The 115,343-nt window shown below is 41.9% G+C and carries 103 protein-coding genes (1 of these 103 running past the window's edge); 58 read left to right on the top strand and 45 right to left on the bottom strand.

Annotated elements, in window-relative coordinates; all coding sequences use genetic code 11:
* Positions 1-1,344, top strand: partial view of a phosphomannomutase gene (locus AAEU28_RS09855; RefSeq protein ID WP_421963956.1) — the 3' portion only. It extends 105 nt beyond the left edge of the window; 1,344 of the gene's 1,449 nt are visible here — the last part of the coding sequence; its start codon lies beyond the left edge, outside the window; its stop codon occupies positions 1,342-1,344.
* A 32-nt stretch (positions 1,345-1,376) separates the two neighbouring features.
* Here AAEU28_RS09855 and AAEU28_RS09850 read toward each other — a convergent pair whose 3' ends face one another.
* On the bottom strand, positions 1,377-1,703 hold the full coding sequence (locus AAEU28_RS09850; RefSeq protein ID WP_421963955.1) for a hypothetical protein: 327 nt from the start codon (positions 1,701-1,703) through the stop codon (positions 1,377-1,379).
* 148 nt (positions 1,704-1,851) lie between these two features.
* Positions 1,852-2,562, bottom strand: a complete 711-nt coding sequence (locus tag AAEU28_RS09845) for a hypothetical protein (RefSeq protein WP_421963954.1) — start codon at positions 2,560-2,562, stop codon at positions 1,852-1,854.
* 209 nt (positions 2,563-2,771) lie between these two features.
* Between AAEU28_RS09845 and AAEU28_RS09840 the strand changes: the two genes are divergently transcribed.
* Positions 2,772-3,203 carry a DUF3293 domain-containing protein gene (locus AAEU28_RS09840; RefSeq protein ID WP_421963953.1) on the top strand — a complete coding sequence of 144 codons (432 nt, stop codon included), beginning with the start codon at positions 2,772-2,774 and terminating at the stop codon, positions 3,201-3,203.
* 125 nt (positions 3,204-3,328) lie between these two features.
* Complete coding sequence (locus AAEU28_RS09835) at positions 3,329-4,456, top strand: hypothetical protein (RefSeq protein ID WP_421963952.1); 1,128 nt, start codon at positions 3,329-3,331, stop codon at positions 4,454-4,456.
* 96 nt (positions 4,457-4,552) lie between these two features.
* Here the strand turns inward: AAEU28_RS09835 and AAEU28_RS09830 are convergent, their stop codons facing one another.
* Together AAEU28_RS09830 and AAEU28_RS09825 are read right to left on the bottom strand one after the other, a co-directional pair.
* Positions 4,553-7,780 carry an EAL domain-containing protein gene (locus tag AAEU28_RS09830; protein WP_421963951.1) on the bottom strand — a complete coding sequence of 1,076 codons (3,228 nt, stop codon included), beginning with the start codon at positions 7,778-7,780 and terminating at the stop codon, positions 4,553-4,555.
* Complete coding sequence (locus tag AAEU28_RS09825; protein WP_421963950.1) at positions 7,767-8,702, bottom strand: cytochrome-c peroxidase; 936 nt, start codon at positions 8,700-8,702, stop codon at positions 7,767-7,769. Before AAEU28_RS09825 ends, AAEU28_RS09830 begins: the two co-directional genes overlap by 14 nt.
* A gap of 266 nt (positions 8,703-8,968) precedes the next feature.
* Between AAEU28_RS09825 and AAEU28_RS09820 the strand changes: the two genes are divergently transcribed.
* Positions 8,969-11,359: an ATP-binding protein gene (locus tag AAEU28_RS09820; protein WP_421963949.1), complete on the top strand. Its 2,391-nt coding sequence runs from the start codon at positions 8,969-8,971 to the stop codon at positions 11,357-11,359.
* Positions 11,360-11,381: 22 nt separating this feature from the next.
* Here AAEU28_RS09820 and AAEU28_RS09815 read toward each other — a convergent pair whose 3' ends face one another.
* The gene (locus AAEU28_RS09815) at positions 11,382-12,005 is read right to left on the bottom strand and encodes an arylesterase (protein ID WP_421963948.1); all 624 of its coding nucleotides are present in this window, start codon (positions 12,003-12,005) and stop codon (positions 11,382-11,384) included.
* Between AAEU28_RS09815 and AAEU28_RS09810 the strand changes: the two genes are divergently transcribed.
* The 3 genes from AAEU28_RS09810 to AAEU28_RS09800 are packed head-to-tail and all read left to right on the top strand — an operon-like array spanning position 12,004 to position 15,595.
* Complete coding sequence (locus AAEU28_RS09810; RefSeq protein ID WP_421963947.1) at positions 12,004-12,717, top strand: ABC transporter ATP-binding protein; 714 nt, start codon at positions 12,004-12,006, stop codon at positions 12,715-12,717. The two genes, AAEU28_RS09815 and AAEU28_RS09810, sit on opposite strands and share 2 nt — an antisense overlap.
* Positions 12,707-15,208, top strand: a complete 2,502-nt coding sequence (locus AAEU28_RS09805; RefSeq protein WP_421963946.1) for an ABC transporter permease — start codon at positions 12,707-12,709, stop codon at positions 15,206-15,208. The genes AAEU28_RS09810 and AAEU28_RS09805 overlap by 11 nt, the downstream gene beginning before the upstream one ends.
* A 36-nt stretch (positions 15,209-15,244) precedes the next feature.
* On the top strand, positions 15,245-15,595 hold the full coding sequence (locus AAEU28_RS09800; protein WP_421963945.1) for a VOC family protein: 351 nt from the start codon (positions 15,245-15,247) through the stop codon (positions 15,593-15,595).
* Positions 15,596-15,693: 98 nt separating this feature from the next.
* On the opposite strand, the gene AAEU28_RS09795 is transcribed toward AAEU28_RS09800, so the two are convergent.
* Positions 15,694-16,425 carry an MBL fold metallo-hydrolase gene (locus AAEU28_RS09795; RefSeq protein WP_421963944.1) on the bottom strand — a complete coding sequence of 244 codons (732 nt, stop codon included), beginning with the start codon at positions 16,423-16,425 and terminating at the stop codon, positions 15,694-15,696.
* On the bottom strand, positions 16,422-17,039 hold the full coding sequence (locus tag AAEU28_RS09790; RefSeq protein ID WP_421963943.1) for a chemotaxis protein: 618 nt from the start codon (positions 17,037-17,039) through the stop codon (positions 16,422-16,424). Before AAEU28_RS09790 ends, AAEU28_RS09795 begins: the two co-directional genes overlap by 4 nt.
* A 124-nt stretch (positions 17,040-17,163) precedes the next feature.
* On the opposite strand from AAEU28_RS09790, the gene AAEU28_RS09785 reads away from it, so the two are divergent.
* Positions 17,164-20,067: an EAL domain-containing protein gene (locus tag AAEU28_RS09785; protein ID WP_421963942.1), complete on the top strand. Its 2,904-nt coding sequence runs from the start codon at positions 17,164-17,166 to the stop codon at positions 20,065-20,067.
* Between the two features lie 222 nt (positions 20,068-20,289).
* Here AAEU28_RS09785 and AAEU28_RS09780 read toward each other — a convergent pair whose 3' ends face one another.
* A complete protein-coding gene (locus tag AAEU28_RS09780) occupies positions 20,290-20,565 on the bottom strand; it encodes a SelT/SelW/SelH family protein (protein ID WP_421963941.1) in 276 nt (91 codons plus the stop codon).
* Positions 20,566-20,620: 55 nt separating this feature from the next.
* On the opposite strand from AAEU28_RS09780, the gene AAEU28_RS09775 reads away from it, so the two are divergent.
* The gene (locus AAEU28_RS09775) at positions 20,621-21,769 is read left to right on the top strand and encodes an exo-beta-N-acetylmuramidase NamZ family protein (RefSeq protein WP_421963940.1); all 1,149 of its coding nucleotides are present in this window, start codon (positions 20,621-20,623) and stop codon (positions 21,767-21,769) included.
* Here the strand turns inward: AAEU28_RS09775 and AAEU28_RS09770 are convergent.
* Positions 21,766-22,620, bottom strand: a complete 855-nt coding sequence (locus AAEU28_RS09770; protein ID WP_421963939.1) for a MurR/RpiR family transcriptional regulator — start codon at positions 22,618-22,620, stop codon at positions 21,766-21,768. The two genes, AAEU28_RS09775 and AAEU28_RS09770, sit on opposite strands and share 4 nt — an antisense overlap.
* A 252-nt stretch (positions 22,621-22,872) precedes the next feature.
* Between AAEU28_RS09770 and AAEU28_RS09765 the strand changes: the two genes are divergently transcribed.
* A complete protein-coding gene (locus AAEU28_RS09765) occupies positions 22,873-24,246 on the top strand; it encodes a Na+/H+ antiporter NhaC family protein (protein ID WP_421963938.1) in 1,374 nt (457 codons plus the stop codon).
* Positions 24,247-24,256: 10 nt separating this feature from the next.
* Here the strand turns inward: AAEU28_RS09765 and AAEU28_RS09760 are convergent, their stop codons facing one another.
* The 3 genes from AAEU28_RS09760 to AAEU28_RS09750 form a co-directional block, all read right to left on the bottom strand.
* Positions 24,257-24,856 (bottom strand): hypothetical protein, encoded by a 600-nt coding sequence (locus tag AAEU28_RS09760; protein WP_421963937.1) that lies wholly within the window; start codon positions 24,854-24,856, stop codon positions 24,257-24,259.
* Positions 24,846-25,397, bottom strand: a complete 552-nt coding sequence (locus AAEU28_RS09755) for an RNA polymerase sigma factor (RefSeq protein WP_421963936.1) — start codon at positions 25,395-25,397, stop codon at positions 24,846-24,848. Before AAEU28_RS09755 ends, AAEU28_RS09760 begins: the two co-directional genes overlap by 11 nt.
* A 115-nt stretch (positions 25,398-25,512) precedes the next feature.
* Entirely contained in the window at positions 25,513-26,148 is a 636-nt protein-coding gene (locus tag AAEU28_RS09750) for an energy transducer TonB (RefSeq protein WP_421963935.1), read from the bottom strand.
* 128 nt (positions 26,149-26,276) lie between these two features.
* Here AAEU28_RS09750 and AAEU28_RS09745 point away from each other — a divergent pair, with 128 nt between their 5' ends.
* The 7 genes from AAEU28_RS09745 (at position 26,277) to csrA (ending at position 32,969) form a co-directional block, all read left to right on the top strand.
* Complete coding sequence (locus tag AAEU28_RS09745) at positions 26,277-26,783, top strand: DUF3087 domain-containing protein (RefSeq protein ID WP_421963934.1); 507 nt, start codon at positions 26,277-26,279, stop codon at positions 26,781-26,783.
* Positions 26,784-26,855: 72 nt separating this feature from the next.
* Entirely contained in the window at positions 26,856-27,470 is a 615-nt protein-coding gene (locus AAEU28_RS09740; protein ID WP_130255062.1) for a GTP cyclohydrolase II, read from the top strand.
* A 105-nt stretch (positions 27,471-27,575) separates the two neighbouring features.
* Positions 27,576-28,382, top strand: a complete 807-nt coding sequence (locus AAEU28_RS09735) for a BPSS1780 family membrane protein (protein ID WP_421963933.1) — start codon at positions 27,576-27,578, stop codon at positions 28,380-28,382.
* Entirely contained in the window at positions 28,382-28,843 is a 462-nt protein-coding gene (locus tag AAEU28_RS09730; protein WP_058031811.1) for a regulatory protein RecX, read from the top strand. Before AAEU28_RS09735 ends, AAEU28_RS09730 begins: the two co-directional genes overlap by 1 nt.
* 4 nt (positions 28,844-28,847) lie before the next feature.
* Entirely contained in the window at positions 28,848-31,451 is a 2,604-nt protein-coding gene (gene alaS / locus AAEU28_RS09725) for an alanine--tRNA ligase (RefSeq protein WP_421963932.1), read from the top strand.
* A gap of 14 nt (positions 31,452-31,465) precedes the next feature.
* Positions 31,466-32,686 (top strand): aspartate kinase, encoded by a 1,221-nt coding sequence (locus AAEU28_RS09720; protein WP_349287757.1) that lies wholly within the window; start codon positions 31,466-31,468, stop codon positions 32,684-32,686.
* Between the two features lie 91 nt (positions 32,687-32,777).
* Positions 32,778-32,969 (top strand): carbon storage regulator CsrA, encoded by a 192-nt coding sequence (gene csrA / locus AAEU28_RS09715; RefSeq protein ID WP_058031817.1) that lies wholly within the window; start codon positions 32,778-32,780, stop codon positions 32,967-32,969.
* A 30-nt stretch (positions 32,970-32,999) separates the two neighbouring features.
* On the opposite strand, the gene AAEU28_RS09710 is transcribed toward csrA, so the two are convergent.
* Positions 33,000-33,473 carry a YcxB family protein gene (locus AAEU28_RS09710; RefSeq protein ID WP_421963931.1) on the bottom strand — a complete coding sequence of 158 codons (474 nt, stop codon included), beginning with the start codon at positions 33,471-33,473 and terminating at the stop codon, positions 33,000-33,002.
* Between the two features lie 441 nt (positions 33,474-33,914).
* On the opposite strand from AAEU28_RS09710, the gene AAEU28_RS09705 reads away from it, so the two are divergent.
* Genes AAEU28_RS09705 through AAEU28_RS09695 form a run of 3 tightly spaced genes read left to right on the top strand, consistent with a single transcriptional unit; the run spans position 33,915 to position 37,086 of the window.
* Positions 33,915-34,151, top strand: coding sequence for an OadG family transporter subunit (locus AAEU28_RS09705; RefSeq protein ID WP_138479190.1), 237 nt, complete (start codon positions 33,915-33,917; stop codon positions 34,149-34,151).
* 14 nt (positions 34,152-34,165) lie between these two features.
* Complete coding sequence (gene oadA / locus AAEU28_RS09700) at positions 34,166-35,947, top strand: sodium-extruding oxaloacetate decarboxylase subunit alpha (RefSeq protein WP_421963930.1); 1,782 nt, start codon at positions 34,166-34,168, stop codon at positions 35,945-35,947.
* A gap of 8 nt (positions 35,948-35,955) precedes the next feature.
* Positions 35,956-37,086: a sodium ion-translocating decarboxylase subunit beta gene (locus tag AAEU28_RS09695; RefSeq protein ID WP_138479187.1), complete on the top strand. Its 1,131-nt coding sequence runs from the start codon at positions 35,956-35,958 to the stop codon at positions 37,084-37,086.
* 272 nt (positions 37,087-37,358) lie between these two features.
* Here AAEU28_RS09695 and AAEU28_RS09690 read toward each other — a convergent pair whose 3' ends face one another.
* Positions 37,359-37,541, bottom strand: a complete 183-nt coding sequence (locus AAEU28_RS09690) for a hypothetical protein (protein WP_390443242.1) — start codon at positions 37,539-37,541, stop codon at positions 37,359-37,361.
* A 194-nt stretch (positions 37,542-37,735) separates the two neighbouring features.
* Here AAEU28_RS09690 and AAEU28_RS09685 point away from each other — a divergent pair, with 194 nt between their 5' ends.
* Complete coding sequence (locus AAEU28_RS09685; protein ID WP_421963929.1) at positions 37,736-38,326, top strand: DUF938 domain-containing protein; 591 nt, start codon at positions 37,736-37,738, stop codon at positions 38,324-38,326.
* Here the strand turns inward: AAEU28_RS09685 and AAEU28_RS09680 are convergent.
* Positions 38,306-39,433 carry a GNAT family N-acetyltransferase gene (locus AAEU28_RS09680; protein ID WP_421963928.1) on the bottom strand — a complete coding sequence of 376 codons (1,128 nt, stop codon included), beginning with the start codon at positions 39,431-39,433 and terminating at the stop codon, positions 38,306-38,308. The two genes, AAEU28_RS09685 and AAEU28_RS09680, sit on opposite strands and share 21 nt — an antisense overlap.
* Positions 39,434-39,907: 474 nt before the next feature.
* Here AAEU28_RS09680 and AAEU28_RS09675 point away from each other — a divergent pair, with 474 nt between their 5' ends.
* From AAEU28_RS09675 to AAEU28_RS09640, 8 genes are all read left to right on the top strand, one after another.
* Positions 39,908-40,117: a cold-shock protein gene (locus AAEU28_RS09675; protein ID WP_058031834.1), complete on the top strand. Its 210-nt coding sequence runs from the start codon at positions 39,908-39,910 to the stop codon at positions 40,115-40,117.
* A 526-nt stretch (positions 40,118-40,643) separates the two neighbouring features.
* The gene (locus AAEU28_RS09670; protein WP_421963927.1) at positions 40,644-41,303 is read left to right on the top strand and encodes a GntR family transcriptional regulator; all 660 of its coding nucleotides are present in this window, start codon (positions 40,644-40,646) and stop codon (positions 41,301-41,303) included.
* A 58-nt stretch (positions 41,304-41,361) separates the two neighbouring features.
* The gene (gene prpB, locus AAEU28_RS09665; RefSeq protein ID WP_058032543.1) at positions 41,362-42,240 is read left to right on the top strand and encodes a methylisocitrate lyase; all 879 of its coding nucleotides are present in this window, start codon (positions 41,362-41,364) and stop codon (positions 42,238-42,240) included.
* Between the two features lie 84 nt (positions 42,241-42,324).
* Positions 42,325-43,446: a bifunctional 2-methylcitrate synthase/citrate synthase gene (gene prpC, locus AAEU28_RS09660; protein WP_421963926.1), complete on the top strand. Its 1,122-nt coding sequence runs from the start codon at positions 42,325-42,327 to the stop codon at positions 43,444-43,446.
* A gap of 157 nt (positions 43,447-43,603) precedes the next feature.
* Positions 43,604-46,195, top strand: a complete 2,592-nt coding sequence (acnD, locus tag AAEU28_RS09655; RefSeq protein WP_421963925.1) for a Fe/S-dependent 2-methylisocitrate dehydratase AcnD — start codon at positions 43,604-43,606, stop codon at positions 46,193-46,195.
* Between the two features lie 47 nt (positions 46,196-46,242).
* A complete protein-coding gene (gene prpF / locus AAEU28_RS09650) occupies positions 46,243-47,415 on the top strand; it encodes a 2-methylaconitate cis-trans isomerase PrpF (protein WP_421963924.1) in 1,173 nt (390 codons plus the stop codon).
* 430 nt (positions 47,416-47,845) lie between these two features.
* A complete protein-coding gene (locus AAEU28_RS09645) occupies positions 47,846-48,439 on the top strand; it encodes a LysE family translocator (protein ID WP_421963923.1) in 594 nt (197 codons plus the stop codon).
* Between the two features lie 272 nt (positions 48,440-48,711).
* Positions 48,712-49,176, top strand: a complete 465-nt coding sequence (locus AAEU28_RS09640) for a nuclear transport factor 2 family protein (RefSeq protein WP_421963922.1) — start codon at positions 48,712-48,714, stop codon at positions 49,174-49,176.
* A 95-nt stretch (positions 49,177-49,271) separates the two neighbouring features.
* On the opposite strand, the gene AAEU28_RS09635 is transcribed toward AAEU28_RS09640, so the two are convergent.
* A complete protein-coding gene (locus AAEU28_RS09635) occupies positions 49,272-49,820 on the bottom strand; it encodes a mechanosensitive ion channel domain-containing protein (RefSeq protein WP_421963921.1) in 549 nt (182 codons plus the stop codon).
* Between the two features lie 59 nt (positions 49,821-49,879).
* Positions 49,880-50,188 carry a DUF952 domain-containing protein gene (locus AAEU28_RS09630; protein WP_421963920.1) on the bottom strand — a complete coding sequence of 103 codons (309 nt, stop codon included), beginning with the start codon at positions 50,186-50,188 and terminating at the stop codon, positions 49,880-49,882.
* Between the two features lie 200 nt (positions 50,189-50,388).
* Between AAEU28_RS09630 and AAEU28_RS09625 the strand changes: the two genes are divergently transcribed.
* On the top strand, positions 50,389-51,423 hold the full coding sequence (locus tag AAEU28_RS09625; protein WP_421963919.1) for a Kelch repeat-containing protein: 1,035 nt from the start codon (positions 50,389-50,391) through the stop codon (positions 51,421-51,423).
* Positions 51,424-51,484: 61 nt separating this feature from the next.
* Here the strand turns inward: AAEU28_RS09625 and AAEU28_RS09620 are convergent, their stop codons facing one another.
* Positions 51,485-52,846, bottom strand: coding sequence for a sensor histidine kinase (locus AAEU28_RS09620; protein WP_421963918.1), 1,362 nt, complete (start codon positions 52,844-52,846; stop codon positions 51,485-51,487).
* Complete coding sequence (locus tag AAEU28_RS09615; RefSeq protein WP_421963917.1) at positions 52,779-54,149, bottom strand: sigma-54-dependent transcriptional regulator; 1,371 nt, start codon at positions 54,147-54,149, stop codon at positions 52,779-52,781. The genes AAEU28_RS09620 and AAEU28_RS09615 overlap by 68 nt, the downstream gene beginning before the upstream one ends.
* Positions 54,150-54,326: 177 nt before the next feature.
* On the opposite strand from AAEU28_RS09615, the gene AAEU28_RS09610 reads away from it, so the two are divergent.
* The 3 genes from AAEU28_RS09610 to AAEU28_RS09600 all read left to right on the top strand — a co-directional run bounded on the left by AAEU28_RS09610 (position 54,327) and on the right by AAEU28_RS09600 (position 58,742).
* A complete protein-coding gene (locus AAEU28_RS09610; protein ID WP_421963916.1) occupies positions 54,327-55,574 on the top strand; it encodes an efflux RND transporter periplasmic adaptor subunit in 1,248 nt (415 codons plus the stop codon).
* A gap of 62 nt (positions 55,575-55,636) precedes the next feature.
* A complete protein-coding gene (locus tag AAEU28_RS09605) occupies positions 55,637-56,326 on the top strand; it encodes an ABC transporter ATP-binding protein (RefSeq protein WP_421963915.1) in 690 nt (229 codons plus the stop codon).
* Positions 56,319-58,742, top strand: a complete 2,424-nt coding sequence (locus AAEU28_RS09600) for an ABC transporter permease (protein ID WP_421963914.1) — start codon at positions 56,319-56,321, stop codon at positions 58,740-58,742. The genes AAEU28_RS09605 and AAEU28_RS09600 overlap by 8 nt, the downstream gene beginning before the upstream one ends.
* A 124-nt stretch (positions 58,743-58,866) precedes the next feature.
* Here the strand turns inward: AAEU28_RS09600 and AAEU28_RS09595 are convergent, their stop codons facing one another.
* The 5 genes from AAEU28_RS09595 to AAEU28_RS09575 form a co-directional block, all read right to left on the bottom strand.
* Positions 58,867-60,417 carry a Calx-beta domain-containing protein gene (locus AAEU28_RS09595; RefSeq protein ID WP_421963913.1) on the bottom strand — a complete coding sequence of 517 codons (1,551 nt, stop codon included), beginning with the start codon at positions 60,415-60,417 and terminating at the stop codon, positions 58,867-58,869.
* Between the two features lie 311 nt (positions 60,418-60,728).
* Entirely contained in the window at positions 60,729-62,105 is a 1,377-nt protein-coding gene (locus AAEU28_RS09590) for a peptidoglycan DD-metalloendopeptidase family protein (protein WP_421963912.1), read from the bottom strand.
* 209 nt (positions 62,106-62,314) lie between these two features.
* Positions 62,315-62,491 (bottom strand): hypothetical protein, encoded by a 177-nt coding sequence (locus AAEU28_RS09585; RefSeq protein ID WP_421963911.1) that lies wholly within the window; start codon positions 62,489-62,491, stop codon positions 62,315-62,317.
* A 517-nt stretch (positions 62,492-63,008) separates the two neighbouring features.
* On the bottom strand, positions 63,009-63,263 hold the full coding sequence (locus AAEU28_RS09580) for a helix-turn-helix transcriptional regulator (protein WP_058031874.1): 255 nt from the start codon (positions 63,261-63,263) through the stop codon (positions 63,009-63,011).
* Positions 63,264-64,133: 870 nt separating this feature from the next.
* Positions 64,134-65,354, bottom strand: a complete 1,221-nt coding sequence (locus tag AAEU28_RS09575; RefSeq protein WP_421963910.1) for a helix-turn-helix domain-containing protein — start codon at positions 65,352-65,354, stop codon at positions 64,134-64,136.
* Positions 65,355-65,514: 160 nt separating this feature from the next.
* Between AAEU28_RS09575 and AAEU28_RS09570 the strand changes: the two genes are divergently transcribed.
* A complete protein-coding gene (locus AAEU28_RS09570; protein ID WP_421963909.1) occupies positions 65,515-65,949 on the top strand; it encodes a DUF6326 family protein in 435 nt (144 codons plus the stop codon).
* Positions 65,950-66,096: 147 nt separating this feature from the next.
* On the opposite strand, the gene AAEU28_RS09565 is transcribed toward AAEU28_RS09570, so the two are convergent.
* Positions 66,097-66,750 (bottom strand): glutathione S-transferase family protein, encoded by a 654-nt coding sequence (locus tag AAEU28_RS09565; RefSeq protein ID WP_421963908.1) that lies wholly within the window; start codon positions 66,748-66,750, stop codon positions 66,097-66,099.
* Between the two features lie 82 nt (positions 66,751-66,832).
* Between AAEU28_RS09565 and AAEU28_RS09560 the strand changes: the two genes are divergently transcribed.
* Together AAEU28_RS09560 and AAEU28_RS09555 are read left to right on the top strand one after the other, a co-directional pair.
* Positions 66,833-67,363 carry a TetR/AcrR family transcriptional regulator gene (locus tag AAEU28_RS09560; RefSeq protein WP_421963907.1) on the top strand — a complete coding sequence of 177 codons (531 nt, stop codon included), beginning with the start codon at positions 66,833-66,835 and terminating at the stop codon, positions 67,361-67,363.
* A gap of 633 nt (positions 67,364-67,996) precedes the next feature.
* Positions 67,997-68,950 (top strand): hypothetical protein, encoded by a 954-nt coding sequence (locus AAEU28_RS09555; RefSeq protein WP_421963906.1) that lies wholly within the window; start codon positions 67,997-67,999, stop codon positions 68,948-68,950.
* Between the two features lie 197 nt (positions 68,951-69,147).
* Here AAEU28_RS09555 and AAEU28_RS09550 read toward each other — a convergent pair whose 3' ends face one another.
* Both AAEU28_RS09550 and AAEU28_RS09545 read right to left on the bottom strand, forming a co-directional pair.
* Complete coding sequence (locus AAEU28_RS09550; RefSeq protein ID WP_421963905.1) at positions 69,148-69,948, bottom strand: DUF2145 domain-containing protein; 801 nt, start codon at positions 69,946-69,948, stop codon at positions 69,148-69,150.
* A 72-nt stretch (positions 69,949-70,020) separates the two neighbouring features.
* Positions 70,021-70,371, bottom strand: coding sequence for a hypothetical protein (locus AAEU28_RS09545; RefSeq protein WP_421963904.1), 351 nt, complete (start codon positions 70,369-70,371; stop codon positions 70,021-70,023).
* Between the two features lie 242 nt (positions 70,372-70,613).
* Between AAEU28_RS09545 and AAEU28_RS09540 the strand changes: the two genes are divergently transcribed.
* From AAEU28_RS09540 to AAEU28_RS09525, 4 genes are all read left to right on the top strand, one after another.
* Positions 70,614-71,360, top strand: a complete 747-nt coding sequence (locus AAEU28_RS09540) for a helix-turn-helix domain-containing protein (protein WP_421963903.1) — start codon at positions 70,614-70,616, stop codon at positions 71,358-71,360.
* Positions 71,361-71,373: 13 nt separating this feature from the next.
* The gene (locus tag AAEU28_RS09535) at positions 71,374-72,771 is read left to right on the top strand and encodes an alpha/beta hydrolase (RefSeq protein ID WP_421963902.1); all 1,398 of its coding nucleotides are present in this window, start codon (positions 71,374-71,376) and stop codon (positions 72,769-72,771) included.
* A gap of 212 nt (positions 72,772-72,983) precedes the next feature.
* Positions 72,984-73,430, top strand: a complete 447-nt coding sequence (gene yiaA / locus AAEU28_RS09530) for an inner membrane protein YiaA (RefSeq protein ID WP_421964193.1) — start codon at positions 72,984-72,986, stop codon at positions 73,428-73,430.
* Between the two features lie 287 nt (positions 73,431-73,717).
* Positions 73,718-74,731, top strand: coding sequence for a LacI family DNA-binding transcriptional regulator (locus tag AAEU28_RS09525; protein ID WP_421963901.1), 1,014 nt, complete (start codon positions 73,718-73,720; stop codon positions 74,729-74,731).
* Positions 74,732-74,855: 124 nt separating this feature from the next.
* Here the strand turns inward: AAEU28_RS09525 and AAEU28_RS09520 are convergent, their stop codons facing one another.
* The 4 genes from AAEU28_RS09520 to AAEU28_RS09505 form a co-directional block, all read right to left on the bottom strand.
* Positions 74,856-76,340: an MFS transporter gene (locus AAEU28_RS09520; RefSeq protein WP_421963900.1), complete on the bottom strand. Its 1,485-nt coding sequence runs from the start codon at positions 76,338-76,340 to the stop codon at positions 74,856-74,858.
* Positions 76,341-76,556: 216 nt separating this feature from the next.
* Positions 76,557-80,711: a two-component regulator propeller domain-containing protein gene (locus AAEU28_RS09515; RefSeq protein ID WP_421963899.1), complete on the bottom strand. Its 4,155-nt coding sequence runs from the start codon at positions 80,709-80,711 to the stop codon at positions 76,557-76,559.
* Between the two features lie 218 nt (positions 80,712-80,929).
* Entirely contained in the window at positions 80,930-81,910 is a 981-nt protein-coding gene (locus tag AAEU28_RS09510; protein WP_421963898.1) for a glucokinase, read from the bottom strand.
* Between the two features lies 1 nt (position 81,911).
* The gene (locus AAEU28_RS09505; protein WP_421963897.1) at positions 81,912-84,416 is read right to left on the bottom strand and encodes a TIM-barrel domain-containing protein; all 2,505 of its coding nucleotides are present in this window, start codon (positions 84,414-84,416) and stop codon (positions 81,912-81,914) included.
* A gap of 237 nt (positions 84,417-84,653) precedes the next feature.
* On the opposite strand from AAEU28_RS09505, the gene AAEU28_RS09500 reads away from it, so the two are divergent.
* Both AAEU28_RS09500 and AAEU28_RS09495 read left to right on the top strand, forming a co-directional pair.
* Positions 84,654-86,291, top strand: coding sequence for an alpha-glucosidase family protein (locus AAEU28_RS09500; RefSeq protein ID WP_421963896.1), 1,638 nt, complete (start codon positions 84,654-84,656; stop codon positions 86,289-86,291).
* Between the two features lie 74 nt (positions 86,292-86,365).
* Positions 86,366-88,174, top strand: coding sequence for an alpha-amylase family glycosyl hydrolase (locus AAEU28_RS09495; protein WP_421963895.1), 1,809 nt, complete (start codon positions 86,366-86,368; stop codon positions 88,172-88,174).
* A 244-nt stretch (positions 88,175-88,418) separates the two neighbouring features.
* On the opposite strand, the gene AAEU28_RS09490 is transcribed toward AAEU28_RS09495, so the two are convergent.
* Positions 88,419-89,435, bottom strand: coding sequence for a hypothetical protein (locus AAEU28_RS09490; protein ID WP_421963894.1), 1,017 nt, complete (start codon positions 89,433-89,435; stop codon positions 88,419-88,421).
* 243 nt (positions 89,436-89,678) lie between these two features.
* On the opposite strand from AAEU28_RS09490, the gene AAEU28_RS09485 reads away from it, so the two are divergent.
* From AAEU28_RS09485 to AAEU28_RS09465, 5 genes are read left to right on the top strand one after another with little or no spacing between them, the layout of a single operon-like run.
* Positions 89,679-90,353, top strand: a complete 675-nt coding sequence (locus AAEU28_RS09485) for an ABC transporter ATP-binding protein (RefSeq protein ID WP_421963893.1) — start codon at positions 89,679-89,681, stop codon at positions 90,351-90,353.
* Positions 90,350-91,351 (top strand): HlyD family secretion protein, encoded by a 1,002-nt coding sequence (locus tag AAEU28_RS09480; RefSeq protein ID WP_421963892.1) that lies wholly within the window; start codon positions 90,350-90,352, stop codon positions 91,349-91,351. Before AAEU28_RS09485 ends, AAEU28_RS09480 begins: the two co-directional genes overlap by 4 nt.
* Positions 91,344-92,525 (top strand): efflux RND transporter periplasmic adaptor subunit, encoded by a 1,182-nt coding sequence (locus AAEU28_RS09475; protein WP_421963891.1) that lies wholly within the window; start codon positions 91,344-91,346, stop codon positions 92,523-92,525. Before AAEU28_RS09480 ends, AAEU28_RS09475 begins: the two co-directional genes overlap by 8 nt.
* The gene (locus AAEU28_RS09470; protein WP_421963890.1) at positions 92,522-93,712 is read left to right on the top strand and encodes an efflux RND transporter periplasmic adaptor subunit; all 1,191 of its coding nucleotides are present in this window, start codon (positions 92,522-92,524) and stop codon (positions 93,710-93,712) included. The genes AAEU28_RS09475 and AAEU28_RS09470 overlap by 4 nt, the downstream gene beginning before the upstream one ends.
* Positions 93,709-94,944, top strand: coding sequence for an ABC transporter permease (locus AAEU28_RS09465; RefSeq protein ID WP_138566325.1), 1,236 nt, complete (start codon positions 93,709-93,711; stop codon positions 94,942-94,944). Before AAEU28_RS09470 ends, AAEU28_RS09465 begins: the two co-directional genes overlap by 4 nt.
* A 1,078-nt stretch (positions 94,945-96,022) precedes the next feature.
* On the opposite strand, the gene AAEU28_RS09460 is transcribed toward AAEU28_RS09465, so the two are convergent.
* From AAEU28_RS09460 to AAEU28_RS09440, 5 genes are all read right to left on the bottom strand, one after another.
* Complete coding sequence (locus tag AAEU28_RS09460) at positions 96,023-97,654, bottom strand: methyl-accepting chemotaxis protein (protein ID WP_421963889.1); 1,632 nt, start codon at positions 97,652-97,654, stop codon at positions 96,023-96,025.
* A 242-nt stretch (positions 97,655-97,896) separates the two neighbouring features.
* Positions 97,897-98,508, bottom strand: a complete 612-nt coding sequence (locus tag AAEU28_RS09455; RefSeq protein WP_421963888.1) for an HAD family hydrolase — start codon at positions 98,506-98,508, stop codon at positions 97,897-97,899.
* Positions 98,509-98,514: 6 nt separating this feature from the next.
* Positions 98,515-98,724: a hypothetical protein gene (locus tag AAEU28_RS09450; RefSeq protein ID WP_421963887.1), complete on the bottom strand. Its 210-nt coding sequence runs from the start codon at positions 98,722-98,724 to the stop codon at positions 98,515-98,517.
* A 9-nt stretch (positions 98,725-98,733) separates the two neighbouring features.
* A complete protein-coding gene (locus AAEU28_RS09445; RefSeq protein ID WP_421963886.1) occupies positions 98,734-99,342 on the bottom strand; it encodes a DUF998 domain-containing protein in 609 nt (202 codons plus the stop codon).
* 47 nt (positions 99,343-99,389) lie between these two features.
* Complete coding sequence (locus tag AAEU28_RS09440; protein ID WP_421963885.1) at positions 99,390-100,238, bottom strand: LysR family transcriptional regulator; 849 nt, start codon at positions 100,236-100,238, stop codon at positions 99,390-99,392.
* Positions 100,239-100,368: 130 nt separating this feature from the next.
* On the opposite strand from AAEU28_RS09440, the gene AAEU28_RS09435 reads away from it, so the two are divergent.
* Positions 100,369-101,037 carry an FMN-dependent NADH-azoreductase gene (locus AAEU28_RS09435; protein ID WP_421963884.1) on the top strand — a complete coding sequence of 223 codons (669 nt, stop codon included), beginning with the start codon at positions 100,369-100,371 and terminating at the stop codon, positions 101,035-101,037.
* A gap of 53 nt (positions 101,038-101,090) precedes the next feature.
* On the opposite strand, the gene AAEU28_RS09430 is transcribed toward AAEU28_RS09435, so the two are convergent.
* The 7 genes from AAEU28_RS09430 to AAEU28_RS09400 form a co-directional block, all read right to left on the bottom strand.
* A complete protein-coding gene (locus AAEU28_RS09430; protein WP_421963883.1) occupies positions 101,091-101,435 on the bottom strand; it encodes a Fis family transcriptional regulator in 345 nt (114 codons plus the stop codon).
* A gap of 215 nt (positions 101,436-101,650) precedes the next feature.
* The gene (locus tag AAEU28_RS09425; RefSeq protein ID WP_421963882.1) at positions 101,651-101,857 is read right to left on the bottom strand and encodes a hypothetical protein; all 207 of its coding nucleotides are present in this window, start codon (positions 101,855-101,857) and stop codon (positions 101,651-101,653) included.
* Positions 101,858-101,992: 135 nt separating this feature from the next.
* Positions 101,993-102,403 (bottom strand): hypothetical protein, encoded by a 411-nt coding sequence (locus AAEU28_RS09420; RefSeq protein ID WP_421963881.1) that lies wholly within the window; start codon positions 102,401-102,403, stop codon positions 101,993-101,995.
* 27 nt (positions 102,404-102,430) lie between these two features.
* Positions 102,431-102,787 carry a cupin domain-containing protein gene (locus tag AAEU28_RS09415; protein ID WP_421963880.1) on the bottom strand — a complete coding sequence of 119 codons (357 nt, stop codon included), beginning with the start codon at positions 102,785-102,787 and terminating at the stop codon, positions 102,431-102,433.
* Positions 102,788-102,936: 149 nt separating this feature from the next.
* The gene (locus AAEU28_RS09410; protein ID WP_404395529.1) at positions 102,937-103,629 is read right to left on the bottom strand and encodes a polyphosphate polymerase domain-containing protein; all 693 of its coding nucleotides are present in this window, start codon (positions 103,627-103,629) and stop codon (positions 102,937-102,939) included.
* Complete coding sequence (locus AAEU28_RS09405) at positions 103,626-106,262, bottom strand: hypothetical protein (protein ID WP_421963879.1); 2,637 nt, start codon at positions 106,260-106,262, stop codon at positions 103,626-103,628. The genes AAEU28_RS09410 and AAEU28_RS09405 overlap by 4 nt, the downstream gene beginning before the upstream one ends.
* 2 nt (positions 106,263-106,264) lie before the next feature.
* Entirely contained in the window at positions 106,265-106,990 is a 726-nt protein-coding gene (locus AAEU28_RS09400) for a DUF4956 domain-containing protein (protein WP_421963878.1), read from the bottom strand.
* A 255-nt stretch (positions 106,991-107,245) separates the two neighbouring features.
* Between AAEU28_RS09400 and AAEU28_RS09395 the strand changes: the two genes are divergently transcribed.
* Together AAEU28_RS09395 and AAEU28_RS09390 are read left to right on the top strand one after the other, a co-directional pair.
* Positions 107,246-108,646, top strand: coding sequence for a DUF1566 domain-containing protein (locus AAEU28_RS09395; protein WP_421963877.1), 1,401 nt, complete (start codon positions 107,246-107,248; stop codon positions 108,644-108,646).
* Between the two features lie 12 nt (positions 108,647-108,658).
* Positions 108,659-109,279: a hypothetical protein gene (locus tag AAEU28_RS09390; RefSeq protein ID WP_421963876.1), complete on the top strand. Its 621-nt coding sequence runs from the start codon at positions 108,659-108,661 to the stop codon at positions 109,277-109,279.
* Positions 109,280-109,304: 25 nt separating this feature from the next.
* Here the strand turns inward: AAEU28_RS09390 and AAEU28_RS09385 are convergent, their stop codons facing one another.
* Positions 109,305-109,982, bottom strand: coding sequence for a tRNA (adenine(22)-N(1))-methyltransferase (locus AAEU28_RS09385; RefSeq protein WP_421963875.1), 678 nt, complete (start codon positions 109,980-109,982; stop codon positions 109,305-109,307).
* A 141-nt stretch (positions 109,983-110,123) separates the two neighbouring features.
* Here AAEU28_RS09385 and AAEU28_RS09380 point away from each other — a divergent pair, with 141 nt between their 5' ends.
* The 8 genes from AAEU28_RS09380 (at position 110,124) to AAEU28_RS09345 (ending at position 115,067) form a co-directional block, all read left to right on the top strand.
* Entirely contained in the window at positions 110,124-110,579 is a 456-nt protein-coding gene (locus AAEU28_RS09380; protein ID WP_421963874.1) for a GNAT family N-acetyltransferase, read from the top strand.
* Positions 110,580-110,601: 22 nt separating this feature from the next.
* Complete coding sequence (locus AAEU28_RS09375) at positions 110,602-111,000, top strand: ACT domain-containing protein (protein WP_421963873.1); 399 nt, start codon at positions 110,602-110,604, stop codon at positions 110,998-111,000.
* Between the two features lie 9 nt (positions 111,001-111,009).
* The gene (locus AAEU28_RS09370) at positions 111,010-111,606 is read left to right on the top strand and encodes a class I SAM-dependent methyltransferase (protein ID WP_421963872.1); all 597 of its coding nucleotides are present in this window, start codon (positions 111,010-111,012) and stop codon (positions 111,604-111,606) included.
* Between the two features lie 122 nt (positions 111,607-111,728).
* Positions 111,729-112,430 carry an aspartate/glutamate racemase family protein gene (locus AAEU28_RS09365; protein WP_421963871.1) on the top strand — a complete coding sequence of 234 codons (702 nt, stop codon included), beginning with the start codon at positions 111,729-111,731 and terminating at the stop codon, positions 112,428-112,430.
* A 9-nt stretch (positions 112,431-112,439) separates the two neighbouring features.
* Complete coding sequence (locus AAEU28_RS09360) at positions 112,440-112,982, top strand: hypothetical protein (RefSeq protein ID WP_421963870.1); 543 nt, start codon at positions 112,440-112,442, stop codon at positions 112,980-112,982.
* 21 nt (positions 112,983-113,003) lie between these two features.
* Positions 113,004-113,363 (top strand): hypothetical protein, encoded by a 360-nt coding sequence (locus tag AAEU28_RS09355; RefSeq protein ID WP_421963869.1) that lies wholly within the window; start codon positions 113,004-113,006, stop codon positions 113,361-113,363.
* Between the two features lie 13 nt (positions 113,364-113,376).
* Positions 113,377-114,246: an NAD-dependent epimerase/dehydratase family protein gene (locus tag AAEU28_RS09350; RefSeq protein WP_421963868.1), complete on the top strand. Its 870-nt coding sequence runs from the start codon at positions 113,377-113,379 to the stop codon at positions 114,244-114,246.
* Positions 114,247-114,350: 104 nt separating this feature from the next.
* The gene (locus AAEU28_RS09345; protein ID WP_421963867.1) at positions 114,351-115,067 is read left to right on the top strand and encodes an SIMPL domain-containing protein; all 717 of its coding nucleotides are present in this window, start codon (positions 114,351-114,353) and stop codon (positions 115,065-115,067) included.
* Positions 115,068-115,343: the final 276 nt, after the last annotated feature.

The following is a 115,343-nucleotide window of genomic DNA, read 5'->3' as shown; positions in this document are numbered from 1 at the left end:
GTGGCTTTTATTGAACATGGTAAACGTTGCGGTAAATTAAGCGATGACAACCGGTGTGTCGCCATTGGTATTGATAATCGTCCGAGTAGCTACGCGATGGCCCAAGGTGTTGCTGCGGGTCTAATAGCATTGGGTCTAGATTATAAATTTCATGGGGTCTTACCTACACCTGCTTTGGCCTATGCCGCAATGCAGAGAGGGGAGGCGTGTATCATGGTAACAGGCAGTCATATTCCATTTGACCGAAATGGTTTGAAGTTTTATTACCCAGAAGGCGAGATCAGCAAGTTTGATGAGCAAGGTATTTTAAGTCAATACATAGAGCTTCCTGATGAACTGAGGGTTCCAGAGTTAATTGAGTGTGAGTCAGCGACAAATACCTATATCAATCGTTATTTAAATTACTTTTCTGAGCTGAATTTAACAGATAAGCGAATAGGCGTTTATACCCATTCAAGTGCAGGTCGAGATCTATACCTCAGATTACTCCAGCAATTGGGTGCAACCGTTGTTGAGCTTGGCAGAAGCGACACCTTTGTGCCAATCGACACCGAAGCGGTAAGTAAAAAAGATCAGCAAACGGCCCAAATTTGGGCTAGTGAACTCAATCTAGATGCCATTATTTCTACTGATGGTGATGGCGACAGACCACTTGTGGCAGATGAGTTTGGTAATTGGCTTAGAGGCGATGTACTCGGCTTAATGGTTAGTCAATTTTTAAAAATAGAAGCTCTAAGCGTGCCCATTAATTGCAATTCAGCGATTGAGTTGAGTGGTTGTTTTCAGCAAGTGGCGAGAACAAAGATAGGCTCTCCGTTTGTTATTGAGGCATTTGTACAATTACAAAAGCAGCACAAAAAAGTAGCTGGATTTGAAGCAAACGGCGGGTATTTACTTGCAAGCGATATTGATGAAGACGGTAAGTTATTATCTGCGCTGCCAACCCGAGATGCCTTATTACCTATTTTAGTTGTTTTAGCTCAATTAGCTAAGCAGCCAATATCTAAAATGATGTCGGGTTTACCAAAACGTTATACTGCCAGTGGCAAAGTAGAACATGTGCCTTCTCATGTTGGGCTTGCTTTCTTAAAGGCGCTACAAAGCGATACAGAACGTTTACTTGCAGAATGGGATATTACATATCGTGTTATGGAGTTTGATAATACTGACGGTACTCGATTTATGCTGAGCAACAAAGACATAGTGCATTTTCGCATTTCAGGCAATGCACCTGAAATGCGCTGTTATGTTGAGTCTGACTCTGAAAAAAGAGCCGAAACATTAATGGATTGCTTAAAAACCAAATTGAGCTATTTAACTGAACAGGCAGCAACAACGAAGTGATATTCACTTTGCTACACTGTCTACAAAAAGTGCTAAACCTGACTGATAAGTTGAAATACAACTGGGGTTTGAGCTGCTAAAACCAGTACCGAAGAATAAAATACAGCTTTAATCGCATTTTTTAGGCCACGATATTCAATTAATAATTGCGAGATAATTAAACTTGCTAATGGTAGTGCAAGGGTACTGCCGATCACAAATGCGAGCTTTTCATTTGCTTGCAGGTTAAATCTATCAAAGTCAGCCATAAACAACGATGTAATGTAAGCGGTTAATGCCATACAAATAATAGATATAACCACCATTAAGATTTGCTTTATTGAAACTGATTTTTGGCGTACTTCAATGATAACTTCCATGCTTGCTCCTTGTATCGCTGATATATTTAATTGTTTGTTATTGCGCCATCAGTCAATGCGACTGATGGCCAGACTATTCAACCAACCCTCAAAACAGCTCACTTAATTAAGAGGATTGGTACAAGAGAGCTGGTGCTAAGTTTATTGGTTACTCGTCAATCTCAACTTTGCCCTTGATGTTCTTGATTTGCAAACCGCCTGAACCTGAGTCTTCAATGACTAAAGCGCCAGCACCATTTACACTGATACTGCCTGAGCCGTCGTCAATGGTGACTGTGCCTAACACTTCATTAGCATAAATATCGCCGCTGCCATCATCAACTTTTAGGTCGCCCTGAGTGTTGTTTACGGTAATGCTGCCTGAGCCATCTTCAATCTCGATATGCTTACCACCTGAGATTTCTATGCTGCCAGAACCATCGTCAATTTCAATGTCACCATTCACTTGTTTGATATCAATACTGCCAGAGCCGTCGTCAATGATCAGACCCAAGTTACTTGGTACTGTAATCGTTAGATTAATTTTAGGTCCTGGGCTATTTACTTGCCAATTATTTGAATTACTTGCTCTCGCAACCAGCTCGGCTTTGCTACCTTTGTTTTCAAGTGTGAGTGTGAAGTCATCAGCGCTATAAGCAAAAATCTCTGCATCTACGGTAATGTCAGTGGCGCTGTCACTACCAACAATTGATAAATTACCAGCGCCTGCTTCTGTTTCTAATAGTTTTAGGTTTGCGGCACTTAGAGTGAGTTGTTGATTATCAAAATACTTAGGTGCGCTGCCCGGGCCATTTTTAACATGAACAATACAGCCACTTAATAAAATCGCTGCGCTTAAAGGTAAAAGGGTTTTTAGCATCTTAATTCCTACATGTGCTTTTTTGTTATTATAGTTAAAGCAATATAGTGACCAATTTGCAAGTGTTTGATTTGTAATGAATTGTAAGTTTTCGTGTAAAGCGTGATTTTCAATTTAGCGAAAAGTTAGCTTTTTTCCTCACTATATTAGTCAGTTAGCTAAACTGAGTAGTTAACTAGGGCTCAAGTTAACTCGTTTAAGGAAACTGCATGATCGAAGAAACACTCTGGCAAATTTATCAGCACAGTTACTTTCAAAGTACTTGTCGAGTTATGCCTTGTCAGACAATAACAAGTTATAGAGCTGGCGCGATCATCAGCGTATGGAACCCTCATGGGCAGAATTTAACTTTGGCGCATAATAAACGGCTCGAAAGATCGGCGATGCGTTACCTCCGCGACCAAAACGTTGCTTACAAAAGGTTGTGGGGCGGTAATAAGGATATGAGCTATCGCGAGTTAAGCATATTTGTTCCTTGCTCGTTGCAGCAGGCGCAGCATTTATCTGTCCATTTTAAGCAATTAGCATTTTATTATGTCAGCGCTCGAGGGCGAGTGAGTTTGCATTGCTCGAAGCAAACTAAGCCTATGTGTTTTGTAAGCAAACACCTAAAAAAGCGCTGGATTGCTAGTCATGCTTGAATATCTCAATTCTAAATGATCATCTAAACCAACTTACTTTACTAACATGTTAGTTGCTGAATAGTTTTTTGTGGTGACTTTGTTGGTTTTTTGTTGTTTTTTTATTGTGATATAAGGATATATTAATGAAATTACCAATCTACTTTCTAGTCTTACTTTTTTGCTTTTTTGATAAAGCACATGCCCGTATTAACTATGAATCAGTTATTTGTGATGACTGTAGCTACACTGAAGCAAAGTCAATTGCAAGGCGTTATAAATATCAGCCAGAGCTTGAGTGTTTTGTTGAGTCTGTAGGTACATCGGATGAGCAGCAGTGCCGATCATCAACAACTAAGTTAGTGGTTTATGATCTCCATCAAGAACAGTTTTATGGCTTCCACATTGGTTATACCAATCAAGGTCGGCCTTTTCATGAGATGTCTGTTGAAATCAGAGAAATGCAGCAAATCCCAGCTCAAATAAAGTGGATGCTGAGTAACACCGGAAATGGCTATAAGATTATGACTAATGTCACTCGTGATCTTAGAGCTAACTTTGACCTTAATTCTCTTATAAAAAAACAATCTCGTAACTCATTTTCGATGTTTAATCAGCAAAGAGTCGAAAATGATATATTGCTTATGGCTACAGACTGTTCTAATAGTCCAGAAAGTCAGGCTATGGAACTAGCTCATAACCTTATCGCGATGAGTAATATAATGATGCATGCGAATGATAAAGCCAGTAATGATGGTAATTTTAAAAATTCGTTCCAAGGTACTCGTATAATAGGTGCAAACTTTCAAGTTGCTTTAGATGGTTTTGGGGTAGATGGAACGGTCGAGTATTTTGATGAAACTAAGAATGTGATCACTGACTTTACGATAAGTCATTCATGGCACCTTGGAGGTGCAGCCAGAAATAATGTGGTGTTTAAGCTTGAAATGGTTGAGGGCTCAATAGATGTAAGCACTGACGAGAGGCTTTCTCATGTAGGTGGGATTCCATTGCATCTAATTAAAAACAGTGGCTCCTCCATTGGAGCACTCAAAGCAAGTGACATCTCACCTTGTTTAGCTGATGCTATAGATAGACAGTTCCAAAAGACGGTATCATCTGGCAGTAACCCAGGAAGTGGCGCTGCGCCAAGTTGGCGTAATATACCTCTCAACTCTAGAGGTGGAGGGAGCTTGCAAAGGGATACATGTAAACACACATATTACGACTTAAACGGAAATCTATTGTTTTCTTTTGAGGGCCCCTGTCCTTAAAAAATGTGACTAGCAAAGTAGTAAAGTCACTTTTACTGCTTTGCTTTTTCCTACTTTATCTGTTTTTTCAAATTCAACTTATCTATCTTTAGTTATTTATATTACAAAATCACTTGTACTTTCTGTTAACTTACTTTTCTTGCAACAAAAACGACAAATGTGTTCATTTACCCAAGTTTGTAGCGCTTCTATCGGCAGCGGCTTAGCGTAAAAGTAACCCTGTACGTATTGCCCGCCTAAGTCGTTAAGGCTCTTCAATTGCACCTTGTTTTCGACCCCTTCGGCAATGACTTTAAGGTTTAAACTGTCAGCCATTGAGACAATCGCTTTAACCAGAACAGCGGAGTCTTCACTGGCAGTCAAATCTGAAATGAAACTGCGGTCGATTTTGATGGTGTTTATCGGGAAGCGGCGAAGATAGCTAAGCGATGAATAACCAGTGCCAAAGTCGTCAATAGCAAGCTGTGCCCCCGTGGCTCTTAAGTCTTGTAGCCAATTCATCACAGCTTGGTCGTTATCCAGTAAGATACTTTCGGTTATTTCTAAATTTAATAAGCTAGCATTAAATTGCGTATCTTTGAGAATCATTGAGAGTATTTCAGCATTAAACCCTAAGCGATATTGTTGACTAGAGACATTAACCGACAGCATACACTGGCAGTTACAATTTAAATTCAGTGATTGAATATCTGAGCAAGCTTGTTTTATGAGCCACTCGCCCATTTCACTGATGAGCCCGCTTTCTTCAGCTACAGGAATAAATTCTGCCGGAGAAATAAAGCTACCATCACTCAGTTGCCAGCGCATCAGCGCTTCAACACCATACAAAGATGCACTTTGGGTGTCGACAATTGGTTGATAGAAAAGGCTTAACTCTTGATTCTTAATGGCATTACGGAGCTTGTGCTCTAATTCAACACGGCGATTAACTTGCTGCTGCATGCTTTTTGCGAAAAAGTGGAACTGGTTACGGCCGTTTTCTTTGGCTTTGTACATGGCTAAATCAGCCAGCCTGAGTAACTCTTTGGCATTGTCTGCGTCTTCAGGCAGCAAAGTGATCCCGATACTAGCCCCTGAGAAAATTTCAAACCCATGGATCATAAAGGGTTTAGATAGCTCACTGATAATCTTTTGCGCCACGGTCGTACAGTGCTCTATTGATGCGATGTTATTGAGTAAGATAACAAACTCGTCGCCACCAAATCGTGACACTGTATCACTTTTACGTACGATTTGAGTTAATCGTGCTGACACCTCAATTAACAGCGCATCACCAGCTTCATGGCCCATGGTATCGTTGATACGTTTGAAGCGGTCTAAATCGATAAATAATAAAGCGCTCAGTTGTTTATAGCGTTCGCTATACAGCAAACTCTGTGAAATACGCTCTAGCAGTAAGCTGCGATTAGGCAGGCCTGTTAACGCATCGTAGTAGGCTTGGTACTGGATTTTTTCTTCTTGTGTTTTACGCTCAGTGATATCAGAAATCACCGCAATGTATTGTTGAATATGACCGTCTTCATCACGCACTGCGCTGATCGAAAGCCACTCTGGATATAGCGAACCATCTTTTCGCCTATTCCAAATCTCAGAGGCCCATTGATCTTGATCGTTGAGGGTCTGCCACATTTTCTCGTAAAAAGTTTTATCGTGTTTACCTGAGCTGAGTATTGACGGTTTTTTGCCTAAAACATCGGCTGCACTGTAACCCGTGATGCGTGTGAAAGCTGGGTTAATGGCTGTGATCTCTAGCTCGCTATTGGTGGTCATGATCCCTTCTTGGGTGGCATTAAACACGGCAGCTGCTGTTTTTAATTTGGCGTGGGCGCGCTTTTGCTCGGTGATGTCTTCTTTCACAGCAATATAGTGTGTGACCTCGCCTTGTTGGTCTTTTATCGCTGAGATCCTTGCTTGCTCCCAATAGTGTTCGCCATTTTTTTTCTGGTTATGGAATTCACCGCGCCATTGCCCTTTTTCTTTTAACTCTAGCCAAAGCGCTCTGTAGTCAGTGGTGGTCACTTGTGATCTTAAGATCCTTGGGGTTTTGCCTTGCACTTCTTCTAATTGATAACCCGTAATGCGTTCAAATTTTGGGTTCACATATTCAATTTTGCCACGGGTGTCGGTAATAACGATAGATACTGGGCTTTGCTCTATGGCATGGCCCCACTTTTTTAAGGTCGCTTCAGCGTGTTTAAATGAGGTGACATCGACACTTACGCAAGCCATTGCGCCATCATGCGCTTTGTTTAATGTGGTTCTGATCCATTTGCCAGCTAAGCTGCAATGTAGAGTTTGATTATGTGATTCAATTTGATTGATCAGTTGGTTGCTTTGTAATGCTTGCCATTTTTCAAGTGTTTTTGGGGCATTGTCAGGGTCTATCTCATGATGATTAAACCAACTTGTGTTCGAAAGCACCAACTGGTTATTTTTATCAAACAGCGCAAATCCTTCTTCAATGGACGTGAGCGCCTCTTTGAGTAACTTGCCAGATCGAAAGGCACTAAATCGAGCATGGTTTAAACGCCTGTAAATAATGATCAGAGCGAGTAACAGTGCAGCACTGAGTATTAAAGTCAGTTGACGATTTTCTTTGCTGTTTTGAAGTTTCTCTAAGTGATACTGATTGTAGCTACTATTGAGTGCGTTAAAAGCGGGTTTACTGGGGGTTGCGACAAAGGCGTTATACAGGTTTTTTAAATCGTGTTGTTGTACTAGCTGAACCTGTAAGTGTTGTTTTAAGTTTTTAATTAATGGGCTTTGCTCTCTATCGCCAATAACTTCTAGTTTGCTTTGTATTTCGGCCAGTTTTACTTCATCAGCATAAAAGTTATACGACAACACATCGCTATATAACTGCTGGGCAATCACTGCGTCTTTGCTGCCTTGGAGTTGTAACTCTTTATTTAACTGAGGTAAGTAAAGTAAGGTGTTGCGCATCAAAGAGGCAGCCGTTTTTATGCGCTCTAGTTGCAGCATTTTGTCATCAATGAGTGCAAAGTAATGAGATATTTTTTGCTGCAAGTCTGATGTTGTCGCTGCAAAAGGCGAGTGTTGAGAGTTAACAAGTGATTTAAGGCTATCAAGTTTTTGCGTCAGCGTGACAAGTTCATCATATTCCGGCATATCTGCGGCAATGATTTTTAACGCAAACTGATTGAGCTGTGCATCAACGGCATTACTTGAGAATAAAAACTGAACCCTGTTTTGATGCGCTTTATTGTCATCCTGCGCACTACTGATTAGTGCATAAGCGACCCAAATCAGCATAAAAAATATGGCTGAGTTAATTATCTTACTTAAAAAATTACTCTGCTTCATAAGGACTCGTTAATTCCGGATGCTGACCGACTAGGCTAGTTAAAAAAGCACGAATTGATTGAATATCTTGTTCAGGTATAGCACGGCCCAATTGATATTTGGCCATTACTCGAATGGCATCACTGAGATCGTTTTGACTGCCGTCGTGGAAAAAATGTGTTTGTAAACTGCTTAGCCTGAGGCTTGGAACCTTAAAAACATGTTTATCATAAGGATTCTTTGTCACCATATAGCGACCTAAATCGGTTTCTGTGATTTCACCGCCACGGTCTTGAAAGTAATCACCAAAATGGCCAATTTTTGAAAACATGTTGCCACCGACATTTCTACCTTGGTGGCAGCTAATGCAGCCATAACGCTTAAATAGTTGATAACCATGCTTCGTTTTACTATCAATGGCGTTCTGATCGCCTTGTAACCAACGATCAAAAGGTGAATTAGTCGTCACTAGAGATTGCTCAAATTCAGCAATGGCATGTTGAATGTTTTGTTGACTGATGGGGGAGTGATAGATTCGCTTGAACTTTGCCGCGAGCGCTTTATCTGCCGACAGCTTTGCGATGACCTTAGCCCAAGTCGTGCCATGCTCCTTCGGATTCGTAATTGGTGCATCGACTTGATCAAATAAATCAATTCGCGCGCCACTCCAAGTCTGTCGAATGTTAAAGACCGCATTGTAAACAGTAGGTGTTTTAGCTGTGGTTTTCTGGCCATCTACGCCATCAGACAACGCCTTGTTATCAGCGCCATTAGTCGTAAGCTGGTGGCAGCTTGCGCAGCTAATTTCATTATTTTTAGAGAGGCGTTCGTCAAAAAACAGGGCTTTACCCAAAGCTATTTTTTCTTTATTTAAATGGGAAGGCGTCACAATGGGTGTAATTGGCTCTTTGGCAAATGACAGGTTAAAAAATAAAACAGACATTAAAACTACAAACGACCGAGTTAAAGTCATAACGAGCTACTTCTCACAAATAATCTAAGTGAAAATTAGCATTGGTTAGGCTGTGATTTTTTGATGTGGGTTAATAAACTGATAAATGATTATTCTTAACTCTATTAATTAATTCTTTTGTATTGTTTTTTTCTAAGAGAGACGTTTATTACAAACGAATAAAAGTAAGCTTTTTTAAGTTATTCCATTATTCCTAGTCTACAGTTAAAAGAGAGTTGTATTCATTTGCTTTTTGTATGAGATTAAAAGCTCGTTTGACCTTAGTATTCTTCTTATCATCTTTACTGCCACTATTGGTTGTATTTGTGGTGGTTATTTCCCACAGTAGTCAGCAAGCTCGGCGTTTTAGTTTAGATGCTGCGCAAGCTAAGTCTCAAAATGTGGCGGCAGTATTTGAACAGTATTTTGTCGAAAAAGTGGCTGAAGTTGCTTTGATGTCGCAAGATCCACGAGTGAAGTCTATGGATTTTGCATCGATGCGTTCATATTTAATTGCAGAAAAGTTTCGGCAAACTCATTCGTTTGAAAAATTTATAGTAGGTACGCTCGAAGGCAATTTTTACAACACGGAAGGCGGGAACCCATACCAAGGCTTGCTAAGAACATTTGATGATAAATCACCTACAGCCCAACCGAAAACAATCACTAAGAGAGATTACTGGCAAACAACCATTGGCAATAATGATACAAAAAGCACCGTTAATTATGTGTCTGAACCTATGATTTCTTATACTACAGGCGTTAGGCAAATAGTGATTGCTAGCACTATCTTTGATGAAAATTCTAATTTGATCGGCTTGCTAGGTGGAGCTGTGCCATGGCAAGAGGTAGACCGATTAGTAGAGCAGGTACAAAGTGAGGTCATGCGTTCTTTTTGGTCTGAAGCAAAGTTTTTATTGGTCTCAAAAACTGGCATTTATATGTACCATTGGGAGCCTGAAAAAGTGATCCAATTAAAATCACAAAATAACAAATGGGTACTTAATGATATTGGTGAGAAGATCAGTATTCGCAAGAAAATTACTCAAGAATCAGACCTTCAGCTTCAGGAAGTTGGGTTTCATATGCTCGCTGGTCATAGCGGCGTTAGAGAGATAACTGCGCAAGGTAAGCAATATTTTTACTCGCCAATTCCCAGTACGGGATATTCCATTGCAGTGGTATTACCCAATGAAGTCATTTTTGCGCCTGTTAGAGCTTTGCAAATGCAGCTTTGGGGGATCTTATGTACGTTGATTTTGGCTCTTATATTTCTTTCCAGGTGGTTATCAACCCGTTTTTACCAACCAATTAATTCACTTATTAATGCTGCTAAGTGCATCTCTAAGGGAAATTATGATTTTAAAGTTAATACCAAAGGTAGGGACGAAATTGGGCAACTAGCACGTGCTTTTATGGTAATGAAAGAGCAAGTTTTTTTGCGTAACACTGAGCTTGAACGCAGAGTAGATAGTCGCACTGAAGAGTTACAAAAAGCGATTGATCAAGCGCAAGATGCGCTGAATGTGAAATCCCGATTTTTGGCGAATATGAGTCATGAAATTCGGACCCCGATGAATGGGATCCTCGGTACGTTAAATCTACTTAAGTTAGAGGGGCCTTTGAATTGTAAGCAACAAGAATATTTAGATATAGGCATAAAGTCGAGCGAACATTTACTCGAAATTATCAATAATATTCTTAATATAGCTAAGTTAGAGGCGGGAAGAGAAAAGGTTGAATATGCGGTTTTTTCTATTAAAGGTTCTGTAGAGCATGTTATCAATATGCTCTCGCCTATGGTTGATAAAGAGTGTATTCAATTTAGGGCTTGTTGGGGGAAAGAGGTGCCCGATTTCATTGAAACAGATAAAATCCGTTTCGAGCAGGTATTAGTGAATTTGATAGGCAACAGCATTAAATTTACCAAGTCAGGTCATATCTTTATTCATATTGATGTTGACCTACAAGAAGGCGTTTCTTACTTATCAATTTGTGTTGAAGATACAGGTATTGGGATTGATAACGGTGATCAGCAACAAGTCTTTGAGCCGTTTTCGCAAGTTGATGAGAGCCGCTCTAGACAGTTTGGTGGGACAGGTCTTGGGCTTAGCCTTTGCAAACAAATAGTAAATTTGCTTGAAGGCAATATACGACTCGAATCTGAGCGAGGAAAGGGAACAAAGGTCACTTTTACAATACCCGTTTGCGTAGCTGCATCAGAATCTTTAGAAGTGCCGGAAGAACCTCTAGAGAACAGCTTGCCTAATCTTAATGCAAATATTCTGCTAGTCGAAGATAACCAAGTGAATCAAATTGTTATCAAAGCGCTGTTAGAAAAAGTTGGGTTACAAGTAGCACTAGCACAAGATGGTGAAGTCGCTTTGGATATCCTCGAGCAACAGCCCTTTGATTTAGTATTAATGGATATGCAGATGCCAAAGTTAGATGGTCTTGAAACAACGAAACTCATTCGCCAACAGGCTAAATGGCAAAACCTACCTATTGTTGCGTTAACAGCGAATACACAAAAATCTGATATGGAAAGTTGTTTTCAAGCCGGGATGGATGATTTCATCGCTAAACCAGTCGAGATAGTCAAATTGTGTAATGTTCTATCTCGCTGGTTAGCTCACAAAAGTACTTAATGTGTGATAGGTGTATAGGCGACTAATTCTGTTTTAACCAAGTATTGAACTCTCGATACATAAAATCACGAATAATTGGTTGTGCTTCGGCATTCGGGTGAAGGTTATCTTGCATCATTAATGACTTATCTGTTGCGATTTCAACCATAAAATACGGCATTAGATAGCTGCCTGTTGCGTCAGTGACCTTTTTATAAGTGTCTGCAAACATCTTGGTGTAACGAGGACCTAAATTAGGCGGAATTTGAATGGCCATCACGGCGACTTTGGCACCCGCCTCTTGGCTTTTCTCAATAAGGGTGGTGAGGTTTTTACGAAGAATTTTAACTGGAAAACCGCGGATACCATCGTTTCCGCCTAGTTCAACTAATACATGAGTAGGCTTGTGGGCCTGTAACCATGCATCTATTTTCAAAATCGCATTGTCGGTTGTTTGACCGCTAATGGCGGTGTTGATGATTTCGATATCGCTTTGTTCTTGTTTATATTTATTTTGTAACAAATAAACCCATGCTTGCTCTTGTTCAAGCCCGTAGCCAGCGCTTAAGCTATCTCCAATGATCATGATCTTGTCTTTTGCAAAACTCGTAGAAGAAATAAGTAAAAATGCAAGAAATACAGCTAACTTAAGGAATTCTCGTAACATGTCGGTACTTTCTCAGTTGAATATTATAAATGTCGAGGGACTCAGCAAACGCGTAAACACCCTTGAAGGTGAGCTTACTATCCTTAGTGATATCAATTTTGCTGTCAAGCCCGGTGAGTCAGTAGCGATTGTTGGCGCGTCGGGTTCAGGTAAGTCTACCTTACTCAGTTTGTTGGCCGGTCTTGATGTTGCCAGTAGCGGTGATGTGCATTTGGACGGTGAAGCATTAAGTAAGCTAGACGAGGAGCAAAGAGCAAGAATTCGCGCCGAAAAAGTCGGCTTTGTCTTTCAATCCTTCATGCTAGTACAGAGCTTAACGGCGCTTGAGAATGTGATGCTACCCGCTGAGCTTGCAGGCGATCACAGTGCCAAAGACCAAGCCGTCGAATTACTTAAAAAAGTAGGGTTAGAGCACCGTCTAGGCCATTACCCATCGCAGTTGTCTGGTGGTGAGCAGCAGCGTGTCGCTATCGCAAGAGCCTTTATTGGTACCCCGAAAATTCTTTTTGCAGATGAACCATCGGCTAATTTAGATACTAAGAACGGTCATATTATCGAAAACCTCTTATTCGATTTAAATAAACAAAATGGCACAACGCTTATTCTTGTCACCCATGATGAGCAATTGGCTCAGCAGTGTGATCGTATCATTCATATCGAAGGGGGTATGTTGGAGCAAATTCGAGAAGGAGTGACTGCGAATGTGGGTTAAATTAGCGTTTAAGTTATTCTCTCGAGAATTTCGACGCGGTGAACTGAGCATTATTTTTGCGGCGATTGCGCTTGCAGTGCTGACAGTATTTAGTTTGGCATCTGTGACGGAGCGTATAGGTTTAAACATAGAGCAAAAAACCGCAGATTTTATTGCTGCTGATCGCCGTCTTTCAAGCAACCATGAGTTTGAACCAATCGTACAAAAAACCGCAGAAGAGTTTGGTTTAGAAACAGCAGAAATGCTGTTTTTCGATTCTATGTTGTTTGCCAATGACGAGCTAGTGCTTGGCTCTGTAAAGGCGGTATCTAGTGCTTACCCACTAAAAGGCAAAGTCGAGTTAAAAGATAATCTCGAAGGGCAAAGTTACCCTATTCGTGGCGCACCAGAGCCGGGTACTTTATGGTTGAGTGAAGGCTTGTTTTACAGCATGGGCTTAAAAGTGGGTGATACCGTTGAGCTTGGTGCTGGAGAATTTACTGTTGCTAAAGTGCTCATGAGTGAACCTGATGCACCTTTGTTTTCTCTGGCGGGTAACAAGCGCGTCTTACTGAACTATGTTGATATTGAAAGAACGCAAGCGGTACAGCCGGGCAGCCGTGTATTCCACCGTTTATTATTTTCGGGCTCTGAGCAAGCTTTAACTGATTACTATGCCTGGTTAAAACCGCAACTAAAACCGAATCAAAGTTGGCAGGGGATCAAAGATAGACAATCTCCACTTGGCGAGAATTTAGCTCGTGCCGAGCGTTTCTTATTATTGGCTGGTTTATTTGGGATAATGCTGGCAGCAGTGGCGATGGCGGTTTCAGCCAAGCGTTATTGTGAGCGCCAATACGACCCTGTGGCGATGATGAAAACCTTAGGTGGTAGCCGCGCAACAGTGCGCAAAATCTTTCTTACTCACTTAACTTTGGTGACGTTATTCTCAATTGTAATCGGTCTGGTTATTGGCTCTGTGCTGCAAAGTGTTGCTGCAGATTATCTGGCCAATTTTATGGATACTACATTGCCTGAAGCAGGGGTTAAGCCTTGGTTATTAGCGGTATTCATAGGTCTTGTATGTGCTTTGATGTTCTCGTTAAAGCCGTTATTAGACTTATTCGATATTCCGCCACTGCGTGTTTTACGTCGTAATTTAGGCGATAGCCTTGCGTTGAGTAAAGTGCATATTGGCGTGTCTATTTTGACAATTTTTGTCTTAATGTGGCTGTTTAGCGGTCAAATCATCACAACCTTAGTGTTGTTTGCTTCCACATTACTTGTCATTGCTGTGCTGTTTGGTATTTCGCGCTTAATCTTTGCCGCAGGTCGAAAGCTTGGTCTTCGCCCTGGCTCGAGTTGGTCGCTTGCAATTGCAACACTGCAAAAACGCGCAAACACCAATGCGGTGCAGTTGATCACCTTTGCACTTGCTATCAAGCTGATGTTGTTTTTAGTGGTTCTGAAAAACGACATGATCTCAGATTGGCAAATGCAGGTGCCAGAAGATGCGCCAAATATGTTTTTAATCAATATTGCCGAAGATGAAATCTCGCCGATTAAGCAATACTTCGACGAGAACCAAATCACGCATGAAGCATTTTTCCCGGTATTTAATGCGCGTGTAAACGCGGTGAATGGTGAAGAGTTTGCGCGTCGTGTGTCTAAACAAGAAGGTGAAGAGCAAGACGAGAATGCCCGTCAAGGGGTTAACCGTGAGCCTAACTTAACGTGGTTAGACGAAGTGCCTGAAGGTAATGAAATCGTAGAGGGTGAGTGGTTTAGCGACTCAGAGCGCTTAGAAGTCTCTGTATTCGATGGCTGGAAAGAGCGTCTTGATTTAAAACTGGGTGACGAAATTGAGTTTTTAATTAATGAGCAAAAATTCACAGCAACGGTAACCAGTTTCAGAACCGTAGACTGGGGCACGCTTAAGCCAAACTTTGTGATGATTTTAAGCCCTAATTTTGCGGGTAAAATTCCAGTCGCTTACTTCAGTGCAGCTAAACTTGAAGCGCAACATACCAAAGGTATTAGTAAGCTTTTACAGCAGTACCCAACAATCAGCATGATTGATATTAAAAATCGTATTCAACAGGCACAATCGATGATATCTCAAGTGTCATTAGCGATTGGCTTTGTGCTTATGATTGTGTTGTTTAGTGGGGCACTTGTGCTTATCTCTCAAGTCCAAGCAAGTCTTGCTGAGCGTATGCAAGAAGTCGTGATATTAAGAACTCTCGGTGCTAAAGGCAGTTTAATTAAACTTGCGACACTGTATGAGTTTTTATTGCTTGGTGCGATAGCTGGCGTGGTTGCTGCACTGGTGAGCGATGTTGCTTTGCTTGTTATTCAGCAGCAGCTATTTGGTGTTGATGGCCGTTTACACCCTTATATTTGGATTTTAGGACCGTTAGCAGGTGCGAGCTTTGTGGCATTCATTGGTTATTTTATGGTAGCAAAAACCATGCGTCAGAATACCCAAAAATTGCTACGTTCATTGGCTTAAACTGTAAGTTACTTGAATTATTAAAGGAATTGAAAGATGAAACATCATGCGATTAATTATGTCGAATTTGCAGCGAAGGATTTAGGTAGTACCGAGGTGTTCTTTCATCGTGTCTTTGGCTGGGATTTTACCCCTTATGGCCCTGAATATATTGCTTTTAGTGGTTCAGGTTTAGAGGGCGGTTTCTATCAAGCTGACAAGATGGCGAATGTTAATTCTGGTAGTGCACTGGTGGTGATATACAGTGAAGACCTAGAGTGTAGCTTGGAGGAAGTGCAAAAGGCGGGTGGGACAATTTGCCAAGACATTTTTGCTTTTCCCGGTGGGCGACGTTTTCACTTTTTAGAGCCCAGCGGTAATGAGCTGGCAATTTGGTCTGATAAGTAACTCAACCACGCATTCACGATTCTATTAATCGTTTTAATAAAAAACCCAAACGTGATGTTTGGGTTTTTTATGCTTTAAAGTGCAGTATGACTGAGCTTCTAAGAAGCGATACCCACATCTAATTTGGCAAACCACTCTAAAAACTCTTGTACAGCTTCACCCTTAAAAATACGGCCATGCTGCGGTGCCATCATCTCGATATCGAGTTCTTTTACTCGCGCAATCCAATTGTTTTTGGCGCTATTAGATGGCATCCAACGACGATGAAAGTACTCCATATGCTTTACATGTGCTGCAAAATCTTCGACAAACATAGGGACTTCCCCATGCTCTAAAGAGGCGCCAATATCACCACTCATCAGTATTTTTGCTTGCGGGTCATAAACGTTAAAGTTACCTGATGAATGCAAGTAGTGAGCGGGTACAAACTTTAATGTTGCAGATCCTACTCTCACTTCACCACCTTCATCTTTAATTGGTACGTATTCAATGTTTTCCATACCAAAGTGGCGTATAAAGCCTTCCCATAACCAAGGGGCATGAAGCTTGGCATTGGGAATGGTTTTATCCCAAAGTCCCAGTGACGAGATAATGTCAGGATCTTGGTGAGAGGCAAACAAGGTAGTGACGTGTTCAAGGTCAACATGCTTGAGTATACTTGCCAGCATAGGAGAAAAAAGTTCGACGCCGCCGGGATCTAGAATGATGGCTTCTTGCGCGCTTTTTATTAGGTATTGGTTGGTATCGATGATTTTTTCAGGTTTACTATCATCTCGCCCCAGTACTATCCATGTGTGACTCGCACTTGAGTATAGTTCGGTTGATTTCAACGCATCACTCCTCTTAATTTTGATATTTCACTGAGGTTGTCAGTCACAGCTGCTTTAATTCTTTTTGCAGCACTGGCTATAAAGTCAGAAACCCCTTGCAGGCTTTCACTGAAATCCCCTGCGTTTGAGGCTTCTACACGGCTCGTAACAGCAATGTATTCGGCACTTCGCATTTGCTTTTGTATGTCTTCAAAGTAGCTTTCTAAATTAAAGATAGCGTGCTCTAAGGCTTTGGATTTAACCATAAGGTCATCACACCCATTTGAGAGAAGTGTGTCTAAGGTTTTATCGCTTGAAGCCCTTTTGGCTTTTTGGATATGGTTAATGAAGTTACTGCACCTAACCACTGCAAGCGCCAAAGTGAAGAGCTGGTTTGATAAGGTGGAAATTTCAGCTGTGGTTTTGATGGTTTGATCTGAAAACTCATCAATAAAATTAGTAATGGGCTTAAAACCAAACGCTGAATCGCCAGCACGTAGCGCAACAACGCGCGCATTCTTAGCGGTGAGTGATAGGTTTTTTGCCTCGGTCAAGATGATATCTAAGTTGGCAATGATATTGGCAACCCGGATAAAATTTCCAACAGCATCAGTTGATTGAGCAGCTTTAAGCATTATTTCGCTCTGATGAATATTTTTATTGAGCATAGATAATAAATTCAGAAGTTTCTAGATTTTATTATAGTTGCTAAGTGACCTTGATTATTTGAGCTTCATCATAAACACTTAAAGTTGGTCAATGTTGATTTGGGAAGAATGGATGCATCGCAACAACATGGTATTAACAGTTCTTATTGTGTTTATTGCTTACTTTAGTTCAGCTTTACTGGGTGAAACCTTTACTTTAGCTGATCCTATCTCTCCAAGCTTAATCATCTTGGCAGATGTTGTCTGCTTGTTAATTGCTCATCGTTTTTGGCAAGGTCTAAACCGTTTTATTTTTCCAGTATTAGCGACTTTGCTTAGTGTTAGCATGTGGCTATTGTCTCTGCCTCAATCACTCATTATCAATGTGGTATTTCATCTTTTGATCGTGGGACAGGTTTATTTCCTGTCTGGAAAAATTCGTCACTATAAAATAAAGAGTGTCGGATTGAAGCGACTTGCGCTCGCATACCTTATTGGTGTGGTGTCTTTTGTCAGTGTAGCGTTAGCTTTATCCAAGGGAAGCGCTTATTTTATCGGTATGGAGCCAGAGGTAGAACATTTACTACAAACCTTCTCAATATTGCTATTTGCTTCACACGCTTTGTCTCATGATGAAGAGCAAGAGGGCCAAGTATTTTCTTGGTCTTGGCTGCTAGCATGTGTAGTTTGTTTAGCGGCAATGCCAATAGCTTTATTTTCTTTAAGTAGTTTTTTCATGGTTAATTTGCTGCTCTTTATTGCCAGTCGTTTGCTGTTAAACGGCAAACAGTTTGCTTCGCTAAATGTGGTGTTGGCGATGCTATTTTCTTCGATGATAGTTTTATCGGAACAAGCCCAGCAAATATCGCCTTTAGGTATAAATGGCAGTGTTGAATTGCTTTTTGCTGTGTGTACATCTTTATTTTTGTTAACTGTTTTATTGGATCATGCGCGTTTTCAGCATAGTTTCGAGTACAGTCAGGTAATGTTAGTCACCATTGATGAACAAGGGCAAATTGTTCATGCAAGCAAGGGGTTTTTAGATGCCATGCAATGTGATTTCAAAGACTTACAAGGGCGTTATCTGAGCGAGTATCTGAGCGAAGAAAATGCCAGTGATTTACTGAAATGTGGTGCTCAAGGACAATCTCATTTTTATTTACCAGAAGTGAAACTAACGACCTTCTCAAAACGCAAACTGTCATTAAGCCTATTTGCAGATGTGGTAGATGATAAAGACAAACACGCGCAAACAATCATTTCATTTCAGGATATCTCTGACAAGTTGATGCTAACCCAAGCGCTGTCTGAAGAAAAGGAGCTGTTAGAAGTCACCTTAAGCTCTATCGGTGATGGTGTTATCTGTACCGACAAAGCCAGCCGCATTACCTATATGAACCCCGTTGCAGAAGCGGTTTTGGCGAAATTAACTAAAGAAGTGAAGGGTAAGCCATTTTCTGAGGTTATGCCTTTATTCAATGAGGAAACCTTGGAGCCCATTGATCAAGTGACAGATCATTGTATGAGGCAGCGTGCGACCTTAGGCTTGCCTGAGCTCACTTGCATTAAGAATCACTTGGGCTTGGTGTTTGCTATTCAAGACTCTATCTCACCAATTTATAGTAAATCAGGTGAAATCATTGGCTCTGTCATGGTGTTTCAAGATGTCACAGAGTCTCGAATGATGACTCGAAAAATGAATCATCTGGCTCATCATGATGCTTTAACAGGCTTACCAAATCGTTTGTTACTACAAGATAGGCTGGCACAAGCTTGTAATCGAGCAGATAGAAATCAACATGCTTTTGCTGTTATTTTTATTGATCTTGATAAATTCAAAAATATTAATGATTCTTTAGGTCATGATGCTGGTGACTTTCTGTTACAAGAGGTTGCGCACCGGCTAAACAGAGGTTTAAGAAGTTGCGATACCGTGGCGCGTATGGGCGGCGATGAATTTGTTATTTTAGTCGACAGCATTAAAGAGCGCGCGCATATCCATACAGTGATTGAGAAAGTGCTGCTGACTTGTAGCGGGGAGTACGAGTTAAAAGGTATTCAACTGAATGTGACCTTGAGTGCTGGGATTGCTGTGTATCCTGATGATGGTACTAATTCTGAAATGTTGATGAAGCATGCTGATACGGCTATGTACAGAGCTAAAAAGGTCAATAAAAGTAATTACCAGTTTTACAATTCCCAGCTAGACAAAGAGGTCGAACAACGTATAGAACGAGAAGCTGAGCTGGTTCAGGGTCTCAAACATGGTCAGTTCGAGCCTTACTTCCAAGCCATCGTCAATGCGAAGAGTTTTGCACTGGAGAAGCTAGAAATGCTCGCTCGCTGGCAAACTCAGGAAAAGTTAAAAGGGCCCCATGAGTTTATTGCTGTTGCTGAAGAAGCGGGGTTGATGAATAAAGTCACGCTGCAGTTATTAGAAAAAGCCATGACGTCTTTGGTCCGTTGGATCACCACTTCAGTAAATTTACAGCTCAGTGTAAATTTAACCGCTGACCAGTTGTTAGATGAAAGCTTTCTAAGTGAATTTGAATCTTTACTGGATTGCTACCAAATTTCTCCTAAGAATATTGAGCTTGAAATCACAGAAACATCGTTGATTGCGAACTTAGATGAGATGCGACAGTCTTTAGAGGTTCTACAAGAAAAGGGCTTCAGTGTCGCTATCGACGATTTTGGCACTGGTTATTCGAGTTTAACTTACCTTAAGCATTTGAAGTTTAACACGCTAAAAATAGATAAAAAATTTGTTGATGACTTAAACTATGACAGAGAAGAAGATGACCTAGCTGTGGTGATCATCAATATGGCGAAAAGTTTAGGGGTAAGTACCGTTGCTGAAGGGGTTGAGTATTGTGGGCAAGCAAAGCGATTAGCAGATGCGGGCTGTTCACAACTCCAAGGGTACTGCTTTGCCAAGCCTATGCCCATAGATGCCATTAGTAATATGGTCGAGTTGGGCACAGTGATGAGTCAAATACACAGAAAGATGACTTAATTAACCTGAGCTTTGGATAATAAATCTATCTCCAGCGGCTACTTTCAGCGCTAACAGCGTTGAATTTACTTACAATAGGCCAGCTATTGATGCGTAAATTCGCCTTGTTATCGCTAAAAGTCTCCGGCTGCAGACTTGAAAAAGTTCTTATCATTTCAATATAAATACTTTAGTAAATCTCTTAACCAAAGCTCAGGTTAATTAGGCTGAGTTTAAGCCATGCTATTTATCTATATGTCCTAAGTCTCTACTTGGATCGAGTTTGTCTCGGACACGACGTTTTAGCTCTTTAGCCTCAGGAAAACCGCCATCTTGTTTTCTACACCAAATTAGCTCGTCGTTATAGTAAATTTCAAACACACCTTTTGAAGCTGGTGCAATAGCGACTTGTTGTAAATCATCACTAAAAGTTGAGAGTAATTCTTGGGCAAGCCACCCGCTTCGCAGAAGCCACTGGCACAAAACACAGTAATGAATGGTAATGGTCGGTCTTTTCATTGTTTTTTAGCGCAAATTGGTATGATGTACATATTATGTCTGAAAGGGTTTTGTTGTGAAAGCCAAGCTATTATTGATCTTCATCTTGTTATTTACTCCTTTATTAAAAGCACTAGAAGTCGGTGCGGAGCAAGTGCAAACATATTTACCATTAATAAAAGACAAACGTGTTGCCTTAGTTGTAAATCAATCAGCACAGGTAAAAGAGCAGCACTTGCTTGATGTGCTATTAGAGAAGCGAATTGACGTAAAAAAAGTATTTTCTCCGGAGCATGGCTTTCGAGGAAAGCAGGACGCTGGCGCTAAGATCAATGACCAAATAGACGGCAAAACGGGTTTACCCATTATTTCTTTATATGGAAAATCGAAAAAACCAAAGTTAACTGATTTGGCTGATGTGGATGTCATTATTTTTGATATTCAAGATGTGGGCGTTCGCTTTTACACTTATATTAGCACCATGCATTATGTACTTGAGGCTGCTGCTGAAGCCGGTAAAAAAGTCATAGTATTAGATAGACCAAACCCTAATATCAACTTAATTGATGGGCCAGTTTTAGAGCCTGAGTTTCAATCATTTGTTGGTATGCATCCAATCCCAGTCTTGCATGGCATGACAGTTGGAGAGCTGGCAAAGATGATAGTGGGAGAGGGCTGGCTAAACACTGAAAAGCAACCTGAATTAACCGTGGTTGCAGTATCTGATTACGATTTATCCGAGCCGTTTGAGTTACCCATTAAGCCAAGTCCGAATTTGCCGAATAGTCAATCTATAGCGCTTTATCCTTCGTTGTGTTTTTTTGAAGCGACACCCGTATCAGTTGGCCGTGGTACCGATTTTCCATTTCAAGTATTCGGCCACAATGACGTGAAGCTGGGTAAATTTGAATTTACGCCCGTTTCGACACCTGGTGCTGCGCTAAACCCAAAACTAAAAGACACTGTTGCTTATGGTCAAGACCTTAGAGCTCATCAAGGCACAGAATTTGACTTAGCTTGGTTTGTGGGCGCTTACAATAAATTTAAGGCAGAAAATAAGGTGTTCTTTAAATATCCAAAGTTTATGGATAAGCTGGCTGGCACTGATAAACTAAGAAAAGCGATGCAGTCAGGGCAGTCTTTAACTGAGATTGAAAAAAGCTGGCAGCCTAAACTTAAGCACTTTAAGTTGCGCCGCCAACCTTATTTGATTTATGAGCGTTAGTTGTGGCGAATTGCACGCATATTGTCTGTGGCAAGGCTAGCGCGCTTTTGCCAACGACTGTGAGACTGGGTTAAGCCCAAAAATAACACATCGGTGATCAGCGTGCTGGCGGTACGAGTGAGAATACCCGCATGTTCTACAGGTTCTTTTTCGAAAGCAGTAAACAAGTTTAGTTCAGCTTGCTCAGTTAATGCATTGTTTCCGTATTTAGAGATTGAGACCACACAGCATTCATTCTTTGCAGCTTGCTCTGCTAATGTGACGATACTCTTACTGTCGCCAGATGTGCTAATCGCAATAAACAAGTCGTCTTTGTGCATGGTTGCTAAATAAGCCGATGCACTGATCTCATCCACTTGTGATAGCGCTGGTAAGCCAATCTGTTGTAGCTTTAAAGCGAAGTCATTTGCTACTAGATTGCTACTACCAATACCACAAATCAAAATTTTGCGTGCACTTTTAATTTTTGCAATAACCTGATTAAGATCTTCACTGTGGTTTAATTGTAATGTTTCTTCTAACACTGTGGTTTGATGTTGGATCAGTTTAGCTGCCAAATCAGCAATAGGATCGTCGCTGTTTGTAGGTAGTCGCTCATTCGTATTAAGTTGTTTTAGACTTTGTAAGTTTAGGTCATCGACGATAGCCAGTTTAAAGGCAGGAAAGCCCTTATAGCCTAGTTTTTGCGAAAACTTGATGACACTTGATTGGCTCACGCCTGCAGCTTGAGCAAGCTCGATAGATGATAGCGTTCTGATCTGCTGCGCGTTGTCTAGAACAAAATTTGCTAGCTTGGCTTCGCTGGTAGAAAGCTGAGGCAATAAGGCTTTAATTTTCGAAAATGATGACATGATGTTTACTTCTTAGATAACGTTGTACCTATTATAGGGTTTTATCTCAAAAAAGGTAGTACGTTTATTATTGTTATTTTCGATATAGTGTACCACTTTTGGTGAAAGTGTCACATACGTGTTTTTTCTTAAAACGCAAAAGCTTGGTTTTTAAAATATTACTCTTTAAGCTTACTCGTTTAATCGTGCTTAACGAATTACACTTCATTACAGTAATTTGTGGAAAATAATAAACCGCACTTAAGGAAATTTATGTCTTGGTATTCAATTTTACCGCCGCTGATAGCTATATTGGTGGTGTTCTGGCGTAAAGAAGTCATTATGGCTTTGTTATTGGCGGTAATAAGCTCAGAGTTTTTATTGCTATATATGCAAGGGCAGTCTGGGTTACTTACTTTTGTTAACAGTGTTGAACGTGTCATTTCTGTGGCAACGTCAGCAGGAAATAGCCGAATTCTTATATTCAGTATTGTGATTGGTGCACTATTGGCCTATATCCGTGAATCGGGTGGTGTCGCTGCGACGGTCAATAAATTGATGAATCTAGGGGTTGCCAAAAGCAAACGGCAAGTTGGGTTACTTACCATGTTTACTGGCACTTCGGTATTTATCGAATCAAATATGAGTGTGTTGACGTCAGGTATTGTTTCACGAGGTTTGTTCGATAAATTTAAAATGAGTCGAGCGCGTTTGGCCTACATTATAGATAGTACCAGTGCGCCCGTGTGCATCTTGATTTTACTGAACGGCTGGGGGGCTTATGTACTTGGGCTATTAAGCAACTATGAGCTTGAGCAGTCGGCAGTGAGTATTCTTTGGAGCTCTGTGGCCTTTAACTTTTACGCCATTATTGCGTTATTAATTGTCCTTTACACCATTGTGTTCGATAAAGTGCACGGCCCAATGAAAGAAGCCGAGCAACAACTTGAAAAGCAAAACTTAGAAATTGATGCGGGTCCTGCTGCGAGTAAAGCACGCTTTATGTTAATCCCTTTACTAACTTTAATTGTCAGCATGATTGGCTTTATGTTTTGGACCGGCAATGGCGAACTTGCCAGTGGTAGTGGCTCTAAGTCGGTACTTTATGCAACGGTTTTAGCTTCTATGGTTGCCTATTTACAGTTAATTGCGCACAAGCAGTTTACCCATCACCAGCTTGTTGATATTGGCTTCAAAGGCATGGGTGAGCTACTACCGCTAGTCAGCATTGTTTTGTTGTCTTTGACCTTAGGCGCGAGTTTAAAAGAACTGGGTACAGGACAATTCGTTGCTTCATTGGTTGGTGACTACTTACCTATCTATTTGATTGTGCCAGTTCTATTTTTGACTGGCGCGGTAATGTCGTTTACTACGGGAACATCTTGGGGCACATTCGCTATTCTTATCCCAATTGGTGTGCCGTTAATTCAAGCATTGGGCTTGCCTGCACCGCTGGTGGTTGGGGCGATTTTAAGTGGTGGTATTTTCGGTGATCACTGCTCGCCTATCTCTGATACCAGTGCGGTCTCAGCACTGGCATCAGGATGTGACTTATTGACGCATGTTAAAACACAATTACCTTATGCACTTGTCGGTGGGTTACTCGCATTGTTAAGCTTCTTTGTTGCAAGTCTTATCATGATTTAAGCAAGATAGATTAAGGGCAGCTATAAGTGCCCTGGTTTTGATTAAGGGTTGTTAGGTTTACTAGCAGCCCTTTTTTATTGCTAGTAAGGGCTAGCAGCTCACCTTGACGAAGTTGCCCCTCAAGGTTGATATCAGATAAATCTCTCACCAATGACTTTTCAATCTCCAGTAAAGTGTTTTCTTTACAGTCAGCTATTAACAAAAATTCTGTGTTGTTATCAATGATCCGGCCATGGAATGAACGCGCTTGTGCGAGTAACTCTGAATGTTTTGCTTGAATGCTTTCAGGGCTTTGTAATGTGTGATTTCGAGTGATCTGCACTTTATATTGACCATCTTCTTTGCTGTGGTGCTCTATTTGTTCATACTGGGTCAAGTCAAGCGCGTACACCTGAGTGGTTTCATTTTCAGGTTGTATCCATAAGGCACCTAAAAATAGCAAACCAGCGCAAGCCATTGCCCATTGTGCTTGTTGCCAAAATTTATTTTGTTTTGGCTGGCGACATTTAGCCTTCATTAGCTCAAGGTCTTGTTTGGTTAAACCCTGCTGTTGCTTACGCTGTTGGTAAGCTTGTTTCAAGGTCTTATCAAAATCATCATCATTCGCCATGGGAGTCTCCTAAACGCTGTTTTAAAGCTTGCTTGGCGTAGCGTAATCTGGTTTTTATGGTTTCAACTTCGCTATGTGTGATCGTTGCGATTTCTTGTAAGCTGAAGCCTTCTAATTGCAGGCTGAGCGCTTCTCTTTGCAAAAAAGGCAGGGTGAGGAGTGCATCATAGAGTGCGTTTTTTTCATCCGCTTCAGCTTCGCTACTCGTAGCTTCATGGTGTTGTTCATCGAGTGAAGATAGACGGTTCTGTTTCTTAAATTCGTCTAGTAGAGCATTTCGAGCGATTGAAAATAGCCATGCTTTTGGTGTTTGCTGATCACGGTATAGATGGCTTTTTTCTACAACGGTGAGCCACGTTTTTTGGCAAATATCTTTTGCCAGTTCACGATCGCTTTGTCCACTCAAAAAATGAAACAGGTCTTGGCTATAGGTATTGATTAAAATCTCTATATAGATATCTTCGCCAGTCTGTTTATACGCCTCTAGTGGATCTCTGCTGGGTGAAACCTTATGTAACCATGTTTTTAATGCTATCAGCATAGGCACTTTCCCGATTGTTCTTTTCCCTATTGATTGGCTTATCTCGCTGACAAGCCAATCAACTTAACTTATACCACTCCTCCTAATTAAGAATTATTGAGGGGTGGTATTTAGCTTATTGCTGTAATTTGAACTCTAACACAACTTGTAAACCGGTTTGCACTATCGCCTTGCCGTTTTCCATCTTAGGACGGTACTTCCAGCCTTTTAGTGCTCTTAATGCTTCTCGATTAAAAATACGTTTTGGCTCAGCATTAATAACTTGTGCATCAATTACATTGCCTGCTTTATCGATTGAAAATGCCATTTCAACCCAGCCCTCTTTGCCATCACGAGCAGCAACGGCTGGATATTTAGGATCCACCCTGACAATCGGGGTTGCATCGCCATCTTGTGGTGCAAATATTTGCGTGTTGATTGGCGTTCTATCTAATTCTATCACTGGGCCGCCTATACCAATTTGTGGCCCTGCTACCTCAGACGGTACCGATGTTTGTGGTCTTGGCGGTTGTGCTTTAGGTTGCGGCGGTGGTGGTAAAGGCCTTGTTTTAGTTTGTACCTCGGAGTCTGGTCTGTCTTGCATGATCTCTAATTCAAAGGGGGTTTTAACTTCAACAGGCGCTCTTTCTTCACTGCTGATTAAATAATTCATAAAGGCAAAAGCAGCCAAGGTCACTATGGCACCGATTACAATTGATGCAGATACTTTAGTCATGGTTTGAGCTGGAGTTGGCATGGTGTAGGTCATCATAATAAGCGCCTCTTTTTTGTTTGCTTACCTCTAAAACGACACAGCAAGAAAAAAGGGGTGAAAAAATTTTAAATTTTTTTATCAACCGTTCCACAGTACAATACGTATAGGTTTGCCGAGGAAGTAATATGCAGTTACAAGAAATTGATAAAACGCGTTATAGAAAACATCTTAATAAAGTGATTTTTGCCTGTATTGCCGCGCTTACAGTGGGCAGTTTAGGGGTAGCACAGTTGCTAATTTTATTGTTCCCAGATGCAGATGGTAGTCACTTTCATTGGAATTTACTGGGCGTGGTAGTGACTTCAATTGTTATAGGTCTGACTTTAAAAAAGGTTAAGTCGCACCCATTTATGTATGAAGTTGCGTATGTGTGGGATCTAAAACAATCACTTAATCGCATCACACGCAAGATGATGGCAATTAAAAAAGCCGCCAAAGAAGGCGATGTTGATGCAATGTTGGCAATGCAGTTTAGTTATTCTGGGTCAAAACAACTTTGGACGCTAGATGACAACACCATCACGATGGAAGATTTGAGTATGTGGCAAGCTGAATTAGATGCATTGGCGCGTGAATATCAAGTTGAATTGGATATTACTAAATACGACGAGCGCATTTTAGCTAAGTTTTAATGGGCTCCTAAATTTCAAGCTATCAAAAATGTGATAGTATAACACTTTAAAATTATTAGGTTCGCAAAAGTCGTGGCAGAAGTAAGAGCGAGAGTGAAGCTGAATGTAGGACAGCACAGTCATATTCCTGCAGAAATTGTATCGTTTCATGGTTTACAAGATGGTGAAGAGCACGTTGCTCTAATCTTTAATGAAGCTGATAAGAATGAAGTACCGCTTATTCGTATGCACTCAGAGTGTTTAACGGGGGATGTCTTCCATTCTTCACGTTGTGACTGTGGTGAACAGTTAAATGAATGTATCGAAACCATGCATGAGCAAGGTGGCATCATTCTGTATTTGCGTCAAGAAGGTCGCGGTATTGGTTTGTACAACAAAATCGATGCGTATGTTTTACAGTCGCAAGGTATGAATACCTACGAAGCGAATAACCACTTAGGTTTTGATGACGACTTACGTGATTTCTCAGACGCTGTTTTGATGCTTCAGGCGATGGGCTTAAATCACGTTAAATTGATGACGAATAATCCACGTAAACTTAATGCGCTAAAAAATGCAGGCATTGAAGTTGATAAAGTTGTCGGCACTCACGCACACATAAAAGACGGTAACCGTCATTATTTAGAAGCGAAAGTGAAGCATGGTTCACACATGTTAGATATGGAAAAAGTACCTGAGAAAAAGTAGCTTTTTCACCTTCTTTTGTATTCGAGAACACAATGCGACCCACTATGGTCGCATTTTGTGTTTTGATAGGTATAATTCCAGTGTTTTGATTAGTTTTAGGTCTTTATGTCTTCAAAGATAAATGTTTTTAGTGCTTCTGCGGGTTTGCAGTGGTTAAAGCAAGGTTGGAATATATTTAAAACCCAGCCGATGACTTTTATGTTTATGTACATCTTTATGATTGTTGTTGCATTGATCCCCTTGGTGCTTCCTCCATTGCAATTAGTTGCAGCATTTACGGCGCCTTTTTTAACGATCGGTTTTTATTTGGCCGTTATTAGCAAGCAGCAAGGTAAAACCATCAGTCTTGCCGATATACTTAAACCGTTTTCGATCAAAGGCCGTCGCCTAAACTTATTTAGACTTGGCTTATATCAAATGGGCGCAGTGATTTTACTGACATTATTAGCTGACAGTTTATTTTCTGAAACTTTCGCACTGATGCAGCAGGCAACAGAAAACCACAATCATGAGCAATTATTAGCTGAAGTGATGAATACCTTGTCGATTGGCAACATTGGTATATTTTTATTAGCTCATGCAGTGAATTTAATGGCATTCGCCTTTGCACTCCCTTTGGTCTTTTTTAAAGGTGAAAACCGCATTTTTAAAGCGCTGGGGCAATCTTTGAAGGTGTTTCAAACGAATATGGCACCGCTTACTGTATTTAGCTTAGTGATCGGTGTATTAATGTTGGCAGCAATGCCATTAAGTTTCGTGCCTTTACTGGTTATCATGCCTGTGGCTTATATCGGCTTTTTCTGTTCATATCAGGCGATATTTCCTGCTGATGATATCAGTGACAATAACGGGCAGGGCGAAAAACACGCGTCGCAATCAAGCGCTATCAACACTGGTCGATTTGACGCTTAATGGATGAACAAACAAAGCAAAAGCTTAAAAACTACGTGTTGTGGCTGTTAGGTCGTCAAGAGTACTCAAAAAAAGAACTCGCACAAAAACTGAGAATGAAAGATGCGAGTGAAGACTACATAGAACAGCTTTTAAGTTGGTGTGAGTCCTTAGGGTATATTGATGAAAAGCGCTACTGCGAGAGCTTTTTACGCAGACAAATAAATAAAGGCTTAGGTCAAAAACGTGTTTTGGCCGAGGCGACAAATAAAGGGGTTGATCGGGCCCAACTGATGACGCTAATCGAAGAACAAGAAATAGATTGGTTTGAATTAGCGTTAGAGACCTACCAAAGAAAATATGGCTTAGGCGATAAACAACTCGATTATAAAGAAAAAGCCAAACGGGTGAGATATATGATGTACCGTGGATTTGGCTACGAAGAAATTAATTTTGCAATGCAAGCAACAATAGGTGACTGATCAAATGCAGCAAATGACTACCGCACAGTTAAGGCAATCGTTTTTAGATTACTTTGCCAAACAACAACACCAAGTTGTACCTTCAAGCTCACTAGTGCCGGGTAACGACGCAACGTTACTTTTCACTAACGCGGGTATGGTGCAATTTAAAGACGTATTTTTAGGTGGCGAAAAGCGCCCTTACACGCGAGCGACGAGCTCACAGCGTTGTGTTCGTGCCGGTGGTAAGCACAATGACCTTGAAAACGTAGGTTACACAGCTCGTCACCATACTTTCTTTGAAATGCTTGGTAACTTCAGCTTTGGTGATTACTTTAAGCAAGATGCCATCAAGTTTGCATGGCAGTTCTTAACAGAAGTTGTTCAGTTACCAAAGGAAAAGTTGATGGTAACGGTTTATCACACTGATGATGAAGCGTTCGATATCTGGGCAAAAGAAGTGGGCGTGCCTGAAGATCGCATTATCAAAATCGATACGTCTGATAATTTCTGGTCTATGGGTGATACAGGTCCTTGTGGTCCATGTTCTGAAATTTTCTATGATCACGGTGAGCACATTTGGGGCGGTCCTCCAGGTTCTCCAGAAGAAGATGGCGACCGTTTCATCGAAATCTGGAACCTAGTATTCATGCAATACAACCGTCATGCTGACGGCACTATGGAGCCGCTGCCTAAGCAATCTGTTGATACAGGTATGGGTCTTGAGCGTATTGCTGCAATCTTGCAAGGTGTTCACTCAAACTACGAAATCGACTTATTCCAAAACCTAATTAAAGCAGCTGCTTCTGTGACAAATGCGCAAGACTTAGAAGATAAGTCACTTCGCGTTGTTGCCGATCACATTCGTTCTTGTGCGTTCTTAGTGGCCGATGGCGTGATGCCTTCAAACGAAGGTCGCGGTTATGTTCTGCGTCGTATTATTCGTCGCGCAGTTCGTCACGGTAACAAGCTAGGCGCTGAAGGCGCATTCTTCTATAAGCTGGTAGCAGCACTTGTTCAAGAAATGGGTGAAGCTTACCCTGAGCTTGCTAAACAGCAAGAGATCATCGAAAAAGTTCTACGCATAGAAGAAGAGCAGTTCGGTAAAACACTAGATCGCGGTTTGGCTATTCTTGAAGAAAACCTAGCAGACCTTAAAGGTGATGTTATCCCGGGTGACGTAGTATTCAAACTGTACGACACATACGGTTTCCCAGCTGATTTAACTGCTGATGTTGCGCGTGAGCGTTTCATGACAATCGACGAGCGTGGCTTCCAAGAGTGTATGGAAGTTCAGCGTAAGAAAGCTCAGCAAGCGGGTAAGTTTGGTGCTGATTACAATGAGCAGCTTAAGTCTGAAAAGTCGACTGACTTTAAAGGATACGATGCAACTCATTACAGCGGTACTGTGGTTGAGCTATTCAGCCAAGGTGAAGCCGTTAAAGTACTAGAAGACGGTCAAGAAGGTATTGTTGTACTAGACCGTACACCGTTCTACGCAGAGTCTGGTGGTCAGGTTGGTGATACTGGTTCACTTAAAGTTGCAGGTGGCGAGTTTGTTGTTATTGACACCACGAAACTAGGCAATGCATTTGCACACCACGGTAAAGTAGTTGGTCGCATTGGTGTAAACGATAAAGCCGATGCACACATTGATGCTGAGCGTCGTGAACGTATTAAGAAAAACCACACAGCGACTCACTTAGTGCACGAAGCATTACGCCAAGTCGTTGGCGATCACGTAGCACAGAAAGGCTCATTGGTAATGCCAGATCGTTTACGTTTTGACTTCTCACACTTTGAAGGCGTGACTAAAGCACAACTTCGTGAAGTAGAAGACTTAGTGAACGCAGAGATCCGTAAGAACTTCGCACTACAAACTGAATTAATGGACATCGACGAAGCGAAAGCAAAAGGTGCGATGGCGTTATTTGGTGAGAAGTACGATGATGAAGTACGCGTTGTTTCAATTGGCGATTACTCTATCGAATTATGTGGTGGTACACACGTATCGCGCGCTGGTGACATCGGTCTATTCAAGATTGTGTCTGAAGGCGGTATTGCAGCAGGTGTTCGTCGTATCGAAGCGGTAACCGGTGAAGATGCGGTTAACTATGTCTCTGAGCAAGAAGCACAGCTAAGCGAAATTGCAGCGCTTGTGAAAGGCGACGCAAGTAACGTACTTGAAAAAGTTGCAGCCCTAATTGAGAAATCTAAAGGCCTTGAAAAGCAAGTTACTCAGCTTAACGACAAGCTTGCAAGTGCAGCTGGTGCCTCATTAATTGAATCTGCCGTTGACGTAAATGGCGTGAAACTATTAGTTGCTAATGTGGCTGGTACTGAATCGAAAGCGCTTCGCGGCATGGTTGATGATCTTAAGAACAAGATGGGTTCTGGTGTTATCGCGCTAGGTGTTGCAAATGGCGATAAAGTAAGTCTAATTGCAGGTGTGACTAAAGATTTAGTTGGCAAAGTAAAAGCAGGCGAACTAGTTAATCACATGGCAGCACAAGTGGGCGGTAAAGGTGGTGGTCGTCCAGATATGGCTCAAGCGGGTGGCTCACAGCCTGAAAACCTTGACGCTGCGCTGCAAAGCGTTAATGCATGGGTGAGCGAAAAGACGCAATAATTGCGATGTAACTCGTGGCATTAATTGTTCAAAAATTTGGTGGCACCTCGGTAGGCTCGATTGAGCGTATCGAGGCTGTTGCCGATATCATCATAAAAACCCAACAACAGGGTCATCAAGTCGTTGCCGTTGTCTCTGCAATGTCTGGTGAAACCAATCGTTTAATCTCTCTCGCACACGAAATTGACAGCCGTCCTAGCAGCCGTGAACTCGATGTTTTGGTGACGACTGGCGAACAAGTGACTGCGTCGCTTTTGGCTATGGCCATCATTCGTCGCGGACATCCAGCAATTAGTTTACTTGCCGATCAAATTGGTATTCAAACTGACAACATGTTTGGTAAAGCGAGAATTGAGTCCATCTGTACCGACCGTTTAAATCAAGAAATGGAACATAACCGTATTGTGATAGTGGCGGGTTTTCAGGGGCGAGATCGGGAAGGCAATATAACAACGCTAGGCCGTGGTGGCACAGACACAACGGCGGTTGAGTTAGCGGGTGCCTTGAAAGCGGCTGAATGTCAGATATTCACAGACGTAGATGGTGTTTACACCACAGATCCTCGTATTGAGCCGAATGCGCGTCGTCTTGAGCAAATTACCTTTGATGAAATGTTAGAGATGGCGAGCCTTGGAGCGAAAGTCTTACACTTGCGTTCGGTTGAAGCTGCTGGTCACTATCGATTACCACTTAGGGTGTTATCGAGCTTTTGCCACTCAAAGGGGACGTTAATTACTTACGAGGAGCCAGATATGAATAAAGCCCCAGTTTCAGGTGTGGCTGCCAGTAAAGATGAGGTGTTAATTACCCTTAAGCAGTTACCAAATCAGCCACAGATCTTTGCAAGCCTACTCACCGTATTGGCTGATGCGGGCATTGCGGTAGATATGTTGAGCCAATTAAACCACCAACTTGATAAAATAGACTATGCTTTTACTGTGCACAGTAATGATCATCATCAAGTTATTGAGCTTTTGACACACCAGCAAGAAAGTCTCGGTTTTGTTGAATTGGCGTGTGATAAGGAAGTGGCTAAAGTGTCTGTGATAGGCATTGGCCTGAAGTCTCATGTGGAAGTTATCGCACAGTTTTATACGGCAATGTCTCACGAGAATATTAGAGCTGACTTAGTGACAACATCCGAAATGAAAATTTCGGCTTTGCTGCCGCAAAAGTACCTAGAATTGGCTGTTAGAGCATTGCACAGCACATTTTTATTGGAAAGTATTGAGTAAAATGGTTTTTTTGCTTACTTTTATGAATACTTTTCATTAAAATGAAATTGACGCGGAATCTTCTAATTTTTGGAATAACAGGAGCAATAGAATGCTAATACTAACTCGTCGAGTGGGTGAAACCCTAATGATTGGTGATGAAGTAACTGTAACTGTACTAGGTGTTAAAGGTAACCAAGTACGTATTGGTGTTAATGCACCTAAAGATGTTTCAGTTCACCGTGAAGAGATTTACATGCGAATTCAGGCTGAAAAGTCTGGTCCTGCAACAGGTAACATCTGATCAGCTTTTAGCGAATAATTTAAAGAGCCACTATTCATTAGTGGCTTTTTTTTGCGCTAAGATAAACTCAACCGTCTCGTCATCCAATGCACTTAAAGATAAATATTGTGCACCTCTTAGTGAATAGATAAGTAGACCTCTGTCTGTTTTTATAACTTTGGTGATGTCTTGCCAATTAAATACAAACGATTTGTATGGGTTATCTGCTTTAATTTTTTCTTCGTCAATCTCAACAATCACATTGGAGCCACTTGCTCTGCTGATCATCTGTCTGGCAACCCACCAAGGACGACGATAGTAATATGAAATGCATTCAATAACTGCCAAAATGATTAAGAAATTCCCCAGATAGCCATTCTCTAAACCATAAATAGACACTAAACCGAGCAGGGTTAGAAAACCGACTAACGCATATTTAGGTTTGTTAGCTTTACCAAATTTTTCAGACTCATCAAAGCACTCCTGATAGTAAGGCTTATCAAGGGTAAATTCGTGTTTATACATAGCAACTCATTAATCTTTATTTGCTGCCAATTTTATCAAAAAAGAATGGTGTATGCGTATTTGAAATTTTTTAATGTGACTTGCATTAAGTATGAATATACATTTTCTATTCACTCATAACGGTGTTTTGTTTAGTATTCACTTGGTCTTACCATTTTTTGTTTCCGTTTTTTAAACTTATCTTCGTAACCTATTTATCACTTTTATTTAAAGGTATTTAAATAAACCTGCGCTATTTTGAATATTTTTCATATTTATCTCAGTAATTCATTCGTTTGATCAGTATTTTACAGTTAAGTTGTTGCTATTGTTCAACTTTTAATATTGGTATTACCAATTTACAATGTTGTTTACAAGTTGAGCTCGTTTGTTATGATGTTGAATAAATATTTATAAAAAATGATTAATGACGCAAAGCGCGTTGTGAAAAAGGGGGAGAACATGGATATAGGTGCATTGTTGCTAGAGGCAGCCAGCTTAATGCTTACCGGCATGGTTGGGGTTTTTGCCTTCTTATCTATCTTAATTTTTGCTGTAAGCAAGTTATCACTTATCGCAGGTGGTGATGAGCCAGCAAAACCACAACGTCAACCTACTAAACGCCCAGCATCAACTGGCGTATCTAACGCGCACATTGCTGCAATCAGCGCAGCTATCGCTCAGTACAGATCAAAATAATAAAGGGGTCCACTATGTCAAAGTTAAAATTAACTGAATTGGTTTTAAGAGACGCACACCAATCATTGCTTGCTACTCGAATGCGACTAGAAGATATGCTACCAATCGCAGAAAAACTAGATAAAGCCGGTTATTGGTCTGTTGAATCTTGGGGTGGTGCAACCTTTGATTCTTGTATCCGTTATTTGGGCGAAGATCCTTGGTATCGCATTCGCGCTTTAAAAGAAGCCATGCCAAATACCAAGCAGCAGATGCTTTTACGTGGTCAAAACTTACTGGGTTATCGCCATTATGCCGATGACGTGGTAGAGAAATTTGTAGAACGTGCACATCATAATGGCGTTGATGTTTTCCGTATTTTCGATGCCATGAATGATGTCCGGAACCTTGAAACGGCGATTAAAGCAGCTATTAAAGTCGGTGCGCATGCGCAAGGTACCATTTCTTATACTGTGAGTCCGGTTCACACTTTAGACATGTGGCTAGAACAGGCGAAAAAACTAGAAGCCATGGGCTGTCATTCAATCTGTATTAAAGATATGGCTGGCTTATTAAAGCCTTATGATGCAGAAGAGCTGATCACTGAACTTAAAAATACCGTGTCAGTGCCAATTGCCATGCAGTGTCACGCGACAACGGGTTTAAGTACCGCGACATACCAAAAAGCCATTGATGCAGGTATTGATATGCTTGATACTGCTATTTCGTCTATGAGTATGACTTATGGTCATAGTGCCACAGAGACCATGGTGGCAATTACCGAAGGCACAGCGCGTGATACAGGTCTAAACCTTGGTGAGCTTGAAGAGATTGCGAGTTACTTCCGCGAAGTTAGAAAGAAATATGCGGCATTTGAAGGCAGCTTAAAAGGCGTTGATGGCCGTATCTTACTCGCTCAAGTGCCTGGCGGCATGTTAACTAACATGGAAAACCAGCTTAAAGAACAAGGCGCGGGTGATAAGCTAGATGATGTTCTAAAAGAGATCCCAGCTGTTCGTAAAGACCTTGGTTTTATTCCGCTTGTGACACCAACATCGCAAATCGTCGGTACTCAGGCGGTACTAAATGTTCTAACTGGTGAGCGTTACAAGACCATCACTAAAGAAACTGCGGGTGTGTTAAAGGGGGAGTATGGCTCGACACCAGCTGAAGTTGACTCAGAGTTACAACAACGCGTATTAGATGGCGCAGAAGCGATCACGTGTCGCCCAGCAGATCTGATCGATGCAGAACTTGATAGTCTTGAAGCTGAGCTAGTTGCGAAAGCCAAAGAAGATAATATTGAGCTTGCTGCTGACCAAGTTGATGACGTGTTAACTTATGCGCTATTCCCGCAAATTGGTCTTAAGTTCCTTAAAAACCGCAACAACCCAGATGCGTTTGAGCCGAAACCAACTTTAGTTACCACTGAAAAGCCAGCACCTGCAGCAAAACCGGCTTCTCCACAAAAACAATCAACAGAGCGTTACAGTGTGCAAGTTGATGGCAAAGTTTATGATGTTGTCGTTGCACCAGGTGGTGAACTTAAAGAAGTGCAAGTCAAAGACAGTGAGCTTATTCCACAGTCAGCATCGGTCAGTACGAGCGAAACACTGAATGCACCGCTTGCCGGTAACATCTTTAAGTTATTGGTACGTGCAGGTGATGCAGTCGCTGAAGGCGATGTAGTCATGATCATGGAAGCCATGAAGATGGAAACAGAAGTGCGTGCGACGCACAGCGGTACGGTTGCAAATGTCTTAGTCTCTGAAGGTGACTCTGTCGCAACGGGCGATGCCATGATTGAGCTTGCATAGGAGGTCACATGGACGGGTTGTTAAATTTATGGCAAGCAACGGGCCTTGCCAACTTTACCGTGCCAGCTCTAGTCATGATGGCGGTGGGCTGTGGTTTACTCTACCTTGCTATAGCAAAAGGGTTTGAACCTTTACTTCTTGTACCAATTGGCTTTGGTGCAATATTAACGAATATTCCAGTTGCGGGCTTGGCAGAGCCAGGTGGCTTGTTGTACTACGTTTACTATATAGGTATCGATAGTGGTGTTTTTCCGCTGCTGATATTTATGGGCGTGGGCGCGATGACGGACTTTAGTGCACTTATTGCAAACCCTCGTATGTTATTACTGGGTGCTGCAGCGCAGTTTGGTATTTTTGCGACATTATTTGGCGCTATTGCGCTGAATTTTGTGCCGGGCTTTGAGTTTACTCTGCAGGATGCCTCAGCAATTGCCATCATTGGTGGTGCAGATGGCCCAACCGCTATTTTCTTGGCCTCAAAGCTTGCACCAGAACTTTTGGGCGCGATTGCGGTAGCTGCATATTCTTATATGGCATTAGTACCAATCATCCAGCCGCCGATCATGCGTGCGCTAACGTCTGAAGAAGATAGAAAGATTGAAATGCCACAACTGCGTCATGTAACTAAGCGTGAGAAAATTATCTTCCCACTGGCAGTACTTGGTTTAGCGATTATGTTCTTACCTTCAGCATCACCGTTGGTTGGCATGTTCTGTTTAGGTAACTTAATGCGTGAGTGTGGTGTTGTCGATAGATTAAGTAACACCGCACAGAATGAGCTTATCAATATAGTAACTATTTTCTTAGGCTTAGCGGTGGGTTCTAAGTTATCAGCGACTGAATTCTTAACAGTTGAGACGTTAGGTATTTTAGTACTTGGTGCTTTGGCTTTCTCAATTGGTACAGCGTCGGGTGTATTTATGGCGAAAATTATGAATAAGTTCTCGAAGCATCCTATTAATCCACTTGTCGGCGCGGCAGGGGTATCAGCGGTACCAATGGCAGCACGTGTAGTGAACAAAGTGGGCCTAGAGAATAACCCGCATAACTTCTTGTTAATGCACGCAATGGGGCCAAATGTAGCAGGTGTACTTGGAAGTGCCGTGGCAGCAGGTATTCTGCTAGCACTTGTTGGCTAGCAAGTATTAAGTTTCTTCCAACCTAAATGCGCAGCCGCTGGCTGCGCTTTTTTTGATTTGGCGTAATTGTATTAGTTAACCTGAGCTTTGGTTAAGAGATTTACTAACGTATTGATATTGAAATGATAAGTAATTTTTCAAGTCTGCAGCCGGAGACTTTTAGCGATAACAAGGCGAATTTACGAATCAATAGCTGGCCTATTGTAAGTAAATTCAACACTGTTAGCGCTGAAAGTAGCCGCTGGAGATAGATTTATTATCCAGAGCTCAGGTTAATTATAACCATACAAAAAGCTTTGCTCTGTATGTTCTTTCTCTTGCTCTTCGAGCTGCATAAGATTTGCGACTTCTTGTTTGTAAGACTTACTTTTCTTTAAATCTTCTTCATTGTTCTCTTTGATGACGCCTTGGCTCTTTAATTCAGATGGCATTTGGGTGATCTCTGAAATTTTCATCTTATCTCTCCTCGAGTTGCACGCTTTGAAGTATTGGTATTTCTGTGTAGTTTGTTTTGCAGAAGTTGTACCAAGAAAAACTTATGTAGACACTTTAAGTAGTTATAGAAAAGATTTATTGATCTCGCTTGCTATTTCTTAAATTAATTGCATCAATAACGGGCAGTAACTCCTCAATTTAGTGCAAAACAACCATGACAAAGCCATATTCTCAAGCATGTGAAAACAATAAAGCCCCAATTCTGAATAAGATAAGAACATATCTAACGGATAAAGAAAAAGTTTTAGAAATAGGAAGTGGCACCGGGCAGCATGCTGTGCATTTTGCAAAGCATCTTCCGAATATAATTTGGCAAACGGCAGATCAAGCCATGCATCATGAAGGGATTAACGCATGGTTAGATGAGGCTAAGCTGAGTAATTTAATTGCGCCAATTACCCTAGATTTAAACCATGATTGGCCTGTGACTGAAAAGTACGATGCAATTTACACTGCTAACACACTTCATATTGTGTCTGAGCCTTTGGTTGAAAAGCTAATTATCGGTGCGGCTAAACACAGTCAATCGCACAGTCATTTATTCATTTATGGTCCTTTTAACTACAATGGGCAGTTTACCAGTGAAAGTAATCAAGGCTTCGATGCCATGCTAAGGGCAAGAGACCCACAAAGTGGTATTCGAGATCAAGAGTGGGTTGTTTCTTTGGCGAAAAAACAAGGCTTTGAATTAGTTCAAGACCATGAAATGCCAGCGAATAATCGACTACTCGTGTTTAAACGGTAACTTAGCTTCACACTCGATAAAGTACTGCTGTAAGGCTTGGGTTTCTCTTTCGCAGTAGTCTTGTAACGCGATTTTAAATTCAGGCCTAAACAAGGTGTGGTAAGAGTGACGCCAAACAGGTTCAAAACCTCTTGCGAGCTTATGCTCGCCTTGCGCGCCGGCATCAAAAGTGGTGATGCCTTCTTTTATGGCAAGTTCAATGCCTTGGTAATAACATAGCTCAAAGTGTAGTGAATCATATTGGGACTCAATTGCGCCCCAATATCGACCGTATAAGGTATCACCTGAGATAAAATAAAGGCTAGTGGCGACAATATCATCATCTTTCAATGCACAGCATAAACGAACAGCATGCGGTAAGTTCTTTATTATCAAAGCGAAAAATTCGCGATTTAAATAGCCGTTATGACCCGAGCGCTTTAAATAAGTCAGACGGTAACTTAAATAAAAGGCATCGAGTAATGCCTCATTAATCTCATTGCCTGAGAACCAGTGTATGGTTAAATTTTGTTGTTGTATTTTTAATCGCTCTTTACTGAGCATTTTTCGCTTTCGAGCATTAAGCGCTGATAGAAAGTCACTGAAGCTTTGATAGCCTTTATTTTGCCAGTGAAATTGCACATTGCGTCTTGGGATTAATGTGGTGTTGGCAAAATGTGTGTGTTCAGATAAAAAGTTAAGATGAATGCCACTGAGACCATTTTCACCAAGCTCAAGTAAAGCTGCTTCTATATAATTTATTAATTCAGGCGTGATGTGCTTGCAAAGAATGCGAGGACCTTGCACAGGGGTAAAAGGTACACCACATAGCCATTTAGGGTAATACTCTAGCCCATATCTTTCATAGGCTTCAGCAAATGCCCAATCAAAGACGTATTCACCATAAGAGTGGTCTTTTAAATAGCCAGGTAAGATAGCCACAATATGATCGCTTTGTTTAATGACAAGGTGCTGAGGCTGCCAGCCAGTTTGTTTATTTACGCATCCGCTTCTTTCTAACGCACTTAGCCAAGCATAACCGGAAAATACATGGTCATTTGTCAGTGAGTTCCAAGTATGCTCCGAAATATTTGAAATAGAGTCTATAAAGTCATGCTGGTAGGTCATCGGATACACAAAAAATTAAGGCTATTTTAAATGGCATGATATCAGATTTAATATTGCCTTAAACCGCCCTTATGCTCTAAATAAAAAAGCAAGCTCAGAACTTAGCATGCTCAATAAGTATTCAGCTTTAAAACTCCTGTGACTTAAGCCAATTTATCGCCCGGTTTAATTGATGGATCATAACTATATTGATTTATATACAATAATATTGCATGTAAGCGTATGCCTTATGCTGTGTGAGAGATCTACCTGTAATTAAAAATTAATCATTTTTTGACCTAAAATCGTTTGACTTAGCATGAGAGGGCTTTACTATGAAGACAGACAAAAATTTGTCAGTGTTTATAAATTTCCACCACGTTATTGTATGAGTCATACTTGTAGTACCGTCCTGAAGTTTTTAAGTACCGTCTAGTTTTTGCTCTATGCGCCCACAAGGGCATAGTTAATTTTAAAGATCAGGATATACATATTATGTCTAATACAGTTACTGGTACCGTTAAGTGGTTTAACGAGTCAAAAGGTTTTGGTTTCATTGCACAAGAAAATGGTCCAGATGTTTTCGCACACTTCAGCGCTATTAAAGGTGACGGTTTCCGCACTTTAGTTGAAGGTCAGAAAGTAGAGTTCACATTAGCTACAGGTCAAAAAGGCCCACAAGCTGAGAACATCACTGTACTTTAAGTGTTAATCACTTAACAAGAAAGCAAGCACTCGCTTGCTTTTTTTATGTGTAGTGCAAAATACACGTTGCAAAGCAAGGTTATTTTTGCGCAAGGTGAAGAGAGCAATTTTAGCCGGGTTTGAGCTTTTCTCTGATCAGAAGGTCAAGGTGAAAAGAGCAAGTTTAACTACATTAAAACCAGACATCTTAACGAAGCAAGGGCGACGAGTGACCGAAACGAAGTTTCGCAGCACGAGGAGGTGAGGGTATGGATACCCGATGGGCGTAGCTACATGGATGTAAAACAACCCCGAGCCTAATTCCCCCCTATTTACAACACTAGAAAGCAGCCCTGATTAAAAAAGTTATCCGTTTAATAAAAATCTCACTTTCAATATCTCACTCAAGATCCTACCCCAACATTCACCAAGCTTATAGACACTATATCTAAACATTGTCGACAATCTTGTCGATTCTAGGTTGACGTGCACGTAAACCACTACTATATTGTCTACAACTAATTAAACACGGCTTTTAAGATTTACTATGTCGATTTTTCAAGAAAATGCTGTAACAGCCTCAGATAAAGCGTTTTTTCGCTTAAGAAAGGAGATTGTTGAAGGTGTTATTCCAGCAGCATCGAAATTAAGTGAAACCGAGTTGTCGACAAAATATGAAGTAAGCCGTGCAGTTGTTCGAGAAGCCATTAATCGTTTAGAAAGCTGTCACTTGGTTGAACGAAAAGCCAATGTGGGTGCGCGAGTTGTTGCATTAAGCCCTGAGGGGTTAATCGAGCTTTATCAAGTGCGTGAGTCACTAGAAGGCATGGCGGCGCGTCTTGCTGCAACTAATATGTCTGATGACGAAGTGACAGAGCTGAAAATGCTCCTAAATAGCCAATCAGAAAATATCAAAACCACTGAGCGCTATTATCAAGAAGCGGGCGATTTAGATTTTCATTACCGCATTATTCTCGGCAGCAAAAATAATCATTTAATTAATATGCTGGTCAATGGCCTATATCACTTGGTGCGTATGTATCGTGTGCAGTTAGGCATGGCGGGTCCTCGTGTGAGTACCGCCTTTGATGAGCATAAACATATAGTGCAAGCCATCAGTAATCGCGACCCTGAGTTGGCCGAAATGTTGATGCGTAGACACATTATGTATTCAAAAAATAATATCGAAGCCAAGCTGAACCAGTGAGCTTCTTACACTCATTTTCAGGATAACCAGAGAGATCATCAAGATGACAACAGGAACTATCAGTGCGGGTAAGAAATTCCGCGATGCATTAAAAGCCAATCAACCACTGCAGATCGTGGGCACAATTAATGCCTACAGTGCAATGATGGCGAAGAAAATCGGCCACCAAGCAATTTATTTATCAGGTGGCGGTGTTGCAAATGCCTCTTATGGTCTTCCTGACTTAGGCATGACTTCTCTAAACGACGTTATTGCTGACGTACAACGTATTACTTCAGCATGCGACCTACCTCTGATGGTTGATATCGACACGGGTTGGGGTGGTGCGTTCAATATCGCAAAAACAGTACGTGATATGGAAAAAGCCGGTGCAGCAGCTGTGCATATGGAAGACCAAGTTGCGCAAAAACGTTGTGGTCACCGCCCAAATAAAGAGATCGTATCAACCGAAGAAATGGTTGACCGTATTAAAGCGGCAGTCGATGCACGTACCGACCCTGATTTCTTCATCATGGCACGTACAGATTCATTCGCACAAGAAGGCCTAGAAGCCGCGATTGAGCGTGCAAAAGCTTATGTTGCTGCGGGTGCAGATGGCATTTTTGCAGAAGCAGTACAAACTGAAGAGCACTACCGTGCATTTAGCGAAGCGCTAGATGTGCCAATTTTAGCGAACATCACAGAATTTGGTAAAACAGAGCTTTGGAACAAAGAAGAGCTTGGTGAGTGGGGCGTAGATATGGTGCTTTACCCATTAAGTGCATTTCGTGCAATGAACAAAGCTGCTGAACTGGTTTATCAAAGCATTTTACAAAACGGCGATCAAAAAGCTGTTATCGATACCATGCAAACTCGTATGGATCTTTATGATTACCTTGGCTATCACGACTACGAGCAGAAGCTTGATGCGTTGTTTGCCGAAGGCAAAAATAAGTAGTAGTAATTTTGAAGTGCAGGCAATGAACCTGCACTCAGCACATATCAATACCCAGCAGGTAAAAATAATTCAGGAGACAACATCATGGCAAAAGTACTAAGCGGTGCAGGCCTACGCGGACAAGTAGCGGGTAAAACAGCATTATCAACAGTAGGTAAATCAGGTTCTGGCCTAACTTACCGCGGTTACGACGTAAAAGACTTAGCTGAAAAGTGTCAGTTTGAAGAAGTGGCGCACCTAATCTTAAAAGGGCACTTACCAACGCAAACAGAGCTAGACGCATATAAAGACAAACTACGTGCAATGCGCGGTCTGCCACAAGCCCTTAAAGATGTACTAGAGCGTATTCCAGCAGATGCACACCCAATGGATGTGCTACGTACGGGTTGTTCAATGTTAGGTAACCTTGAAGGTGAAGCGACATTTGATGAGCAACAACAAGTGACAGATCGCATGTTAGCGGTTTTCCCAAGTATCATTTGTTACTGGTACCGCTTTAGCCATGATGGTGTGCGCATTGACGTTGAAACTGATGACGATTCAATCGGTGGCCACTTCCTGACCATGCTACACGGCGAAAAAGCAAAAGAATTACACGAGCAAGTTATGCATGTATCTTTAATTCTTTATGCAGAGCATGAGTTTAATGCTTCAACGTTCACAGCGCGCGTTTGTGCATCAACGCTTTCTGACATGCATTCATGTGTAACGGGTGCGATTGGTTCACTTCGTGGTCCACTACACGGTGGTGCTAACGAAGCAGCGATGGAACTGATCGAAGGCTTTACTTCACCAGATCATGCTGAAGCTGAAATGATGGGTAAACTTGAGCGTAAAGAGAAGATCATGGGCTTCGGTCACGCGATTTACTCAGAATCAGATCCTCGTAACGAAATCATCAAAGGCTGGTCTGAAAAGCTAGCGGCTGATGTAGGCGACGACGTACTTTACCCGGTATCAGTGCGTTGTGAAGAAGTAATGTGGCGTGAGAAGAAACTATTCTGTAACGCTGATTTCTTCCACGCATCTGCATACAACTTCATGGGTATTCCGACTAAGCTATTCACGCCTATCTTCGTAATGTCTCGCCTAACGGGTTGGGCTGCACACGTGATGGAACAGCGTGCTGACAACCGTATTATCCGTCCTTCTGCGGAATATACAGGTGAAGAGCTACGTTCTGTAACGCCAATTTCAGAGCGTTAATTTGAAGTTTGAGTGACAAAGGCCGACTTTGTCACTCGCTACAGTCACTCAAACTTAAGCCAAGTGCTTGAGTTTTACCCTATGGATTTCATATTTCACCTAGGCAGATAAAACCTATGTAATTTGAAAGACGATGGGATAAAAAAGTCAGAAAGTTATGAATACCAAATACCGTAAGATCTTACCCAACTCTCAACTTGCTTATTACGATACCCGTGAAGCCGTTGATGCCATTAAACCGGGCGCGTACGCCACACTCCCTTACACATCGCGTGTGCTTGCAGAAAACCTAGTTCGCCGTTGTGAACCTGAAAAGCTAGATGCAAGTTTATCGCAGCTAATTGACCGCAAACGCGACTTAGATTTCCCTTGGTTCCCTGCACGTGTTGTGTGTCACGATATTTTGGGCCAAACTGCACTTGTTGACCTTGCCGGCTTACGTGATGCGATTGCTGCAAAAGGTGGCGATCCGTCTAAAGTAAACCCAGTGGTTCCGACTCAGCTTATCGTAGATCACTCGTTAGCTGTTGAACACGCTGGTTTTGAAAAAGATGCATTCGAGAAAAACCGTGCCATTGAAGATCGTCGTAACGACGACCGTTTTCACTTTATCAACTGGACAAAAACCGCATTTAAAAACGTTGACGTTATCCAGCCGGGTAACGGCATCATGCACCAAATCAACCTAGAGAAAATGTCGCCAGTGATTCATGCTCGTGACGGTGTAGCCTTCCCTGATACATTGGTTGGTACAGATAGTCACACACCACATGTTGATGCACTTGGTGTAATCGCAGTAGGTGTAGGTGGTCTTGAAGCTGAAAGCGTCATGCTAGGTCGAGCTTCTTATATGCGTCTACCAGATATTGTCGGTGTTGAACTGACAGGTAAAGCTCAACCGGGTATCACCGCAACTGATATAGTACTCGCAATCACTGAATTTTTAAGAGCTGAAAAAGTAGTCGGCGCTTACTTAGAGTTTTATGGTGAAGGTGCAGCGAGCTTAACGCTTGGTGACCGTGCAACCATCTCAAATATGACGCCAGAATATGGTGCAACAGCGGCGATGTTCTACATCGACCAGCACACCATCGATTACTTAAAAATCACAGGTCGTGACGACGAGCAAGTTCAGCTTGTTGAAAACTACGCGAAAGAAACTGGCCTTTGGGCTGACAGCCTAGAAACGGCTGAATACGAGCGCGTTCTAACTTTTGACTTATCAACGGTTGGCCGTAACATCGCAGGCCCATCTAACCCGCACCGCCGTGTATCTACTTCAGAACTTGCACAAGCGGGTATTGCTGGCACAGTTGAAAACGAAGAAGGCAAAATGCCAGATGGCGCGGTGATCATCGCAGCTATCACCAGCTGTACCAATACTTCTAACCCGCGCAACGTAATTGCCGCTGGCCTACTTGCACGTAATGCCAACGCAAAGGGTTTAACTCGTAAGCCTTGGGTTAAATCATCACTGGCGCCAGGTTCTAAGACGGTAAAAATGTATCTTGAAGATGCAGAGTTATTACCTGAATTAGAGCAATTGGGTTTTGGTGTTGTGGCATTTGCATGTACAACATGTAACGGTATGAGTGGTGCCTTAGACCCGAAAATACAACAAGAGATCATCGACCGCGACTTATATTCAACGGCGGTACTGTCAGGTAACCGTAACTTTGATGGTCGTATTCACCCTTACGCAAAGCAAGCTTTCTTAGCCTCACCACCATTGGTTGTGGCGTATGCGATTGCCGGAACCATTCGTTTTGACATCGAAAAAGATGTACTCGGTCATGATCAAGACGGTAACCCTGTTACCCTTAAAGACTTGTGGCCAACGGATGAAGAGATCGACGCAGTTATCGCAAAAAGCGTGAAGCCAGAGCAATTCCGCCAAGTATATGAGCCAATGTTTGACTTAAACGTCGATTATGGCGAGAAGAACGATCCGCTTTACGACTGGCGTGAAATGAGTACCTATATTCGCCGTCCTCCATATTGGGAAGGCGCATTAGCCGCTGAGCGCACCATGAAAGGCATGCGTCCACTTGCTGTACTAGGCGACAATATCACTACCGATCATTTATCACCTTCAAATGCGATTTTAGCAAGCAGTGCTGCGGGTGAGTATTTGGCGAAAATGGGTCTGCCAGAAGAAGACTTTAACTCATACGCTACGCACCGTGGCGACCACTTAACGGCACAGCGAGCAACCTTTGCAAACCCGAAACTGTTTAACGAAATGGTGTTAGACGAAAACGGTGAGGTAAAACAAGGTTCACTGGCGCGTATTGAGCCAGAAGGCAAAGTAACGCGCATGTGGGAAGCTATCGAAACCTACATGGAACGCAAGCAGCCGTTGATCATTGTGGCAGGTGCGGACTATGGTCAGGGTTCATCACGTGACTGGGCAGCAAAAGGCGTGCGTTTAGCGGGGGTTGAAGTGATTGCAGCAGAAGGTTTTGAGCGTATTCACCGTACTAACCTTATCGGTATGGGTGTATTACCTCTGCAATTCGAAGCCGGTACAACCCGTAAAACACTGGGTCTTGACGGTACTGAAACCTATGACGTTATTGGTGAGCCAAGCCCGGGTGCAACGTTAACCTTATTGATTAATCGTAAAAACGGCGAGCGTGTAGAAGTGCCTATGCTATGTCGTCTTGATACTGCAGAAGAAGTATCAATTTACGCGGCTGGTGGTGTTCTTCAAAGATTCGCACAAGACTTTTTAGAAGCTAATAATTAATAAATAAGCGAATGAGGTTTTCTCATTCGCTTTTGAAGGATTTTTAAATGGCTTTCAAACCACAAATTAAAGTACCAGCAACTTATATGCGTGGCGGTACCAGTAAGGGCGTGTTTTTTAACCTTGCTGATTTACCCGCTGCAGCACAAGTTGCAGGTGAAGCACGCGATAATTTATTGCTACGCGTGATTGGCAGCCCTGATCCATACGCAAAACACACCGATGGTATGGGCGGTGCAACGTCAAGCACCAGTAAAACTGTGATTCTGGCAAAAAGTGATGTGCCTGATCACGATGTAGATTACCTATTTGGTCAAGTTGCCATTGATAAACCTTTTATCGATTGGAGCGGAAACTGCGGCAACTTAACTGCTGCGGTAGGCGCATTTGCAATCAGCAACGGCCTAGTTGACGCCGAACGTGTGCCTGAAAACGGCATTGCGGTTGTACGTATTTGGCAAGCCAACATCAAAAAAACCATCATCGCGCACATCCCTATGACCAATGGGGAAGTGCAAGAAACCGGTGATTTTGAGTTAGATGGCGTGACTTTTCCTGCAGCCGAGGTGGTGGTTGAGTTTATGGACCCAGCTGATGGTGAAGGCGATATGTTCCCTTCAGGTAACTTGATTGACAGTCTTGAAGTGCCGGGTATTGGCACTTTCCCTGTGACCATGATCAACGCGGGTATTCCGACCCTATTTTTCAATGCAGAAGATTTAGGGTACACAGGCACAGAGTTACAAGAAGCCATTAACAGCGATGCTGCTGTGCTTGAGCGTTTTGAAACCATTCGTGCCCATGGCGCAGTGAAAATGGGTTTGATCAAAGATATCGAAGAAGCAAAAGTACGTCAGCATACGCCGAAAATCGCGTTTGCTGCACCTGCTCAGGCTTACACTGCCTCAAGTGGTAAAGCGATTGCAGAATCAGATATCGATGTGTGTGTTCGTGCACTTTCGATGGGCAAGCTTCACCACGCCATGATGGGCACTGCGGCTGTCGCAATTGCGACCGCTGCTGCAATTCCTGGCACCATAGTGAATTTGGCAGCTGGTGGCGGTGAGCGTGAAAGTGTCACCTTTGGTCACCCTTCGGGCACATTAAAAGTCGGTGCAGCTGCAAAACTTGTCGATGGTAAATGGCTGGCCGAAAAAGCGGTCATGAGCCGAAGCGCGCGAGTGCTAATGGAAGGCTCAGTACGCATACCCCAAGATTAAGTTAACCTGAACTAGGGATAATAAACTTATCTCCAGCGGCTACTTTTAATGCTAACGGCGTTGAATTCACTTGCAATAGGCTAGCTATTGACGCGTAAATTCGCCTTGTTATCTCTAAAAGTTTCCGGCTGGAGACTTAGTTGGAAAAGGTTTATCTAATCTTCTATGCATTGGTAAATCTCTTAACCCAAGTTCAGGTTAATTCGAACTCAAGTTAATTTAAGCAAATTGTTCATGAGTTGTGATACTCCCAAGGCCCGAGAGGGCCTTTTTTAATGGTCTTTTTAAACAACTGATACTCCCAATGATTTTCAAATCATACGTAGGCGGCAAGCGAAGTCTTTTCTGAGCATAGTGGGCTATGTGATGAAATAGCTGAGCACAGCCAACACCCGTATGGCTTGAAAAGTGAAGGGAAAAGGAATGAAAAATGATAGAAGCAGTTACTACCCTGGCACTTACTACCGCACTTCTATTAGGCTCACCTGGGCCAGCACCCCTTGCCCTAGCAGGTGTCGGTGCCAGTTTTGGTTTTAAGCAAGGTTTAGGGTTTCTTGCTGGTATTCTACTCGGCTTGCTGGTGGCAATTAGCTTGGTAGCATTGGGGTTAGGCAGTTTGTTTGAGCAATTCCCAACGGTCAAACTCATTTGCCAAGGTATCGCAATCGCTTACTTGATGTATGTGGCGTACAAGATCGCGAGTAATACCAGCGGCATAGAGCAAAGCGCAGGGGCTGCGCCAAGCTTTAAAGATGGTTTTATATTAAATTTAATCAACCCTAAAGCTTACGCCGCGTTTTTAGCCATTTTTGCAAACTTTATGATCCCAGCAAGTTCACCTGTTTACAGTGCCATGTTAACTGCTACGGTGAGCTTTATTGTTGCAGTCATCGTTGATGGATTGTGGATGGCAATCGGCAGTAAACTCAGGCCTTTTTTTGCAAAACCTGAGCAAGCAAAATGGCTGAGAATTGCGTTTGCATTACTGTTATTAGCGAGTATTGGCGCGTCTTATTCTCTTTAAGTATTTGTACCAAGCTTCTGTAGAAAGAGCCACACAAATTGTTACTTATTAGCCATTTACATAGTAAGCAGGGTGAGAGAGGCTAATACCAATCCGCAATAACACTTAATCATTTTGAGGGATTAAACCTGATGATAGCTGCGTTAAAGATTTCTCATTTAGAACAACTAAATAACGAAATATTTGCCTTGCTACCAACAAGGTTTTCTTGCCTCAAAATAGACTACTTAGTAAGCGGATTGGTATAAGAGCAGAACTTTCAAGGAACACCTATGTTGAATTTAAAATTTAGTCTACAAGTCATTGCGTTTGCAGCCGTTGTGTCTTTCTCTGGCGCAAGTAGTGCAAAAGCCACTTTTAATGCTGAGCATAACAATATTGTTAAAACGGTAAACAGTTACTTTAAAGGCATTGCAGAGTCAGACGAAGGCTTAATAGCACAAGCTTTTGAGCTAGAAAATGGTCATATAAAGTCTATCGTGACAGATAAAGAAACTGGCAAGCAAAGTATTCGCAGTCAAACCTTGGGTGACTTTGCCAAGATATTTAAGCAGCCAACTAAAGACCATTGGCAAGCCCATATTCTATCAATTGACGTGGTTGATCAGCAGATGGCCATGGTTAAGTTGAATTTTGAGACGTCAAAAACCCATTACATAGATTATTTGGTGCTTTATAAATTTAATGATGCATGGAAAATCGTAAACAAAACCTTTGTAGCTAAGCCTAAAGGTTAGTTTGTTTTTAAAGAGCAATAAGTTTCATCATGAATGAAGTATTTTTTGTGGTGAACAACTAAGTTGTTCACCACACTAATTTCTCAACGGATTTATTAGCTTTTAGAATCAACCGATTCTTTATCTTCAAGCTTTTGTTCTGAACTCGTCAGTTCTTTTACTTCCACTTTCTTTGGGTTTTTAATCACCCCTTTTTGCAAAATAAGCGTATTCGGATAGGTGATCAGTTCATCTTCTCGGCGAATTAGCACATGAAACAGCGAAATCTCTTCGATGACGCCTGAAATATCGTCGTCTTTGTCCATGACTTTAATTCTGTCACCAACACGATATGGAAAGCCGAAGAAGATGATTAAACTGGCTGTGATATTACTTAAAATCGACCACTGGGCAAAAAGTGCCACACCTAATACAGCAAACACAGATGACATAAATAACGCCACTTGCGAGTAGGCTAACCCCGAAATACTCACTATTAGGGGAATAATAAACAGCAGCGCAACGATATAAATGGTTTTACTGATGTATTTAATACGGAAAATGCTGACGCCTTTTTTATTGCCATAACGATGGATCAAAGTGTCGATAAATTTTAATGAAAGAAAAAAGCCCAAAATAATGAGCGCGATCGTTAAGGTTTTCATGTTATTCCTAAACTTGTTTTAAAAATATGAGGCTGGCAAACACGTTACTACTTTACAGCCTAAATATCAGAGACTTCAACAATCGAATCGGTATTGAGCTGACCATAAATATGCGGAAATAGCCCAAGCTCAGGATTGTTCGTTGCGCCTTCATATTTGACTTCAGGTTTGATGAGATTTGGGTCTACTTTCAACAATGATAAAGGGCCTTTGTCTTTATAAAAGCGCGCTAACACGTAATTAATTTGCGACTCAGAGCACGCATGAATAAAGCCCTCAGTGTCAATCGAAGGCGTGCTGTAAAAAGCTTTACTGAGCGTTACAGGCACCTGCTCTGTTGGCAAAATTAAATAAATAGCATCTTGCATTAAAAGTTCCTCATTCTGTAATGGACGAGATTGTACCTTAGAGTTTGCATTCATTGAGATCTGTTTTCTAAATTTCGCTCTATAATCATTCAGATGAAAGAATTCTGTATGACTTATTTGGTTGTTGGACCCAAATCAATACATTGACGGCTATGTTTATGATAGTCATGTATGAACAGATCAGAAACGAAGGAGTTTTAGTGAGGCTTTTAAACAAATTAGTTCTCTTAACTTGCATGCTAGTAGGCGCAAAGTCATTTGCGGCTGACTCGCCCATGCCTTCACAACCAAAGTGGAAGCCCGCGCCAGACTTGCCGATTACTTTTCAAGAAGTCTATCCTGCCGTGTTTATGGATAGAGTGTTCATTGGCGGCGGTTTTACTAAAACAGATTCTGACAGTTTTTATGGTTTAGGACCAACGAGAAAGGTATTTATCCTAAACCCCGCAGAGCAGTTTTGGGAGAAAGCGCCCGATTTACCTGAGTCTCGGCATCATTTAGGTATGACGAGCAATATTCACTATGTATATGCCATCGGAGGCTTCACAGGTCCTAAAGAAGACGCGTGGCAGCCGCAGCGAGCTGTGTATCGTCTAGACAGCAGAAAGAGCCGCTGGATGAGTGCGTCGTCTTTACCTATTCCTATGGCCGAGTCTGTTTATGCAAATGTCGGTAAAAACATCCATGTGATTGGCGGGAAAACACGAAAACGAGGCGAGAAGCAAAATATCGACACCAACGCCCACTATGTGCTGGTGAATAACGCATACTGGCGTAAAGCCAAGCCAGCACCGACTGCACGCGCCTCAGCTGCAGGCGCGGTGGTTGGCAATGATATTTATGTGATAGGTGGCCGTACTGGCGGTGAAAACAGACAAAACTTAAACACCGTTGAAGTGTACGATACCCAAACCGAAACTTGGCAAACTCGCGCTCCTTTACCGATTGCTGCGGCAGGCCTTGCTGCTGCCGTGATTGATGGTAAGATTATCGTCTCAGGCGGCGAAGCTTTTTCAAACACTGGCAATTGGCAAGATGGCAAAGTGTTTAACTCAGTGTTCTTGTATGACCCTAATATTGATGAGTGGCAGGAAATAGAACCTTTACCGACCCCGCGTCATGGTCACGGTAAAGTGAGTCTAAACGGAGAAGTATATGTGCTCGGTGGCGCGGCTAAAATTGGTCCGCAAGAAACCTTATCTAGCACTTTGATTTATCAGCCAACACAAGACTGATTAAAAGCAAAAAGCGTTAGCGCCCTCTAACGCTTTTAGTTCAGGCCCTTCTTAGAAGCAATTATAAAACCAGTGTAAAACTCGCCCCTTCACCTACCTCAGAGGCCACTTTTATACGCCCTTTGTGACGATGAATAATTTGCTGGCTGAGTGCTAAGCCTATACCAGAGCCCTTTGGTTTAGTGGTAAAGAAAGGTACGAAGATCTTCTCCAGTGCACTCGGTTCAATGCCATCGCCGTTATCCTGTATGGTGATTTCACACTTTCCATATCGGTTAATACTCGCTGTGATGTTCACTGCTTTCTCATTTTTTTGACTCAATTTTAAGGCATCTAGGGCATTGGTGATTAGGTTAACCAGCACCTGTTCAAGCATCTTTTTATCGCCTGAGACAGTTAAGTTTTCGGGCTCAATCGAAAGTGTTAAAGCGATATTAGCCTCATCAAATTGTGGTTTCACGAGCGGCTGCAAATCATCAAATAGGCTTTGTACTAAAATTGGCTGTAGCTCTAAATGAGGAATATGTGTGAGCTTACGATAATCTTCAATAAATCCAAGCAAAGACTGGCTGCGAATGCCAATGGCGTTCAGGCTTTGCAGGTAATCGTCGACTAAATCTTGGTCATCTACTTGGTTTGCAAGTTGCTGCTCGGTGATTGTCGCCAGGGTGTTTGAGAGTGAATAAATTGGCGCCACAGAGTTACCAATTTCGTGAATTAATACACGAATAAGCTTTTGCCACGAATCCATTTGCGTACTTTCTATCTGCTCTGAAATAGCAGTAAACAGCCATAACTCGTAGCGATTATTATGATAATTGAAGGCAAAGTATTTAAATAGCATGTCGTCTTCGACACTGGCACCTTGCTTGGTTTGCTCAAGAATGGGCTTTGCGCTTAAGAGCTCTTTCGCATCGCTAAACGTTCGAATGTCTAGGCTTCGCTTAGCGGTATTGTTACACACAACTACGTCTTGCTGATTTTTGGTGAGGATAACCCCTGCATCAATGTGCTGTAGCATGGTCTCAAAAATAGCGACTTGCTCGGCTTGCTTGAATTTATCGTCTTGTACTTTTTTGATCAGGTTATTGCAGATCTGCTGCTCATTAGCACCTAAGGTGTGGGTTTCACTTAGGCGAAAACTGCTGTCTTGGTACTTCAGCGCGTTGATGACTTCGTTGAACTGCTGTTGCTGTTTGGCAAAAAGTTTGAGAGTCAGGGTTGCAAATAGGGCAGAGCCAAATAAAGCCAAAATGCTGAGCAAAGTGGCATGGCTGAATGCAAAACCATAAAGCCCTATACAGGCAAAGCCGACCGCTAAAACAAAGTAACCCAGCACCGCCGCGCTGTTTTTATTAAACACCGTACTTCTCCATTTTGCGATATAACGACGCACGGGTGATACCGAGTGCTTTAGCTGCATGGCTTATATTACCTTTAAAGTCAGCAATAGCTCGCTCTATGGTCATTTGTTCAATGTCAGCAAGGTTATAGGTGTCGAGTTGCGCAGCACTGCTTTGCGAGTCTTGATTAGGCATGAGCTGAAATTGCAGTTGTTCACCGTCTGATAAAATCACTGAGCGTTCAACTAAGTGCTGCAATTCACGAATATTACCCGGCCAATCATAGGCAAGTAACTGCGCCATGGTTTTATCGCTCACCGTTTTATTACCTAGTTTGTATTTTTTGCAGTAAAGATCAGCATAAAACTCTATCAGCAAGGGAATATCTTGCGGTCTATCGCGCAGTGCGGGCAATGTGATCTCGACGGTATTGATGCGATATAACAAGTCTTGTCTGAATGACCCTTCACGCACCATGTCGTATAAATTCATGTTGGTCGCTGTGATCAAACGAATATCGACCGAGATTTCTTTGCTGCCGCCAACAGGGGTGATCACACGGTTTTGAATGGCAGTTAACAGCTTGCCTTGTAATTCGAGTGGAATATTCCCGATTTCATCTAAAAAGAGGGTGCCGGTGTCTGCCAGCTCAAAGCGACCTTGCTTGTTTTCTTTGGCATCGGTGAATGCGCCTTTGGCATGACCAAATAGCTCACTTTCAAATAACGAGCTGGCAATGGTGCCCATATCAACCGATAAAAAGGTATCGTTGGCCCGCAGTGATTGTTTATGAAACTCTCGGGCAATAACCTCTTTACCTGTACCACTTTCACCTAAAATCAGTACATTGGCATCGGTTTTTGCTGCTTTTTCGAGGGTTGTAAACACTTGCTCCATAGCAGGGCTTTTCGCAATGAGGTTCTCAAATGGACGATTTTGATCTGCCAAAGACAGCGCCGCGATTTGGTTCAGCTTTTTGCTTTTTTGGCGCTGTGCGCTTAAGTCGATACAGTTCGCCACGGTTGCCAGTAGTTTTTCGTTTTGCCAAGGTTTAAGCACAAAATCACTGGCACCTTGTTTGATGGCATCCACCGCCATCGACATATCGCCAAAAGCGGTAAATAGCACCACAACGGCGTCTTCGTCGATGGCTTTGATTTGTTTTAACCAGTAAAAGCCTTCAGCCCCTGAGGTTGATTCCCGGGTGAAATTCATATCGAGTAAGATAAGAGAAAAAGACTCTTTCTCCATGGCGTCACTGATGTTGTGCGGGTTATCTAGCGTGACAACACGTTTGTAGTGTTGTTTTAATAACATCTTAGTGGCAATTAAGATCTCGGCGTTGTCATCAACCACCAAAATCGACTTATCAATTATAGCCATGGCATCTTTCCTTACTTTCAAAGTGTACGATATCGTACACCAAGTGTTTTAAAGTTTTACACTTTTATCTGTGTTAAATTACATCAACAATCATAAGTTGTTGTTATATAGTCATTTTTGTTTTTGGCACAGTAATTGTCTTATATCTAACAAATCTAAACGATTAGGATGTTAGAAATGGATAAAGTGATCAGCAAAAAACGCACATTTAAAGCATGGTGGTTGGCAGCCCCAGCAATTGCCATCGCGTATTTTTTAATAAGCAATACCGCGAATAGCAGTGGCAGTCGTTATAACCTAGAAATGGACAAAATAAAGGTAAGCACAGTCACTCGTGGTGAATTCACCGATATGATCCCACTGCGCGGCAATATTACTCCAAGCAAATCAGTGTATTTAGACGCCATTGAGGGTGGCCGTGTAGAGCAGCGCTTTGTAGAAGAAGGCGCGATGGTTAAAAAGGGCGATAAGATTTTAGCCTTAAGCAATACTGGTTTGCAGCTAGATGTTATCTCTCGTGAAGCACAAATTTCTGAGCAGTTAAATAACTTACACAATACCCGTTTAGCCATCGACCAAAACCGTTTAAATCTAAAGCGCAACTTATTAGAGCTGGATTTCGAGATTAAGCAGAGTGAACGCAAACTAGCCCAGCATAAAAAGCTAGTGGCGAACAACCTAGTATCGCAAGACGAATTAAAAGCTGTGATTGACCGCACACAATATTTAAAAGATCGCCGCACATTGGTTATTGAGCAGCAAGAGCAAGATGAGCTTATTCGTACCGTCCAAATTGCCCAACTTGAAGACAGTGTCGCACAGCTTAATAAGAACTTAAGCTTCGCCCGTAAGAACCTTGAAAACCTAGTGATCAAAGCACCGATTGACGGTCAGCTAACCGCATTCAATGCTGAGCTGGGTGAATCGAAGTCGCGTGGTTCTCGTTTAGGTCAGGTTGATATTGTCGGTGAGTACAAGGTCAGCGCGTTAATTGATGAATTTTATCTGGGCCGTGTATTTGCTGGGCAAACCGCCAAAATCTCTCACCAAGGTCAAGATTACACACTGACACTGGCAAAAGTGTATGCCGAGGTAAGTAATGGTCGTTTTGAAGTCGATTTAACTTTTAACGATGCCTTGCCTGAGCGTATTCGTCGCGGCCAAACGTTACAAATGGAATTGCTACTTGCCGATGCAAAACCAGCCAAGATGATCCCAAATGACGGCTTCTTCCTCGACACAGCTGGTAAGTGGGTGTTTGTAATCGAGCAAGGTAGTGATGTTGCAGTTCGTAAACAAGTTCGCTTAGGCCAGCGCAATAACAAATTCATTGAAGTGTTAGAGGGATTAAACGAGGGCGACAGAGTCATTACCTCAAGCTATAGCACTTTTATCGACATGCAGACTTTAAAGCTGACGCAGTGAACGTGCGTCACCAATTAACAATTAGAAAGATTTAAAAATTAAAAAGAATTAGGACTAAACAGATGATCAACTTAACTAACATTAGCAAAATATTCCGCACAGAATCAGTCGAAACACATGCACTTGATAGCGTCTCGCTGCATGTAGAGCGTGGTGAGTTTGTAGCCATTATGGGTCAGTCTGGCTCGGGTAAATCGACGTTACTGAATATTGTCGGCATGCTCGATCACATCGATCAAGGTGAATACATTTTTGATGGCAAAGACATCAGTGGCTTCACCGAAAATAAGCTGGCCGACATTCGTAAAGACAACATTGGCTTTATCTTCCAAAGCTTTAACTTAATTGATGAATTAACTGTTTTTGAAAACGTTGAGCTGCCATTGGTTTACCAAGGCATAGCGAAAAAAGAGCGTGAGCAGCGCGTATTGGCAATTTTAGAAAAGGTCGACATTGCGCACCGTAAAGATCACTATCCGCAGCAACTTTCGGGTGGTCAGCAGCAAAGGGTCGCAGTTGGCCGCGCTATTGTTGCCGAACCAAAAATGCTCTTGGCCGATGAGCCAACAGGTAACTTGGACTCTAAAAACGGTGAAGAGGTCATGAAGTTACTTGCGCAATTAAATCGTGAAGGCGTAACCATTGTGATGGTTACTCACTCAGATCACCATGCCAATTACGCACACCGCGTTATCAATGTATTAGACGGTCATATCGTGTCACAAAATATGCAGGAGGTGCGTTGTGCTTAATAACTATTTGATCATTGCCTATCGCAATCTGTTAAAACAAAAACTTTACTCAGGTATTAATATTCTTGGCTTAGCAATTGGCTTGGCCATTTGTATAAGCATGGCAATCTTTGTTGAATCTGAGTTAGGTTACGACAAACACATTAAAGGCCACGAAAACATTTACCGTACGTCATTAAAGATGACAGTGCCAGGCTCGCCAGCACAACATTTTGCACAAGGCTCGGTATATAACGCTGAACGTTTTTCGGCAAACTTTGATGAGATCCAAGAAGCAACGCGACTACGTGAAATCGGTGCCACTTTAGGGTTTGGCAATACCCATTTCAGTGATGATGGCATTAATCTAGCCGATGCCAATGCGATTGAGTTTTTCTCTTTAGAAATGTTACAAGGCGATGTACAAACAGCCCTTGTAGCCCCCAATTCTGTGGTGCTGACAGAGTCGGCGGCACAGCGTTATTTCTCAAGTACTAATGTGATGGGCGAAACGCTAGTGTTAGCTAATCGTATTAGTTTAAAAGTCACAGGAGTAATTAAAGACTTACCAACACGTACTCACTTAGATATTTCAGCGCTAATTAGTATGGGTACTGCCCCTGAGTTTTTACAAAACCCAAATTGGGATCAAAACCCAAGCTTTAACTATCTGACTTATTTTCAGCTTGCGCCGAATACAGCTATCAAAGCCCTTGAAGCTGGCTTTCCTGATTTCTTAGAAAACCATGTTGGCGAAGGGGTGAGTGATGCGCTTCATTACACCTTGATCAATATTAGTGATATTTATCTTAACTCTAACTTCTATGGTGAAATGAAAGAAAATGGCGACATTAATATCGTCTATTCATTCAGTATTATTGCCGCGCTTATCTTACTGATTGCGTGTGTGAACTTTATGAACCTGTCTACCGCAACGGCGACTAAACGCGCAAAAGAAGTCGGGGTACGTAAAACCCTAGGTGCGAAGAAGCACAGCTTAGTCACTCAGTTTATGGTTGAAGCCATTATGCTTTGCTACATTGCTTTATTCATCGCAATTGCACTGGTTGAGGCGACCTTGCCTATCTTTGCTGATTTTATTGGCAAAGAGCTGGCATTTAACTACTTCGATTTAGGCACATTGGCTATCTTGTTATCTCTGGGTTTATTTGTCGGGTTGATCTCGGGAGCGTATCCGGCGTTTTACTTAAGCGCTTTTAAACCAGCTAAAGTGCTAAAAGGTGAAGTGACGCAAGGTAAAGCCGGCGCGTTACTGCGTAAAGGTCTTGTAGTTTTTCAGTTCAGTGTGGCTATCATCTTAATAGTGGCAACTGTAGTGGCGAGCTTGCAGTTAAGTTATGCGCGCAACATCGACCTAGGTTATGACAAGTCGAATACCTTTGTACTGCGCGGCTTATATACCACCGAAGCCAGCCCACAGCGCGATGCCATTAAAACGCAATTATTGGCGAACCCAAATATTAGTAGCGTCACCAAAACATCGCGCTTCCCAACTGGCTCTCTAACAGATGCTATGGGCTTAATTCACCCTGCAACGAAAGAGATGCAGCTTATGCCTGTGCTGGCAGTCGATGAAGACTATTTCTCGTCTTACAATATTAAGCTACTGAGTGGCCGAGGTTTCAGCCGTGATTTCACTGCAGATGCGATTTCTCGACCTTCAGAAGAAAACCCAAACCCAGAGTTTAGTGTGGTAGTGAACAGCGTGGCTGCAAAAACGTTGGGCTACACACCTGAAGAAGCGGTAGGTAAACAGTTTAAAGTATTATTCACTCGTACTTCTGAAGGCACAGCGACCATTGTAGGTGTAACTGAAGACTATTATTTCTCGTCTTTAAAAAAAGAAGTGGCGCCGACCTATCACTTACTTAACCATAACAACGGTTACAACATGTCGATTAAGTACACAGGCGACACGGCACAAGTACGCGACTACATTGAGCAAACCTGGAGCAAATTTGTACCAGAGCAGCCGATTGCATTGGACTATCTAGACGATAGATTCAACCAGATGTATCAGCAAGAAGACAGAGAGTTCATTGTATTCAACCTGTTCTCATTGCTAGCCATTTTTATTGCATGTTTAGGGTTATTTGGTCTTGCATCGTTCACCACACAACGCCGTACCAAAGAAATTGGTATTCGTAAGGTGCTAGGCGCATCTGTTCTAGATATTGTTATCTTGATTAATAAAGAGTTCTCAAAGCAGGTGTTGATTGCCAACATCATTGCTTGGCCTGCTGCTTACTTCATTATGCAAGAGTGGTTAAACAGCTTTGTGTATCGTATTGATTTATCAATACTGCCATTTGCTGTTGCAACGACTTTGGCCTTTGTGATTGCGTGGGTAACGGTTGGCTCGCTATCAGCAATTGCAGCAAAAGAGCGACCAATTTCAGCATTACGATATGAATAGCGTATATAAAGATCTATTAAACTTTGATAAAGCTAGATAGTGATAACTGGCATTAGCTCTCAGCAAAAAAATGGCTTCTCTCCAGAAGCCATTTTGCTTTTGCACTACTTGTGGGGGAGTTGCTTTACCAGCAACCGTTTGCGCAGTTTACGTTGTGATGATTGTGAATCTCAGATTTGTGACCGGTATGAACGTTTACTGTCACGCCGTTATACGTCAGTGTTGCCCAAGCCACCGTGCCATTGTTCATCCACCAAGTACTTTGACTGTCTCCTGCATAAGCAAAGCTGCCAGACAGTGTTTTCGTTGCTATCTTTTGACTACTGATATAAAAATTAACAACAGTGCCTGCGGGCGCATTTGGAAAATACCCTTTAATGCCTCTAATACGCTGGCCGTGACAGCAACCATCTGAGCCTTCCCAGTTTACTTGACCATTTTTAGCGGCATTTTGTAATTGTTCAGCGGTATTCGGGTCATTTTCTACAATGGTTGCTATTTGCTGTGCACTCCCTGTCGCATGCTCTGCAGCAGAAACATGTACTGTGAATTGTTTATTTCCTTCGTATACCGAGTTATCAATGGTTGGGATCTGGATACGATAACTGGTTTCACCGGCAGCAATCGTGACGGTTTGATCTGGGTAGGTGTAATCATTATTCGGTGTCGTGATTGGGGTCGTTGAAACATCAATTTTAACGTCTTGCCCTGTTGCTCTATCAAGCGTGACTTCAAACTCTAACGTGCCACCTTCATTCACAGAAGCTGTAATTGCAGAAAGAGAAATTTCAGGTTGTGTGAGAGGTTGGCATAATGGTGTTTCAGGGCAACCTATACTGTCGGTGTTATCAATGGCTAAATCATTTAGCTGTGCAGGCAGCGTTGCCATTTTACATGCCTCTCCCGTATAAGGTTGAACTTGGTAGAGGTCGGTTTTATTTAAACTGCCATAATCATTGGTTTTATCTCGGCTAACAATCAAAGCTCCTGCGCCATTAAACACCGCTCCTGTTAAAGTCGGGATAGAGTGAGATGAAAGCTTGTTTAATGTTAATGATTCAAGGTTAACGGTAAAAATGGCCGAGTTAGTAACCATATATAATTGCCCTTGATTAAAAGCCAGATCGCCTCGCCACATTTCACTGTCTTCTGTGTAGCCTGAGAGTGTACCCAGTAAAGTTGTCGCGCCAGTATGAGGGTCTATGCTGTATAACTTATTGAAGTAAGAGCCGACTAGCAAGCCAGTATTCTCATTATAAGCTAAACGGTACATAGGTTTACTTTTCGCAAGAGAAGTATGTGTTTTGGTTGCCATATCTACATAGGCAATCCGAGTGTATTTGTGCCGACTGGCCGAAATAGGCAGAGACTTCAACTCTGTGCTATTTAAATCAACGCCAAACAAATCAAGCTGATACTCATGCGCTCTTGGCGCACTGATATAGTACAAGCGATTTAAGTCGCTGGCATAAGCCAAGGCCGCAGAACTAAAGAGTGCTTTTGAATGAATAAATGTGTCACCACTGTACTCATTTACATCAAAAACTAAGCCGACTTCTCCTCGACCTGCATTAATACCATAGAGTTTGCCAGTACAAGCTGCCGAGTAAACTTGCGCAGATATGAAGCAACATAAGCCGATCAGCAGGGTGCCAAAATGGTGGGGTTTTAACATAGCTTACCTCTCTAGAAATTAGATGAGTTTTGGCCAGTCCTTGAAAGAGTGTTTTATTTTTGAGCTATTAGTAATCCATAAAAAGAATAAAAAGTAAACATTATATTTACAAAAAATAGTTAAAAGGTTGTGGTTTTTGGTTTTTTTTGTGTGCTTTTAGCAATTTACTTTTCGTTGTGTCGTAGTAGTAGAGTATGTGAAAACACAGAGGGGGGACATGGTGTGAGCGTGATTTATATATCGAGGGCTCAGGTTATTCTGCCCTCAATTTTCTAAAGTTTTGTCGTTTATGATTGAGTTAGGCGGTGTGATCACTCGGCAATGTGCGTATCGCTTTTACTAATGGCCGCATATCTTTGATTTACCCCTTGAATATGCGTTTTAAATGCCACTAACTCTTCGCCTTTCAACTGAATATTACTTGGTTGCTTCATGGTTAATGGGTTAATTGCTCTGCCATTTTTATGCACCTCATAGTGTAAGTGACGGGCTGTAGACATACCGGTATTACCTAAGTAACCAATGATTTGCCCTTGTTTTACACTGGCGCCTTTTTTAATGCCTTTTGCGAACCCTTTTAAATGTGCATACAAGGTGCGATAGCCACCATGATGCTCTAATAAGACGCGATAACCGAAGCTTTTGCTGTAATTGGCTTTGAGTACTTTGCCTTTACCTGCCGCCATAATAGGCGTACCAGTTGGTGCACTGAAATCAATGCCTTTGTGTTGGCGAGTGTAGCCTAAAACAGGGTGTTTTCGTTTACCAAAAGACGATGAGAGTCGTGCGCCATTGAGTGGTGTTTTCATTAAAAAGTTCTGTGCCAGCTTCCCATCTGCAAAGTAATAGGCGTCTTCAAACTGGTAGAGTTGGTAGACGTCTTTATTGTTCACAAACTCTATGGCAACGAGTTTTTGCGGGGCACTAAACTTTTCGAATAAGTGCGCGTCTTGTTGCACCCTTGATTGGCTAAAGTTTAATGTGATCTTATCGCCAGTTCTGATCTCACGTTGAAAGTCGACAAAATGAGACATGGCTAAAATCGCACTGTTGATCACATTGGCGGGGATCTCAGCCTGACTCGCCGCTTTATAAAGGCTTTGACTGATCTCAAACGATTTACTGAAGCGACGCTGCCTTACCTCTATTGAAATAGGCGACAACTGCCAAGTGTTATCAATTAATGTGGCTTCAATTAATTCGCCATAGCTGGTGGCAAAGCGAAGGTGTTTTTGTTCTTTTACTGTGTCAGTGTCTGCTGTGTCGTTGCTGTTTATATCGGCATCAGTCATTGTTTCAGCGGTCATAACAGGCGTATTGACTATGTGCGTGACAACATCGAACTGAGTCCCAGATTTAATTTTCTTAAAATCAAAATGAGGCTTTATGTCACGAGCCAGCGCATAAATTTGCGACAAACTGAATCCGGCTTCTTTTAAAACATGGGTAATGGTTTGGCCGCGTTTTAGAGTATAAGTTGTGACTTGAGGCGGAGTTTCAAGCGGCTCAGGCTCAGCGATAATCTCTGCTGATAATTCAGTATTGGCAGCATCTTTGTGGCTGTCAGTTACAGCTGTGTCAGCGCTTTTTTGCGCTGCAAGAGGCTCATTAGGTTGTGTTGCTTGCTCATTATTGTCATTGCAGCCAACTAAAAAAGCGCTTAACAATAACAGTCTTTTTAAAGCCATATTACTTCCTTGAAACATCGCTGTTGAACGAATGTATTTTCATTTTATTTTTATAGTTAGATTTTTTATCAGTTCAGGCATTCTAATTGCGCAGGGTGCACGTCAGCTGAACAGGTTATTTAGTGTAAGGACTTTTTGGTGGGAATAAAACAAATAAACCCTGAAAATCAGGGTTTATTTAGGTGATTGAGTTAATTAGTGAAGACTAATTAACCTTCGTCAGGTGTATTAGTTTCGACAGGTAAAGTCGACGCTTTGTAGCTTCCGTCGGCGTTGGTTATCTTTTTTTCTTTTTCATCACCGCGAGTTGGAGGTGGAGGGCTGATAACTACACCACCACCACAACCAGAAACCATATTTAATTCACTAAGCGTCAGCAATTTCATAATTATGTCCTTTGTTTAATTTTTTTGAAAAAGATAAAGCAGCTAAGCAAACCAATATATGTGTAATTAACTGCAGCTTATCTAAAACGTACAGCTTAAAGTAAAACACATCAATAATGAAATTTTTGTACAAGAGTATTTCTATGTAACTAAATAGGTTAGCGCACATAGATACAAAAAATAGAAGTAGGATAGCAGCTTCTTGTTGTGAAAAATTCAGTTTGGATGCGTCAAGAAAATATTTCGAATTTGTATGCACGTAAATCTTATGGGCTATCTTCTTTCTAAAAAAAGAAGGTGCAAAGAATAAAGTGCACATAAATGCAGACCAAATATAATAATGAGTATTCCAATTTATGGAATATTGACTACTGTATAAATCAATAAACTCAACTGTAACTAGTAAAATTAAAAACCACCTTGCACCAATATTTCCCCAACATTTGAATAATGAAAAAAGAAAAATGGGTAACGGTGCGTATGTGAAATAATTTAAATATTCTGAGAATGCGTCCATTTAATCTTTCCTTAAAAACGAAAAATAAGAATCTAGGTCAACACCAAAAATGAATAACACATCTAATAGTTGTGTCATGGTCATTTCACTTTTGCCAGACTCCCAATTACTTATCGTAGATTGATCAACATTGGATATCATTTTTTTAGCCAATTGTGCTTGTGACATGCCTTTACTTTGCCGCATTTGCCGTAGTGAACGTTGCACATGAAGCTTAAAGCTTTCGGCACTGCGCTTTCTTTCGATTTCCTTCATTCAACCCCTATCCGTGTTTTAACAAATTAATAGATAAAAACGGGGACAGGCTACCATGAGAATATTCATTTGTATATATTTTGTTAATTATGGTGCGAAATACACTTTGCGAAGCAAAGTTATTTTCGCGCAAGGTGAAATGAGCAAGTTTAATTGAAGCAGAGGTGATAGTCGTTGTGTACGGAGTAAGGTTCTTTTGCGCAACCATAAATTAGCCATTTTAGCCGTAGTTGAAGTAATAGCTGTTGTGTGCGAAGCAAAGTTACTTTGCGCAAGGGCGAAACGCGTCTTGAGGCTTGCGAGTGCGCGCAGCAAGACTAGCGTTGAGCGTGAGGCCTAGGATGGCCGAACCGGACCCAAGCTACATGGATGTATTACAACTCAATATTTATTAGGTTCCGAAACGAAGTTTCGCAGCGCGAGGAGGTGAGGGTATGGATACCCGATGGGCGTAGCTACATGGATGTTCAACGACACTGCTCTCACAGATCTTTTGTGCTTTAGCGCGACAGGATTGAAACCCGCCTTCAATTTCACTTTTTGTCGCGTTGGCAACGGCAACCAAAGGGCGGCGGAGTCATTCAATTTGAAATAGCTCCGAAATTCCTCCTTGAAGCATCAGCCTGTCGGCATCCATGCCTCCACTTCCTCGTGCTGCGATGCTTCGCATCGTTCACTCGTCACCCATCCATGGACTAAATCAGCCTTGCAGCGCATCCATGCGCTGACATTACTCATCAATTGCTTGCTTTTAGGCAAGATAGAAGGGGTAGGGGCTGCCTGTTGGTTTTGTGTGTTTTGTTTAGCAAAGTTTGAGTCTGACTGAGCTCTTGTATCTCGTCATCAATGACAACATTTAACACAAAGGCTCTAGTTCACTTTTCTGTATTCACTAGGCGTTTGCCCTGTTGCTTGTTTAAACGCCTTATAAAAAGACGATCGGGCGTTAAACCCTACGTCGAGAGCAATGTCGAGCACTGTATCTTGATTGGCAATGATTTTGGGTTTGGCAGCCTCTATACGCCATTGATTTACATAATCAAAAAAATTAACACCCAATGTTTCATTTAAGGTTTGTGATAAATAATTAGGTGAAATGCTCAGGTGAGCGGCGAGTTTGTGTAGCGTTAAGCTCGGGTCTAAATACAGATGCTGCTCTTGCATCGCGGTATTTATTTTTTCGGCAATGCGATTGGCTTGCTCTGAATTCAGTGCCGAGCGCTGATATTTTTTAGGTGCTTCAAGTGTGTCTTGGATATTTAAAGGCTCAGATGCTGTCGCTTCAAAAGCGGATTGTTTTGCGCTAAGTTTATCCTCCAATAGAAAGCCTTGTGTATCTGATTCATTAAAGGTGGTTAAAACTGGTTTTTGCTGTAAACCGAAGTGAGCCAAACTCCATAACAAACATAAAGTGATAAAAGCCTCTGTTCTGGCATTGTATAAAAACGCGTTAAACAGACTTGATGAAAACACGCTGACAAGAGACAGCAACCAAAAGCTGATTGCACAATACATCAGCCAGTTAAACCATTTTAAGTCATGATGTTCATTATTTGAGAAGAAATCCTTCAAGCGCTTTCGATAATCTTTCAAGCGTTTCACGATTAAAAAAAGCGTCAAAATGCACTGAGTAAGCCAAAGCAACATCATGATTAATAAGCTAATAATAATTGTTTTGGCAAGTGGAGTAGAGACGCTCTCATCATCTATAAAAATGGCGCTGTGACTTGCTTCGGGCAAAAACAATATCATGCCAGACACTAAGACTGCCGGAGCAAGCAAAACATAATGCCAAGCATGCTTTCTTTGCCAAATAAACGCTTGCTGGGCTGTTATGCCTTTTACATAAAACCACAATGAAGGGCAAAGCATGAATAACGTTGGAAACGCCATCACAGTGTAAATGTGATACCACTGGGGGAGCGATTGAATGACAATGTTGTTCATTGCGAGCATCCCACAGCCAAACAAAAATAGCGCTAAGTGCAAATAGGTTGCTTGGTTTTTTGCACGCGCAAGCAGCAGCGGCACACTTAAGCAAGTCTGGCCCACAATCAGTAAGGTTAAAAACACCACAATGGGGTCGGTCACAGTTTATTCCTTTATTTCATTCCATTTATTTTCAGCAACATTAGACACTTAAAAAGTGTCCGCGCTTTTAGTCTCGGACGACATAACTCTTTATAAATTATATTTTTAGTCTCAGCAATTTTTACCGTAAAGCAATGATTAAAGACAAAAGGAGTGAACAATGACAGCGAGCAACCAAATAGTAAGCGGCTTTGAAGACATCAAAATTAACGTAAAACTTAAACTCTCAGCACTTTGGGTGGCGGTGATGTTTTGTTATGTCTACGGTGATTATATTGAAGTATATGTACCAGGCGTTATATCTAACGCGTTGGAAGTGAGCCCTAATGATACAAGCTTACAAGCCAAATTTTTTGCTGTCGCTTTATTGATGTCGATCCCGAGCGTAATGATTTTTCTGACCTTAGCATTAAAACCGACGATAAATCGTTGGCTTAATATCATCATCCCCGCTTTATTCATTATTTTGCTAGTAGGGCTTAACCTCAAAACCACATGGGGGTTTTATTTATATCTGACCGGGTTAGAAGTAATTTTATCAGCATTGACCATTTGGTATGCGTGGCAATGGCCAAAAACAAAAATGAGTGAATAACAGAGTCAAAGGAAAAGTGCCATATGCGTAATAAATTCATAAGGCACTTAAAAGCTGTTTTAAGTGCCATGTAGCTCGTCATTTATAGCGACATTTTGGAGTTTGCCTTTAACTCATCTATTTTATCGCTTTCTTGAACAGCTGATCTTAATTATTAAAACTCAACACTTCAGCACAGTGAGAGTATTCAAAGGCAGCTTGATAATACCGCTTAAGCTCAGGGTATTGGTTTAGCAGGTTCAAATCGCCCTCTAAACCATGAATGTAATCCAGCATAGGCAGTAAAATCGCATCAACTAAAGTGAAATGTTCCCCTAAAAACCAATTACTTTTCTTACTTTGAGATTTATATTTTTCTGCCAATATTTTTAATGTTGAATGTGCTGCTTGCTTTCCTTTTTCTAAGGCTTCTAAACAAGGTGTTCCATCTTGATTTGCTGGAAACTTAAGGGTTAAAACATACAAAGAGATCAAATCACGATAACCATAAATCGACAGCATGCTACTCCAAGCATCTATTAAGGCTGATTGTTTTGGGTCGCTGGCAAACACGCTTGGGTCTGTAAGTGTATCCAGATAACGAGCAATGGCATTAGATTCAGGCAAGATAAAATCACCATCAATTAATACCGGCACCTTGCCATAAGGGTGGAGCTTTAATAGTCCCTCGGAGCCTAATGTAACATCTTCACCTTGCCACTGGTTTTGCAACGAATAGGGTAATGACTTTAATTTACAGATCATCTCAATCGAGCGAACAAATGTCGAAAAATCAGGGCCTACAATGTTGAGTGTGTTCATTTTTACTTTCCTTTTCTGAATGGTTGCACTCGATATTATTTGCAACGACAATATGTTCAAGATCATATTTTAAGGAATAGCTATGCCTTGGGATGTTACGCACAAAACTAAAAGCAAAGAGAAAATTCTGATCAGCGCCGCCAAGCTTTTTGTCGAAAAGGGCTTTGACGCTGTGGGGATCAATGATGTGATGAAATCAGCAAACATGACGCGTGGTGCATTTTACGCACACTTTAAGTCGAAGGCCGACTTATATAATCAAGCGCTGGTGGTTGCCGCTTTTGAAGCAAGAGAAAGCATTACTCAAGGTTGCGACCAAGGTTTTGCAAGCCTGCAACATAATTACTTACAACAAGGGCAAGACCCAACTCTAAAAGACAATCAGCAATGCCCGATAGCTTTGTTGATTTCAGACATCAGACAGCGAGAGCCCTTAGTTAGAGAAACTTACGAAAAGGTGTTTAAAGGCTTTGTGAAATATATAGAATCGCAAGGACTGACAGAAGCTGAAGCACTTAAAGAGGCTGCAACTATGATTGGCGCAGTAGCTCTGTCAGAGTCGTTGACTGATAAAAAGTTGGTGGAGAAGTTATTAGCTGCGTGTGAGGGATAAGGTGCAAAATATACGTTGCGAAGCAAGGTTACTTTTGCGCAAGGTGAAATGAGCTGTTTTGACTTAAGTTGAGGCAATTGAAATTTGCCTTCAATTTTGCTCTTTGTCGCGTTGGCGACGGCAACCAAGGGGCGGCTGGGTCATTCAATTTGAAATAGCTCCGAAATTCTTCCTTGAAGCATCAGCCTGTAGGCATCCATGTCTCCACTTCCTCGCGCTGCGATGCTTCGCATCGTTCACTCGTCACCCATCCATGAACTAAATTAGCTTGAAGCGCATTGCCAAAATGGATTTCGATACTTTGAATTTGTCAGGAGAAAAGCTTCGTTATACGCTGACATTCTCATCAATTAAATCTTTTTGAAAAAGTATAAGGTGGATTACTTTATCAAGCTTAACTCCATTGTCGTGAGTAAGTAATTGTTGTGTAGAGTTTTTACTTCAATCTTTCTTGAGGTAATAGATTTGTTTAAGTTGCTGAAATTGTGAAGTATTTATTTCTTCTAGATAAGTTTCCTTAAATGTAATGAAATCTTAATGTTAAAACCTCTTGATTTATTAACATTTGTATTGATAATAGGCACCGCAAATTGTTCTGATTTGCATTATTAATAAGGAAATGGATTAATAAATATGAAAAAAACACTCTCATTGTCTGCGTTAGCACTAAGTGCGACTCTATTTAGCTTTTCATCATTTGCGAAATACATTGAGTATATTCCTGCAAACGGTTGGAGCGCTGAAGGTAAAGTGACTTATAAAAATGGCAGCACTCAATTTAGTAAAACTCATAAAAGCTCAACACTAAGGAAAATCACGAGTAAGGCACATCAGATTGAGTCATATGAAACTCAACTAAGAAGCCAAATTAGAAGTGAAATTCAAAAGCAAATCAATGGTAAAGCTTCTCTTAAATCATACAGCTTCAACGTAAATGGCGATCTAGAAATTAGACTTCGTGGTCTATCAAATGGCAATATTGAAGCTCGAGTTGGTAACATTTCTGTCGCTTCTAGTGCAAAAATTAAGAAGAGCTGGTACGCAAGCGGTAGAATCAATATTAACTCTAACAAGCTTTACCTAACGGGTACTTATAACCCAATTACGGGTAAATTAAATAACTTAACTGCAAACTCAGACTTCAAAGTGAATGTTGATGTTGATGTTGACTCAGCGCTAGACTGGTTAATCCCAGGCTTTAACTGGTTAGTTACTAATAAGCTAGAAGACAAAATTGAAAGCAGCGTAAAAAGCTCTATCTATTCAGCACTTAACAGCAGAACAAATGGATATGAAGACGTGCTGTTTGGTTTAGACAGATATTTACCACATGGTAAATATGTTTATCGTGGTAAAGACTATGCAGTAGAACTTGAAAATGCATTTAAAGACTTGGTGAGCGGCGAATCAATTACAGTTAAAGCATATACACGTTCAAAGAGTTTGAGAAACAATGGTTCAGTGAACATTGGTCATGTTGACATTAATATCTCAAACCACCTGTTCTTAAAGGTAAATGACACAATTACCACAAGAACACGATGGGAACCTGAATGTGGTGATTTTGGTTGTACTGCAGAGCCATAAGCAATTGCCAATATTTATCTAAATAAGCAATAGAGCCACCAATGGAAATCGGTGGCTTTTTTGTACTTCTGACTTTACTTTCTGTCGCGCTGTCGAAGTCAATCGAAAGGCTTAAAGTGGTTCAATTTGATTTAGGTGCAAAATATACTCTGCTTCGCAACGTGTATTTTCACAATACGTCGCGGCATAACGCTGCTTTAAAATAGCTTGTAAACCTCTCTACTTTCATAAACCACCGCTTCTTCCATCAAGCCAAACTCTTGTAAATACTGGGCAATACTCGTAAAGCTGGTTGTTTGAATTTTTCGTCCATGGTCTTCTGTACTAACGCCTTTAGCAAACCAATTCCCTAATGCCAATTTAAAACGGCTCACTTTCACAGGCTGTGGCGTGAAATAGGCTTCGGTATTAGCTTTAATGCGCATCATGTCGTCAGTTTCGTAAATGGCAGCATTGATCACATTCAGCGTGTGCTCTGTACAGTTTTGAAATTGGTTGTTAAATGGGTTGGCGATTAACGAGTAATTTGGGTTATGTAGCGCTTGATTTTTACCTGATGCGATGGCTTCAATTAAGCGAAGTAGCAAGTCGGGTGAAGGAATAATAATTCCGGCTTTTAGGCTCTCTACACCCCAGAAGAAGTCGACAGGGTAGTCGGTCATTAGCGCACTTTTTGCTGGGTTGTCAGCATTTTGATAGAGGTTATAAATAGCATAGCCTTTGGCTTTTTTACCATTGTCCAACGTGATCTGAGAATAAACGGCAATAGCAGTGTGAGTGAATTGAAAGCCGCGAGGTAAGTCTTTTTCTGGTTGACCTAAACGCGCAATAATAAACGCACGGGCGCCTTGTCTCGCAGCATATTTTTCGACTGATTTGGCAAAGCTTGCGACCTCTTCGGCTGTAAATTTAGATTCGCTGTTTTGCTGACTGCCTGCAAAAGTGTCTAGAGAAAGCAACAGAGCAAATGTGAAGATAAGAGATTTAAAGTAGCGCATGACGTACTCCTTATTTAAAAGCTGTAAAGGGGCTTTACAGCTTTTGTTAGGTATTTGAGTTAAGTCGCTTAATTAGTCTTTCTTTTCTGACTTTTTCATTTGCTCTGCGGGGGAGCGGTCCACCGTAATGGTGATCTCGGTAATTTCGAGCGGTTCATGTTTATCGATTTTATGTTTGCCTGATGCGGCATCGATTAGTGACTCGCCAACGGCTTGGCTTGCCGATGCTGTGCTGCCAACAACTAATAATGGCACTGCGACCACGCCGCTGGCTACTTGGGCGCTGGCTGTAGTGCTGTGTGCACTAGCTAGCGCTGAGTGGCGGCTGCCTTTGCTGGCATGTTCAGACGCTGACTCTGCGTAAGATGCAAATGAGGTTAATGCAATTAAACCTAATGTGAAAAGTTGAGAAATGCGTTTCATCGTGGTGTCCTTTAAAATTCAACATACTGTGTTTGTTTGCGTTGACTACAAGTTAGACCAGAGGATTAATTACGTAAACTCAGCTGTTAGATGTAGCAATTTAAGAAACTCTAAGTATAGTAATCCTAAACTATCTGGCTTTTTCCCCAGGCTATTTCAATTTGAAAGTGTGTTGGCGGTAATGACTTTTATGCCAGTTTGAACGCTTTTGAAAGCCATTGGAAAAACTTTTAAGGAACACTATGAGCCAAATTTCGCAGGTGAGCGATACGCTGAAAATGCTGCTTAAACAGCAAAAGCTAACGTACAAAGACATTGCCGAAAAGCTTGATATGAGCGAGGCAAATATCAAACGCATTTTTGCTCAGCAAAGTTTTACTTTGCAGCGCTTAGAAGAGATCTGTCATTTATTGCAGATTAGCTTGTCTGATTTATTTTCCATCACCGAGAAGCAACAAGACCAACTAACAGAGCTCACATTAGATCAAGAGCAAGAGCTAATAGATAACCCTAAGTTGCTGCTGGTAGCGGTCTGTGTTCGAGATGCATGGCAGTTTGACGATATCATTGAACAATATGATATCGACCAGTTTGAGCTTATTCGCTTATTTGCGCGGCTCGATAAAATCAAGCTGATCCAACTATTGCCAAACAACCATTATAAACTCCTCATTGCCCAAGATTTCAGGTGGATCAAAAACGGGCCGTTAGAGCGATTTATGGAACAAGAAGTGTTGCATCGTTTTATGGCGAGTAAGTTTGATGAAGAAGATAGCTTTCGTTTTTATTTACGTGGCCGTTATTCCAATTCTTCCATTGAGATCATTCAACGTAAATTGAATCAGCTCACTAAAGAAGCGGCGATCTTAAATCAAGAAGATTCGGCACTGCCAATTGCTAAACGCAAACATATGGGGCTCTTATTCGCGATGCGAGCATGGGAACCAACTTTATTCGAGCAGTTTAGGCGCAATAAATCACAAGATTAGAGGGACAACTTCCATGTCAGTTAATACTATTTTTAAAAAAGCGATGTTGAGTGCTGCAGTTTTATCTGCGAGTGCTTTCTCAGCCAATGTGTTTGCGGCCAATATGTTTACGACTAAAGCCACTAGTTCGCTTAACTGTGTGACGATTAATAATGACCTTGCGCAAATCGAAAAGTTTAAACAAGCAGGCACTTATCGATTTACCAAAGGCGGTGTTCAGCGCATCAACTTCGATTTTGCATCAGAACAACCTTTTCAAGATTATTTGGCTGCTGCGCGCGCGCATATTAATGCGCAAAACCCCAAAGCAAGTATGTCTTGCCCAATCACAACGGCAACCAGCAAACGCTTGTATGCAGATAAGCCACTTCAAGTTGTAGACTTAATCACGCCGTTTGAACTCAAAGCCGATAACGAGAAGGCAGCGGTATTGCTTATTCATGGTTTAACTGATTCGCCATATTTATTTCATGATTTAGCCAACTCATTTGTAGAGCAGGGCATATCAGTGCGTACTCTGTTATTACCTGGACATGGTACAGCCGCAGAAGCCTTGGTTGATATAGACCAAGCTGATTGGCGACAAGCTGCATCGTATGCCATTAAAAGCATGCTTAACGATTTCGATAACGTGTATTTAGGTGGTTTTTCAACAGGCGGTGCTTTGGTTGTTGATTACTTGAATCGCAATAACTTGAACGAAAGTGAGCTGCAAAAACTTAAAGGGGTAATGCTGTGGTCGCCAGCCAGCGAAGCAAAAGCGGGTATGGCGTGGGCGGCGAAATACGTTAGTTGGTTTACCGATTATTTAGATGAAGCGGCTGATATTGACTTTGCTAAGTATGAGTCGTTCCCTGCGAATGCAGGTGCACAAGTTCATGCGCTTATGAAGCGAATTGAACCGCAAAAATTAAAAGGGCTGCGCAATACACCGTTTTTTGTGGTGGCGAGTGAAGTTGACCAAACCATCAACACCGAAGCCACGGTAAACCTACTTGCGCGTTGGCATGCGCAAAACGGCGCAGCGCAAGCACAAGATAAGCTTGTCTATTACTATGCAAATAACGTTGAAGATCAACTTAATGCCTTACCTAACTCATTAAAAACCGTCACGACTTTTTCGTGTGAAGGGCAAGTGTATTGTGATCGTGTGCTTGATATAGCGCACACATCTCCAACAAATGCGCCGAGTAACCCACATTATGGTTGGCAGGGCAGTTATCGCAATTGTGAGCATTTAACCGGGACTGAGCTATTTGGCAGTTGTAAAACAACGTCTTCCCCAACTTTAGGTGAGTTAACAGAAGTGAATTTACAGGCAACGCTAAATTTGCAGCGGTTAACCTTTAATCCCTATTACGAGCAAATGCTTGAACAGATGCAGGGTTTTATTGAGAGCACATTAAAGTAATCATTTCTGTCATTTTAAGGTTTTTTAACTCATTGGCTCCTGACCTCTGTCAGAGCCAGTGGGCAGTAAAACTCTAACAAAGTTTATTAAAACAATACTTTTAGTCCCCAAATACTAGCCTTTGATAGTTTGGGTTTACTAAATTGACTATGTCTCTAATACTGAAGCCACTTACAAGATGTAACTAATTCAGAATAATGGAGACACAGATGATGAATAAACAAGTACTTATTAATAAACCAAGTAAAGCTTTTAGAATGGCGTCAGTTGCCATGTTAGTAGCAGGTGTTGCGGCATTCCTAATTGGTTTAGCAAATGCCACTATGCAATTGAATGAAAAAGGCTACTACCTAGCTGTATTGTTATTTGGCCTGTTTTCATTCGTGTCGTTACAAAAGACCATCCGCGATAAAATGGAAGGTCACACCATTTCAAAACCTTATTTTATGATGTGCTGGGCCGCTGCTGGGTCTGCAATCACCTTGTTAACAGTTGGGTTAGTAAACGCAGAATTGTTACTGAGCGAAAAAGGGTTTTACGCCATGGCGTTTTTATTGAGCGGCTTTGCAGCGATTACAGTGCAAAAGAATGTTCGAGACGTGATGGCATTGGGTGATGATGAAGTAAGAGAAGACGTTGACCTTGAGTCTCAATCATAAATAAGTATTTCGATTTGACAAAAGCGTGGGTTCACCCCGCGCTTTTGTTTGCCCTTATTTTGCGCGACATAAAGTCGCGTCTACAGTCGGCTATAAATGTCGGTACAGATTCTTTTTGTAGGCGTTGGCTACCCGACGCTTTTTTATTTGCATTACACTGCGCGAAATAAACCCTCACCTGCAACAAAGAGCCGTTTTTACTATACGAATCAATCCTGTGCTTTTAACTACACATAAAAGGCCTACTCAGGTATATTCTTACATGAGTCTAACTACGAGTTTTGTCTGTGAAAAAAGCAACGTCTTTCGATATCGCTTACCTTGCTGGGGTGTCGCAATCAACGGTCTCGCGCGCTTTGCGTAATAGCCCTTTGGTTAATCAAGAAACCCGAGAAAAGGTGCAAAAAATTGCCAAAGAATTAAATTACAAAGTTGATAAAAACGCCAGTAACCTGCGTTCTCAACATAGTGATACGTTAGCCTTGTTACTTTTTGAAGACCCCACCGATGATGGTTCAGCCATTAACCCTTTCTTCTTATCTATGTTGGGTAGCATTACCCGAGCTTGTGCTGATAGAGGCTATGACTTATTGGTTTCTTTTCAGCAAGCCAGTAACGATTGGCATGCCGATTTTGAAGACAGTAACAAAGCTGATGGTCTCATTTTGCTGGGCTATGGTGACTATGTCGACTTTGCTGAAAAGCTCACAAAACTGTCAGCACAAGGCACGCATTATGTGCGCTGGGGTGTGGGTGAAGATCAACTTAAAGGCTCTGCAATTGGCTGTGACAACTTTGCGGGTGGTAAAGAAATCACGCAACATGTATTGAAGCAAGGCCGTAAAAAATTGGCTTTCTTAGGTACAGCTTCAAGCCATGCGCCGGAGTTTTTCGACCGATATAAAGGCCATTGTGCAGCGCTTGAAGAGCTTGGTATTAAGGTTGATGAGAAGCTGCAAATAAACGCTTTGTATACTGAAGAAGCAGGTTATGATGCAGCGAAAAAATTACTCGACTCAGGCGTTGAATTTGATGCGATTTGTGCAGCGTGTGACTTAATTGCTGTAGGTGCGATGCGCGCGCTTAAAGAGCATGGTTTAAGCATTCCTGAAGACGTGGCAGTCGTTGGCTTTGATGACATTGCTGTTGCTAACTTTACCTCGCCACCGCTTTCTACGGTGAAACAAGATACAAAACGTGCAGGTGAGTTATTGGTTGAAGCGCTGCTTGATATGATTGCAGGCAAAGCGGTTGAGAGTCGTTTGATAGAACCTCAGCTTATTGTTAGGCAGTCTTGTTAGTCCGGCTATAACCGAGCAAAAAACAAAAGCATAAAAAAGCCGCCAAAGAGTTTTCCTTGGCGGCTTTTCGCTTGGGATAACGTTAAATAAACTTTAACTTTTAAACGTTACTTTGATTCTCGTATTAAGCTGTTGCTTGCTCTGAAGTGGTCTCAGTTGTTTCCGACCCATTTTCTTTTACAAAGTAAACAGCCAAGGATGCAAGCAGCATTGCGCCACCGGCCATCATCATGATGTAAATTGCTTGGTTATCAAATACTGAGGTTAAGATCCAACCCGCAAACAAGCCCGATACAATTTGTGGTGCGGCAATAGTGAAGTTGAAAATACCCATATACACACCAGTTTGTTTCGGCGGTAAACTGCCAGCAAGAATGGCATAAGGCATGGCTAAAATCGCCGCCCAAGCCATACCAACACCTATCATCGAAATCATTAGCATCACGGCACCTTGTGGCACTTCGATTTCAGTTATGCCTAAGTTCACCATTGTTAGCGTACTGTCTTGCCAGAAAATGATACTGATATAGCCAATGGCGCCTGCTAATAGTGAAATAGAGTAAGTCAGTTTACGACCAATTAGGTTGGCGACTTTTGCCATAAATAATGACGCAATAGCAGCAAAAACCGAGTATGCAGCGAACATAATACCGACCCAGTCACCTGCCGTGCCTTTTGCTTGTGCAATATGCGCTGGTACTTGGCCAACTTGAGATAAGTAATCAGGATCAAACCATTTTGCATCCACACCCCAAATGTGTTGAGTGATGGCTGGCATGGTGTAAACCCACATAATGAATAGGGCAAACCATGAGAAAAACTGCACAACAGCAAGACGCTTCATTGTTTCAGGCATGGTCTTCATTAACCCAAAGAAACCAGATAAGCGCTCACCTAGCGGCAGTTTTTCGGCTTCTTGGCTTAGTTCTGGCAAGCCATTCTCGCCTGGTGCATATTCTTTGGTACGCAGCACAGTCCAAAGCACTGAACCTAACATCACTGTTGCACCGATATAGAATGCCCAAATCACAGAAGGGGCGACTTCGCCTTTATCTGCAACGTTTTCCAGTCCAATCACATTGGTCAGTAAGAAAGGTAAAATCGAGCCAAAAACCGCCCCAATATTGATTAAGAAAGACTGAATTGAATAACCCAAGTTGCGTTGGTCTTCAGAAACCATATCTGACACAAGTGCACGGAATGGCTGGAAAGCTAGATTAAATGCGGCATCCATCAATGCCAGCATCATGGCACCAAATAAGAGTGGTGTCATAAAGGTGGCAATGTTTGAAGAGTTTGGCATCAGTAACATACCAAATGCAGCGGCAATACCACCGGCTAAAATATATGGGTTACGTCGTCCTAAACGATTCCAAGTTTTATCTGACGCTGAACCAACAATGGGCTGAATGATTAAGCCCATTACAGGGGCTACTAGCCAAAAAAGAGAAAGAGAATGAAGATCTGCGCCGAGGTCTGAAAGAATTCGACTGGCATTGGCGTTTTGTAAGGCAAAGCCAAACTGTACGCCTAAGAAACCAAAACTGACATTCCAGATCTGCCAGAAGCTCAATTTTGGCTTGGTGTTTTGTGTTTGTTGTCTGGTCATAAAGCGACTCTTATTGTGAATTTATACCAATATTTACACAGATGACTTTGGCTAACTCGCATTCACTTATTAGTCAGTCTAAACCGTAAAAAAATGGCATCTAATATGACATTCAATCAATAGTACAGAGTATACGAAACAACCACCATGTTATGCATACGTATTCAGCGTTATGCGAATCACTAGGTTAAGTAATAGTTAAGTGCGTCATGCTATTTACTTTAATGACCACTCTTTTAGCTTTTCAATGACTTGGGCTTCTACAATCGGCTTTGTAATATAATCACTCATGCCCGCATCAAGGCACTTTTGTTTGTCACCCTGCATCGCATTTGCGGTCATAGCGATAATAGGAATGGCGATATTGCTATCGCCTGCTTCACCTAGGCGAATGGCCTGAGTGGCTTGATAACCGTCCATTTCAGGCATTTGGCAGTCCATTAAAATTAAGGTGAATGGTTGAGACTCATTTGATGCAGAGAGCTTTTCGATAGCTTGTAAGCCGTTCTCTGCTACCTCTGTTTTTATACCAATATTACTCAATACTTTTAACGCTACCAGTTGGTTAACCTTGTTATCTTCTACCAGTAATAGATGGACATTGGTGGCCCAATCAGACTCTGAATGAGGTGTAGCTGGGGCTTGTTTAACACTGAGTGCTTGTAAATTACTCGCTTCAAGCTGTTGGCGAAGTTCGGCGCTCGCTATTGCGAGGGATTTTAGTAAGGCGGCTTGGGTAATTGGTTTGTAAAAATAGGCATCAACCCCCAGTTCGATAATTTGTGTTTGGTTATATTGCTCGTTGAGCCTGCCCATCATGACGAGTTTGGTTTCACTAAAACGGGTTGTGGTTCTAAGTTGTTTCGCAAATGACTCGCCTTGCATGCAGGGTAAATACTTATCAAATAGCACAATATCGAAAGCTGCTGTGCTTTGCTTATCTAGCATTTTTAATGTGTTTAGAGCGGCTTCACCGCTAACGCAATCCGCAACTTCTATCCCCCAGGCATCAAGTTGTTTCTTCAGTGCAAAGCGACTTGAGCTATTGGCATCGACGAGCAACAGCTTCAATGCTAGGTGCTTGAGATCGAACGGCTCTGTGGTTGATTGATTTTGACTCGTAACAAGACAAGTGATAGTAAAGCAGCTTCCAACACCGACTTCACTGGTGACACTAATATCACCGCCTAACAACTGACATAAACGCTTTGTAATGCTCAGTCCAAGGCCTGTACCACCGTACTTTCTGGTTGTGGACGCATCAACTTGGCTAAATGCATCAAACAATGAGAAGAGTTTATCGTTAGGTATACCAATGCCTGTATCACGAATTTGACAGTTTAACTCGAAGGTATCTGGTGAGTCTGTTGCTAGTAGTTTTGCTGCTATAACAATTTCGCCATGCTCGGTAAATTTAATGGCATTACTAAGTATGTTTGTCAGGATTTGTCTGATCCGGCCCGGATCAGACTTAATGGCCGTGGTTTTAAGCTCCGTTAAATCGAGCACAATCTCAACACCTTTACTTTGCGCGCTGAGCGACATGGATTCGGCAAGTAATTCAATCAACTCTCTGATATCAAATTCAATATTTTCTAATTCGAGTTTATCAGCTTCGATTTTAGAAAAGTCCAGAATGTCATTGATTAAAGTCAGCAACGAATTGGCACTGGTGCGAGCGATATCAACTGTATGCGCTTGCTCAGAGCTTAGCTCACCGGCTTTAAGGAGGTTCAACATACCAATCACACCATTCATGGGTGTTCTGATCTCGTGACTCATATTGGCTAAAAAATCAGATTTCAATTGCGTAGCCTCTTCTGCTTTCTCGAGCGCAGCAGCCAGCTCTTTGGCTTGAGATTCCAGTGACGCCGTTTTCTCAGAGACTTGTTGCTCCAGTTTAGTCACAAATTGTTTCTGTCTTGTTATTTCAACTTTTTGCAGACGTGTTCTTAAATAAATTGCACTGAAAATAAGGGTCAGTAATATCAACACGTAAATACAATACGCCCACCAAGTTTGCCAAAGCGGCGGCGATACATGCAGGTTTACGGTGAGCATGTTCTTGCTCCATTCGCCGTTACTGTTAGTCGCTTTGACCATAAACGTATAGTCGCCGCCATCTAAATTGGTAAACGAGGCAATGTTACGATTGCCGATCTCAATCCAGTGATCGTCATATCCCTCTAACTTGTATGCATATTGGTTTTTATTGGGTGAAATAAAGTCTAAAACTGCAAATTCGAAAGAAAATACATAATCTAGATAAGACAGGTTGATGTCAGTGACATAAGAATAAGGCTTATCTAACTGCACAGGTTGCCCCATCACGTTAAACCCAGTTAATATTAAGTTTGGGTCAACTTGGTTGCTGGTTAAAGAGGTAGAGCTAAAATACTCAATACCACGCTGACTACTGGTAAAGAAGGTATTATTGCTGCCTTTCACAAGGCTATTCGGGTAATAATTCAAGCCTAATAAACCGTCTTGGCTGTCAAAGTTTTTAATGGTGTCGTTTTTCGGTGAATACTTAGAAACTCCTTTGTTTGTGGTCAGCCATAGATAGCCTTCAGCGTCATCGGCGATGGCTCTAATTAAATTGGTGGGTAGTCCATCTTCTTTTTTTACATGTTTGAAGTTTTGCGCATCGGGTCGGTAAAGGTTTAACCCCTTTTGCGTGGCAATCCATATTTCGCCACTTCGTGTTTGGTGAATGTCTTGAACTATACTGCCGAGCAAGCTATCAGGGTTATAGCGGTTATTCTTAAAGGGCATGAAAAACTGCATATCTTCTTGCCATAAGTTCGCACCATCGCCTGTGCCTACCCACATATTACCTTTATTGTCTCTAAATATTTCGAGTACCTCAGGGTGGGTAAGACCATATGTTGAATCTAGATGTGTGAACTTTCGTTGTTGTGGGTCGTAGGTATAAACCCCGTTTTTGTATGTACCTATCCAAATTTTGCCAAAGGTATCAGCGTTTAAGGCGCGGATCTCTCTAAACTCTTTGTGGCCAGGGTCGTCTTTGGGATAAGTGATTAACTGGATATTGCGCGTAACGAGATCAAAGGTTGCCAACCCTTCATCTTGCGCAATCCAGAGTAAATTATCGTCTGATAAATAAAGTACAGGGCGCTCAAGCAAACGATTGTTGTTAAAGCCATTTGCCTCATTAAAAATTGCGTCTGAGAGCTTTTCAAGTTTTTGAGAGTCAACTTGCCATTTGAATAATTCGGAGTTGGATGTCGCGATAAGTAAGTCACCGTTTGTATCGCTCAAAATACCATTTGGTGCCACAAGCTCAGGGTTTTGGATTGATTTAAACTTTCGGTGAGGCACCAGTTTATAGATACCTTGTACTTCGTTGGTTATCCAAAGGGTTTTTGCACTGTCTTCGAAAATAATGCGCAAGCCATTATTGTGTTCTAATTCGAGTTGCTTGATTTCATCATCGACAGGGTCGAGCCTAAACACGCCTTTGCTGGTGATAAACCAAATAAAACCCTCTCTGTCTTCAATCATAGAATTAACTTGGCCTAAGTTCTCGTTATTAAACAGGCCTAGTTGAGTAAATTGTTTACTGTCTTGGTTGAACTTAAAAGGACCTTGTTGTGTGCCAATATAAATTTGGTCGCTGCGAGTTTTGAGAATATGGCGAATTTCGTTCGCACCTGTTGGGGTATTATTAGTTGGATCTGGAAAAAAATACTTAAAAGTTAAATTCTTTTTGTCGAACAAATTTAAGCCGAAACTGGTGGCAACCCAAAGTTCATCCTTGTCTTTATTCTCAATATCCCAAATGCGGTTATGACTTAAACCTGGGGCTGTTTCTGACGCTTTTTTCACATGAGAAAATCGGTTTTCACCCAAATATAGATTTAAGCCTTGATCGTAAGAGCCAAGCCAAATAGAGCCATCTTCATCGTGATGCAGTGATTGTATGCGGTTAGCTGAAATAGAGTCGCTGCGTTTTGGATCGTGTAAATAGTTGTCGAACTTGCCTGTTGCGGGGTTATATTTATTTGCCCCGCCGCCCCAAGTACCAATCCAGATGTTCCCGTTTCTATCGAGCATCAGATTGCCCGCATCATTATGAGAGAGGCCGTTGTCACTCATGCTGTCAAACTCGAATAAGGTAACTTTTCTGCCGTCATAACGCATTACGCCATTTTCGGCGGTGCCAAACCAAATCAGCCCCTGTTTATCTTGAATGATGGAATAAATTTCAGATGAGACAAACCCTTCTTCGGCGGTGAGTTTTTTTACCGAATATTCATTGGTTAGCAATGGGATCTGCGCGACGCTGTTGCTTGAAATAATAAGTAGCAACATAAAAACAACATGCGCGAATTTAAATAGTTTATCCATAAAAGGCTTTTGATATTTTTAGAGGCAGCTCGATTAATTTAAGCCTAGTTTAAAAAAGGGACTATTTCTAATTAAAAGAAAATAAATTTAGCAGGTTTTTTAGCGGCTTAGCTGAATGAGGAAGGGATAAAAAAGCACAACATTTGATAAATAATTAAGCTAAAAGCTAAGTCAGTGCTCTACTTAGCTTTTAGCTTTTAGCTTTTAGCTTTTAGCTTTTAGCTTTGCATCGCATAAGCCGCAGCACCCAATAGGCCCGGCTGGCTTTCTGTGATCACATAAGTCGGCGCTTGACGCGGAATATGTGACAAACGGCCTTTATTTTCAAAGCGCTCTCTGAATGCCGTTGATTTTAAGAAATCAACAAAGCGCGGTACTATGCCACCGGCGATATAGACACCACCGACACTATTGCATGTTAGCGCCAAATTACCAGCAAAGGCGCCGAGTACGCGACAAAACACATTGAGTGCGAGGTTGCAGTATTCACAGTCATTGCTTAAACCGCGCTCTGATACTTGCTGTGCTGAGAGCTTTTCAGTATTTGGGTTTTGTTTAATGGCAGAAACAGCCTGATAAACCTGCTCTAAACCATAACCCGATAGCAATTGCTCGTAAGAAACGCGTTGCTTAATTTTGTTTAAGAAACGTAAAATCTCGATTTCGAGCTCGCCAACAGGGGCATAATCAACATGACCGCCTTCTCCACTGACACAGTGCCATTTGTCACCAATAGGAATAAGATTAGCAACGCCTAACCCTGTGCCTGGGCCACATACTGAAATAGGCTTACCAGCAACAGCTTCACCGTCACCGATTTTCACTTTTTGTGCATCACTCAAAAGTGGAATAGCCATGGCAATGGCAGTATAATCATTAATAAGCGTTAAAGACTCAAGCTTTAACGTCTCTTTTAATGCTGATTGAGAAAACTGCCAAGGCAGGTTTGTCATCGAAATCAAATCATCATCCACCGGGCATGCAATAGCTAAACAGGCACTTAAGCGACTGCCTTCTAATTGCTGCTCGTTGATATACAGCTTTAATACTTCGGCAAGACCTGCGTGATCAGCACATTTATAGGTGCTGATATTACGGTAATAACCGTCGGCTTGCTCGTCGACAATGGCAAGGCGAATATTAGTGCCGCCGATATCGGCGATTATACGGGTTAAAGACTCAGACTGTTGTGTTGTCATGTTATTGAACCTGTAGTGTCAGAGGCTGATGCTGCCAGTTAAATTTCACCGTTAAGGTGCTGTTTTTATTATTCCAATCATAAGATTGAATGATTTGGTCGCCTACCTTAACCTGCTTTGGCTGCTGTTGCCAGTTATGGATCTTTAAGGTGATCTCACGTGCTTTAGGCATGCCCTTGTAGCCTTTGCCCTGACGCATAAGCAGCATGCCCAGTTGGCTATTATTCTGCTTCGCAGCGAAGTTAAGTAGTTCAAACTCACCACGTTTGTCGGCATTCATGGTATGGCCATCGTCTTCATACATACTACCCGTTGCTGTTTGCACTTGGCTATCGGCCCAATAATGTAAGGTTAGGTGCCCTGAGTTGTAGTTTTTCGTGGTTTGAAACTTCTCAACCATAGGCACAAATGCCCCCGCTTTAACGAACACAGGGATTTGCTCAAGGTTTACTTCGACTTTATGTGTTTTGCCGCCTTCGAACTTTTTGCCTGTGAAGTAGTTAAACCACACACCTTCTGGCAGCGTGACTTCTACAGAACTTAAATTCGCTGAGGTAATAGGGTGTACAAAAAACGCGTCGCCCCATAGGTAACTGTCTTTGTTCGAAAGGTCTGTATTGGCAGCATCATCTATAAAGGTTGGTCGCATCAGCGGCAGACCAGATTGACTGTTTTGATACGCTAACGTGTAGTTATAAGGCATCATTTGGTATCTAAGTTCGATGAACTTGCTTAAAATGTCTTGTGTTTCTTTATCGTGGAATACCACTTCTGAAGGAATATGTTCTTGACCGTGAGGGCGATAAATTGGTTGGAACACACCGTATTGTAACCAACGGATATACAGCTCTTTATTAAATTGCTCACCACCGGCAAAACCACCTAAGTCAGAGTGCGTGTAGCCCAAACCAAACATGCCCATTTGCAGTGATAACTCAACTTGTGGTTTTAATCCGCCCCAAGTTCTGTTCACATCCCCAGTCCAAGGCACCATGCCGTAGCGCTGAGAGCCTGCAGCACCTGCACGCATTAAAATAAATGGACGTTGTTCAGGTTGCGTCGTTTGTAAATGTTGAAATAACATTTTTGCCCACTGATGACCGTAGGCGTTATGAATGGCATCGGCAGACACTTGCTGGCCATTATCTAGGGTGTGCAATGCATCACTCGGGTGTACTTCTGGTTCACCTAAATCGCCCCACCAACCTTGTACACCTTGTTCAGCAAGTTCTTGATAAATATTATTAAACCAGTTTCGACCTGTGTCGTTGAAGACATCAACAATGCCGGTATTACCAAAGTAAAAATCAAACGTTTTTGGGTTGCCTTCGGCATCTTTTGCCAGCACTTTTTGTGCAACTGCATCATCCCAGCGTTTTGAACTTGAAAGAATAAATGGCTCAGTGATCAAAATAGGTTGAATGCCTTGCTCACGAAGTTCGCGCAGCATTTTTTCAGGTTCTGGAAACGCGTCTTTATCCCAAGCGAGGTTGCCCATATGGCCCTGAATGTCTTTACCAAACCAATATAAGTCAATGATGATGGAGTCGAGTGGAATATTCAGCGCTTTGAATTTAGCAACTGTGTCCATCACTTCTTGTTGAGTGCGATAACCAAAACGCGAGGCAAAATTACCAAACGCCCAGCGAGGTAACATAGGCTGAGTGCCACTGATATCTGTGTAGTTGGCGATCAATTCTGGGTAAGAATCACCCGCCACGACAATATAAGCGTTACGCCCTGCCCCAGCTTCGAACTGTAAAACATTTTGTTCAGACTTTGCTAAATCAACCCAGCCTTTGGCGCTATTATCGAACAGCAACATATATTGTTTATTCGACATCACCGCAGGCAAGCTGTAGTTCATTTGTACTGATTCAGTTTCGTAGCCGTAATGCGCACGGTTGTATAAAGGTAGGCGATGGCCGCGGCGGTCCATACCTAATACGCGCTCACCTGCACCAAGTAATTGCTCACTGTCATTTAAGTTAAAGCGAACACCGTGTACGTTATGTATTTGGGTTTGGCTGTCATGCTGTTCAATCACTGTGCCTGAGTAAAAGCCTTGCTCTTCTTTTACTAGTAACTGTTTGCCTTTAAAGTAACTTACTGAATAAGGCTGCGTGGTAATTTCGACACGCATATTGCCTGCTGAGCCAACAAGCACATTGCCTTGCTGTGAAGCTTTTTGACTAAAGAGTAAGGTGTGGTCTTGGTGTGTTTCACTGATGGTATAAGAAGGCAGGTTACTTGCCGACACCGCAGCTTGCTTGGCATGGAATACCGCTTCAATAGCACTGTCATTGAGTGCAGAGAAGGTAACATCACCCAGTGTTGTGGTAACCGTCAGCTCACCATTTTTATAGCTGTGAGACACATATTTATGCGCTTTTGATGCAATCGTATAAGGTTTGTCATTGTTCTTATTTTCAACAGCTTGTACTGCAATGAGTGGGTTTAAAACCAGCCCTGTAACTAGGCTAATACCCAAAAAAACTTTACTCACACCCAACCTCTTTGTCATTTTTCTTGATGATTGCATCATAGCGTCATTCATAAAACTGCAAATCCTGAATACGTATGCAAAGGCTGTTACGAAAAAATCATAACGCGTATTCTTTATGACAATATTATAACGACTATCCGATTATGCCTCGGGTCTTTTAAAACTCAGTGCCACTTAACGTGACACTGAGAACAAAATGAGGTGTAGGGCGATGAAAAAGAGTCTTTGGGGTTTTAAATGAAAGAACAAATGTGGTGGCGCGGCGCCGTTATTTATCAGGTATATCCACGCAGCTTCTATGATGCCAACCAAGATGGTATCGGTGATATTCCGGGTATCATCGCAAAATTAGACTACATCAAAAGCTTAGGTGTAGATGCGATTTGGGTATCGCCATTCTTTAAATCTCCTATGAAAGACTTCGGTTACGACATCAGCGATTATCGCGATATCGATCCGCTATTTGGTCAGTTATCAGATTTTGATGAGCTGATCGCCAAAGCCCATGACCGTGGCATTAAGATCATGATTGACCAAGTATTGAGTCATACATCTGATCAACATGCTTGGTTCTTAGAAAGTCGTGAAGATAAAACCAATGACAAAGCAGATTGGTACGTATGGGCCGATGCTAAGCCAGATGGCACACCGCCAAATAACTGGATGTCGATTTTTGGTGGTGTTGCGTGGACGTGGGAACCGCGCCGTCAACAATACTACCTGCACAACTTCTTAACCAGTCAGCCAGACCTTAACTTCCATAACCCAGAAGTACGTCAAGCAACCCTTGATAATATTGAGTTTTGGCTAAAACGTGGTGTAGATGGCTTCCGTTTAGATGCAATTAACTTTTGCTTCCATGACGCGCAATTACGTGACAACCCGCCTAAAGCGCAAGAGCTGCGTACCAATATCGGTTTTGACTCAAAGAACCCGTATGCGTATCAGTATCACTATTACAACAATACCCAAGATGAAAACTTGGGCTTTATGGAAGACATTCGCGCACTATTAGACAAGTACCCTGGCACAGTCGCACTTGGTGAAATCTCGTCTGAAGATTCATTAAAAACCATGGCGGAGTACACCCAAGGTGATAAGCGTCTTCACATGGGGTATAGCTTTGACCTGCTAACAGATGACTTTAAAGCAAGCTACATTAAGCAAGTTGTAGAGTCATTAGAAGCACGCGTATCAGATGGTTGGCCATGTTGGTCGGTGTCGAACCACGATGTCATTCGTGTTGCGAGCCGTTGGGGTAAAACGCAAAACGCTGAAGGCAATGCAACACTTGCGAAAATGCTGTATGCGATGATTTCATCACTGCGCGGAAGTGTTTGTAGCTATCAAGGTGAAGAGCTTGGTTTGGTTGAAGCTGAAATTGCTTACGAAGACTTACAAGATCCGTATGGCATTACGTTCTGGCCACAATTCAAAGGCCGTGATGGTTGTCGTACACCACACCCTTGGGAAAGCCAAAAAGACAATGCGGGTTTTAGTACAGCAAAACCTTGGTTACCTGTGCCAGCAGCGCATTATACTACCGCAGTAGATACCCAAGAGCATGATGAAAACTCAGTACTAAATAGCTACCGTCATTTCAGTGCATGGCGTAAAGGCTTTGAAGCTATTCTTTACGGTGACATTGAGTTTATTGAAACGCCGGAGCCAATTCTTGCGTTTAAACGTAGCTACAATGGCCAAACACTTTTAGTCTGCTTTAACCTAAGTAATGAAGCGCAAACAATCAGCCTTGAGCAGTTAGGTGTAAGTGAGCTATCACTTATTACAGACCATAAGCTTGTGACTGCGACCATTAATGACAACAACTTAGAAATGCCAGCGTTTGCGAGCGTTTATGCAAAGCTTTCTTAATTGAAAGTAAGCATGATACCAATCCTCAAAATAGACTATTTAATTTAGAGGATTGGTATAAAAAAGGAGATCCTATGTTTAAATCACCACTGAATAAAATTGCCTTATCGCTAATGTTAGCGGCAGGTCTTACAGCGTGTAGCCAATCAGCGAATACGGCAAAGGAGTCAGCAGCGCAGGCGAATACCGCAGTTGCAGCGACCAACGTTGAACAGTTTGAGCGCAAAGCGGCTAAACTGACACCGTATCAGCAACGAGATTTTCGTGATGAAGTATTCTACTTTGTGTTGCCAGACCGTTTTTATAATGGCGATCCGAGTAACGATATGGGCGCTGCCGAACACGACACTGAACGAGCGCTATCACGCGGTGGTTTAGACGTTACTCACAAAGGTATGTATCACGGTGGTGACTTAGCAGGTTTAACTAAAAAGCTGCCTTACCTAGATAACATGGGTATTACCGCAATTTGGTTAACACCCGTGCTACGTAACCGTGCAATGCAAGCCGATACATCGGGTTACCATGGTTATTGGATCTTAGATTTTACCGAGATTGACCCGCACTGGGGTTCAAACGCTGAGCTTAAAAACTTCATTGACCAAGCGCACGAACGCAATATCAAAGTGTACTTTGACATCATCACGAACCACACGGCTGACGTGATCAAATACGAACAGTGTCACGGTAAAGATGGCCTAGGATGGTTGGTTGAAGGTGACCGCTGTCAATTTAAAGACAGCAATACACCAGAAAATGAGCGCTACAAGCCACTGATCCCTAAAGGTGAAGAAGCCATTAAAGTACCCGCTTGGTTAAACGACATTGATTTGTATAACAATCAAGGTGATTCACACTGGTCGGGCGAAAGCTCAATCAAAGGTGATTTTGCTGGGTTAGACGATGTCGACACCACACAACAAAAAGTGGTTGATGGCATGATCGATATCTACAAAAACCTGATCACCGAGTTTAAGCCTGATGGTTTTAGAATCGATACAGTAAAACACGTAGATATGTCATTCTGGGAGCAGTTCTCGCCAGCACTGATGGATCATGCTGCCTCATTAGGTATCAACAACTTTATGATGTATGGCGAAGCATATAGCTTTGAGCCTGAGCTACTTAGTACGTTTTTAACTGAAGGTAAAATGCCATCGGTACTCGACTTTGCATTGCAAGGCAGTATTGAAGCGGTTGTGGTGAATCAAAAAGGCACAAGCGAGCTGACTAAGCTTTTCGCGAAAGATCATTTATACAAGCATGAAGATGGTTTTAATGCCAATCACCTTGTGAGCTTTACAGGTAACCATGACATGGGCCGTATTGCGTATCGCTTAAAGAGCAGTGATTTTAATTACAGCGAAAGCGAAATGATTGAACGTACGCTTCTAGCCCATGCATTGATGTACTTTAGCCGCGGTGTACCGGTAATTTACTATGGTGATGAGCAAGGCTTTGTGGGCGACGGTGGCGACCAAGATTCAAGACAAAACATGATGCCATCATTGGTTAAAACCTATAACGATGATGACCTGTTAGCCACAGACAAAACCACAGCTGACGACAACTTTGATACATCACACCTGTTCTATCAGCGTTTTGCTGAATATGCTGAGCTATATCAAGCACATATCGCACTACGTCAAGGTGAGCAAAGTATTCTATTCTCACAAGACGAGCCAGGCTTATTCGCCATCAAACGGGCGTATCAGGGCGAGCAAGGCCAGCAAAATCTAGCGGTTGTCTTTAACACCAGCACGAAACCTCAGAGCATTAAGCCGACAGGTATGAGTGAAAATGCAAAACTAATTTACCAATCAGCAGAAGGTGAGAAAGGCCAAGTTGCCGGCCTTGGATTTAGCGTTTATCAGTTAGATTAATACCAACCCTCAATAATACTCAATCATTTTGAGGGACTAAAACTGACGCTAACTTCGTTGAAAATTTCTTATTTAGAACAACTAAATAGCAAAATTCCGCCTCGTTATCGACAAGTTTTCCTTGCCTCAAAATAGACCGCTTAATTAAGAGGGTTGGTATAAGCGTAAAAACACAATTCATCACACCGAAAAAAGCCCCATTTGCTTATGCAGATGGGGCTTTTTTGTTCATTGCCTGAGTTAGCTATCTCAAAAACGCAAGCTGTTCATAGTTTTCTAAGAATGTTTTTAAATTCGGTGAGAGCGCAATGGGTATAAATTTCACGTCTTCGACTTGTTCGGTCTTGCTTACCCTAGTGACATCTTTCTCAGCAAATTGCCAATATTGTTGATCATACTTAGGGCCTCTGACCGCTCTAAGTAAAGATTGATAGTAAGCCCTGTAATGTGCCCCAAGTACGGCATCGACTTCTTCGAGTGTGATGCGAATATTATTGTTTAGCTCTAACCATTCTCTCGATTTTTTAAGCTGTTGTTCAAATGGAAAGGCCATCATGTTTTCTACTGCGGCTTCATCGAATAGCTTAATGTTTTTCTGTGCGTCTTTTAGATTGGCTTTTAAGCCAGCGCAAAGCGCATCACAAGTTGCTTTTTTAACTGTGTTTAAAAGCTGCTTTTGCAGTAACTTTAGCTGCTCAATGTGTTGGGTGTTTAACGTGATCAAATGAAAAACCTGGTTGTTTTTCTGCAAAGACGTTAATGCAATTGTTTTTTCTGAGTTTTGAATCAGTGAATTTAGTTGAAATAAGAATTCGTTTAACTCAATGATATTCCACTCTATTGGTGCTTTACTTAGCAACTTTTGCCCTTGCGAAACTAAAGCAGAGTGCTTGTCTAGTAAGGTATGGGTGCTTTTAACTAGCTTTTGTAAAGCGTCGTCACTGAGGATCTGTTTGAGAACAGTGTCGGCCGCCATTGAATTGTCTAATTGCTTTGCCTCAGAGGCTAAATTAAATGCTGTTATCAGATCTTGTTGAGTAAGGTGTGCCCGTGACTGTGTGACTTTATCAATGGCTGTTTTGTGTTGCTGTGCTCTTTGTTGCCACGATGTCTCTCCGAGCTCAACAAGTTGCTGTGCGAATTGATATTGGCTTTGGTGATCTCTTTGTACTTCAGCCTGATAATAACTTTCTTCAAGTTTACTTTCTTTACTACAGGCGGCAAGTAGACAAACACTTAAAAATATAAGGCTTTTTCTCATAACAATCACTGTTTTCAGTAACCCGAAAGTTACTATAGTGGAAACAGATTTGAAATGTAACCATTATTATTTTGCATTTTATGTTTCATTAGTAACGCTTTTTTTACCATAAGGTTAACTTTTGGTAAATCGGTACAGTTTGATTTATTGTTACTAAAATCAGTCGCTTATGACAGTTGACTCAGTTGTTCACATTGTATACGGTGAATATCTGATAAAAATAATAATCAAGGATTGTAGCAAGTGATTGAAGTTAAAAACTTATATCGCGAATACGGCAGTGGGGAAACGCGCGTCACCGCATTAAACGATGTTTCTATCTCCATTGATGAAGGCGAATTCGTTGCCATTATGGGCTCTTCGGGCTCAGGAAAATCAACCCTCATGAACATATTAGGTTGTCTTGATACGCCGACACAGGGTGAATACTTTTTGTCGGATCAGTCTATTCAAGATATGCGCGATGAAGACTTATCAAAAATAAGAAACGAGCGTATCGGCTTTATTTTCCAAACTTTTCACCTTTTAACCCGCTTGAGTGCACTTGAAAATGTCACTCTGCCGCTGCGTTACAGCGAGACTTCACCAGAAGAAGCCAAACAAAAAGGCTTAGCCATGCTTGCTAAAGTTGGGCTTGATCATAGGTCGGGACACAAACCGAATGAAATGTCGGGCGGCCAAAGGCAAAGGGTGGCGATTGCCAGAGCCCTAGTGAACGAGCCGAAAGTCATTTTTGCCGATGAGCCTACCGGTAACTTAGACAGCAAAACCTCTCACGAAATTATGTCACTGCTATGTGACTTACACGCTCAAGGGCACACCATTGTTATGGTGACTCACGAAGACGATATTGCCGAGTATGCAAAACGCATTATCCGAATGAAAGATGGCGTGAAAATAGAGGACAGCCGCCGATGAAAGCATGTTTAAAACAACACAAATTAACCCCTCTTTGTTTGGCAATGTTACTAACTAGTTCAATTTTCAGTGCCAATAGCTTTGCCGAGCAGGATGCCCAAAGCATTTTCATCACAGGTGAAGTCAAAGCTGGAGATAGCCAAACTTTCTTTTCGCCACAAAGTGATACTTGGCGTGTGCAAATTGAATGGATGTTACCGGAAGGCGAAGTGGCTAAGCCCGGCGATGTGGTAGTGGTATTCGAAGGCGGCTCAATCGCCAGCACCATAGAACAAGATGAAGTCAGTCTCAACAATGCGCAAGATGAATTAAAAAGGCAGCAGAATAAAGGTCAACAGGCTATCTTAGAGGCTGAATTTTCGTTAACGCGCGCTGAGCTCTTACTTGAAAAAGCGAAGATAGACGCCGCGGTGCCGAAAAGTCATGTCAGCGTGTTCGACTACGAAGAAAACCAGCTAAAACTTGAGCAAGCGGTTATCCAAAAGCACAAAGCCAAAGCCAGTCTAGCTGAAGCAAAAACCACTGCGCAGGTAAATATTCGTAAACAAGAAATCGAAATTGCACGTTTACAAATTAACTTAAAAGAAAACCGAGAACGCTTAAACGACTTAACCCATAAGGCAACCAATCAAGGCCCGATTTTATATGCAAATCACCCTTGGTATGGCTCTAAATTATTTTCGGGGGCGACGGCACAGCCAGGCTGGAAAATTGCAGAAATTCCAGCGATGACAGGGCTCTACCTTGAGGCTTGGGTTCATGAAATTGACTACAAGCACCTAACGCTAGATCAAAGCGTTAATTTGACCCTAGACGCCTACCAAAAAACACCGATTACAGCCAAATTAACTAATTTATCGACACAACCTGAAGAGCGCAAAGAATGGGGGAAAGACGCCTATTATCGTGCTGTTTTCTCATTTGATGAGACGCAAAAGCTAAAAATACTGCCGGGGATGACTGGGCGTGTGCGTTTACAAGGAGGCCAAAGTGAATAAGTTTAAATTAGGCGTACTAGCCAGTGTTGTCGCTTTATCGTTAGTAGGCTGTGGCAGTGATGATTTTGACTATCACACAGTTGAGAAAACGAGTTTTCAGCTGGCTGTACAGGCCAATGGTGAACTAGAGTCAGCAAAGCAGTCGTTAATTGCGCCACCCTCTATTGCTCGTATGTGGCAATACAAGGTGAAGTTTTTAGCACCTGAAAACAAGCAAGTGAAAAAGGGCGAGGTGGTTGCGGCATTTGATGACAAACCTGTTCGTGACCGCTTAATTGATAAAAACAGCGAATATGATCGTGCAGTCAAAGAGCTTGAGAACCAAAAAGCACTCGAAATTAAAAACCAAGAAGAGCTTAAACTTGCCCTCGCCGAAGCGCAGATGAACTTTGATATTGCTGAGCGTAAAGCCGACATTAACGATGACTCGCTTTCAGACAACGATAAGCGCAAGGCACAGATAGATTTCACCATTGCTAAAAATGACCTAGCGCTGGCGCAAAGAAAGCTAGCGTTTCAAAAAGAGACCAAAGAACTCAATATTCGTTTAGCAGAAGGTAAAGTAGGCCGCTTGAAGGCCGAAGTAGACGCATTACAACAAGACATCGAAAGGCTTAAAGTCAAAGCCCCTATGGATGGCATTGTGATGTATTACAGCAATGCCAGTGGCGAAAAGCCGACAGTGGGTGAAAGTGTGCAATTTGGCCAGCCTGTTATTGAGATGGCAGTGATAGAAGACATGCAGGTGAAAGCACAAATTGATGAAGCAGACTTTGGCCGTATTGCCCTTAATCAACATGTTAAAGTCACCATAGATGGTCCTGAGCCGCTCATTACTTCAGGTAAAATTACTACCATTGGCAGTGCTTTTCGCGAGAAGTCACCACAAGACAAACGCCGCATAGTCGATACCCTGATCACCTTAGATGACATTGATGCCGCGATTATGCGTCCTGGCTTAACTGCTCGGGTAGAAATCGCCACAGATAAAATTGAAAATGTGCTAGTTGTGCCTATCTCGGCCTTACACAATGAGCAGTCAAGTGGCGAGCGAGCGAGCGCTTACGTGATAGAAAAAGGCGGCGATAAACTGCCTGTTCAAGTCGGTAATATCAGTAATGGTTTTGCTGTGATCACAGAGGGAGTAAAACAAGGTGATGAGGTACGTCTATGAAATATTTAGCGATAGTGATCAGTGCATTACTACTAACGGCTTGCTCTGAGCCTGCTGAAGTTGATGCACAATTAACCTATACAGTTAAAACAGCGCCATTTAAGAACTATGTTCAGGCAAAGGGCGAATTAATCGCAGCAACAGAAACAGTGATCAGTACTCCAGCTTCGTCTCGTGGTCCACAAACGCTCGCATGGTTAATGCCTGAATATTCGCAAGTAAAAAAAGGCGAAGTGGTAGCGCGATTTGACGGTCGTGTTATGAGTAAGCAAAAGCGCGAAAGTGAATTTTCAAACGACAAGGTCTCACAAGACTTGTCTGGCAAAAATACTGAGATTGACACAAGAAGAAAGCATTTGGGATACGACATTGATATTGTAGAAGAAGAAAAACAATTTGCTGAAACCTTCTCAATTGATGATGTTCGCATCATCTCTAAACTCGATATCCTAGAGCAGGCGCAAAAGGTCGATTACCTGAATGCCAAAACAGACTATTTTAATTGGCAATCAGAGCAATTTAATAGCAGTGCTCAAGGTGAATTAGATCTCTTAAATATGCAGAGTCAGCAGCACCAAAGCAAAATTGATATGCTCAATGGCAATTTGTCGTCATTAGAAGTGGTTGCCCCCCACGATGGTTTGTTAACTCATAGTGTGAACTGGCGTGGCGAAAAACCAAGAGCGGGGCAAACACTTTGGCCGGGCCAGAAAATAGCGGGTTTACCAGATATCTCTGTGATGCAAATTAAGCTATTCGTAAAAGAGCGTGAAGCCATTAACTTGCAGCAAGGCCAAATACTGGAGTTTTCTTTGATTTCAGATCCGAGTAAAACATTCACTGGCAAAGTGACCAAGCTTGCGCCATTTCCTAAATCAATCAAACGTCAAGACCCGCAAAAGTACTATGAGTTGACTGCCAGTATTGATGAACAAGGTGCACATTTACGACCTGGTCTAAAAGTCACAGCCAATATTATTGCCAACCAAGCAGCCGACAAACTGGTTGTGCCTAAGTTTAGTGTATTTGCCGATGAAGACGGTGCGTATGTGCAACTGAAAACGGCGTCGGGTTTTAGCAAAACCCCTGTGAGTTTGGGGCAAAGTAACTTAAGCCATGTTGAAATTACCCAAGGCCTTTCAGAGGGAGATGTGATTGCGTTGGTCGATAAGGAGGGCAAATTATGAATCTAGTGGGCTTATTTAAAGACGCGGTAGTACAGCTACAGCAACATAAACTACGCACCTTTTTGACACTCCTTGGCATGATCTTCGGGGTAGGTGCCGTAATCGCCATGTTAAATATTGGTGAGGGCGCTCAGCGCGAAGCGTTGAAAATGATCGACTCTATGGGCCTTAACAACGTCATTGTTGAAGCCAAAGACTTTGAAGAAGAAGAGCTCAGAGAGCAACGTAAACACTCAGATGGTCTGTCGCTCAATGATGGTAAAGTCGCCGTTGAAGCCCTGCCATTTATCACTGATTTTGCCGCAGAGAAAGTAGTCGAAACCTACCATGTATTCAGTGAATACGCTAAGTTCGAAGGCCAAGCCGTGGGGGTCAGTGAAAACTACTTTAAGCTGGCACATTTCGATTTAAGTGCAGGGCGTTTGCTAAACGAGCAAGACGGACAACACTTTTCACAAGTGGCGCTGCTCGGTGCCAATACCGCTAAAACCTTGTTTCCACTTGGTGATGCGGTAGGCAAGTCAGTCAAAATTAACCATCTGTGGTTTGAAGTCGTAGGTATTTTAGAAGCGCCTTTTTTGAAAAAGAAAGAGTTTCAAGGGGTGAAGCTAGGTGACGAACAAAACCAGATTTTTATTCCGTTAAAAACAGCCATTCACCGCTTTAAAAGTGAATTACTCGACCCAGAAATATCGCGCATTAAGCTAGCAACTGAGCCGGGCTTTAGTCCAGTGATGGCCGCACAAGCGATTGATGCACTGGTTAAGGGTCGTCATAACGACATTGATGATTACAAGCTGATTGTGCCTGCAGCGTTATTAGCACAGCAAAAACAAACCCAGCAAATTTTTAATATCGTAATGTCGTGTGTGGCAGGCATTTCACTGCTGGTGGGCGGTATTGGTATTATGAATATCATGCTGGCAACAGTGTTAGAGCGTACCAAAGAAATCGGCTTACTGCGCGCCATTGGCGCCACGCAAAAAGACATTCAAGTTCAATTCATTACCGAGAGTTTTACTATCTCAATCTTAGGTGGTTTGCTTGGGGTGTTTTTCGGTATCGCTTTATCTGAGTTGATCGCCTTCTATTCAGAATGGGCGGTATCTTGGTCACTCAGCGCCATCGTTTTATCGTTCAGCATCTGTGCGCTGGTGGGCCTGACATTTGGTGTTTACCCAGCGATTAAAGCGTCAAAACTTGATCCGATAGAAGCACTGCAGAGTGATTGATTTTAGGTGAAGTAAGCGAGTTAGCTAGGGATGAGTTAGCGAGTTGAATACAACCAGCATTAAGCTAAAAGCGGTAAGCTTTAAGTTAAAGGCAAAAAACGCAGGTGCAGGGATGTGCCTGCGTTTTTTTAAACATATTTATATCTTATCGAAATGATTTTTAATCTTTGAAGATACGCTAATTTTTGTAGGCACAGGTTTATTCGGCACAAAAAAGCGCGATATAAAATCGAGCCTACAGCAATTACTTATTTAGTTTTTTGAATGTAGGTCTTCGTTTACGGCGACAAAGTTTTTAAGCTCTGGTAACACCGATTTTATGTCGGGTATTTTATGTCGCCATGGTTTGAATATTTTGTCGGGTTGAAGCCGATCTACAACATGAGCTCATCTAAAATCCCAGAACCAACTAACCCTTGTAGGCGCTGGTTTATTCTGCGTAAAAAACGCGATATGAAATAGCATCTACAACAATCACCGGTTTAGTTTTTTGAATGTAGGCCTTCGTTTATGGCGACAAAGTTTTTATGCTCCGGTAGCACCGACTTTATGTCGGGTATTTTATGTCGCCATGGTTTGAATATTTTGTCGGGCTGAAGCCCGACCTACAACATGAACTTACCTAAAATCCCAGAACCAACTAACCCTGTAGGCGCTGGTTTACCCTGCGCAAAAAAAAGCACGATATAAAATCGTGCCTACATTATCTGTGATAACTAACATAGCGAATGTATGGGATGCTTTATAAGGTTGAGCTAACAACTTAATGTAGGCGCTGGTTTATCCTGCGCAAAAAAGCGCGATGTAAAATCGTGCCTACACCGACAAAGTTTTTATGCGCCGGTAGCACCGACTTTATGTCGGGTATTTTATGTCGCCATGGTTTGAATATTTTGTCGGTCTGAAGCCCGACCTACAACATGAACTTACCTAAAATCCCAGAACTAACCAATCTTGTAGGCGCAGGTTTATCCTGCGCAAAAAAAAGCGATATAAAATCGCGCTTACATTTCAAGTTAAGATTGTTTTGCAGTCAGTGGCGGTACTTCGCACATACCGCGTTCTGACTTTCACATATTTAAACCTTAAACTCTCTCACTAAATCACTTAACTCTTGCGACATAACACTGAGCTGCTGGCTTGCAGCATGGGTGTGTTCAGCACCGGTTTCGGTTTGCTCAGAAACTGCTGCGATACTGGCCATGTTATCAGCAATGACTGCGATGTTGTCAGACTGCAATTGTGCGGCCGCGGCAATCTCGGCGTTTGAAAGCTGGATAGCCTGCATCGCGCCATCTACTTGCTGTAACGTCTCATTACATTGCTTACTTATTAATAAGCCTTCATTAGCAGACTGCTTACACAGTACCATTTCATCAACAGTGGCTTTTACCCCTGCGTGAAGTTGGTTAATAATGGCCTGAATATCCTCTGTTGATTGCTGGGTACGCATTGCAAGCGTTCTAACTTCATCAGCTACAACGGCAAAGCCTCGGCCTTGCTCACCCGCGCGAGCAGCTTCAATCGCGGCGTTGAGTGCCAGTAGATTGGTTTGCTCAGCTACTTTTTGAATAACATCGAGTACTTCGGTGATTTTATCAGAGCTATTTTGTAGCTCCTTCACCGCATGCTCTGCGCTATCTACTCGTTCAGCCACTTCATTGATTGAGACAGCGTTGTCATTGATGTGCTTTAAACTCTGAGCTGTTAACTGACCAGCATGCTCCACGTTATCAAGGGCACTTTGTGTTTGTTGAAAAACTTCTTGGGCAGACTCGTTTAGGTGGCTTACTTTGTCTTGCACTGATGCTGTTTCTTGATGCTGTTCAACAATGCCGGTTTTTATCTGTTGTGTTACCACAGATAGCTCTTCGGCTTGAGACGCTAACGACATGGTATTCTCGTTAATATTGTCTAGCACATGTCTAAACTGGGCGTTACTTTCATTAAAGGCGCGTCCCATTTCAGATAGTTCATCATTACCCTGATGTTTTAGTTGAATTGTCAGATCTTTCTCATTCGCAACTTGAGTCATGGTGCGAGTTAGTTTATTCAATGGCTTTGTGATGTTACGTGCCACATATTGCGAAACAATCAGTAATATTGCGATGTAAACCAGCATTTCAATAAGAATGCTGCGTAAGGTTTGGTAGTAGGTCTCTTGAATATCAGTTAGGTAAATACCCGTACCAATTACCCAATTCCAATGTGCTTGCTTTTGTACATACGACACCTTTTCTTCTTGTTCATTTGACCCTGGTTTTGGCCATTGATAGGTAACAAAACCCTGGCCGTATTGTTCTGCAGTATCAACAAATTGTGTAAAAGCATTACGAATAAATGGTTTTACATGTGTTGTCATTGATTGGTTGTTGAGTGCGGGTTTAATTGGGTGAGCAACCATGTCGCCTCGGTTGTCGAATACAAAAAAGTAGCCTGACTCACCGAAACGGGTGTTATTGATCAAATACTTTGCTTGTGTCTGCTTTTGCTCAGTGGTTAAGTTGGCTGATTTAGCAATGGCATTTAATTGAGAGCTGACAGATTCCACAAGGCCAATCGCCTTTGTTTGTCTTTCAGCTGTCATTGTGTCTTTAAGCTTGTTTGCAGCAGAGAGTTGGATCCCCACAATAATTGCGATAGAGATAGCAATAGAGATTCGCAGCTTATTGGCAACTTTTACTTTGCCAAGCAGGCGGTTGATGTTCAAAACAATGACCTCACATTTTGTATGTATATTGTTAATGAAATGGCAGTGGGTGGGGAGTTTACCCTAAAAAGGTGCAATAATGAGATTTATTTTTATTAATGAGTTATTACTTTTTGGATCTTTATATGCAAAAAACTGATTAAACATCAGTTTTTTATTATTCAGCTAATGTAAATGAAAGTGAAAATTAGCTAGGCTAAATTTGGTTAATAGTACAAAAGCATTAAAAATAGCAAGGGTTTTTATTGCTTCACCCAATTCATATATTGTTCGTCGGCTAGAGACAAGAGTGCATGGTCTTCTGGTGTGTCACCATAGGCGTAAATACGTTTAAATTGGTCGAGATTAAACATTGACTTTACCCTCTCAGCCTTAATGTGATTGCTAACATCTCCTTTTAGATAAAGCCCTGTAAATTTGCCATTTTTAGTTGCAAGCTCACTACAAATTAGCTCAACCCCAAGGGAGTGACACCAAGGCTCTAAGTACAGGTTTAAAGAAGCTGACACCACAACAACGGTATCACCTTGTTGTAAGTGCCATTGCAAACGCTCAATGGCTTGTTTGCGAAGGTGTTTGGGGATCACCGTAAGCGCGTATTCTTCTCCAATAGGGCACAGGAAGCTAATGGGTTTGTCTGTATATGCGACAAAGCTTGCCAGCTTTCGCAAAGTTGGCGCTGGGAAAAGGCCCAGTTTAAAAAAACCATATAAAGGGAGTAGTGTCAGCCTAATTAACCAAGCGCGCTTTTTTGTCGCTGAAAATTTCAAGAATTTAGTGAACATATCGGCATCGGTTAAGGTGCCATCAAAATCAAAAAGGGCTAAGTTCTTATTACTCAAGTTGTCAGTCATATGGGCTTAACCCTGTAAATTAGCCAGCAAGTGCGGCTCCAGTTGATTAATTAGGTTGACGACCTTTTTAGATTGAATATCTAAAAACAGCCAGCCATCAGTACCCATGATCTCTAGTTGCGAAATTACCAAATCGTTTTGAGCAGAAACTTTTCCTGACACCCTAAATATACCTAACGGCGTATGTATACGGCTAATTTCGAAAGATTGCTTCATTATTGGTTATTAACTAAAAGAGATAACAAGAGAGAACACGCTCAACCAGGCTAGCTGCGTGCCATAAGAAATACGCTGATATAGCCCGACTTTTTGTTTCTGAACATAGGCCTTTTTCATCAATATAAGGGTGTAAATAGTAGCGATAAGGCTCATGATTGAAAAAGCTTTAAACGCGAAACTGTTAATGGCAGATAGCGGCGCGATTAGCACGAATATGGTGGCTAGCAACAGTGAAAGCAACATAAATAAGCCCGCCCACGAATGGATGTTACAGTCACGACTCGGCGCTTTGGTATAAGGATCTGCATCCATAGGGAAAAAGCCTGCAACCCAAGTGCCTAGACCATGCACGACAATACATACTCCAGTAAGCTGAAGCCATATATTAGGTTCTAAGTTAAATACATACACACCAAAGAGACAAAACAGCACACCGAGCGGGTAGTTATTGATAAGCGGAGAAAATCTTTGTGTTGGACTACCTACGGCACCTAATTCGCTACAAAACTGCTCACTATGATTGTAGTTTGGGTAAAGCTTTGCAGCATAAAACACACCTAAAACCAACCAAATTGACGCGATTAAACCCATTAAAGACATGACTTGTTCAAGCATCTGATAACTTTCCTTAATTCAGCTTTTACTCGATGCTTATTGTTCCATTACAGCATGAGATTGTCTAACCATTCGATGAACATATGGTTGTGTCTAGTGGTATTTTTTTGTTTGTTTTCGATGTAGTAACAAAAGGCAGAGTCGACAGCTTGGGTATTCAATTCTTTAAGTAGTCCGGCTTTCAGGTAGCCTTGAGTGAGCGTGTTAGAGCAAAACACATAGGCGTTTTCGAGCATGGCTTGTTGAATGCCAAACAACTCTTGATCGAAATACTTAACGACAACGTGTTTGTCTTGCAATGCATTAAGGGCAAGCCAGTCTTTAAGAGGGGCTTTTGGTAAATCGTTGTTTTTCCACTTGGTAGTGTAAATGGTCACACTATCATTGTTGCTAAATTTATCTGCGACATGCGGCGCACTGAACAAATTAAATTGCTCGCACTTGATGATATCTGCTTGGTTTTGTTGCTCACGTATACCAAATCGAACGGGTAAGGTGAAGTTATCTGTTGTGAGTTGCTCACCACTGGTGATGTTGACAGTTACCTCAGGGAATTGCTGGTAAAAATGGTGTAGCGCTGGAATCAGCACTAATGCGGCAAAAGATGAGGTGGTTGCGACATTGATCAATTTGTCTTTCGCCGTCACTTTATCAATACCAGCTTGTATGATGTTAAAGCCTTGTTTTGTGGCTTCTGCCAATTGTCTTCCAGCAGCTGTGAGTGTGACTTTTCTTGTTTCACGAGTAAACAAGTTCACATTGAGTCGTTGCTCAAGGTTATTTATGTGGTGAGAAACAGCTGTGGGTGAAATTGCCAGCTCTGTGGCTGCCGCTTTAAAACTCCCCAACCTTGCTGCTGACTCAAATGCTTTTAGTGCGGGTAATGAAACGTGCATAGCGCTTATTGTTAACTTAAAAAAGTAAAATAGATAAGTTTTACTCATCTGTAAATGTTTTTTACTCGTTTGTTTAAGCATCAAAAAGTGACAAAAATGACACTCAAATTAAACCAATGAGGTATTAAAAATGTGTGTTGTATTACATATAGATGCAAGCGTAAGAGCGGTTTCTAACGACAATCCTGATCATGATTCTATTTCTAAAAAGCTGGCAAGACTATTTATCTCCGAGCTGAAAAAGCAAACTCACATAGATGAGTGTATGTATCGAGATATCGGAGTGACCCCTCCGCAATTTATTACGCAAGATTGGATTGGTGCGGTGTTTACAGCAAAGGCCAAAAGAACGGCACAGCAACAGCAAATCTTGGCTCAGTCTGATGCGTATATTGCTGAGCTTGCAAAAGCGGATCTGATCGTAATTTCATCGCCCATGTACAACTATGGTATGCCTGCACAGCTCAAGGCGTGGTTTGATCAAATCATTCGTATTAATGAAACCTTTGATTTTGACTTAACCCGTGGCGATAAGCCTTTAGCGCCGTTAATGTCGGGTAAGACTTTGGTTATTATTACTTCAAGTGGTGAATTTGGCTTTGAAAAAGGGGGTATCAACGAAGCGCATAGCCATTTAGTGCCGCATCTTCGTACTTTGAGTAAATATTTGGGAGTTGATCAAATTTTTGAAGTCGCCTCGGAGTATCAAGAATTTGCAGATGAACGCCATGCAAATTCAGTGAACATGGCACAGCAGAAATTAAGCGCTATTGCCTGTGTTTTAACGGAGAAGAAATAGTGAATTTAAAATGATTTCGGCTTTAGGTAACTAGCTTTTAGTTACCTAGCCTCCTAGTTATCTAATCTTCTAGCCCAATTACCATTATGTTCAGCTAGGCAGTTTTCTTCTGAGTCGTAACTGACTACTTTAGCCACTGACTTTATTTTTAACTTCATCATATTTAACTCTTTACTGATAAGATCGAGTAAATATGCATTTTGTGACGAGTTTAAGTAGTCATTTAATTGTTCGTTGGTATCAAACACACAGGTGATCTTTAAGCTATTTGGAAAATCTGAGTAGTTAGCTTGGTGAGTCAACCATTGAAACCCTTCAATATCTTTGAGTGCTGCATCGCATACTTGCGTGAGAGATTCTCTGAGTTGATTGTCTATTTTTTTGTCGGACTTACGCATAGAAAAATACCTGAACTGCTCTATCACATTGACTGATTTAGGCGGGCAGTATACAGGGCTAAAAGCCATTTGAAATCGAATTATGTAGGCAAAGCTGATCATAGTTTTTATCTCATGGTTGTAACCTCGTCCTGTGGCTTTGAAAAATGGCAAAGCCAGAGTGTGCTCGATGTAATGGCATTACCCTGGCAGTTAGAATTTAGAGTAGTTTTGCATCAGTTGTACCCTAATATACAAGCTTCTTCACGAGTGGCTTCATGTTTTTCACCCATAAATTGCTCATTTAAATCATGCAATTTACACTCTTGTTTAGCCATCATCTCAAGCACTTGTTTGCGATAATCGTGTGAGCTATTGAAAAGCTGTGCATTTAATTCAGGAAATAATTCTTTAAGGTTTTGATAAGTAGTTAGCGTATACATGGCGGCTTCCTCTTTACTTCATCTTTAGTTTACTCACTATAGATAAAGCAGAGTGTGTGCCAATTGTAACTTATTGATTATTAGTTAAACGAAACTTTTAAATTTCGTTTTGAAACTTATTTTGCAATTTGCGAATTAATTTGAGAGTTTTTTTGAAGTGCTGGTGGCAAGAGTACAGTGAGTAATATACACACCAATGTGTTCATCTTTATAGTGATGGTTAAATTTGTTGATATAGCTGATATGTGTTTCGAACCCATGCATAGTCAAAGCACTGGCTAACTCTTCAATGACTTCGAAATCTTTCACAAGCTTTGGGGTAAGAATCGAATTATGAAGCATGCCATTTGGCAGCTCAGCGTCAGATTTGATCACAACTACCTGTTTAATCTCCTCTAAGGCAGAGTAAATCCTTGTGAGTTCATCTGGTGAACACAAAGGGGCAATGACATGCACTTTGCTTTTGGCTGTACAGCCTAACAAGTTGGCGCTTGCTAGGCCTAAAATCGCTAGTAAAAGAAAAGATTTAAACCTTAAAACGGCCATAGCTCTACATTTTTTGCAAAATGAAAATTACAGTTTGCTGTTTTTTATTTCAGTTTCAACGATGATGACTTCAGTGTCGCCGATGTTTTTAACATTATGCGTGCCGCCAGGCATATACAGAGTTTGGCCATCTTTTACAGTAATAATACGGTCAGGCTTGCTGGTATCTTCAGGCGTGATGGCAAGTACGCCACCTTTAACAAAATACACAACGCGGTTTGCATAAATATGAGTATGCACGCCTGACTCGCTACCCGCAGGGTAAGTAGCTCTGATCACTTCAACGTCTGTGTTATCGAGTAAAATTTCTTTTTTCGCTTTGGTGGCTGCAAAGCTCGATGTGCTAACGATGAGCAGCGTGGCTAAAAATATGTATTTCATCATATTGATATAATTATTGTTTTAAGTTTTTAAATACTATGACGTATTTTAAGCGTATTGCAAAGCGCGATATAAAATCGCGCCTACAGGGAGTGAGTTAGCGCGGTCTCAACTGTGGCTGTAGGCGTGGGTTTACCCCACGCTCAACATAGCTATTGCCACATCAGTTGTCGAATACCATTCACATACTTTGAATGACGGGACTGACGAAGCGGGCAAGTAGCTAACAAACGGCTTAGCTCTTTCTCAAATTCAGCATCGGCTTTGAGCTCAAGCAACACATAATCTCCGAGCGGCACACTTCTATGCAGGTTTGCATCGGCTTTATACCTTTGGTCATAGACACAAATGTTTTTATCAAATGTCGCCCTAATTTTCTGGCAGTTCGAAATAAAATACTGGCGCGTATAGCGGCAGATAAGCACGGGCGTGTGCTCAACACCCCAGAGTAGCTGCCCTTGCTCAGGAAGTTTGTCAAAGCTGAGTTTTAGCGCTTTGGCCCAGCTAAACTCTGGATCATCAAAATCAAACTGGGTATCGAAAGTGACCTTGTAACCTTTCCCCCCCTGACGATGTTTAAACTCCAGTTTGGCTTTATTGGCATCATCGAGTTGATTGTACCAACGAATGCGCACTTTCTTGCGGACACTGATCCCACTGAGGTTTTCTTCATAGCGCTCTAAATGGGGGGTATCTAAATATAAGCTGTTTACATCCCGGTCAGGAAAATGTGGCTTAAACCACAACGCATGGGTCATTAGCCATATTCTAACTTCTTCTAAACGGTTAAGCGGAATAGGGATCTTAACCTCGAAGCGATAATTTGGTGTGTTATCTGTATTCATCTTGGTTTATCCGATTTCATAATTGTTCTGTAAAGGCCCTTTACATCGAGGTCTTGGCTATCTATTGCAGTGCCATTAATGGTAAGCACGCTGCCAGTTTCGACGGTGATTTTATTTTCACATTGAGCGTCTAAGCAGTTAAATTCACTGACATCTAAAATTGCACCACCAAAAATTGGCTTTTTCGAATAGCTCATAAGGGCGTGATGTTTAACGTTTTCAGCCGTGATATTGGTTGCTGTTATCTTGGTATCGTCTTTGGCAACTAGGCCGAAATTAACGTTGTTAAAACGCGCGGTGTTCACCGTTAAATGACTGCGTTCACCACCTGATATGGCTTTGTCTCTTACTCCATTGAATGACACATTATTGAGGGTAAGTTTTGAACCACTGACATCAATACCGTCCCCGCCAGAGCGAAAACCTATGCTTCTAAACTCACTGTCATTGACGGTGCCCACGCAAAAGTCACAGTCAAAGGCATCAGACAGTGCATTGGTTATCAACATGCGATTAATTTCGATATCACCATTAATGATATTTAAGCCATCTTCTGATTGATTTTCACTAATGTGAATGTCTTCAAGGAGCACAGGTGTTTTAACAAAATAGGTTGCACCGCGCGGTTGCCATAAGCCTAGCTTAGGATTACTCGAATAGCTGATATTGAGATGTCTAACAACCGATTTAGGACTGTACTCGTTTGAGAACACACTGAGTCCCGACCATTTTCGGCTACTGACTTGTTTGGTTAATGATGCTGGATTATCAGCAGTGCCTTTCACTGTTAGGTGACCGAACACCATCAAGCCTGCTTTGGTAGCGAACTCTAAGTGAGCGCCTGCAGGCAAAACCAACTCAGTGTTATCAGGGGTCACCAAAAAGTCGTTAATTTGCCAAGTCCCCGGTTTTACATACCAATGCCCTGCATTGACTTCAATAAACGGGTATTGACTCATTAATGAAGTGTTTAAAGGTTGTGGGCGAGGAATAAAGTGCAGTGGCGCGATGTCTTTTTTAAACTGAAAAGTAGCAATTTTCTTGCTCGCTAAAGCTGCACGTAAATCAACTGCAACAATGTCAGCAGGTAAGTTAATGTTGAGCGCTTCGCCTGGGTTCAATACCCGAGGAAAGTCTGCGTTAACCTCTTCAAGCTCAGAGCGATCATCATATCGGTTCAGACCGGTGATACTTTTTAAGTGCAGTGGTTCTTTATCGTTGTTGACGAGCTTTAATACGCCACTTCCAGATCTAGAATTAAAGCGCGCTAAGATATCCCAATTGGCGTGGCCTGCGTAATCCTGCATATGTTGGTGCAGGCTCGCATCAAACTGTCCAATATTTTGGCAATCATTTCCTTGATAATCACTTTGCCAGCACATGACTTGGGTTTTCATAACCGTTAAATCAAAAGGCGCCAATAGCGGGCTGTCGCCATGTAATTTGTTCAGTAGTGTTTGCTCATAGGCTTGTAATTCAGGGATTAAGTTTTGATTAATACGTTCAATTAAGGTTTGCTTAGCCACATCATAATGAGAGCGAATAATAGGATCATCTAACATGGCTTTTGACAATACAAAGTCGTGGCTTGGTGGCGTCATTAACCAATTGTGTTTAGCTGGTGTAACCGCCACATCACTTTGAATTGGTTCAAATTTGGCTAAATGCGGATTGTAATACCAGCGCCAGTTATTCCATGTGAGTGCATGCCATGCGCCCCACAGGTCAACCGTGGCTAAGTATTGACCCATTTTTTTAGCATCAAATACATCGCTGGCAGGGCGTTTTTTATTTAAAAAGTCATCCAGTAGCGCAAGTGCAATTTGTCTTTGTTGAGCAAGAGCGGGGTTGCCGAGAATGGTGCCGCGTTGCAACTCACGAGGTTTTAGCATGCGCGTGATCTCACCGGCACTATTTTGAGTTTGTTCATGAATATCAAGTCGAGCTATTAAACCTTCGGTACGATCATTCACAGCAAGTAATGATTGGCTGAAGGCTTGCTCTACAAACATGGTGCCCCAATCGACGCCGTTTAGCACGACGCGAACAGGAATATTTTTAGGCGTAATAATATCAAAGTCTGCCAGTTCCAATGTTTTGCTGAATAAACTCGGGCCTTGATGAATGCGCACATTGGGGGCTACTAAAGCAAATTTTCTAGATTCAAATAAGGCTTTTTTCTTTTTCAGCTCAAAGCGCAATGACCAACGGGTGTCGTTGCTAACATGATCAAGCATGTCACCTTGAAGACGCACTTTGGCAAAGTACTTTTGTTGGTTTAAATAAAGGGTGGCATTCACTTGATTGCGCTGTTCGGCAATGATGCCGTTTTTAAGCGCGTTGTTTCTATCTTGTTCAAGTTTGAGCCAGTCCTGATATTTAATATCGACTTTGATAACAGGCAAGTCTTTATCGGCAGTCAGCAGGCGCTTAGGTGCAAGGCTGATGTCTTGCACCAATTGCATGAGTTTGCTTTTACCATCTTCGTAGTGGGCAACATAGCCGTTATGGATCAGGGCTATTTTTACTGCATTCACTGAGGGTATTAACAGTACTATAAGAATTAACACGCCCAGCATAAACGCCTTGCGTTCGGGTGGGGTGTAGGCGACTTTAGGCGTATCGAGTCTCATAACTACACTCCCGCAATATTGTGTTGCTCAAGCAGTGAAATGTTGATCCCTTGGTACTTTTGCTTCAATGCATGCATGAATTCATCGATTTGTTTGGCTTCTTTGATTGAGATAAAGAAAGCGGCATCGAAGTGTTGCTCGCCGGTATCAAAGCGGCGCAATTCAAGGCGATCAACATATTGCTCTAAAATGTTTTTTACATCCGAAATAGTAATGTTCACATCGGGGTCGTCACTGCGATAGTTGAGCGATAGAAATAAGCCGTTCTCTTGCACATCTTTACTGTGACGCTTCTTAACCCAAGTCACTAACAATAGAGTCACAACACAAGCCACAATGGCTGCAAGGGTTTGTCCGGCACCTAGAGCAACGGCGACACCTATATTTAAGAATAAATAAACAAGCTCTTCAGGCTCTTTGATTGGTGTTCTGAAACGCACAATTGATAATGCACCAACTAAACCAAGCGCTAAAGCAAGCGACGCTTTGACCACAGTGATGATCAAAATAACCGTGAGCATAAGAAGCGGGAAAAGACGAGAGAAGTCTTGGCGATTACAAAATGCACTGGCGTACTTTCTGAAGTGGTAGCCAATTAAACTCGCCATAATAAAGCCCATCAGCAAGTTCAAAATTAAAGCGCCAAGTTGCACGCTGGCATAAGGGAAAAACATCGAGCGGATGTCTTTAGGTAAAAACGCAATTAAGAGGGGGTCGACAGTTTCCATAATCAGTCCTATTAGTGTCTGCAGTATAAGCGCGGTGGATTTACTATCGAATCTGAACTTCTGATAAGAGATAAACTAATCATTGATATCTAAATTAGTAAATCTCTTATCCAAAGCTCAGTTTCACTCCAAATCCTTATCGGTATACTTAAGTTGTAAAATTAACTGGGGAAATTGCAAACTTTGTGCGCAATTTTTTTTGGTATAAAAATTGAGCGTTAGTTTTTATTGAGTAGGCACAATGAGATATGGACCATGATATTACTGAAAACTGCGCCATTATTAGTTTTACTGGGCTTAACAGCGGGTTGTAAATATGAGCCTGCGGCTGAAAATAAACCAACGACAGCGAATAATACGACTTCAAACTCAGCGGGAAATTCGCAAAATGCAAATACAACTGCACCCTTAGCGCGAATTGAAATTGCAAAATGCGACGGTGAATGCACCTGTGATGAAATTGTGTCGCCTTATAACGATACCGGCGTGACGTTCGCGGGGGATTATCCTGACACTAACTTACCGCAATGTGATTTACAGTCGGGGTTCAACCAAGATTGCAGCACGGGTAGAGATACACAAACTAATTTACTGAAAGTCGGCGCGGGTGATGCGAGTTTTGATTACACTAAGCTAGATGCACAAGGTCAGCCATTAGTGGCTGATGCCGAGCAATGGCAATGTGTATTTGATAATGTCACCGGCCTAATTTGGGAAGTTAAGAGCCCTGAAGGCTCTGGATTACCTCAAGACAGCAGCTTTTCTTACTCTTGGTTTGATGAAAACTTACCAAACTACTCAACTGCAGATAATGGCGTGTGCGATGACAACTGCGACACGCAAAGTTACCTTGAAAAGCTCAATACAAAAAAACTCTGTGGTTTTGATGATTGGCGACTGCCTAACAAAATTGAGCTACAAGATTTGGTGCATTATGGACGCTCTCAACCGAGTATCGACGCAGATTACTTCCCCAATACTAAACTGGGCTTTTACTGGACTAGCAACCTTGATGCGGATGATTCTAATAGTGCATGGTCGGTCGGCTTTAGTTATGGCCGTGTTGCAGGAGGCGTTAGCTCAGAGCCAAGAATGGTGCGAGCGGTGCGAGGCACCCCCAACCTCTATGCCTTTTCGAGCACCTTGAGTGACACAGAAATCACCGCGGTGAATCGTCAGCAATTTGCCTCAAAGCAACGTTGTAATGAAAAAATCAGCTTTACCAGCCCCGCTGAGCGCTACTTACAAGACGATCAAGGCAATATTCTCGATAAACAAACAGGGCTTATTTGGAAGCGCTGCGCAGCTGGGTTAAGCGGCGAAGATTGCGAACAAGGTGAAGCCGAATTTATGGATTGGCAGCAAGCTTATCAATATGTTGCTACGCTCAATGATGGAAGTCCAAATTCGAATTGGCGTTTACCTAGTATAAAAGAGCTACAAGCCAACAATGAATTTGCCTGTGAGGAGCCTGCGTTAAACCCATTTGCTTTCCCAAATATTCCCATGGGTAAGGTTTGGAGTGGCACACCGCATAATAAATTTGAAGACAGTAGTTATAACTACGAATATCAGAACAGTATTATTTTTTATAGCGCTCGCACCGTTAAGCACTTTGTGCATGCCGTAAAGAGCTGTGCTGCGAATACCAAATAGAAGGAGAGCAGTATGAAATACGCTAAACATGCTTTATTTGCTGGTGCCCTGTTGTTAAGTGGTGTAAGCAAAGCCGAAAACGTTAATTTTTATAATTATTCTTATGGCTTTAGTTATCAGGCTTTGAGTGTCAATGACATCAATGAAGGCACAGAGCTGGATATGCAAGTAGACGATATGGCCCATTCCATTGGTATTTATTATAAAGGCGAACCGCGCAGCTTTTACCAATTCGCCATCGGTTTAGACTATGTGTACATTGAAGACGACAACCCGTTTAGTGAGGATGTAAAAAACGCTGTTACCGGTGAGAAGCTTAGTCGAGAATCGAGTGTCACGGGCACCTCAATTTATGGCGAATTGGGTTTGATTTTAAAAGATCACTTAGTCGAGAACCTCACCATAGGTGTACTTGGCGGCTATCGTTATAACAACATCAGTCGCTCCATTTTCCGCTGTAGCAGCTGTGAAGAGCAAGAGCTCGATAATTTCAAAAGCTCGAGCTACATAAAGCCGTTTATTGAATATCAGTTCACTCGTCGTATTCATGTTCAGCTTGGCTATAGTCATTACTTTAATGATGAAGGCTTTGATAGTAGCATTGGGCTGCACATTAGTTTTATGTCGTTGTAGTAATTTAATTTCCAGAGTCTTGGCATTAAGGCTTTATAGACGGCACGATTTGCTCATAGGCAGAAATAATATGCGCCACATCGCTATTTTTGCCTTTAGCAATGCGTTGGTAGTGGCTGAGCGTTTGTTTCAAGTATCGTTCGGCTACGTCGAGTTGTACTTCATTGTCAGCTTGCCAGAACTGCTCACCGACCGCCGAGACTGGCTGGTCGTTTAATTTAGATGACAGCAACATGACTTCGTAATAACGTTTTTTATCTTCAACTAAGGCCTCTTGCACTAAAGCTAATTTCAGTTCATTTAGCTTGGCTCTTAGCGTGAACAGGTGATGCACGGGGCAAACTAAGTAATCAATATCTAAGTTCGGATGTTGCGCATTGATGCTTGCAATAAATTGCGCGGTTAAATCGCCACCCACGCCAGCAATAATCACTAAATGTTTGCCTTTATGATCTTGCAAAGGCAGATGAGACACATCTAAACAGTGAACTTGCCAGTTATGCTCGTCATAAAACGTTTGCAGCTTACTTTCAAGACTTTGCATCAGCTCAGGGACAATATCGACAAAATGTACGGTTTCATTGTTTTGCTTATCTAAAAGTGCCGCACCTAAATATCCGTGATCACAGCAGCAGTCCCAAATATGATCATAGTGAGGTGACACCATAGACTCGAGTAATTTTAAGCGTTTGCTGAGTTTCAAATTTGGCCCTAACCTGAGAGTTTAAATATAAAAAACGCGTTATTGTAAGGCGTTTAAAAATTTTGGCGAGTATCTTAAGGATTTAGTGTTAAGGTGCTGATTCTCACACTGTAAATACAACATAAACTTTTTCGAGATAATATGGAAATTCAGAGAGTTAACAATGAAGACTTAACCGCCATTACAGATCTAGTCGAAGCCGTTTCTAAAGTTGCTGTGCTACCGCATTTTAATGAGCAAGGTAAGCAAGAATATATTGCACGGGTGCTACCCGATATAAAAACGACTTTCGACAACGATGACTTTGTTACTGTAAAAGCGGTATCAAATAATACCTTATTAGGCTTTGCCGCAATGAGAGGCGGAAATTACCTCACGCATTTGTTTGTGTCGCATCAAACACAAGGGCGAGGCATTGGTCAAACGCTATTGCAATACTTACTTGATTCGACTGATGCGCAAGAGATAAAACTCCGTTCAGCAGTTAATGCCATCGATTTTTATTTAAAACATGGTTTTGAAATAACCGAGCAAGAAGGTGAGTTTAACGGTATACGATTTGTGCCAATGTCTTTGATAAGGTCAACATTGTCGTAAGTTGATGCATAAAGGAGAAAACATGTCTGGCATTAAAGAATTAGAGACGCTTTTGCAAAGTATGTCACCTGAATTACAAGATGGGGAGTTTGTTTTTTGTACTGTAAAGAGCTCGCTTTCTGAGGTTGTGTCGTTGCAACCAATTGCGACCTTTATGGAGCAAGAAGGGCTTACTGCAATTGTTGAAAAGCGACTAGCAGAACAAGCAAACCTAGAATTTGATGGTGTGTTTAAACTCATCACCTTAACCGTGCATTCAAGCTTAGATGCCGTGGGCTTAACGGCTGCAGTTGCCACTAAACTTGCAGAGTATGGTATTAGCGCGAATGTAGTTGCAGCGTTTTTTCATGACCATATTTTTGTGCAAACCGACAAGGCAGAGCAGGCGGTGTTGGCACTAAAAGAATTTGCCAATGAATAAGGCTTTGCCATGAAACCTGAAGAAATAGGCAAAGCCTATGATCAAATAACCGAGCGTTGGGCCACAGATACTTTCAACATGTCTAACGGTATTACGCAGCATGAAAAAGCCATTACTTTTACTCAAAACAGAGGAAAAGCGCTTGATATTGGCTGTGGTCGTACAGGGCGTTTTATTGAATTGTTGTCTCAAACAGGTTTTGATGTTTCAGGGCTTGATGTCTCCCAAAAGATGCTCTCGCTTGCAAAACAGCGACACCCGCAAATCATTTTTGTGCACGCTGACATCTGCAGTTACGACTTACCTCATAAATATGACTTTATAACAGCATGGGACAGTATTTGGCATATTCCTTTAAATGAACAGCGTAATGTTATCGCTAAAATCGTTAACAGTTTAAATGCGGGTGGTGTGTTTATTTTTTCATTTGGTGGTACTGAGTCAGAAGGCGCACATACTAACTGTGCTATGGGCCCTGAGGTTTATTACTCTTCTTTAGGCACCAATGGTTTTGTGTCACTGCTAATGGAGTTGGGCTGTACTATTAAGCACCTTGAGTTTGACCAATACCCTGAACTGCACACTTATATCATTGCCCAAAAGTAAAGTGCCCAAAAGCAAAGAAGCAGAAGAGCAACCTAAAAATCATACTGACAAAATAGGGTTGCTGCTTAAGACATTTTCTGAAAAAGTGAGTGTATAAAAATATCGCAACAGGAGTGCTCACCATGAAAACAATAGGCCTATTAGGTGGAATGAGTTGGGAGTCTACGGCAAGTTATTACAAAGCCTTGAATGAAGGCGTTAAAGCTAAACTGGGCGGCTTAAACTCGGCAAAAATTTGCTTGTATAGTGTTAACTTCGACGAAATCGAGCAGTTACAACACCAGGGTAAATGGGCCGATACCGCAGTGATTCTAGCTGATGCTGCAAAGTCAGTAGAGCGTGCAGGTGCAGATTTTTTGATGATCTGTACGAATACCATGCATAAAGTAGTGCCAGAAATAGAGGCTCACATTAGTATTCCTATTCTTCATATTGCCGATGCGACAGCACAGCGTTTAGTGCAAGATGGGGTTTCGAAAGTTGGCTTATTAGGCACCCAGTTCACCATGGAACAAGACTTTTACAAAGGCCGTCTGAGAGATAAATTCGGCATTGAAGTCATTGTGCCTAACAAAGATGACCGCGAGATTATTCACAAGGTGATCTACGATGAATTATGCCGCGGGATCATCAATCAATCTTCTCAAGAGCAATACCTTAAAATTATTGCTCGCCTTCATGAACAGGGTGCACAAGCGGTGATCTTAGGGTGTACTGAAATTGCTTTATTGGTTAATCAAGCGAGTACCTGTATTCCTTTGTATGACACCACTGAAATTCATGCCCAGCAAGGGGTTGAGTTTGCGTTAAAAGACACGCTTTAGATGCTGCAAATGAAACAAACAAAAGTTATTGCACTGAGCGGTGTTTCTGGTGCAGGGAAGACCTCAGTCATTAAACGTCTAGCTGAAGAGTTTAATAGCCCGACATTATTGTTCGACGATTTTGTTGAGCCGGATACTTACCCTTTAGATATGAAGGCATGGTTGCATCAAGGTGCAAATGTTTCGCAAATAAAGTCACCCAGATTTACCAAAGCGCTCAGTGAATTAAAGGTACATAGTGATTCGCAGATGATTTTCATTGAAGAACCCTTTGGGCGAGAGAGGGCTGAAATCGCCCATCTAATTGATTATGTGATCATGCTCGATATGCCTATGGAAGTGTGTTTATCAAGAGTGATCCAGCGCCATCTCACACACAGCAATGACTCGTCTACAACCCTAAGTAACTATTTGCGAAAATATGACGACCATTTGCGAGATGTTTATATTAGGGTGTCAAATAAGGTAAGAGAAAATAGTGATTTAGCAGTCACAGAGTTAGAGGATGTTGTAGGTTTGGCTTCAATGCTCTCGAAATGGTTAAAACAATAAATAAAAATTAAAGGATAAGAAATGGATTTATTTGATATCTTTCAGCAATATCAGATTCAAAAAAATAATTCAGAATCATCAGAACGAACCAGACAAGTTCACCGTCAAGCAACTGATAACCAAGTTGATATCGTTGAATTACAAAGCAAAATTGATCATCTATCACTTGTTTGCATGGCTTTAAGTGAGTTAATAGCAGAAGTAGGGTTCGATCGAGAAATGCTACTTGCCAAAATGAAAGAGATTGACTTGAGAGATGGAAAGGCTGACGGTAAGTTTGCGCCTCAAAATCGTTGTACAAGTTGCGATAGAGTCGTATCGGCTCGCCATTATACTTGTTTGTATTGTGGCACGAAGTTGAATAAAACCAGTCCATTTTAAATAAGAGATAGCCATGAAAGTGTTAGTGACGGGCTCAGCGGGCAGAGTCGGGCGTGCAATTTATATTAAGTTAATGCGTACCCATCAAGTTGTAGGCTTAGATAAAACACCTTGCTCTACCGCCGATTACATTGGTGACATTCGAGATAAAACGCTGATCCAGCAAGCCCTTGAAGGGGTCGATGTCATTATTCATACCGCAGCCTTACATGCGCCCCATGTCGGATTATTATCTGATGATGAGTTTCAATCTATTAATGTCGATGCGACAGAGCAATTAGCCCTTGAGGGTATTAAGCTGGGGGTAAAGCAGTTTATTTTCACCAGTACCACCGCACTGTATGGTCATGCATCGACTCCCGAACACACCGCTGGCTGGGTGAATGAGCAAATCACTCCACAGCCAAAAACTGTGTATCACCGCAGTAAAATTGCCGCAGAAGACAAGCTGAAAAGTATTTCTGATGTTTTTAAACTGCCTGTGACCGTACTGCAAATGTCTCGCTGTTTTCCTGAGCCGGCCGACTTAATGGCGGTATATCGACTCACTCGGGGTATCGACGCACGTGATGTGGCAAGTGCGCATTTAGCCGCGCTAGACACGCGCCTAGCTGGGTTTAATCGCTTTATTGTCTCAGGCAAAACCCCGTTTAAAGCATCAGATTGCCCGCGTCTATTCAATGACGCCGCAGGTTTAATAAAAGAGCAAGCCCCAGAATTAGTTGAGGCGTTTTTACAGCGAGGGTGGACGTTACCTAATCAACTAGACCGTGTTTATGATTCTTCTGCGGCACAGCAAAAATTGGGGTGGCAACCAAAACATGGTTTCGAGTCGGTAATCGACATGCTTGATAATGAGATGGCCGAGGTTTTACCTATTTAATTTACTCTTTAAGTACTTAGTCTCTATCGCTCATATTTGGTTAAGTTAGCTAAGCTAAGATTTAGCCTGTTGAAATAGAAATAACAAAAATCTAAGGACATGTGATGCAAACTAAAGCAAACAACAACCTGATATTGGCATCGGGGATTTTTTTGGGACTGACATTATTTGCGGTCATTGCCTCGAATGCGGCCATTTCAATTAAAGAATATGAGCGCACCGTTACTGTAAAAGGTTTGTCTGAGCGCGAAGTGCTGTCTGATGTGGTGATCTGGCCAATTCAATTCAGCGCTGCTGAAAATGACTTAAAAGCTTTGTATGAGTCACTTGATGAGAAAACGGCTCACATCAAAGACTTTTTAGAAAAAAACGGCATCAAGTCTGATGATATTTCATTTACTTCTCCGTCTGTGACTGACAAGTCGGCGCAGCAATGGGGTGATAACGCTCGCGCTGAGTTTCGTTATACTGCGCAGCAAAACGTCACCGTTTATTCACAAGACTTAGACGCAGTAAGAAATGTTATGGGTAAGCTGTCTGAGCTTGGCAAACAAGGTATCGTGTTTACCTCGGGTAGCTATCAGTTTCAAACCGAATACATCTACTCCAGCTTGAATGAACTTAAGCCTGATATGATTGAAGAAGCGACCAAAAATGCCCGTAAAGTGGCGACTAAATTTGCCGAAGATTCAGGTAGTAAGTTAGGTAAGATTAAACGTGCTTCACAAGGTCAATTTAGTATTTCGGCACGAGACAGAAACAACCCGCATATTAAGAAAGTGCGCGTTGTATCAACCGTTGAGTATTATTTGTCAGATTGATTTTATACGCGCTTTTTGAATGTGTTTGCATGGGGTACACCCATGCTGTAGGTCGGGCTTTAGCCCGACAAAATATTCAAACCATGGCGAAATAAAATACTCGACATAAAGTCGGTGCTACCGGAGCTTAAAACTTTGTCGCCGTAAACGACAACCTTGTATCTCTCCTTGATGAGTGTTTAGCTAGCACTTATCAATTCTGGAAGTCAGTGAGCTTGACGACGACCTGAGCACTCAGATGCTGTTTTGTAGATTGGGCCCTGACTTCCTAACCTC

The organism is Pseudoalteromonas sp. SS15 (genome assembly GCF_049257195.1).
In the GTDB taxonomy this organism is placed as follows: domain Bacteria; phylum Pseudomonadota; class Gammaproteobacteria; order Enterobacterales; family Alteromonadaceae; genus Pseudoalteromonas.
This window is presented reverse-complemented; position numbering and strand designations above follow the sequence as displayed.

Coding starts and splice junctions, on each gene's coding strand:
- AAEU28_RS09850 (WP_421963955.1), bottom strand. CDS start 1,703: ATGGAAGTTATCATTGAAGTACGCCAAAAATCAGTTTCAATAAAGCAA.
- AAEU28_RS09845 (WP_421963954.1), bottom strand. CDS start 2,562: ATGCTAAAAACCCTTTTACCTTTAAGCGCAGCGATTTTATTAAGTGGC.
- AAEU28_RS09840 (WP_421963953.1), top strand. CDS start 2,772: ATGATCGAAGAAACACTCTGGCAAATTTATCAGCACAGTTACTTTCAA.
- AAEU28_RS09835 (WP_421963952.1), top strand. CDS start 3,329: ATGAAATTACCAATCTACTTTCTAGTCTTACTTTTTTGCTTTTTTGAT.
- AAEU28_RS09830 (WP_421963951.1), bottom strand. CDS start 7,780: ATGAAGCAGAGTAATTTTTTAAGTAAGATAATTAACTCAGCCATATTT.
- AAEU28_RS09825 (WP_421963950.1), bottom strand. CDS start 8,702: ATGTCTGTTTTATTTTTTAACCTGTCATTTGCCAAAGAGCCAATTACA.
- AAEU28_RS09820 (WP_421963949.1), top strand. CDS start 8,969: ATGAGATTAAAAGCTCGTTTGACCTTAGTATTCTTCTTATCATCTTTA.
- AAEU28_RS09810 (WP_421963947.1), top strand. CDS start 12,004: ATGTCGGTACTTTCTCAGTTGAATATTATAAATGTCGAGGGACTCAGC.
- AAEU28_RS09815 (WP_421963948.1), bottom strand. CDS start 12,005: ATGTTACGAGAATTCCTTAAGTTAGCTGTATTTCTTGCATTTTTACTT.
- AAEU28_RS09805 (WP_421963946.1), top strand. CDS start 12,707: ATGTGGGTTAAATTAGCGTTTAAGTTATTCTCTCGAGAATTTCGACGC.
- AAEU28_RS09800 (WP_421963945.1), top strand. CDS start 15,245: ATGAAACATCATGCGATTAATTATGTCGAATTTGCAGCGAAGGATTTA.
- AAEU28_RS09790 (WP_421963943.1), bottom strand. CDS start 17,039: ATGCTTAAAGCTGCTCAATCAACTGATGCTGTTGGAAATTTTATCCGG.
- AAEU28_RS09785 (WP_421963942.1), top strand. CDS start 17,164: ATGTTGATTTGGGAAGAATGGATGCATCGCAACAACATGGTATTAACA.
- AAEU28_RS09780 (WP_421963941.1), bottom strand. CDS start 20,565: ATGAAAAGACCGACCATTACCATTCATTACTGTGTTTTGTGCCAGTGG.
- AAEU28_RS09770 (WP_421963939.1), bottom strand. CDS start 22,620: ATGTCATCATTTTCGAAAATTAAAGCCTTATTGCCTCAGCTTTCTACC.
- AAEU28_RS09765 (WP_421963938.1), top strand. CDS start 22,873: ATGTCTTGGTATTCAATTTTACCGCCGCTGATAGCTATATTGGTGGTG.
- AAEU28_RS09760 (WP_421963937.1), bottom strand. CDS start 24,856: ATGGCGAATGATGATGATTTTGATAAGACCTTGAAACAAGCTTACCAA.
- AAEU28_RS09755 (WP_421963936.1), bottom strand. CDS start 25,397: ATGCTGATAGCATTAAAAACATGGTTACATAAGGTTTCACCCAGCAGA.
- AAEU28_RS09750 (WP_421963935.1), bottom strand. CDS start 26,148: ATGATGACCTACACCATGCCAACTCCAGCTCAAACCATGACTAAAGTA.
- AAEU28_RS09745 (WP_421963934.1), top strand. CDS start 26,277: ATGCAGTTACAAGAAATTGATAAAACGCGTTATAGAAAACATCTTAAT.
- AAEU28_RS09735 (WP_421963933.1), top strand. CDS start 27,576: ATGTCTTCAAAGATAAATGTTTTTAGTGCTTCTGCGGGTTTGCAGTGG.
- AAEU28_RS09730 (WP_058031811.1), top strand. CDS start 28,382: ATGGATGAACAAACAAAGCAAAAGCTTAAAAACTACGTGTTGTGGCTG.
- alaS (WP_421963932.1), top strand. CDS start 28,848: ATGCAGCAAATGACTACCGCACAGTTAAGGCAATCGTTTTTAGATTAC.
- csrA (WP_058031817.1), top strand. CDS start 32,778: ATGCTAATACTAACTCGTCGAGTGGGTGAAACCCTAATGATTGGTGAT.
- AAEU28_RS09710 (WP_421963931.1), bottom strand. CDS start 33,473: ATGTATAAACACGAATTTACCCTTGATAAGCCTTACTATCAGGAGTGC.
- AAEU28_RS09705 (WP_138479190.1), top strand. CDS start 33,915: ATGGATATAGGTGCATTGTTGCTAGAGGCAGCCAGCTTAATGCTTACC.
- oadA (WP_421963930.1), top strand. CDS start 34,166: ATGTCAAAGTTAAAATTAACTGAATTGGTTTTAAGAGACGCACACCAA.
- AAEU28_RS09695 (WP_138479187.1), top strand. CDS start 35,956: ATGGACGGGTTGTTAAATTTATGGCAAGCAACGGGCCTTGCCAACTTT.
- AAEU28_RS09690 (WP_390443242.1), bottom strand. CDS start 37,541: ATGAAAATTTCAGAGATCACCCAAATGCCATCTGAATTAAAGAGCCAA.
- AAEU28_RS09685 (WP_421963929.1), top strand. CDS start 37,736: ATGACAAAGCCATATTCTCAAGCATGTGAAAACAATAAAGCCCCAATT.
- AAEU28_RS09680 (WP_421963928.1), bottom strand. CDS start 39,433: ATGACCTACCAGCATGACTTTATAGACTCTATTTCAAATATTTCGGAG.
- AAEU28_RS09675 (WP_058031834.1), top strand. CDS start 39,908: ATGTCTAATACAGTTACTGGTACCGTTAAGTGGTTTAACGAGTCAAAA.
- AAEU28_RS09670 (WP_421963927.1), top strand. CDS start 40,644: ATGTCGATTTTTCAAGAAAATGCTGTAACAGCCTCAGATAAAGCGTTT.
- prpC (WP_421963926.1), top strand. CDS start 42,325: ATGGCAAAAGTACTAAGCGGTGCAGGCCTACGCGGACAAGTAGCGGGT.
- acnD (WP_421963925.1), top strand. CDS start 43,604: ATGAATACCAAATACCGTAAGATCTTACCCAACTCTCAACTTGCTTAT.
- prpF (WP_421963924.1), top strand. CDS start 46,243: ATGGCTTTCAAACCACAAATTAAAGTACCAGCAACTTATATGCGTGGC.
- AAEU28_RS09645 (WP_421963923.1), top strand. CDS start 47,846: ATGATAGAAGCAGTTACTACCCTGGCACTTACTACCGCACTTCTATTA.
- AAEU28_RS09640 (WP_421963922.1), top strand. CDS start 48,712: ATGTTGAATTTAAAATTTAGTCTACAAGTCATTGCGTTTGCAGCCGTT.
- AAEU28_RS09635 (WP_421963921.1), bottom strand. CDS start 49,820: ATGAAAACCTTAACGATCGCGCTCATTATTTTGGGCTTTTTTCTTTCA.
- AAEU28_RS09630 (WP_421963920.1), bottom strand. CDS start 50,188: ATGCAAGATGCTATTTATTTAATTTTGCCAACAGAGCAGGTGCCTGTA.
- AAEU28_RS09620 (WP_421963918.1), bottom strand. CDS start 52,846: ATGCAGCTAAAGCACTCGGTATCACCCGTGCGTCGTTATATCGCAAAA.
- AAEU28_RS09615 (WP_421963917.1), bottom strand. CDS start 54,149: ATGGCTATAATTGATAAGTCGATTTTGGTGGTTGATGACAACGCCGAG.
- AAEU28_RS09610 (WP_421963916.1), top strand. CDS start 54,327: ATGGATAAAGTGATCAGCAAAAAACGCACATTTAAAGCATGGTGGTTG.
- AAEU28_RS09605 (WP_421963915.1), top strand. CDS start 55,637: ATGATCAACTTAACTAACATTAGCAAAATATTCCGCACAGAATCAGTC.
- AAEU28_RS09595 (WP_421963913.1), bottom strand. CDS start 60,417: ATGTTAAAACCCCACCATTTTGGCACCCTGCTGATCGGCTTATGTTGC.
- AAEU28_RS09590 (WP_421963912.1), bottom strand. CDS start 62,105: ATGGCTTTAAAAAGACTGTTATTGTTAAGCGCTTTTTTAGTTGGCTGC.
- AAEU28_RS09585 (WP_421963911.1), bottom strand. CDS start 62,491: ATGAAATTGCTGACGCTTAGTGAATTAAATATGGTTTCTGGTTGTGGT.
- AAEU28_RS09580 (WP_058031874.1), bottom strand. CDS start 63,263: ATGAAGGAAATCGAAAGAAAGCGCAGTGCCGAAAGCTTTAAGCTTCAT.
- AAEU28_RS09570 (WP_421963909.1), top strand. CDS start 65,515: ATGACAGCGAGCAACCAAATAGTAAGCGGCTTTGAAGACATCAAAATT.
- AAEU28_RS09565 (WP_421963908.1), bottom strand. CDS start 66,750: ATGAACACACTCAACATTGTAGGCCCTGATTTTTCGACATTTGTTCGC.
- AAEU28_RS09560 (WP_421963907.1), top strand. CDS start 66,833: ATGCCTTGGGATGTTACGCACAAAACTAAAAGCAAAGAGAAAATTCTG.
- AAEU28_RS09555 (WP_421963906.1), top strand. CDS start 67,997: ATGAAAAAAACACTCTCATTGTCTGCGTTAGCACTAAGTGCGACTCTA.
- AAEU28_RS09550 (WP_421963905.1), bottom strand. CDS start 69,948: ATGCGCTACTTTAAATCTCTTATCTTCACATTTGCTCTGTTGCTTTCT.
- AAEU28_RS09545 (WP_421963904.1), bottom strand. CDS start 70,371: ATGAAACGCATTTCTCAACTTTTCACATTAGGTTTAATTGCATTAACC.
- AAEU28_RS09540 (WP_421963903.1), top strand. CDS start 70,614: ATGAGCCAAATTTCGCAGGTGAGCGATACGCTGAAAATGCTGCTTAAA.
- AAEU28_RS09535 (WP_421963902.1), top strand. CDS start 71,374: ATGTCAGTTAATACTATTTTTAAAAAAGCGATGTTGAGTGCTGCAGTT.
- yiaA (WP_421964193.1), top strand. CDS start 72,984: ATGAATAAACAAGTACTTATTAATAAACCAAGTAAAGCTTTTAGAATG.
- AAEU28_RS09520 (WP_421963900.1), bottom strand. CDS start 76,340: ATGACCAGACAACAAACACAAAACACCAAGCCAAAATTGAGCTTCTGG.
- AAEU28_RS09515 (WP_421963899.1), bottom strand. CDS start 80,711: ATGGATAAACTATTTAAATTCGCGCATGTTGTTTTTATGTTGCTACTT.
- AAEU28_RS09510 (WP_421963898.1), bottom strand. CDS start 81,910: ATGACAACACAACAGTCTGAGTCTTTAACCCGTATAATCGCCGATATC.
- AAEU28_RS09500 (WP_421963896.1), top strand. CDS start 84,654: ATGAAAGAACAAATGTGGTGGCGCGGCGCCGTTATTTATCAGGTATAT.
- AAEU28_RS09495 (WP_421963895.1), top strand. CDS start 86,366: ATGTTTAAATCACCACTGAATAAAATTGCCTTATCGCTAATGTTAGCG.
- AAEU28_RS09490 (WP_421963894.1), bottom strand. CDS start 89,435: ATGAGAAAAAGCCTTATATTTTTAAGTGTTTGTCTACTTGCCGCCTGT.
- AAEU28_RS09480 (WP_421963892.1), top strand. CDS start 90,350: ATGAAAGCATGTTTAAAACAACACAAATTAACCCCTCTTTGTTTGGCA.
- AAEU28_RS09470 (WP_421963890.1), top strand. CDS start 92,522: ATGAAATATTTAGCGATAGTGATCAGTGCATTACTACTAACGGCTTGC.
- AAEU28_RS09465 (WP_138566325.1), top strand. CDS start 93,709: ATGAATCTAGTGGGCTTATTTAAAGACGCGGTAGTACAGCTACAGCAA.
- AAEU28_RS09455 (WP_421963888.1), bottom strand. CDS start 98,508: ATGACTGACAACTTGAGTAATAAGAACTTAGCCCTTTTTGATTTTGAT.
- AAEU28_RS09450 (WP_421963887.1), bottom strand. CDS start 98,724: ATGAAGCAATCTTTCGAAATTAGCCGTATACATACGCCGTTAGGTATA.
- AAEU28_RS09445 (WP_421963886.1), bottom strand. CDS start 99,342: ATGCTTGAACAAGTCATGTCTTTAATGGGTTTAATCGCGTCAATTTGG.
- AAEU28_RS09440 (WP_421963885.1), bottom strand. CDS start 100,238: ATGCACGTTTCATTACCCGCACTAAAAGCATTTGAGTCAGCAGCAAGG.
- AAEU28_RS09435 (WP_421963884.1), top strand. CDS start 100,369: ATGTGTGTTGTATTACATATAGATGCAAGCGTAAGAGCGGTTTCTAAC.
- AAEU28_RS09430 (WP_421963883.1), bottom strand. CDS start 101,435: ATGCGTAAGTCCGACAAAAAAATAGACAATCAACTCAGAGAATCTCTC.
- AAEU28_RS09425 (WP_421963882.1), bottom strand. CDS start 101,857: ATGTATACGCTAACTACTTATCAAAACCTTAAAGAATTATTTCCTGAA.
- AAEU28_RS09420 (WP_421963881.1), bottom strand. CDS start 102,403: ATGGCCGTTTTAAGGTTTAAATCTTTTCTTTTACTAGCGATTTTAGGC.
- AAEU28_RS09415 (WP_421963880.1), bottom strand. CDS start 102,787: ATGATGAAATACATATTTTTAGCCACGCTGCTCATCGTTAGCACATCG.
- AAEU28_RS09410 (WP_404395529.1), bottom strand. CDS start 103,629: ATGAATACAGATAACACACCAAATTATCGCTTCGAGGTTAAGATCCCT.
- AAEU28_RS09405 (WP_421963879.1), bottom strand. CDS start 106,262: ATGAGACTCGATACGCCTAAAGTCGCCTACACCCCACCCGAACGCAAG.
- AAEU28_RS09400 (WP_421963878.1), bottom strand. CDS start 106,990: ATGGAAACTGTCGACCCCCTCTTAATTGCGTTTTTACCTAAAGACATC.
- AAEU28_RS09395 (WP_421963877.1), top strand. CDS start 107,246: ATGATATTACTGAAAACTGCGCCATTATTAGTTTTACTGGGCTTAACA.
- AAEU28_RS09390 (WP_421963876.1), top strand. CDS start 108,659: ATGAAATACGCTAAACATGCTTTATTTGCTGGTGCCCTGTTGTTAAGT.
- AAEU28_RS09380 (WP_421963874.1), top strand. CDS start 110,124: ATGGAAATTCAGAGAGTTAACAATGAAGACTTAACCGCCATTACAGAT.
- AAEU28_RS09375 (WP_421963873.1), top strand. CDS start 110,602: ATGTCTGGCATTAAAGAATTAGAGACGCTTTTGCAAAGTATGTCACCT.
- AAEU28_RS09370 (WP_421963872.1), top strand. CDS start 111,010: ATGAAACCTGAAGAAATAGGCAAAGCCTATGATCAAATAACCGAGCGT.
- AAEU28_RS09365 (WP_421963871.1), top strand. CDS start 111,729: ATGAAAACAATAGGCCTATTAGGTGGAATGAGTTGGGAGTCTACGGCA.
- AAEU28_RS09360 (WP_421963870.1), top strand. CDS start 112,440: ATGAAACAAACAAAAGTTATTGCACTGAGCGGTGTTTCTGGTGCAGGG.
- AAEU28_RS09355 (WP_421963869.1), top strand. CDS start 113,004: ATGGATTTATTTGATATCTTTCAGCAATATCAGATTCAAAAAAATAAT.
- AAEU28_RS09350 (WP_421963868.1), top strand. CDS start 113,377: ATGAAAGTGTTAGTGACGGGCTCAGCGGGCAGAGTCGGGCGTGCAATT.
- AAEU28_RS09345 (WP_421963867.1), top strand. CDS start 114,351: ATGCAAACTAAAGCAAACAACAACCTGATATTGGCATCGGGGATTTTT.